Source organism: Streptomyces sp. A01, assembly GCF_059026195.1.
This window is the reverse complement of the sequence record NZ_JBWLKN010000009.1, coordinates 57,396-172,738: the sequence shown is the minus strand read 5'-3', so window position 1 is coordinate 172,738 and position 115,343 is coordinate 57,396. Positions and strand designations below refer to the sequence as shown.

92 protein-coding genes, 2 tRNA genes and 2 pseudogenes (2 of these 96 cut by a window edge) are annotated in these 115,343 nt (G+C 71.9%); 37 read left to right on the top strand and 59 right to left on the bottom strand.

From position 1 onward, the window contains the following. The 3 genes from aroA to AC5P1B_RS14815 all read left to right on the top strand — a co-directional run. A protein-coding gene (gene aroA, locus AC5P1B_RS14825) for a 3-phosphoshikimate 1-carboxyvinyltransferase (protein ID WP_493887531.1) crosses the window boundary here: on the top strand, positions 1–1,402 show its 3' portion. It extends 20 nt beyond the left edge of the window; 1,402 of the gene's 1,422 nt are visible here — the last part of the coding sequence; its start codon lies off the left edge, out of view; it ends in the stop codon at positions 1,400–1,402. Between the two features lie 9 nt (positions 1,403–1,411). Continuing rightward, positions 1,412–2,419, top strand: coding sequence for a ribosome small subunit-dependent GTPase A (gene rsgA, locus AC5P1B_RS14820; RefSeq protein WP_493887530.1), 1,008 nt, complete (start codon positions 1,412–1,414; stop codon positions 2,417–2,419). 96 nt (positions 2,420–2,515) lie between these two features. Next, entirely contained in the window at positions 2,516–2,839 is a 324-nt protein-coding gene (locus tag AC5P1B_RS14815) for a DMT family transporter (RefSeq protein ID WP_493887529.1), read from the top strand. A 56-nt stretch (positions 2,840–2,895) separates the two neighbouring features. Here the strand turns inward: AC5P1B_RS14815 and AC5P1B_RS14810 are convergent, their stop codons facing one another. After that, positions 2,896–3,657: a TetR/AcrR family transcriptional regulator gene (locus AC5P1B_RS14810; RefSeq protein ID WP_493887528.1), complete on the bottom strand. Its 762-nt coding sequence runs from the start codon at positions 3,655–3,657 to the stop codon at positions 2,896–2,898. A 125-nt stretch (positions 3,658–3,782) separates the two neighbouring features. Here AC5P1B_RS14810 and hisN point away from each other — a divergent pair, with 125 nt between their 5' ends. Together hisN and AC5P1B_RS14800 are read left to right on the top strand one after the other, a co-directional pair. Beyond that, positions 3,783–4,574: a histidinol-phosphatase gene (gene hisN, locus AC5P1B_RS14805; RefSeq protein WP_493887527.1), complete on the top strand. Its 792-nt coding sequence runs from the start codon at positions 3,783–3,785 to the stop codon at positions 4,572–4,574. Between the two features lie 234 nt (positions 4,575–4,808). After that, entirely contained in the window at positions 4,809–5,240 is a 432-nt protein-coding gene (locus tag AC5P1B_RS14800) for a CBS domain-containing protein (RefSeq protein WP_493887526.1), read from the top strand. Between the two features lie 175 nt (positions 5,241–5,415). Here the strand turns inward: AC5P1B_RS14800 and AC5P1B_RS14795 are convergent, their stop codons facing one another. Then, positions 5,416–6,891 carry a catalase gene (locus AC5P1B_RS14795; protein WP_493887525.1) on the bottom strand — a complete coding sequence of 492 codons (1,476 nt, stop codon included), beginning with the start codon at positions 6,889–6,891 and terminating at the stop codon, positions 5,416–5,418. Positions 6,892–7,048: 157 nt separating this feature from the next. Here AC5P1B_RS14795 and AC5P1B_RS14790 point away from each other — a divergent pair, with 157 nt between their 5' ends. After that, positions 7,049–7,465 (top strand): Fur family transcriptional regulator, encoded by a 417-nt coding sequence (locus AC5P1B_RS14790; protein WP_493887524.1) that lies wholly within the window; start codon positions 7,049–7,051, stop codon positions 7,463–7,465. 284 nt (positions 7,466–7,749) lie between these two features. On the opposite strand, the gene AC5P1B_RS14785 is transcribed toward AC5P1B_RS14790, so the two are convergent. The 4 genes from AC5P1B_RS14785 to AC5P1B_RS14770 all read right to left on the bottom strand — a co-directional run bounded on the left by AC5P1B_RS14785 (position 7,750) and on the right by AC5P1B_RS14770 (position 13,085). After that, positions 7,750–7,823, bottom strand: a tRNA-Met gene (locus AC5P1B_RS14785). 72 nt (positions 7,824–7,895) lie between these two features. Continuing rightward, a complete protein-coding gene (locus tag AC5P1B_RS14780; protein WP_493887523.1) occupies positions 7,896–9,743 on the bottom strand; it encodes a tetratricopeptide repeat protein in 1,848 nt (615 codons plus the stop codon). Between the two features lie 215 nt (positions 9,744–9,958). Next, a tRNA-Met gene (locus AC5P1B_RS14775) sits at positions 9,959–10,032 on the bottom strand. 41 nt (positions 10,033–10,073) lie between these two features. Beyond that, positions 10,074–13,085, bottom strand: coding sequence for a UPF0182 family membrane protein (locus AC5P1B_RS14770; protein ID WP_493887657.1), 3,012 nt, complete (start codon positions 13,083–13,085; stop codon positions 10,074–10,076). Between the two features lie 144 nt (positions 13,086–13,229). Between AC5P1B_RS14770 and AC5P1B_RS14765 the strand changes: the two genes are divergently transcribed. Beyond that, the gene (locus tag AC5P1B_RS14765) at positions 13,230–13,796 is read left to right on the top strand and encodes a PPA1309 family protein (protein ID WP_493887522.1); all 567 of its coding nucleotides are present in this window, start codon (positions 13,230–13,232) and stop codon (positions 13,794–13,796) included. A gap of 60 nt (positions 13,797–13,856) precedes the next feature. Here the strand turns inward: AC5P1B_RS14765 and AC5P1B_RS14760 are convergent, their stop codons facing one another. The 3 genes from AC5P1B_RS14760 to AC5P1B_RS14750 all read right to left on the bottom strand — a co-directional run bounded on the left by AC5P1B_RS14760 (position 13,857) and on the right by AC5P1B_RS14750 (position 17,355). After that, complete coding sequence (locus tag AC5P1B_RS14760; protein ID WP_493887521.1) at positions 13,857–14,945, bottom strand: YlbL family protein; 1,089 nt, start codon at positions 14,943–14,945, stop codon at positions 13,857–13,859. A gap of 594 nt (positions 14,946–15,539) precedes the next feature. Continuing rightward, positions 15,540–16,019, bottom strand: coding sequence for a molybdenum cofactor biosynthesis protein MoaE (locus tag AC5P1B_RS14755; RefSeq protein ID WP_493887520.1), 480 nt, complete (start codon positions 16,017–16,019; stop codon positions 15,540–15,542). Between the two features lie 196 nt (positions 16,020–16,215). Next, complete coding sequence (locus AC5P1B_RS14750; RefSeq protein ID WP_493887519.1) at positions 16,216–17,355, bottom strand: NAD-dependent epimerase/dehydratase family protein; 1,140 nt, start codon at positions 17,353–17,355, stop codon at positions 16,216–16,218. 192 nt (positions 17,356–17,547) lie between these two features. Between AC5P1B_RS14750 and AC5P1B_RS14745 the strand changes: the two genes are divergently transcribed. After that, positions 17,548–19,113 (top strand): zinc-dependent metalloprotease, encoded by a 1,566-nt coding sequence (locus AC5P1B_RS14745; RefSeq protein WP_493887518.1) that lies wholly within the window; start codon positions 17,548–17,550, stop codon positions 19,111–19,113. Further along, positions 19,110–19,643 (top strand): NUDIX hydrolase, encoded by a 534-nt coding sequence (locus AC5P1B_RS14740; protein ID WP_493887517.1) that lies wholly within the window; start codon positions 19,110–19,112, stop codon positions 19,641–19,643. The genes AC5P1B_RS14745 and AC5P1B_RS14740 overlap by 4 nt, the downstream gene beginning before the upstream one ends. Positions 19,644–19,795: 152 nt before the next feature. Here AC5P1B_RS14740 and AC5P1B_RS14735 read toward each other — a convergent pair whose 3' ends face one another. The 4 genes from AC5P1B_RS14735 to AC5P1B_RS14720 form a co-directional block, all read right to left on the bottom strand. Next, positions 19,796–20,557: an AIM24 family protein gene (locus AC5P1B_RS14735; protein WP_493887516.1), complete on the bottom strand. Its 762-nt coding sequence runs from the start codon at positions 20,555–20,557 to the stop codon at positions 19,796–19,798. Positions 20,558–20,573: 16 nt separating this feature from the next. Beyond that, positions 20,574–21,257: an AIM24 family protein gene (locus AC5P1B_RS14730; RefSeq protein WP_493887515.1), complete on the bottom strand. Its 684-nt coding sequence runs from the start codon at positions 21,255–21,257 to the stop codon at positions 20,574–20,576. Positions 21,258–21,268: 11 nt separating this feature from the next. Further along, on the bottom strand, positions 21,269–23,008 hold the full coding sequence (locus tag AC5P1B_RS14725) for a TerD family protein (protein WP_493887514.1): 1,740 nt from the start codon (positions 23,006–23,008) through the stop codon (positions 21,269–21,271). A gap of 172 nt (positions 23,009–23,180) precedes the next feature. Further along, positions 23,181–23,855, bottom strand: a complete 675-nt coding sequence (locus AC5P1B_RS14720; protein WP_493887512.1) for a M48 metallopeptidase family protein — start codon at positions 23,853–23,855, stop codon at positions 23,181–23,183. Between the two features lie 301 nt (positions 23,856–24,156). On the opposite strand from AC5P1B_RS14720, the gene AC5P1B_RS14715 reads away from it, so the two are divergent. Together AC5P1B_RS14715 and AC5P1B_RS14710 are read left to right on the top strand one after the other, a co-directional pair. Then, positions 24,157–25,299 carry a TOMM precursor leader peptide-binding protein gene (locus tag AC5P1B_RS14715; protein ID WP_493887511.1) on the top strand — a complete coding sequence of 381 codons (1,143 nt, stop codon included), beginning with the start codon at positions 24,157–24,159 and terminating at the stop codon, positions 25,297–25,299. A gap of 75 nt (positions 25,300–25,374) precedes the next feature. Continuing rightward, a complete protein-coding gene (locus AC5P1B_RS14710) occupies positions 25,375–26,793 on the top strand; it encodes an ABC1 kinase family protein (protein WP_493887510.1) in 1,419 nt (472 codons plus the stop codon). A gap of 81 nt (positions 26,794–26,874) precedes the next feature. Here AC5P1B_RS14710 and AC5P1B_RS14705 read toward each other — a convergent pair whose 3' ends face one another. The 5 genes from AC5P1B_RS14705 to AC5P1B_RS14685 form a co-directional block, all read right to left on the bottom strand. Next, entirely contained in the window at positions 26,875–27,072 is a 198-nt protein-coding gene (locus tag AC5P1B_RS14705; protein WP_493887509.1) for a hypothetical protein, read from the bottom strand. A gap of 246 nt (positions 27,073–27,318) precedes the next feature. Next, positions 27,319–27,642, bottom strand: a complete 324-nt coding sequence (locus AC5P1B_RS14700; protein WP_493887508.1) for a putative WhiB-interacting protein — start codon at positions 27,640–27,642, stop codon at positions 27,319–27,321. Further along, entirely contained in the window at positions 27,639–28,007 is a 369-nt protein-coding gene (locus AC5P1B_RS14695; RefSeq protein ID WP_493887507.1) for a WhiB family transcriptional regulator, read from the bottom strand. Before AC5P1B_RS14695 ends, AC5P1B_RS14700 begins: the two co-directional genes overlap by 4 nt. 143 nt (positions 28,008–28,150) lie before the next feature. After that, complete coding sequence (locus tag AC5P1B_RS14690) at positions 28,151–28,477, bottom strand: hypothetical protein (RefSeq protein ID WP_493887506.1); 327 nt, start codon at positions 28,475–28,477, stop codon at positions 28,151–28,153. A 151-nt stretch (positions 28,478–28,628) separates the two neighbouring features. After that, on the bottom strand, positions 28,629–30,767 hold the full coding sequence (locus AC5P1B_RS14685; RefSeq protein WP_493887656.1) for an ATP-dependent DNA helicase UvrD2: 2,139 nt from the start codon (positions 30,765–30,767) through the stop codon (positions 28,629–28,631). 305 nt (positions 30,768–31,072) lie between these two features. Between AC5P1B_RS14685 and AC5P1B_RS14680 the strand changes: the two genes are divergently transcribed. Together AC5P1B_RS14680 and AC5P1B_RS14675 are read left to right on the top strand one after the other, a co-directional pair. After that, positions 31,073–31,315, top strand: a complete 243-nt coding sequence (locus AC5P1B_RS14680; RefSeq protein WP_493887505.1) for a mycoredoxin — start codon at positions 31,073–31,075, stop codon at positions 31,313–31,315. 31 nt (positions 31,316–31,346) lie between these two features. Further along, entirely contained in the window at positions 31,347–31,547 is a 201-nt protein-coding gene (locus AC5P1B_RS14675; RefSeq protein ID WP_493887655.1) for a pentapeptide repeat-containing protein, read from the top strand. 70 nt (positions 31,548–31,617) lie between these two features. On the opposite strand, the gene nudC is transcribed toward AC5P1B_RS14675, so the two are convergent. The 5 genes from nudC to AC5P1B_RS14650 form a co-directional block, all read right to left on the bottom strand. Further along, positions 31,618–32,550 (bottom strand): NAD(+) diphosphatase, encoded by a 933-nt coding sequence (nudC, locus tag AC5P1B_RS14670; RefSeq protein ID WP_493887504.1) that lies wholly within the window; start codon positions 32,548–32,550, stop codon positions 31,618–31,620. A 256-nt stretch (positions 32,551–32,806) separates the two neighbouring features. Then, positions 32,807–34,222 carry a dipeptidase gene (locus AC5P1B_RS14665; RefSeq protein ID WP_493887503.1) on the bottom strand — a complete coding sequence of 472 codons (1,416 nt, stop codon included), beginning with the start codon at positions 34,220–34,222 and terminating at the stop codon, positions 32,807–32,809. 165 nt (positions 34,223–34,387) lie between these two features. After that, positions 34,388–38,965 (bottom strand): UvrD-helicase domain-containing protein, encoded by a 4,578-nt coding sequence (locus tag AC5P1B_RS14660; protein ID WP_493887502.1) that lies wholly within the window; start codon positions 38,963–38,965, stop codon positions 34,388–34,390. Positions 38,966–39,083: 118 nt separating this feature from the next. Beyond that, positions 39,084–42,812, bottom strand: coding sequence for an ATP-dependent helicase (locus AC5P1B_RS14655; RefSeq protein WP_493887501.1), 3,729 nt, complete (start codon positions 42,810–42,812; stop codon positions 39,084–39,086). 503 nt (positions 42,813–43,315) lie between these two features. After that, on the bottom strand, positions 43,316–43,828 hold the full coding sequence (locus tag AC5P1B_RS14650; RefSeq protein ID WP_493887500.1) for an MGMT family protein: 513 nt from the start codon (positions 43,826–43,828) through the stop codon (positions 43,316–43,318). A 467-nt stretch (positions 43,829–44,295) separates the two neighbouring features. On the opposite strand from AC5P1B_RS14650, the gene AC5P1B_RS14645 reads away from it, so the two are divergent. From AC5P1B_RS14645 to AC5P1B_RS14625, 5 genes are all read left to right on the top strand, one after another. Next, the gene (locus AC5P1B_RS14645; RefSeq protein ID WP_493887499.1) at positions 44,296–47,283 is read left to right on the top strand and encodes a lysylphosphatidylglycerol synthase domain-containing protein; all 2,988 of its coding nucleotides are present in this window, start codon (positions 44,296–44,298) and stop codon (positions 47,281–47,283) included. Positions 47,284–47,582: 299 nt separating this feature from the next. After that, on the top strand, positions 47,583–49,121 hold the full coding sequence (locus AC5P1B_RS14640; protein ID WP_493887653.1) for an alpha/beta hydrolase: 1,539 nt from the start codon (positions 47,583–47,585) through the stop codon (positions 49,119–49,121). Positions 49,122–49,345: 224 nt separating this feature from the next. Beyond that, positions 49,346–50,674, top strand: a complete 1,329-nt coding sequence (locus AC5P1B_RS14635; protein WP_493887497.1) for a hypothetical protein — start codon at positions 49,346–49,348, stop codon at positions 50,672–50,674. 38 nt (positions 50,675–50,712) lie between these two features. Then, the gene (locus AC5P1B_RS14630; protein ID WP_493887496.1) at positions 50,713–51,885 is read left to right on the top strand and encodes a hypothetical protein; all 1,173 of its coding nucleotides are present in this window, start codon (positions 50,713–50,715) and stop codon (positions 51,883–51,885) included. 11 nt (positions 51,886–51,896) lie between these two features. Next, the gene (locus tag AC5P1B_RS14625; RefSeq protein ID WP_493887494.1) at positions 51,897–53,498 is read left to right on the top strand and encodes an alpha/beta hydrolase; all 1,602 of its coding nucleotides are present in this window, start codon (positions 51,897–51,899) and stop codon (positions 53,496–53,498) included. Between the two features lie 394 nt (positions 53,499–53,892). On the opposite strand, the gene moeZ is transcribed toward AC5P1B_RS14625, so the two are convergent. From moeZ to AC5P1B_RS14560, 13 genes and pseudogenes are all read right to left on the bottom strand, one after another. Next, positions 53,893–55,071: an adenylyltransferase/sulfurtransferase MoeZ gene (gene moeZ, locus AC5P1B_RS14620; protein WP_493887493.1), complete on the bottom strand. Its 1,179-nt coding sequence runs from the start codon at positions 55,069–55,071 to the stop codon at positions 53,893–53,895. Positions 55,072–55,131: 60 nt separating this feature from the next. Further along, positions 55,132–55,881, bottom strand: coding sequence for a spherulation-specific family 4 protein (locus AC5P1B_RS14615; protein WP_493887492.1), 750 nt, complete (start codon positions 55,879–55,881; stop codon positions 55,132–55,134). Continuing rightward, positions 55,869–56,870, bottom strand: a complete 1,002-nt coding sequence (locus AC5P1B_RS14610; RefSeq protein WP_493887491.1) for an SDR family oxidoreductase — start codon at positions 56,868–56,870, stop codon at positions 55,869–55,871. The genes AC5P1B_RS14615 and AC5P1B_RS14610 overlap by 13 nt, the downstream gene beginning before the upstream one ends. After that, complete coding sequence (locus AC5P1B_RS14605) at positions 56,870–57,109, bottom strand: hypothetical protein (RefSeq protein ID WP_493887490.1); 240 nt, start codon at positions 57,107–57,109, stop codon at positions 56,870–56,872. Before AC5P1B_RS14605 ends, AC5P1B_RS14610 begins: the two co-directional genes overlap by 1 nt. 1,619 nt (positions 57,110–58,728) lie before the next feature. Next, positions 58,729–58,944: pseudogene (locus AC5P1B_RS14600) on the bottom strand (hypothetical protein); the annotation flags it as partial. Between the two features lie 560 nt (positions 58,945–59,504). Then, the gene (locus AC5P1B_RS14595; RefSeq protein WP_493887488.1) at positions 59,505–62,126 is read right to left on the bottom strand and encodes a DUF3492 domain-containing protein; all 2,622 of its coding nucleotides are present in this window, start codon (positions 62,124–62,126) and stop codon (positions 59,505–59,507) included. A 153-nt stretch (positions 62,127–62,279) separates the two neighbouring features. After that, entirely contained in the window at positions 62,280–64,340 is a 2,061-nt protein-coding gene (locus AC5P1B_RS14590) for a dipeptide ABC transporter ATP-binding protein (protein WP_493887487.1), read from the bottom strand. Then, positions 64,337–65,326: an ABC transporter permease gene (locus AC5P1B_RS14585; RefSeq protein ID WP_493887485.1), complete on the bottom strand. Its 990-nt coding sequence runs from the start codon at positions 65,324–65,326 to the stop codon at positions 64,337–64,339. Before AC5P1B_RS14585 ends, AC5P1B_RS14590 begins: the two co-directional genes overlap by 4 nt. Continuing rightward, the gene (locus tag AC5P1B_RS14580; RefSeq protein ID WP_493887652.1) at positions 65,323–66,423 is read right to left on the bottom strand and encodes an ABC transporter permease; all 1,101 of its coding nucleotides are present in this window, start codon (positions 66,421–66,423) and stop codon (positions 65,323–65,325) included. Before AC5P1B_RS14580 ends, AC5P1B_RS14585 begins: the two co-directional genes overlap by 4 nt. 89 nt (positions 66,424–66,512) lie before the next feature. Next, complete coding sequence (locus AC5P1B_RS14575) at positions 66,513–68,267, bottom strand: ABC transporter substrate-binding protein (RefSeq protein ID WP_493887484.1); 1,755 nt, start codon at positions 68,265–68,267, stop codon at positions 66,513–66,515. A gap of 217 nt (positions 68,268–68,484) precedes the next feature. After that, positions 68,485–68,577, bottom strand: a complete 93-nt coding sequence (locus AC5P1B_RS14570) for an Ms4533A family Cys-rich leader peptide (RefSeq protein ID WP_493887482.1) — start codon at positions 68,575–68,577, stop codon at positions 68,485–68,487. A gap of 375 nt (positions 68,578–68,952) precedes the next feature. Then, on the bottom strand, positions 68,953–70,548 hold the full coding sequence (locus tag AC5P1B_RS14565) for a DUF3152 domain-containing protein (protein ID WP_493887481.1): 1,596 nt from the start codon (positions 70,546–70,548) through the stop codon (positions 68,953–68,955). 166 nt (positions 70,549–70,714) lie between these two features. Then, a complete protein-coding gene (locus AC5P1B_RS14560; protein ID WP_493887480.1) occupies positions 70,715–71,791 on the bottom strand; it encodes an alpha/beta fold hydrolase in 1,077 nt (358 codons plus the stop codon). 195 nt (positions 71,792–71,986) lie between these two features. On the opposite strand from AC5P1B_RS14560, the gene AC5P1B_RS14555 reads away from it, so the two are divergent. The 4 genes from AC5P1B_RS14555 (at position 71,987) to AC5P1B_RS14540 (ending at position 74,003) form a co-directional block, all read left to right on the top strand. Further along, entirely contained in the window at positions 71,987–72,214 is a 228-nt protein-coding gene (locus AC5P1B_RS14555; RefSeq protein WP_493887478.1) for a hypothetical protein, read from the top strand. A gap of 136 nt (positions 72,215–72,350) precedes the next feature. Then, on the top strand, positions 72,351–73,004 hold the full coding sequence (locus AC5P1B_RS14550; protein WP_493887477.1) for a TetR/AcrR family transcriptional regulator: 654 nt from the start codon (positions 72,351–72,353) through the stop codon (positions 73,002–73,004). A gap of 291 nt (positions 73,005–73,295) precedes the next feature. Continuing rightward, on the top strand, positions 73,296–73,523 hold the full coding sequence (locus tag AC5P1B_RS14545) for a DUF3107 domain-containing protein (protein ID WP_493887476.1): 228 nt from the start codon (positions 73,296–73,298) through the stop codon (positions 73,521–73,523). A 207-nt stretch (positions 73,524–73,730) separates the two neighbouring features. Next, the gene (locus AC5P1B_RS14540) at positions 73,731–74,003 is read left to right on the top strand and encodes a hypothetical protein (RefSeq protein ID WP_493887475.1); all 273 of its coding nucleotides are present in this window, start codon (positions 73,731–73,733) and stop codon (positions 74,001–74,003) included. 175 nt (positions 74,004–74,178) lie between these two features. Here AC5P1B_RS14540 and AC5P1B_RS14535 read toward each other — a convergent pair whose 3' ends face one another. Beyond that, entirely contained in the window at positions 74,179–74,928 is a 750-nt protein-coding gene (locus AC5P1B_RS14535) for a ferritin-like fold-containing protein (RefSeq protein WP_493887474.1), read from the bottom strand. 304 nt (positions 74,929–75,232) lie between these two features. Here AC5P1B_RS14535 and AC5P1B_RS14530 point away from each other — a divergent pair. Together AC5P1B_RS14530 and AC5P1B_RS14525 are read left to right on the top strand one after the other, a co-directional pair. Next, a pseudogene (locus tag AC5P1B_RS14530) lies at positions 75,233–77,003 on the top strand (DEAD/DEAH box helicase); the annotation flags it as partial. 201 nt (positions 77,004–77,204) lie between these two features. Beyond that, positions 77,205–78,068 carry an alpha/beta fold hydrolase gene (locus tag AC5P1B_RS14525; RefSeq protein ID WP_493887472.1) on the top strand — a complete coding sequence of 288 codons (864 nt, stop codon included), beginning with the start codon at positions 77,205–77,207 and terminating at the stop codon, positions 78,066–78,068. A 122-nt stretch (positions 78,069–78,190) separates the two neighbouring features. Here AC5P1B_RS14525 and AC5P1B_RS14520 read toward each other — a convergent pair whose 3' ends face one another. Then, positions 78,191–79,114 carry an NYN domain-containing protein gene (locus tag AC5P1B_RS14520; protein WP_493887471.1) on the bottom strand — a complete coding sequence of 308 codons (924 nt, stop codon included), beginning with the start codon at positions 79,112–79,114 and terminating at the stop codon, positions 78,191–78,193. 201 nt (positions 79,115–79,315) lie between these two features. Here AC5P1B_RS14520 and AC5P1B_RS14515 point away from each other — a divergent pair, with 201 nt between their 5' ends. Next, positions 79,316–79,468 carry a DUF8834 family protein gene (locus tag AC5P1B_RS14515; protein WP_493887469.1) on the top strand — a complete coding sequence of 51 codons (153 nt, stop codon included), beginning with the start codon at positions 79,316–79,318 and terminating at the stop codon, positions 79,466–79,468. A gap of 82 nt (positions 79,469–79,550) precedes the next feature. Here the strand turns inward: AC5P1B_RS14515 and AC5P1B_RS14510 are convergent, their stop codons facing one another. The 4 genes from AC5P1B_RS14510 to AC5P1B_RS14495 form a co-directional block, all read right to left on the bottom strand. Then, positions 79,551–80,156, bottom strand: coding sequence for a MarC family protein (locus AC5P1B_RS14510; RefSeq protein ID WP_493887468.1), 606 nt, complete (start codon positions 80,154–80,156; stop codon positions 79,551–79,553). Between the two features lie 331 nt (positions 80,157–80,487). Then, positions 80,488–81,399, bottom strand: coding sequence for a PHP domain-containing protein (locus tag AC5P1B_RS14505; RefSeq protein WP_493887467.1), 912 nt, complete (start codon positions 81,397–81,399; stop codon positions 80,488–80,490). A 438-nt stretch (positions 81,400–81,837) separates the two neighbouring features. After that, positions 81,838–82,476 carry a DUF6758 family protein gene (locus tag AC5P1B_RS14500; RefSeq protein WP_493887466.1) on the bottom strand — a complete coding sequence of 213 codons (639 nt, stop codon included), beginning with the start codon at positions 82,474–82,476 and terminating at the stop codon, positions 81,838–81,840. 362 nt (positions 82,477–82,838) lie between these two features. Further along, the gene (locus tag AC5P1B_RS14495) at positions 82,839–83,426 is read right to left on the bottom strand and encodes a suppressor of fused domain protein (RefSeq protein ID WP_493887464.1); all 588 of its coding nucleotides are present in this window, start codon (positions 83,424–83,426) and stop codon (positions 82,839–82,841) included. A 505-nt stretch (positions 83,427–83,931) separates the two neighbouring features. On the opposite strand from AC5P1B_RS14495, the gene AC5P1B_RS14490 reads away from it, so the two are divergent. Continuing rightward, on the top strand, positions 83,932–85,059 hold the full coding sequence (locus tag AC5P1B_RS14490; protein WP_493887463.1) for a magnesium and cobalt transport protein CorA: 1,128 nt from the start codon (positions 83,932–83,934) through the stop codon (positions 85,057–85,059). A gap of 140 nt (positions 85,060–85,199) precedes the next feature. Here AC5P1B_RS14490 and AC5P1B_RS14485 read toward each other — a convergent pair whose 3' ends face one another. Beyond that, positions 85,200–86,138: a DMT family transporter gene (locus AC5P1B_RS14485; protein WP_493887462.1), complete on the bottom strand. Its 939-nt coding sequence runs from the start codon at positions 86,136–86,138 to the stop codon at positions 85,200–85,202. 92 nt (positions 86,139–86,230) lie between these two features. On the opposite strand from AC5P1B_RS14485, the gene AC5P1B_RS14480 reads away from it, so the two are divergent. After that, positions 86,231–86,857: a hypothetical protein gene (locus AC5P1B_RS14480; protein WP_493887460.1), complete on the top strand. Its 627-nt coding sequence runs from the start codon at positions 86,231–86,233 to the stop codon at positions 86,855–86,857. A 105-nt stretch (positions 86,858–86,962) separates the two neighbouring features. On the opposite strand, the gene AC5P1B_RS14475 is transcribed toward AC5P1B_RS14480, so the two are convergent. Continuing rightward, complete coding sequence (locus AC5P1B_RS14475) at positions 86,963–87,733, bottom strand: hypothetical protein (RefSeq protein WP_493887651.1); 771 nt, start codon at positions 87,731–87,733, stop codon at positions 86,963–86,965. Between the two features lie 436 nt (positions 87,734–88,169). Between AC5P1B_RS14475 and AC5P1B_RS14470 the strand changes: the two genes are divergently transcribed. The 3 genes from AC5P1B_RS14470 to AC5P1B_RS14460 are packed head-to-tail and all read left to right on the top strand — an operon-like array spanning position 88,170 to position 91,197. Further along, positions 88,170–89,492: a magnesium transporter MgtE N-terminal domain-containing protein gene (locus tag AC5P1B_RS14470; protein WP_493887458.1), complete on the top strand. Its 1,323-nt coding sequence runs from the start codon at positions 88,170–88,172 to the stop codon at positions 89,490–89,492. Further along, positions 89,482–89,988 carry a DUF1003 domain-containing protein gene (locus tag AC5P1B_RS14465; protein ID WP_493887457.1) on the top strand — a complete coding sequence of 169 codons (507 nt, stop codon included), beginning with the start codon at positions 89,482–89,484 and terminating at the stop codon, positions 89,986–89,988. The genes AC5P1B_RS14470 and AC5P1B_RS14465 overlap by 11 nt, the downstream gene beginning before the upstream one ends. A 42-nt stretch (positions 89,989–90,030) precedes the next feature. Beyond that, entirely contained in the window at positions 90,031–91,197 is a 1,167-nt protein-coding gene (locus tag AC5P1B_RS14460; RefSeq protein ID WP_493887455.1) for an Mrp/NBP35 family ATP-binding protein, read from the top strand. Between the two features lie 391 nt (positions 91,198–91,588). Here the strand turns inward: AC5P1B_RS14460 and AC5P1B_RS14455 are convergent, their stop codons facing one another. The 5 genes from AC5P1B_RS14455 to sigE all read right to left on the bottom strand — a co-directional run bounded on the left by AC5P1B_RS14455 (position 91,589) and on the right by sigE (position 97,157). After that, entirely contained in the window at positions 91,589–92,287 is a 699-nt protein-coding gene (locus AC5P1B_RS14455; RefSeq protein WP_493887453.1) for a hypothetical protein, read from the bottom strand. A gap of 105 nt (positions 92,288–92,392) precedes the next feature. After that, entirely contained in the window at positions 92,393–92,842 is a 450-nt protein-coding gene (locus tag AC5P1B_RS14450; protein WP_493887452.1) for a sec-independent translocase, read from the bottom strand. Positions 92,843–93,125: 283 nt separating this feature from the next. Then, positions 93,126–95,162: a S1C family serine protease gene (locus tag AC5P1B_RS14445; RefSeq protein WP_493887451.1), complete on the bottom strand. Its 2,037-nt coding sequence runs from the start codon at positions 95,160–95,162 to the stop codon at positions 93,126–93,128. A 292-nt stretch (positions 95,163–95,454) separates the two neighbouring features. Next, positions 95,455–96,384: an anti-sigma factor family protein gene (locus tag AC5P1B_RS14440; RefSeq protein ID WP_493887450.1), complete on the bottom strand. Its 930-nt coding sequence runs from the start codon at positions 96,382–96,384 to the stop codon at positions 95,455–95,457. Continuing rightward, entirely contained in the window at positions 96,381–97,157 is a 777-nt protein-coding gene (gene sigE / locus AC5P1B_RS14435) for an RNA polymerase sigma factor SigE (protein WP_493887650.1), read from the bottom strand. Before sigE ends, AC5P1B_RS14440 begins: the two co-directional genes overlap by 4 nt. Positions 97,158–97,288: 131 nt before the next feature. Between sigE and AC5P1B_RS14430 the strand changes: the two genes are divergently transcribed. Continuing rightward, entirely contained in the window at positions 97,289–97,963 is a 675-nt protein-coding gene (locus tag AC5P1B_RS14430) for an O-methyltransferase (RefSeq protein ID WP_493887449.1), read from the top strand. 270 nt (positions 97,964–98,233) lie between these two features. Here AC5P1B_RS14430 and AC5P1B_RS14425 read toward each other — a convergent pair whose 3' ends face one another. Next, the gene (locus tag AC5P1B_RS14425) at positions 98,234–98,401 is read right to left on the bottom strand and encodes a DUF3117 domain-containing protein (protein WP_003966491.1); all 168 of its coding nucleotides are present in this window, start codon (positions 98,399–98,401) and stop codon (positions 98,234–98,236) included. A gap of 348 nt (positions 98,402–98,749) precedes the next feature. Between AC5P1B_RS14425 and chcB the strand changes: the two genes are divergently transcribed. Next, on the top strand, positions 98,750–99,550 hold the full coding sequence (gene chcB, locus AC5P1B_RS14420; protein ID WP_493887448.1) for a 2-cyclohexenylcarbonyl CoA isomerase: 801 nt from the start codon (positions 98,750–98,752) through the stop codon (positions 99,548–99,550). 269 nt (positions 99,551–99,819) lie between these two features. Here the strand turns inward: chcB and AC5P1B_RS14415 are convergent, their stop codons facing one another. After that, positions 99,820–100,428 carry a DNA-3-methyladenine glycosylase I gene (locus AC5P1B_RS14415; RefSeq protein WP_493887447.1) on the bottom strand — a complete coding sequence of 203 codons (609 nt, stop codon included), beginning with the start codon at positions 100,426–100,428 and terminating at the stop codon, positions 99,820–99,822. Continuing rightward, the gene (locus AC5P1B_RS14410; protein WP_493887446.1) at positions 100,428–101,144 is read right to left on the bottom strand and encodes a DivIVA domain-containing protein; all 717 of its coding nucleotides are present in this window, start codon (positions 101,142–101,144) and stop codon (positions 100,428–100,430) included. The genes AC5P1B_RS14415 and AC5P1B_RS14410 overlap by 1 nt, the downstream gene beginning before the upstream one ends. Before the next feature lie 123 nt (positions 101,145–101,267). On the opposite strand from AC5P1B_RS14410, the gene folP reads away from it, so the two are divergent. Next, entirely contained in the window at positions 101,268–102,128 is an 861-nt protein-coding gene (gene folP, locus AC5P1B_RS14405) for a dihydropteroate synthase (protein ID WP_493887445.1), read from the top strand. Positions 102,129–102,340: 212 nt separating this feature from the next. On the opposite strand, the gene AC5P1B_RS14400 is transcribed toward folP, so the two are convergent. Together AC5P1B_RS14400 and dapE are read right to left on the bottom strand one after the other, a co-directional pair. Further along, positions 102,341–103,108 carry an LOG family protein gene (locus AC5P1B_RS14400; protein ID WP_493887444.1) on the bottom strand — a complete coding sequence of 256 codons (768 nt, stop codon included), beginning with the start codon at positions 103,106–103,108 and terminating at the stop codon, positions 102,341–102,343. Between the two features lie 132 nt (positions 103,109–103,240). After that, on the bottom strand, positions 103,241–104,308 hold the full coding sequence (dapE, locus tag AC5P1B_RS14395; RefSeq protein WP_493887443.1) for a succinyl-diaminopimelate desuccinylase: 1,068 nt from the start codon (positions 104,306–104,308) through the stop codon (positions 103,241–103,243). Positions 104,309–104,485: 177 nt separating this feature from the next. Here dapE and AC5P1B_RS14390 point away from each other — a divergent pair, with 177 nt between their 5' ends. Continuing rightward, complete coding sequence (locus AC5P1B_RS14390; RefSeq protein WP_493887442.1) at positions 104,486–105,469, top strand: VldE C-terminal domain-containing protein; 984 nt, start codon at positions 104,486–104,488, stop codon at positions 105,467–105,469. A 327-nt stretch (positions 105,470–105,796) separates the two neighbouring features. Continuing rightward, positions 105,797–106,213, top strand: a complete 417-nt coding sequence (locus AC5P1B_RS14385) for an ATP-binding protein (protein ID WP_493887441.1) — start codon at positions 105,797–105,799, stop codon at positions 106,211–106,213. Between the two features lie 96 nt (positions 106,214–106,309). Here AC5P1B_RS14385 and dapC read toward each other — a convergent pair whose 3' ends face one another. Both dapC and fdxA read right to left on the bottom strand, forming a co-directional pair. Beyond that, entirely contained in the window at positions 106,310–107,431 is a 1,122-nt protein-coding gene (gene dapC, locus AC5P1B_RS14380) for a succinyldiaminopimelate transaminase (protein ID WP_493887440.1), read from the bottom strand. Positions 107,432–107,704: 273 nt separating this feature from the next. Next, entirely contained in the window at positions 107,705–108,031 is a 327-nt protein-coding gene (fdxA, locus tag AC5P1B_RS14375; RefSeq protein ID WP_176163910.1) for a ferredoxin, read from the bottom strand. Between the two features lie 139 nt (positions 108,032–108,170). Here fdxA and AC5P1B_RS14370 point away from each other — a divergent pair, with 139 nt between their 5' ends. Together AC5P1B_RS14370 and AC5P1B_RS14365 are read left to right on the top strand one after the other, a co-directional pair. Then, positions 108,171–109,313 (top strand): GNAT family N-acetyltransferase, encoded by a 1,143-nt coding sequence (locus AC5P1B_RS14370; protein ID WP_493887439.1) that lies wholly within the window; start codon positions 108,171–108,173, stop codon positions 109,311–109,313. Between the two features lie 17 nt (positions 109,314–109,330). Continuing rightward, positions 109,331–110,161, top strand: coding sequence for a transglutaminase-like and tetratricopeptide repeat-containing protein (locus AC5P1B_RS14365; RefSeq protein WP_493887438.1), 831 nt, complete (start codon positions 109,331–109,333; stop codon positions 110,159–110,161). Positions 110,162–110,594: 433 nt separating this feature from the next. On the opposite strand, the gene AC5P1B_RS14360 is transcribed toward AC5P1B_RS14365, so the two are convergent. From AC5P1B_RS14360 to mshB, 3 genes are all read right to left on the bottom strand, one after another. Beyond that, positions 110,595–113,402 carry a peptidoglycan binding domain-containing protein gene (locus AC5P1B_RS14360; RefSeq protein ID WP_493887437.1) on the bottom strand — a complete coding sequence of 936 codons (2,808 nt, stop codon included), beginning with the start codon at positions 113,400–113,402 and terminating at the stop codon, positions 110,595–110,597. A 199-nt stretch (positions 113,403–113,601) separates the two neighbouring features. Next, positions 113,602–114,450: a DUF6113 family protein gene (locus AC5P1B_RS14355; protein WP_493887435.1), complete on the bottom strand. Its 849-nt coding sequence runs from the start codon at positions 114,448–114,450 to the stop codon at positions 113,602–113,604. Continuing rightward, positions 114,447–115,343: the 3' portion of an N-acetyl-1-D-myo-inositol-2-amino-2-deoxy-alpha-D-glucopyranoside deacetylase gene (gene mshB / locus AC5P1B_RS14350; protein WP_493887434.1), read on the bottom strand. It continues 99 nt past the right edge of the window; 897 of the gene's 996 nt are visible here — the last part of the coding sequence; its start codon lies beyond the right edge, outside the window — the gene reads right to left on this strand; the stop codon is at positions 114,447–114,449. Before mshB ends, AC5P1B_RS14355 begins: the two co-directional genes overlap by 4 nt.

Below are 115,343 nucleotides of genomic sequence, written 5' to 3'. Positions count from 1 at the left end.
CCCGGGCGACCAGCTCGCCCTCTGGCCCGCTCCGCTCGCGCACGGAGCGGTCTCTGCGACCGTCACCGTGCCCGGTTCCAAGTCCGTCACCAACCGCGGCCTCGTCCTCGCCGCGCTCGCCGCCGAGCCCGGCTGGCTGCGGCGGCCGCTGCGCTCCCGCGACACCCTGCTGATGGCCGACGCGCTGCGCGCCATGGGCGTCGGCATCGAGGAGACCATCCCTTCGAACTCCGCCACCGCCGGCGCCCCCGGCTCCCCCGGCCAGCCCGACCTCGCGGAGGGCGGCGGTGAGGCATGGCGGGTGATCCCCGCCCGGCTGCACGGCCCGGCGACCATCGATGTCGGCAACGCGGGCACCGTCATGCGCTTCCTCCCGCCGGTCGCGGCGCTGGCCGACGGCCCGGTCCACTTCGACGGCGACCCCCGTTCGTACGAGCGCCCACTGCACGGCGTGATCGACGCGCTGCGCGCCCTCGGCGCCCGGATCGACGACGACAGCCGGGGCGCGCTGCCCCTGACCGTGAACGGCGGCGGCGCGCTGGACGGCGGCCCGGTGCGGATCGACGCCTCCTCGTCCTCCCAGTTCGTCAGCGCCCTGCTGCTGTCCGGGGCACGCTTCAACCAGGGCGTCGAGGTGCGGCATGTCGGATCGAAGCTGCCCTCCCTTCCGCACATCCGGATGACCGTGGACATGCTGCGCAGCGTGGGTGCCGCCGTGGACACCCCGGAGGCCGGTGGCGAGCGTGACGTGTGGCGGGTGGCGCCGAGCGCGCTGCTCGGCCGGGACCTGGTCGTCGAGCCCGACCTGTCCAACGCCGCCCCGTTCCTCGCCGCCGCCCTCGTCACCGGAGGCCGGGTGACCATCCCCGACTGGCCCGAGCACACCACGCAGCCAGGCGACGCGCTCCGCGACATCTTCACCGCGATGGGCGGGTCCTGCGAGTTCATCACGACCTCAGAAGGCAGCAGCCTGACCTTCACGGGCACGGGGCGGATCACCGGCATCGACGTCGACCTGCACGAGGTGGGCGAGCTGACCCCGGTGATCGCCGCGGTCGCCGCGCTGGCCGACTCCGAGTCCGTGCTGCGCGGCATCGCCCATCTGCGGCTGCACGAGACCGACCGGCTCGCCGCACTCGCCAGAGAGCTCAACGCCCTCGGCGGTGATGTCACGGAGACCGAGGACGGCCTGCGCGTCCGCCCGCGCGCGCTGCACGGTGGCGTCTTCCACACCTACGAGGACCACCGGCTGGCCACGGCGGCCGCCGTGCTCGGCCTCACCGTGGACGGCGTCCAGGTGGAGAACGTCGGCACCACCGCCAAGACACTCCCCGACTTCCCCGGCTTGTGGACAGGGATGCTCGGCTCTGTGGCCGGGGCCGCCCCGATGCCGAGAGCCTGACGACGAGACATGCGCCGCTACGGAAAACACCCCGACGAGGACGACGTACGCGTCCGCCCCGGCCGCAAGGGCAGCCGCCCGCGCACCAACATCCGCCCCAAGCACGAGGACGCGCAGAGCGGCTTCGTGCTCACCGTGGACAGGGGCCGGATCACCTGCCTTGTCGACGGCCGGACCATCCATGCGATGAAGGCCCGCGAGCTGGGCCGCAAGGGCGTCGTCGTCGGCGACAACGTGGCCGTCGTCGGCGACCTCACGGGCGAGAAGGACACCCTCGCCCGCATCGTCCGCGTCGAGCCCCGCTCGTCCGTGCTGCGCAGGACGGCCGATGACGACGACCCCTTCGAGCGGGTGGTGGTCGCCAACGCCGACCAGCTGGCGATCGTCACCGCGCTCGCCGACCCCGAGCCCCGCCCCCGGCTCATCGACCGCTGCCTGGTGGCCGCCTTCGACGCCGGGCTCGAACCGATCCTGGTGCTGACCAAGTCCGACCTCGCCCCCGCGAAGGCGGTGCTGGCGACGTACGAACACCTCGATGTGCCCCATGTGGTGACCAACCGTGAGGAACTGGCCGACGGCGCCGCCGCCGAGCGCGTCAGGGAGTACCTGACGGGCCATGTCACCGCCTTCGTCGGGCACTCGGGAGTCGGCAAGACGACCCTGGTCAACGCCCTGGTGCCGGAGCGCCAGCGGGCCGTCGGGCTCGTCAACGCGGTCACGGGGCGCGGCCGCCACACCACCACCTCGGCGCTCGCCCTCGCGCTCCCCGGGGCCACCGGCTGGGTCATCGACACCCCGGGCGTGCGGTCCTTCGGGCTGCACCATGTGGACCCCTCGCGCGTCATCCACGCCTTCCCCGACCTGGAGGCGGGCACCGAGAGCTGTCCGCGCGGGTGCGGTCACGACGAGGAGGAGTGCGCGCTCGACCAGTGGGTCGCCGACGGTCACGCCGACCCCGATCGGCTCTATTCACTGCGCAGACTGCTGGCCACACGGGAGCGCCGGGAGGGAGACTAGGCCGGGTTGGCAGGGCCACTCCCGGAGAACGTTTGGGCGCTGATGCCGACGGTAAAGGCATAAGCGCACGCAGACCGAACGCGGGAGGCAAATTCGATGGCCTGGCTGCTCGTCGTGGTCGCCGGTTGCCTGGAGACCGGTTTCGCCGTCTGCCTCAAGCTCTCCCACGGTTTCACCCGGCTCTGGCCGACCGTCGCCTTCTGCGTGTTCGCCCTCGGCAGCTTCGGCCTGCTGACCCTCGCGCTGAAGAAGCTCGACGTGGGTCCGGCGTACGCGGTGTGGACGGGCATCGGCGCCGCGGGGACCGCCCTGTACGGCATGATCTTCCTGGGCGACCTGGTCTCCACCCTCAAGATCGTCTCGATCACGCTGGTCATCGTCGGTGTGATCGGCCTCCAGCTGTCCGGCAGCGCGCACTGACGCCGGGCGGGCTCTGAGCGCACCCGGCGGAGCCGGTGGCCGCCAGGGGACCGGCCTCAGCGGGCCTGGACCCGCGACACGGTCGGCAGGGGCGGCAGCACCCCGCGCACCAGGGAGGCCACCTCCTCGGAGCCGCCCGGCGCGACGACGTACGACACGGCGATCCGCGCCGCCGCCTCACACGCCTGGCTCAACTCGGCCGCGCTCTCCGGCGGCCAGTCGCGCCGCAGCACCGCCAGCGTCCGGGCGCTGACCTGCCGCAGCAGCTCGATGGGCGACGGCACGAGCTCGGTGCCTTCCGCAGCCGTCGCCGCCCTGTCCGCCGTGACCTCCGGGCTCTTCGGCTCATCACCCCCGGCGGTCGCGTCCGCGTCGGCGCCGCTGGTACCGCCGACGGCCGGATGCCACGCCGCGTGGCTCTCGCCCATGCCGCCAGGAGCCGGCCGCTGGGCCGGCACCACTCGCGCCCGCCCGGGAGCCGGCAGCCGGTCGCCCCAGCAGCCCGTGAGCGCCGCCCGTACCAGCGCGTTGCCCCGAGCCGCCTGTACGGTCCACACGGCGGTGGCGGCCAGCCGGTCGCCCGGCCCCGCCACCTCGTCGATGGCGACCAGGGCGCGTTCCACACCGCGCAGATAGGCGTCAGCCTCACGGCGTACCAGAGCGCGGGCGAGGCCGTCCTTGCTGCCGAACTCGTTGTAGAGCGTCTGACGGCTGACGCCGGCGGCAGCCGCCACGTCCACCATGCGCACTCCCGGCCATGGACGGCGGTCCAGGGCCGTGAACGCCGCATCCAGCAAAGCTTCACGCGCTGTAGGCATCAGTGCCTCCCAGGCCCCGGTCAGCTCGCATGGCTGCCGTGTGCACAGAATTGACTCGCCGACAGACGCTGTCAATAGCCCCAGCAGGCACCGAATCGCCCAGCTCCCCCCGGTAGTGTGCCAACATGCCCGACTACCACGATGACCTGCGGCTCGCACAGGTACTGGCGGACGCCGCCGACTCCACCACGATGGAGCGGTTCAAGGCGCTCGACCTGAAGGTCGAGACCAAACCCGACATGACCCCCGTCAGCGAGGCCGACAAGGCGGCCGAAGAACTGATCCGCAGTTCGCTCCGGCGCGCACGACCACGGGACGCGGTGCTGGGCGAGGAGTTCGGCAGCGAGGGTTCGGGGCCGCGCCGCTGGATCATCGACCCGATCGACGGCACCAAGAACTACGTGCGCGGGGTGCCGGTGTGGGCCACACTCATCGCGCTCATGGAGCGCGGCGAGGGCGGCGACCGGCCCGTCGTCGGCATGGTCTCCGCCCCGGCGCTGGGGCGCCGCTGGTGGGCGGCCGAGGGGCTGGGCGCGTACACGGGGCGCAACCTGTCCTCGGCCAGCCGCATTTCGGCGTCCCGCGTGAACACGCTGTCGGACGCCTCCTTCGCGTACTCCTCGCTGAGCGGCTGGGAGGAGCGCGGCAAGCTGAACGGCTTCCTCGACCTGTCGCGCGCCTGCTGGCGTACGCGTGGCTACGGCGACTTCTGGCCGTACATGATGGTCGCCGAGGGTTCGGTGGACATCTGCGCGGAGCCGGAGCTGTCGCTGTGGGACATGGCCGCCAACGCGGTCATCGTGCAGGAGGCCGGTGGCCGGTTCACCGGGCTTGACGGGGTACCAGGACCGCACAGCGGGGACGCCGCCGCGTCGAACGGACTGCTCCACGACGAGCTGCTGAGCTACCTCCAGTAGCGGCGCCGACGCCGCAGGGCGCGCGGCAGCGGAAGACCGCGCGCACGGGAGCAGAAGTCAGCGCGCGCGGAACGCCAACCCGAAGTGCCGACCGCACGCGCCCCCTTGTTGCGGCCACGGGCTCGTGTGAACATGAGAATCCGCCCGCTTGTGCGCTTGTGAATTCATTCTCTAGGCGCCTCTCCAGCGCGGGGGCTTCCCGCAGCGGGTTCACACAGGAGGTGGCTTGAGCCCATGCCCACGCTCGTCCGCGACGCCATGAGCACGGTGGTCCTCACCATCGGCCCCGCCCACACACTCCGCCAGGCCTCCCAGTTGATGGCCGCCCGTCGGGTCGGCGCGGCAGTCGTCCTCGACACCGACACCAGCGGACTCGGCATTCTCACCGAACGCGACATCCTCATCTCCGTGGGGGCGGGCCAGGACCCGGACAGCGAGACCGCCAACGCCCACACCACCACCGATGTCGTCTTCGCCGCCCCCGAGTGGACGCTCGACGAGGCGGCCCAGGCCATGACCCATGGCGGATTCCGGCATCTCATCGTGCTCGACGGCGGCGAGCCGGTCGGGCTCGTCTCCGTACGCGACATCATCCGCTACTGGTCCCACGCCAAGGAGAGGGACAAGAAGGCCGCCGAGGAGACAGCCAACGTACTCACGGTCTGACCGGACGTCATCCCGCGTGCACCACGCACCACGACGATCACCACCGGCCCGGGACAAGCGAAGAGGCCGGAGCCCCATGGCGTCCGGCCTCTTCGTGTATACGGCAAGCGGCGGTGGAATTCCCTCACGCCGTACGGTCGTCCCCACCTCGGTGGCGACCGGCCGGCGTGCGGGATCAGCCGCGCAGGGCCTGGACCGCGGCCTCCAGCCGCTTGCCGTAGTCAGCGTCCGCCTTGCGGAAGTTCGCGATGGCGCGTTCGGCGATGTCGTCGCGCGACACCTTGGAGATGAAGCCCGCCAGGTTCTCGATCAGGCGGTCCTTCTCGTCCTCGGACATCATCCGGTAGAGATTGCCCGCCTGGACGAAGTCGTCGTCCTCGGCGTGCGTCGCCGCGGCCTCGTTGCCGGTGAAACCGGTGACCGGGTTCGGCTGCCACAGCGGCCTGCCGGTCTGCGCCGGGCCACCGAAGCTGTTCGGCTCGTAGTTCTTCGCGGCGCCGTGCCGTCCGTCGTACGCGGCACCGTCGCGGCCGTAGTTCCGCGCCTCGGTGGCGTGCGGGCGGTTGACCGGCAGGTGGTCGCCGTTGATGCCGACCCGGTAGCGGTGGGCGTCACCGTAGGCGAACAGCCGGCCCTGGAGCATCTTGTCCGGGGACGGGCCGATGCCGGGCACGAAGTGCGCGGGCGAGAAGAGCGACTGCTCGACCTCGGCGAAGATGTTCTGCGGGTTGCGGTTGAGCTCCAGCTTGCCGATCTCGATCGGCGGGTAGTCCGCGTGCGGCCAGACCTTGGTCAGGTCGAACGGGTTGAAGCGGTAGGTCGCCGCTTCCGCCACGGGCATGATCTGCACCTGCACGGTCCAGCTCGGGAAGTCACCGCTCTCGATGGACTCCCGCAGGTCGCGCTGGTGGCTGTCCGGGTCCTCGCCCGCCAGCTTCGCGGCCTCGGCCGCCGTCAGGTTCTTGATGCCCTGGTCGGTCTTGAAGTGGTACTTGACCCAGAAGGCCTCGCCCGCCTCGTTGTTCCACTGGAAGGTGTGCGAGCCGTAGCCGTTCATGTGGCGCAGGGTGGCCGGTATGCCACGGTCACCGAACAGCCAGGTCACCTGGTGCGTGGACTCGGGCGACAGACCCCAGAAGTCCCAGACGTTGTCCGCCTCCTGCGAGCCGGTGTACGGGTCGCGCTTCTGGGTGTGGATGAAGTCGGGGAACTTGATGGCGTCCTTGATGAAGAACACCGGGGTGTTGTTACCGACGAGGTCGTAGTTGCCCTCTTCGGTGTAGAACTTCAGCGCGAAGCCGCGCGGGTCACGCACCGCGTCCGCCGAGCCGAGGTTGCCCGCCACCGTCGAGAAGCGCAGGAACGTCTCGGTCTGCTTGCCGACCTCGGACAGGAACTTCGCCCGCGTGTACTTGGTCACGTCGGCGGTCACCGTGAAGGTGCCGTACGCGCCCGCGCCCCGGGCGTGGACGATCCGCTCCGGGATGCGCTCACGGTTGAAGTGCGCCAGCTTCTCCAGCAGCGACTGGTCCTGCAGCAGTACCGGACCGCCGACGCCCGCCGTCTCGCTGTTCTGGTTATCCGCGACCGGAGCCCCTGCCTCCGTGGTCAGCGGCCCTGCGGACTGAGCCGTCTCGCTCTGAACGGTCACGTGCGCCTCCTGGAATTCGTCCTGTCCCTTGGCCTGAGCCGATCTCGATCCTACATTAGACAATGTCTAAGTCAAGATGGAATGGAGAGACATACAGCGTCTGGCAATAGACAAGGCACTGCTAGGCTTGTTCCTATCTGACTGATAGGTGAATGGCATGAGTGACCTGCTGGAACGACTCCGGGGACGCGGCTGGCGGCTGACCGCCCAGCGACGCGTCGTAGCCGAGGTCCTCGACGGGGACCATGTGCACTACACCGCTGACGAGGTGCACGCGCTCGCGACGGACCGGCTGCCGGAGATCTCCCGGGCGACCGTCTACAACACCCTCGGCGAGCTGGTCTCGCTCGGCGAGGTCATCGAGGTGAGCACCGACGGCCGCGCCAAGCGGTATGACCCGAACGCCCACCACGCCCACCACCACCTGGTGTGCACCCGTTGCGGCACCATCCGCGACGTCCACCCCTCCGGCGACCCGCTCGCGGACCTGCCCAGCGACGGGCGCTTCGGCTTCGCGGTCCACACCGTGGAGGTCACCTACCGGGGCGTCTGCCCGGGCTGCGCCACCGACTGACGGCTGCGCCGCGAGCTGCCCGGTCGGCAGCTGGCGGCCGTCGGCCGGGGAGCGGGCCGCGGCACGGCCGCCGCGCCGTACGGGCGAAGCGAGCGGACAGCAAGGCAGGCAGCTGGCGGCGGTACCGACGTCGGCGAGTACACCCGCAGAGCCGGACCTTGTACGCAGAACCGGACCTTCTACGCGGCGCCACCATCGAACCGACACGGCGTCGGCATGGCGTCGGAGAGAACGCCAGACATGACGAAGGCCCGGACCTGATCAGGTCCGGGCCTTCGTTCTCGTAGCGGGGACAGGATTTGAACCTGCGACCTCTGGGTTATGAGCCCAGCGAGCTACCGAGCTGCTCCACCCCGCGTCGTTGTGTACTTACTGTAACCCCAAGGCGACGACCAGGGCAAATCGATAGCCGCTGCTCTCCGCGGCGCTGTTACGCGGAGAGCTCCTGCTGGAGCGCGTCGCGCAGCCGGGCCGCCCGTTCGGCGACCTCGGCGGGGCCGAGGTCGACCGCGCGCGCACACCACTTCTGCCCCTCGGTGAGAGCCCCGCGGCGGGCCGCGAGCAGCGCGAGCCGCAGCGCGGCGCGGCCGTGACCGGCCCCGGCGGCGCGGGTCCACCACAGCGCGGCCTCCGGCTCGCTTCCCTCGCGGGCGAGGAGCAGGCCGAGGTTGAAGGCGCCGTTGCGGCTGCCCGCCTTGGCCGCCGTGCGGTACCAGTGCGCGGCCTCGACGACGTCCCCGCGCGAGGAGGCGATCATGCCCATGCGCACCTGCGCGCGCCGGTGGCCCTGCCGGGCCGCCCGCTCGTACCACTCCCCGCACTCCGGGCGCACGGCCTCGCCGCCCTCGGCGGCGCCGTCGCCATCGGCCGCCTCGGCGCCCGGCCGGTCGAGCAGCGCGCCAAGCCGGAACTCGGCCTCGGCGTTGCCACCGGCGGCGGCGCAGCGCAGATGACGCTCCGCCTCCCCCTCGTCCCCTTCGCGCAGCAGGACGATCGCGACCTGGAGGGCCGCCTCGGTGTGCCCGGCGGTCGCCGCTCGTACGTACCACTCGTACGCCGCGTGCTCCGCGCCACGACCGGCGTGCAGGATGCCGAGGTTGAACGCGGCATCGACGCTGCCCGCCTCGGCGGCCTTGGAGAACCACGGCTCGGCTCCCGCGTCGTCTCCGCGCTGGAGCAGCAGCACGGCCAGCGCGTTGGCCGCCTCGCGGTGTCCGGCGTAGGCCGCCCGGCGGTACCACTGCTCGGCCTGCGCCGTGCGGTCCTGGGTGGCGCACAACAGGCCGAGATTGTAGGCGCCGTTGATGTCACCGGCTTCGAGCGCCGCGCGGTACCACCGCTCGGCGGTCTGGGTCTCGCCGCGGTCCGCGTGGAGCGCGCCCAGCGCGTTGGCGGCGTTGCCGTCGCCGCCCTGCGCCGCCCGGTGCCACCAGACGGCCGCGCTGTCGGAGTCGCCCGCGTCGCGCAGCAGGAAGCCCAGCGCGCAAGCGGCGCGCGGCTCACCGTCCTCGGCGGACATCAGATACCAGCGGCCGGCTTCCTTGATCTCGCCGCGCTCCTCAAGCAGCGTGCCCAAGTGCAGCGCGGCGCGCCGGTGTCCGCGCGCGGCGGACTGGCGGAACCACTGCTCGGCCTCGCGCGGCTCGCCGTCGGCGCGCGACGCCGCGCCCCGGCCGTCCGGGTGGTGCTGCTCCCGCTCGCGCTTGGCCAGGATCTGCGCCAGCCGGTAAGCGGCTTCGCGGTGCCCCTGCTCCGCGGCGGCGCGGAACCAGCGCTCGGCGCCGACGTCGCTGCGGTGCTCAAGGAGGTCGGCGAGGGCGTAAGCGCCCAGTGCGTGGCCCGACTCGGCGGACTGGCGCAGCCAGTATTCGGCGGCGGGCTCGTCGCCCCGCTCGCGGTGGTGGCGGCCCAGCGCGTGCGCGGCGGCCGCCGAACCGGCGACGGCGGCGATGCGCCACCAGCCCGCCGCCTCATCCGCGTACCCCCGCTGATGGAGGAGGACGCCCAGATTGTTGGCGGCGGCGCGGTCACCGGCGACACTGGCGGCCCGCAACTGCTGTTCGGCGCCGTCGAGATCACCACGGCGCAGCAGCAGCGAGCCGAGGATGCTCATCGACGCGGTGTCACCGGCCTCCGCCGCTCGACGGTGTGCCGTCTCAAACTCGACATCGGCGCTGTCCGCGGCCAGTGTCGGCATGCTGTCGTCGCGCCCGTCGTCGGGCGCCGGCACAAGCCGGTCTGTCTCCAACAACCTTGCCCTGTCCCCCATACGTTCCATCGTCGCACCACCCACAACCGGCGTACACCTGGTATACCGCAGTGAGCGAGGTCACTTCAGCGTTTTGTCGACTTCCCGACACAACGACTTGTGAAACGGCAGGGGCAGCAGATCTCTCAGGGTTGTGCGGTGCTCCGCGCGCGCCCCATGGTGGGGCAACGTGCCCCACACACAACAAGGCCCGGATCTTTGAAGATCCGGGCCTTGTCTGCGAGTAGCGGGGACAGGATTTGAACCTGCGACCTCTGGGTTATGAGCCCAGCGAGCTACCGAGCTGCTCCACCCCGCGCCGTTGTGTTGTTAACCTACCACGGCGCGGAGGGGGTCAGCTCACCCTTGCTGTCGCTCCGGCTGCTCCTCCGGCTTGTCCGCGGGCTGCTGCCCGGATCTGTCGGACGCCTGATCGGCCGGCTTGTCGGAGGACTTGTCGCCCTCGTCAGAGGGCTTGCCGTCCGGCTTGTCGGCCTTCTTCTCCGCGGCCGTCTCCGCCTTGGCGGCACGCTCCAGCGCGTCCTTCAGGTCCTCCTGCGCCTCGCCGAAGGCCTGCCAGTCCTGCGGGTCCTCCTGGAGCGCCTTCTCGCCCGCGTCGATCGCGGTCTGGGCGTCCTTCAGGGCCTCGCGCACCGTGGGATCGTCCACGGGTGGCTCATCCGGATCGGGCTTCCCCGGTTTGTCCTTCTCGGGGGGCTCGTCCGATCCGCTGGGCGCCTTCTTGCCGAAGACCACATCCAGTGCTTCTCCGAGAGTGTTCTCGAAGGCGGTCTTGTCGCCGAAGGTGACGAGGACCTTCTTCAGCAAGGGGTAGTTGGTCCCGGCGCCCCGCACGTAGACCGGCTCGACGTAGAGCAGGCCCTTCTCCAGCGGGACCGTGAGCAGGTTTCCGTAGACGACCTCCGAATCGCCTCTCTTCAAGATGTTGATCTTGTCGGCGATCTCGGTATCGGAGTTGAACTTGGACTGCACCTGCTGTGGCCCGGAGACCGTGGTCTCCGAGGGCAGCTTCAGGATTCTTATGGCGCCGTAGCCGTCGCTGTTGGCATCGGCGTCGACCGACATGAAGGCGCCCAGGTTCTCGCGCTTGTTCGGCGTGAAGGTCGTGGTCAGCGAGAACTTCTGCGTGTCCTGATCCGGCATCTTCAGGCTGAGGTAGTACGGCGGGACCGGGTTTCCCCTGTTGGTGGGGTCGTCCGGGGTCTGCCACACCTCACTGCCGCTGTAGAACTGCTCGGGGTTCGTGACGTGGTACCGCGTCAGCAGCTCACGCTGCACCTTGAAGAGGTCCTGCGGATACCGCAGGTGCTCCATCAGGCTGTCGCTGATCTCGCTCCGGTCCTTGACCGTGCCGGGGAACGCCTTGCGCCAGGTCTTGAGTACCGGGTCCTTGGTGTCCCACTCGTACAGGTCGACGGAGCCGTCATACGCGTCCACCGTCGCCTTGACGGAGTTGCGGATGTAGTTGACCTTGTTCTCCTGCGCGACCACCTCACGCTGGCCGTCGGTCAGCGAGTCGGCCGTCGTATCGCCCAGTGTCGTACGGGACGCGTACGGATACCCGTTCGTCGTCGTGTAGGTGTCCACGATCCACTTGATGCGGCCGTCGATCACCGCCGGGTAGGCGTCGCCGTCGATGGTCAGCCAGGGCGCGACCGCCTCGACGCGCTCCTTCGGGGTGCGGTTGTAGAGAATCCGCGAACCCTCACCGATGGCGCCCGAGTACATGATCTGCGGCTCGTTGAACGAGACCGCGTACGCCGCCCGGTTGATGGGATTCGAGAGGTTCACACCGCTCTTGCCCTTGTAGGTGTAGCTCTTCTCACCACTGTCGTCGGAGTAGTCCAGCTCCTTCTGCGGCCCACCCACGATCGAGTACTGCTTGGTCTTCTCGCCGTAGTAGATCCGCTGCTCGTACTCCGGCATCTCGCCCTGAGACGGAAGGTTGCGCTCAGTGAACTCCGGGGCACCGGTCTTCGTCGTGGAAGTGCCCTTGGCGGCGACGGCGCCATAGCCGTGCGTGTACTTGAAGTGGTCGTTGATCCAGTTCCGCTCGGGAATGCCCTCGATGTTCAGTTCGCGCAGACCGATGACGGTGTCCTGGTCGGCACCGTTCTTGGTCTTGTAGCGGTCGACGTCCAAAGTGGCCGGGAACTGGTAGTAACCACGGACCTGCTGAAGCTGCTGAACCGTCGGCGAGACCACGTTCGGGTCGAGCAGACGCAGACTGGCGGTGGCGTCGGCGGCGCCCCGCAGTGTGTTGTCGCTGGCCTTGCTGACGCCCTTGTAGTCCGTCACCTTGGAGTTGTCGATGCCGTACGCCTTGCGCGTGGCCTCGATGTTCTTCTTGATGTACGGGGCTTCCTTGGCCTGCTCGTTCGGCTGGACCTGGAACTTCTGCACGATGGCCGGGTAGAGCCCGCCGATCAGGATCGCCGAGAGGACCATCAGCCCGAAGCCGATCACCGGCAGCTGCCAGGTCCGCCGCCACAGCGTCGCGAAGAACAGCAGCGCGCAGATGACCGCGATGCAGAACAGGATGGTCTTCGCGGGCAGGTACGCGTTGGCGTCCACGTACTTCAGACCGGTCCAGTTACCGGTCTCCTTCAGGTCGCTCGACTTCACCGCAAGGCCGTACCGGTCCAGCCAGTAGGCGACCGCCTTCAGCGCCACGAAGATGCCGAGCAGCACCGACAGATGCCCGGTAGCCGCCGCCGTCGCCCGCCCGCCGGGGCTGGTGATACGCAGCCCGCCGTACAGGTAGTGCACGAGCGTCGCCGCGATCAGCGAGATCACCGTGGCCGCGAAGCCGAAGCTGAGCAGGAAGCGGTACCAGGGGAGGTCGAACGCGTAGAACGACACGTCCTTGTGGAACTGCGGGTCCTTCTGGCCGAACGACACCCCGTTGACCCACAGCAGCCAGGTGCGCCACTGGCCGGAGGCGGAGGCACCGGAGATCAGCCCGACCAGGGCCGTGACCCCGAGCAGCAGCCACTTCTTGTACGGGGCGATGCCCATCCGGTACCGGTCGAGGCTCTGCTGCTCCAGTGACATCGCGCTGAGCGGCGGCCGCAGCCGGTGCGCCAGCCAGATGTTCACTCCGACGGCCGTAGCCATCAGCAGGCCGAAGACGAAGAACAGCCCGATCTTCGTCCACAGGGTGGTCTTGAAGACCGAGGAGTAGTGGACCGAGCGATACCAGAGCCAGTCCGTCCAGAACCCCGCGAACATGACGAAGAGCATGGCCAGGACGGCCAGTACCCCCAGCGTCATCAGCAGGGTCCGGACGCGCCGGGACGGTCGGCCCACTCTGATCCGTGGCCCAGTCGGGCCTCCGCCGCGGTCCGGCATCTGGAAAGCCAAGGTGCGCACCTCGAAGTTCGGTGTCGTGAGAGCTCTATGTCGTGGTCCCGAGATAGTAGGACCCACTGTTGCAACTTACTCAGGCTTTACTCAGTTCCCGTTTTGGGGTCGGTTCAAGGCACGATATTGACCATGTCCAACCTTCCCCCCGATTCCACGCCCGCCACTCCCATGGCCGCGAGCCCGCTGACCCGCGCCGTACTCGAACTCGACGAGTACGCCGCCGGGCTCGGCTGGGACCAGCCCGCGCGCCTCTTCGCTCTGGTCGACACCGCGCGGCTGCGCGCCCAGGAGCCCGCGCTGGCCACCCAGCTCGGCCTCGACAACGAAAGCCCCACCGCCACGCTGACCCCCATCGAGCAGGACGAACTGCCCGCGGGGACCGCCCTCGACGACTTCCTCGGCACCATCGCCTGGCCGGACGCGGTCGTCGGCTGCGCCATGACCGTGGAGCGGCTGATGCTGCCCGCCTCCGCCGAGGGCTCCGTACCCGAGGGCCTGGACGATGAGCAGCTCGCCGCGTGGGTCGCCAAGCACCCGGCGCGCCAGGAGGTGCGGATGACGGTCGCCGTACTGCGGGACGGTGCCCGCGAGTCGGCGCTGCGGCTGCGGGAGAAGGACTCCCCCACCGAGGTGCTGACCGGCGCAGACCTGGTGCCCGGCCTCGCCGAGGCGCTGGCGGCGACGTTCGCCGACTGACTGCCCTCGGGGCGGCCGGCGGCCGGGTTGCCCGGCGGACTCGCCAGAGGTGCGCGAGGCTCAGCTAGCCGCGCACTTCGGCAGGTCGGCCGTCTTCCCCTCACGGATGTCCTTGAGGGCGCTCACGGCGTCCTTGAGGGTGTCCACCTTCACCAGCGTGAGCCCGTCGGGGATGTCCCTGGACGCCGTGGCGCAATTGTCCTTGGGCGTCAGGAAGTACTTCGCGCCGCTGGCACGCGCGCCCACCGTCTTCATCGAGATGCCGCCGATGGGGTCGACCTTGCCGGTCTCGTCGATGGTCCCGGTCCCGGCGACGAACTCGCCGCCCGTCAGGTCACCCGGCGTCAGCTTGTCGATGATCCCGAGCGAGAACATCAGCCCGGCGCTGGGCCCGCCCACATCCGCCAGCTTGATGTTGATGTCGAACGGGAAGGTGTAGTCGACGGCGGCCTCGATGCCGACCATGGCCCGCTTCTCGCCCGGCGCCTTCACCGTCTTGACCGTGACGTCCTTGGTGCCCTTCGGCTCCTTGCGCGCCTTCTCGGCGGCCATCACCCGGTCCGCGGGGATGATGGTGAAGACGGCCTTCTCACCGGGCTTGTGCGCCGTGACCAGCTTGACGACGTCGGCGGGGTAACGCACCGCCTTGCCGTCCACCGCCTTGATCGCGTCACCGGCGTGCAGCGTGCCCTCGGCCGGGCCCCCCTTGGACACCGAGCCCACCACGATGTGCGACCCGACCTTGATCTTCAGCTGCCTCAGGGCGGCGACCTTGGCGCTCTCCTGGGACTGGCTGAATTCCTCGGCGTTCTCCTGGTCGACCTCGTCCGCGGACGGATTGTCCGGATAGAGGGTCTTGTACGGCACCACCGCGTTGTCGTGCGAGAGCCAGCCGTAGACCGCCTCGACCAGGTTCATCTTGTACTCGGGGTTGGTCACCTTGACCGTGACCATGTTCAGGTGGCCACTCGTCGGATACGTCTTACGGCCGGAGATCTGCAGCACCGGCTCGCCACGACGATCACCGAGGGTGTTCTCCGTCGGGCCCGGGGACATCTCCGCGTACGGCACGGGTATCAGCACTCCCGCGCAGAGCAACGCGATCAGCGTCAGGACGGAAGCGAGCAGCGTCGCGGTGCGGCGTGGCATGGAACGACAGTACGGGACAGGTCTGTGAGTTCACCTCTGGGGCCGTCCGTCCGGATGGCCCGCCGCGCTCCGTCCCGATCGCGAATACCGAACAGGAGCGTACGGCCGTACGAGGGAGCTAAGCCGGACCGGAACCGGAATCCGAACGCCGCATTGCTTCGCGGAACCGCTCGTACCCGGCAACCTCCGCGACATCCCCGGCCCTGCGGTCACGCGCGGCCCAGCTGGTGTACGCCACCGCTCCGCCAGCGGCGACAAGCGGAATGACCAGCCACACGAGCACACCCACAGTGGTCTCCCAACCCCTTGCGCGAACGCAACTGACAGATGAGCAGATTAATCGTCTGCCAGGTCAACGCTCGCGGCAGGGTGCCGGTTACGCAACCGGGCGCCCTCCTGGAGGCCCATTACAAGCCCTTACCGAGACTTCGCCCGGGGGACCACCAGCCTTCCACCGCAAGCCCTTACTTGATACCTACCCTCCCCCAAACTCCGTCCGGGGGTGCCCCCAGCCTTCCAACACCAGCACCTACTTGATACCAACCCTCCCCCAAACTCCGTCCGGGGGTGCCCCCAGCCTTCCAACACCAGCACCTACTTGATACCAACCCACTCCTCGGTGCCGTTGGTGAAGGTTTGGTGTTTCCAGATCGGGACCTCGCTCTTGAGATCGTCGATCAGGCGGCGGCAGGCGGCGAACGCCTCGGCGCGGTGGGGGCAGGAGACCGCCACTACCACGGCCAGGTCTCCGACCGCGAGGGCTCCCACCCGGTGGACGGCGGCCAGGGCCCGCACCGGGAAGTCGGCGGCGACCTTCTCGGCGACCCGGCGCAGCTCCGCCCCCGCGCTGGGGTGAGCGGAGTATCCCAGCGCGGTGACGGCGGCGTCGGCCGCTCCGTCGTGGTCGCGCACGGTGCCGACGAACAGCGCCGTACCGCCCGCGGCGTCGTGCCCGACCGCCGCGAACACCTCGTCCACGGACAGCGGGGTCTCCCGGATGCCCAGCAGGCGGATCGGGTCGGCCGCTCCGTGCTCGCCCGGCTGATCGTCGTACGTACGTGCCATGCGGTCCATCGTGCCCCACCCGCCTCACATGCGGAAACAACCGATCCACCGGTCGCGCCGCGCCCGGTATGGAGAGTTCTACAGCCCGGAGATCCCCGCCCGCCCCCGGGATCTCCGGTCCGGGGGTTCTCCCGTCCAGGGTCTCCGGGGGCTGGTGGCGACCGGCTGGGGGTCCCCCCGGACGGAGTCTGGGGGAGGTGGCCGACTACAGCCTCCTGCGCGCCTTCCTGGCCCTGCGGACCAGCGCGGCCGTGCCGACCAGCGCCACGGTGGCTCCCGCCGCGCCGAGTGTCGTGGCGTCCTTGCGGCCCAGTCTGCGCCCGGCGACCGTGCGCCTGCCGGCGACCTCTTCCAGCAGCTCGGCGAGGACCTCCTCGTTCGTCCACTGCGGCCGCCACCCCGCGTCGTGCAGGCGGCTGCCGCTGACCACCCAGGGGTGCATCGTGTACGCCAGGTCCCCTGCCGGGGAGGGCGTGAGACCGAGCCGGTGCAGCCGGGAAGCGGCGCCGAGGGCCACTGCGGACGGCAGCTCCATGCGCCGGATGCCGGTCAGCTCCTCGACCTCCTCCTGCTCCAGCCAGCCGTCGCAACCCACCGCCAGCTCGCCCTCCGCCTTTTCGAGCACGGCGTACTCCAGGGCGCTGACCAGGTCTTCCACATGGCAGAACTGCCAGGTCGGGCGCGATCCCGCGACGACGAGCAAGCGGGGCGACTCGAAGTAGCGGGTGAGGGCCGTGTCGGTGCCGCCGACGAGTACGGCGGGGCGTACGACCGTGACGTTCAAGCCGGGGTGCGCGCGCGGCGCCCGCCGCGCCAGCTCCTCGATCTCCAGCAGGTCGCCGACGCCCGTGGCCTCGGCGGTCGCGCGCAGCTCCGCGTCCTCGGCGAGTGGCACATCGTTGTCGGGGTGCGCCCCGTAGACCATCGCCGAGGTGCACAGCACGGCACGCCGCACCCCGGCAGCGGCCGCGGCGGTCAGCACGGTCTGGGTACCCCGTACGTTGTACGCCGTTCTGGCCTCCTCGTCGGTCTCCAGGTCGAGATTGGTTGCCAGGTGCACGACGACGTCGGCACCGCGTAGTTTCTCGGCGATGACGGGATCGCGCACGTCCAGGACGTGCCATTGCGCCTCGGTGACGTCACCGCGGCGGTCGTCGATGGCCAGGACCTGCTTGATCTCGTCGGACTCGGTGAGCCGCTGCGTGAGCAGGGCACCGACGCCGGAAGCGGCGCCGGTGACCGCCACGACGGGTCGTCGGTTGGGCGCGGCTGGCTCCTCCCAGGCCGATGACTCTGGGGGAGGATCGTTTCGCGCTGCGCGAACGGTCGGATCTGGGGAACTCACCGGGCGGCTCCAGCGGTTGTCTTCTGTACGTAAGAGAACTGACGCGTACGTACCAGGCGCTGTCCATCCTGCCGCAGGCATCCCGTCGGCGAAGCACCGAGCCCGGATAGCGGCGGGGGTGTCTACGCTGGGTGGTGTTGTCGGGCAGTCGCCGTCGGCCTCAGCCGGCGGCCCTACGAGCCGAGGAAACCCGTGAGTGACAACCCATTTGGATTTGGCCTTCCGCCGGAGGAGCCGGAGGACGGCGACGACGGTAAGAAGAAGGGCAACCAGGGCGGTGACCCGGGCCCCGCAAACCCCTTCGGTTTCGGCGGAGGCGCTGGCGGAGACAATCCGTTCGCCGCGATGTTCGGTTCGCTGAACCCGAACGACCTGGGCGCTGCGTTCCAGCAGCTCGGCCAGATGCTCTCGTACGAGGGCGGCCCGGTGAACTGGGACATGGCCAAGGACATCGCACGTCAGACCGTCGCGCAGGGCCCGGGGGCTGCCCCTGCCGGATTCGGTATGGGTGCCCCCGCCAAGAGCGAGGGCGCGAGTGAGGGCGCCAAGGACCCGAGCATCGGCCCGAGCGAGCGGGCGGCGGTCGAAGAGGCCGTGCGGCTGGCCGACCTGTGGCTGGACGGCGTCACCGCGCTGCCGTCCGGCGCGAGCACCGCCGTGGCGTGGAGCCGCGCCGAGTGGGTCGAGGCGACGCTGCCGGTGTGGAAGGACCTGGTGGACCCGGTCGCCGAGCAGGTCGGGGCGGCCATGGGCAGTGTGCTGCCCGAGGAGATGCAGGCCATGGCCGGGCCGCTGCTCGGCATGATGCGCTCCATGGGCGGCGCGATGTTCGGTACGCAGATCGGTCAGGCGCTGGGCGTCCTCGCCGGTGAGGTGGTCGGTTCCACAGACATCGGACTTCCGCTCGGCCCGGCGGGCAAGGCCGCCCTGCTGCCCGCGAACATGGCGGCGTTCGGCTCGGGGCTCGGCGTCCCGCAGGAGGAGGTACGGCTGTATCTGGCCCTGCGTGAGGCCGCCCACCAGCGGCTCTTCGCGCACGTGCCGTGGCTGCGCTCGCACCTGTTCGGCGCCGTCGAGGGGTACGCGCGCGGCATCAAGGTCGATACCGCCAAGCTGGAGGACGCGGTCGGCCAGCTCGACCCGACGCATCCCGAGCAGCTTCAGGAAGCACTCCAGCAGGGCATGTTCCAGCCGGAGGACACCCCGGAGCAGAAGGCGGCGCTGGCCCGCCTTGAGACCGCGCTCGCGCTCGTCGAGGGCTGGGTCGACGCGGTGGTGCACGCGGCCGCCGCACCGCATCTGCCCTCCGCCGACGCACTGCGTGAGACGCTGCGCCGCCGCCGCGCGACCGGTGGTCCCGCCGAGCAGACCTTCGCCACGCTGATCGGCCTTGAGCTGCGGCCCAGGCGGCTGCGGGACGCGGCCCGGCTGTGGGCCTCGCTCACCGACGCGCGGGGCTCCGACGGCCGCGACGCGCTGTGGGAGCACCCGGACATGCTGCCGACCGCCGGGGACCTCGACGACCCGGACGGCTTCGTCCACCGCGAGCAGCTGGACTTCTCCGAGCTGGACAAGATGCTCGGCGAGGCGGCCAGCGGCGGCAAGCGCCCCGACCTCAGCAAGGACGGCGGCGCCGAAGACTCCTCGGCAGACGGCGAAGCCGAGGGTGACGCCAAGGACGACAGCAAGGACGACGGCAAGGACGACGGCGAAGACGACGGCAAGAACGGCGGCAGCAGCGGCGAGAACCGGGGATGACGCTGCCGCTGCACGCCGCCGCGACGGCGGCTCTCACGGTGTGGCCCGCGCCCGACTCCGGCCAGGAACAGCTCCGCCTGGCGTACGGGGAGCACCTGGCCGCGCGCCCGGATGGCGTGTGGAAGGCGTGCCCGGACGCGCATCTGACGGCCAGCGCGCTGGTGATCGACCCGCAGGGCGGGCGGGTGCTGCTGACGCTGCACCGCAAGTTGCGGATGTGGCTCCAGATGGGCGGGCACTGCGAGCCGCAGGACGCGAGCCTCGCAGAAGCGGCGCTGCGGGAGGCCACCGAGGAGTCGGGCGTCGCGGGGCTGACGCTGCTGCCGGCCGGGCCGGTGCGGCTCGACCGGCACCGTACGCCGTGCGCCTGGCATCTGGACGTGCAGTACGCGGCGGTGGCGCCCGCCGGTGCGACCGCCGCGATCAGCGACGAGTCCCTGGACCTGCGCTGGTTCCGCTACGACGAGGTGCCGGGTGTGGCGGACGAGTCCGTCGTACGGCTGATGAACAGCACCCGCGCGCTGCTCTGACGGCAGCGCTGATGGCCGGGCGGCGGACCGCGCGTCCGCGGCCGCCGCCCGGGAGCCCGGCCCGCATCCGGCCTGCGGGGCCGCATCCGGCCTACGAGGTCGGGGCGGCCGGGTCCGGGGCGCGGGCCTTCGCGCGCGCCCCGGACCCGCTGTCAGCGGTTGGACCAGATGTTGCCCTGGTTCTGCCCATGGGCACCCTGCTGGCCCATGCCGAACTGGGCCGCGGCGCCCTGCCCGATCGTCGCCTGCTGCGGCGGCAGCAGCTCGCTGGGCTGCACGAGGGCGTAGCCCTGGCCGAGGAAGCTCAGCTCCCAGCCCTCCCCCGTGTTGCCCCTGCGTCGCCAGACGCCCGAGCTGTGTGTCTGCGCCTGCATCTGGACGCGCAGCGAGCTGGACCACGCCACGATCGCGTCGGCGTCGGCGTTGACGTACTTATCCGGCATGACCTGGAGCATCAGCGGCTGGCCCGAGGTCATCAGCGCGACCTTGCCCCGGCCGGAGATGTTGAGGTTGTACTTGCCGGAACCGGAGATTTCGAACTGGCTGTCCACGGCGATGGTCTCCCAGTGCAGACCGGAGTCCAGCGCGAGGACGTACGCGGCGTCGACCGTCAGGCCCTCCTGGTCGACGTCCACCACGTGCACGTACTGCGCCAGGTTGGCGAAGTAGACGGTCCCCTGTCCTGAGCAGCGCATCAGGTCGAGGCCCTCGCCGGTGTTGGCACGCGCGCGGCGCTGCCCCTGGGTCTGGAACTCGCCGTCGAACTCGATCAGCCCCTGGTAGGCGACCATCGCGCCCTTCCGGGCGAGGACGTCGTCGTGGCCGGTGAGCGAGACCCGCAGCAGCTGCGGGTTCTGCATCGCGTAGCGGTCCTGGGTCTGGGCTTCGGTGTGGCCGAAGAGCGGGCTCTGCATGTCTACTCGTTCCCCCTCAGCCCCGGGCCCGGAGCCGGTCGGTGCTGTCCTCGCTGGGCTGGACGACGACGAAGCCCTGGCCGGAGAAGCCGAGCTGGTACGCCTCGCCGCTGCCCCTGCCGATCATGGAGGACGCCTTGAAGCTGCGCTTCCCCTTCATCTTCAGGTTCGTCGACCACGCCACGAGGGCGTCCGGGTCGACGTATGTCTCGTCGGCGCCGCTCCCGCAGTCCACGACGAGCGGCGTGCCCCGGGAGGTCAGCGCCACCCAGCCGGTGCCGGAGAGACCGACGTTGAACAGGCCCTGCCCCGCGAACTTCGCCATGCCCTTGACGCGCTGGACGCCCCACTGGAGGTGGGCGTCGAACGCGAGCAGGTTGGTGCCGTTGACCGAGAGCGAGTCGCCGTTGAGGTTGACGCAGACGACGTCGGCGCCGTAGTCGGCGAGGTACAGCAGTCCGTCGCCACTGCACTTCATGAGCGGAGCGCCCTCGCCGGTGAGCCACTGCGAGGCCATCTGGCGGACGGCGGGCGGGTTCGGCTCGTACTGGACGAAGCCTTCGTACGCCACCATCGAACCGGTGCGGGCGAACAGGTCCTGGCCGCTCTGCATGGCGACCTTGAGCATGCTGCTGCCGTGGTTGTCCATCCGGGCGGTGACCGGAGCCGGGGCGAAGCCCGAGATCATTTGCTGGTCCATGACGGGCTCCCTCAGACCTCGTAGGGCTGGACGACGATGAAGTTGCCGGGCGCACCGCGGAACTGGAGGTTCACGGTCTCCCCGCTGTGGCCGGGAAAGGCGTTGCGGCGCAGCCGCACCTGGCTGGAGACGATCACCTGGGAGGCGGCCGACCAGGCGACGATGGCGTTGCTGTCCACGAACGTCGTCGGCGTGACAGGCAGCACCACGGGGGTGCCCTGCGTCTTGACGATGACGGTGCCGGTGCCCTGGAACTGCATGGTGAACAGGGCGCCGCCGGGGATGCCGTGGCCTTCCACACGGCGGATCTCGTGCTGCAGGGACTCGTCGAAGGCGAGGACGCTGTCGGCCGAGACGCAGATCGCGTCGCCTTGCAGCTCGATCGGATGGACCTCGGCGGCGTTCTCGGCGAGGAAGACCTGGCCCTGACCCGAGCAGCGCATCAGCTGCATTTCCTGGCCGGTCGCGTTGCCCGCTATCCGGCCCCGGAACCCGGCGCCCTTGTAGCTGAAGTCGACCTTGCCCTGGTAGAGCACCATCGTGCCCTGCCGGGCGAGGACGGGCTGACCTCCGACGGCGAGGTCGACGCGGATCAGCCTGGCGTTCTGCGGCGTCCAGCGCTGGCCGGTCGGCGCCTCGCGGAACTTGGCGAGCGCGGCCTGCACGCCTGGCACGGTGGCCCCGCCGTGCTGAGCGGCCTGCGGCTGGCCCGGCTGCTGGCCGGGGTAGCCCTGTGGCTGGCCGGGCTGGATCGGCTGCCCGTACGGGCTGGGCACGGGCTGGCCGGGGTAGCCCTGCACCCCTGGCTGACCGGGCTGTCCCGGGAACTGACCCGGCTGGCCCTGCGGCTGGCCGTACGGCGCCTGCGGCGGGGCCGGTGCCTGCTGCCCGGGGGCGAACTGGCCGGGCTGGCCACCGTAGGGCGGGGGCGCTTGCTGACCGGGCACCTGGCCCGGCTGGCCGGGGGGCGGCACCGCGCCGCCGGGCGGCACGATCGGCGCGGCGATGGTCGGGGCGGCGTGCATCTGCGGCTGCGCGGGCGCGGGTGCCTGCGGCGCGACGGGCTGCGGGCTGGGCGCCGCGGGTTGCGGAACCTGCGGCTGCGGCGCCGCGGCGGGCGCTGCGAAAGCGGGCGCGGGCGCCGGAGCCGGGGCGGCCTGGCCGCCGGCGGGCGGCGCGAACCCCGGAGCGGCACCCTGCGCGGGCGCGGGCGCCGGCTCCTCCTCGGCGACCTCGCCGCCGAAGTTCTTCAGCAGCGCGTCGAGCCCGCCGTCGAAGCCCTGGCCGACGGCGGCGAACCGCCACACGTCCTTGAGGTAGAAGTCACCGAGCATCACGGCGCGTTCCGTGCTGAACTCCGCGCCGGTGAACGAGTACCGCGCGACTTCCTCACCGCCCGCCACAATCCGGATATACCCGGGGCTGACCTGGGACATCTGACCCGCGCCGTCGATGGTCGCGGTGAACGACAGCTTCTGGATGTGCTGCGGAACGCTGTCGAGCGTCACCCGGAACGACTCGGTGTCCCCGGCCTGCGCGCCGAGCTGCTGGATGGCGTCCTCGGGCGACTTGGGCTGGTTGAAGAAGATGAAGTAGCGGTCGTCGGACAGCTTTTCGCTGGCATCGAGGCCGAAACAGCTGATGTCGAAGGACAGCCCGGGTCCGGCGATCTGCACGCCGACGTACAGGTCCCTCCCTGCCGTCAGATCACTGATCTTGGCCTTGTGGCCGCGCTGGAATTCCCTGGCCATACGTAACGACCGTCCCCCATCCCGAACCGGTTAGTGCGTTGCGCGCCAGGCTAACCGCTGGCGCCGACAATGCGGGATACCGGGGCGTCCGCTCCTGTGCACGAACGCCGGGCGCTGCGCGCAGCCACGGAGCGGGTCCTCTGAGTGAGATCTCGCCGTCACTCAGCGACGGCTATTCGGTTCTGGCCTCGGGGAGGTGCGGCAGCCGGTCGGCGGCGACGACGCCCTCAAGGTAACCGCGCGCCCGCTCCGTCCTGGGGTACGACTCAAGCAGCTGCCAGAACCGCGGCCCGTGCCCCGGCACCAGAAGATGCGCCAGCTCGTGCAGGAGCACGTAGTCCACGACGTACTCGGGCATGCCCTGCAACCGGTGCGAGAGCCGAATGCTGCCCTCGGCCGGGGTGCAGGAGCCCCAGCGGGTGTTCTGGTTGGTGACCCAGCGGACCGTGTTCGGCCTGGCCCTGCCCTCCAGATACTGCCCGGAGAGGAACCCCGCGCGGGCGGCCAGCTCCGCGTCGCCCAGCATCCGCTTGCTCTCCTGCGCGGCGAGCTTGTCGAGCATCACGCCCACCCAGCGTTTTTCCTCCGCCTCGGACATCCGCGCGGGCAGCAGCACGATGGTGCGGTCACCCTCGCGATAGGCGGAGACCGTTCTGCGGCGGCGGCTGCTCCGGCGGATCTCGACGGCGCTCGTCGCCGCCTCCCGGCGCGGCGGGCTCGGCGCGTGCGGTGTTCTGGCGACGCTCGTGAGGGGGGTCTCCCCGGAGGCACTTTCCCAGCTGCCGCTGGACGGACCCCCACCCGGGTGGAGACCGGGGGACATACGAGAGGAAGGGTCGGCGGGCACGCCCCGACGTTACCCGCTAGCAGTGCGTGAAGTCCCGCCCCTCGCGGGGATGGCGGCCGAACCACCAGCGGCACCGCGCAGCTTGTATGACTATCGCCCGCGCCTGTGGATAACTTTCGGCGGCCGTGCGGAGAACCGCCCATGCTGAGGTCTGTCGAGAACCAACCGGGAACCAGTCGAGGACCGGTCGTGAACGGCGGAGCGCGATGGGGACGGCGGTGGGGACGGGCGTTCTGTCCGGGAACGGCCGCTCACGAATGACCGGGAGCCGCCGGAATGAGCAAGAAACAGGGGGAATGACATGGATCGGACGGGGACGCCGCATCCCCTGCTCAAGCCCGCGCTCCGGCGGGCTTGGCGCAGCCGGGACACCGTGCAGTACGGGGTCACCTCGGCGCACGCGGTCATGGTCGGGCCGCTGGACACCGCGACGACCAGTTTCATGAGCCTGCTCGACGGCACACGCGGGTTGCCGTTGCTGCGCGAGGAGGCCCGGGCCATGGGCCTGCCCGACGGCCGGGCCGATGCCGTGGTGGACCGTCTGACCCGGGCCGGGCTGATCGACGACCCGCTGATCGGCGGCGAGGCGGGCGGCACCGGGCCGGAGAGCGGAACCGATCTGGAGCGGTTGCGGCCCGACCTGGCGGCGCTCTCGGTGCTGCATCCGGAGCCGGGTGCCGCACTGCGGCTGCTGGAGAAGCGGCGGTCCGCCCGGGTGCGGGTGAGCGGTGCCGGGCGGGTGGGCTCGGCCGTGGCGGCGCTGCTCTCCGCGTCGGGGGTGGGGCAGGTGGACGTGATGGACGGTGGTCGCGTCGAGGCGTGGGACGTGATGCCCGGCGGGCTGGCGCCGGAGCAGGTGGGCGAGCGCAGGGACGCGGCCGCCCGCCGGGCCGTGCGGAAGGCCTCATCAGCCACCGCGTGCGACGCCCCGGCTGGTCGGCGGGGTCTGGGTCTTGTGGTGCTCGCGCCACGGGACGGGGTCGACGCGTACGCTCCTGACCCGACCGCCGCCGAGCAGTTGATGGCCTCAGGGATTCCCCATCTGTATGCGGGAGTCCTTGAAGGCACCGGGGTGGTGGGCCCGCTGGTGCTGCCGGGTGTGACCTGCTGTGCCGGCTGTCTCGCGGCGTGGCGGGTGGAGCATGAGGCCGGCTGGCCGAGGATGCTGGCCCAGTGGCGGTCCGGTCGGCGCTCACCGGCTCCCGCCTGTGACGCGGCCTTGGCGACGGTGGTCGCGGGGCTGACCGCCACGCAGGTTCTGGCCTTCCTGGACGGGGGAAGGCCCCCCGCTGTGGGGGCCCGGCTGGAGTTCGCACTGCCAGGTCTAGCCTGGGAACCGCGGCGCACCGCGCCGCATCCGGAATGTATGTGTGGAGCGGTGGATTCTTCGGTTGCCGGATATTCATCGGCTGGCGAGACACCGCACGCGACAATGACCGGGTAAGCCGGCGTCCGCTGGGTGGGCGACGGGGGCCTGGGGGTCTTCCCCGGGATGACTCAGCTGGAGTTGGAGGGGCGCATGTCTGATCTACCCCGCAAGGCGGTCACCCGCACCGCCAAATTGGCCGCACTGCCGCTGGGTTTCGCCGGACGAGCCACTTGGGGCCTGGGGAAGCGCATCGGCGGACGGCCGGCGGAGATCGTTGCCCGGGAGCTGCAACAGCGCACGGCCGAGCAGTTGTTCAAGGTGCTCGGCGAGCTCAAGGGCGGCGCCATGAAGCTCGGCCAGGCCATGTCGGTCTTCGAGTCCGCGCTCCCCGAGGAGATCGCCAAGCCCTACCGGGCCGCGCTGACCAAGCTCCAGGAGGCGGCTCCGCCTATGCCGACCCGGTCGGTGCACGCGGCGCTGGCGGACCGGCTCGGGGAGGACTGGCGCGACCTGTTCCAGGAGTTCGACGACAAGCCCGCCGCGGCGGCCTCCATAGGCCAGGTGCACCGTGCCGTCTGGCATGACGGCCGCGACGTGGCCGTGAAGGTGCAGTATCCGGGCGCGGGTGAGGCACTGCTTTCCGACCTCACCCAACTGGGCCGCCTCTCTCGGTTGCTGGGTCCGCTGGTGCCCGGCATCGAGATCAAGCCGCTCATCACCGAGCTGCGCGACCGGGTGTCCGAGGAGCTGGACTACGAACTGGAAGCGCGGGCCCAGGCGGCGTACGCGGAGGAGTTCGACGGCGACCCGGATTTCGTCATCCCCGGCGTGGTGCACCAGTCGGACCAGGTGCTGATCACCGAGTGGATGGACGGCATACCGCTCGCGGAGGTGATCGCGGACGGCACGCCGGAGCAGCGCGACCGGGCGGGGCAGCTGCTGACCCTCTTCCTGTTCTCGGGTGTCGCCCGCACCGGGCTGCTGCACGCCGACCCGCACCCCGGCAACTTCCGGCTGCTCACCGACCACGCCAAGGACGGCCCGCCCGAGGCGTGGAAGCTGGGCGTGCTGGACTTCGGCACGGTGGACCGGCTGCCGGACGGCCTCCCGAGCCACATCGGCGTCACTCTGCGCATGCTGCTGGACGGCGAGGGAGACGAGGTGCAGGAGCAGCTGCGCGCGGAGGGGTTCATCAAGCCCGACCTCCACCTCGACTCGGAGGCGCTGATGGACTACCTGCTACCGATCATCGAACCGGCGCAGGAAGAGGAGTTCACCTTCTCCCGCGAGTGGATACGCGGCCAGGCGGCCACGCTGGCCGACCGCCGTTCGCCCGCTTACGACCTGGGCAGGCAGCTCAACCTGCCGCCCTCGTATCTGCTCATTCACCGGGTGAGCATGAGCACGATCGGCGTCCTGTCACAGCTCGGCGCGACCGTCCGGATGCGGGAAGAGATCCAGACGTGGGTGCCGGGGTTCGCGACGGACGAGGAGGCGAGCGAGGCGGAGGCCGAGGCGAGCGCGCGGAGCCAGGCGGAAGAGGACCAGGCAGAGGAGTCCTCCGCCTGACGGCAGCGGCTCCGGGCGAAGGGCGGGGCCGGGTGGCGGTCGACGCGGTTCCGGCGTCAGCCGGGGCTTACCACCAGGCCCTTACCACCAGGCGGAGTCGAGGCGGCCCTCGATCGCCCGGATGTTCTCGCGCGCGCAGTCATCACAGAAGTAGCGACGACGGCCGTTCTCGACGGAACAGGTCCAGGTGGGGGGCGTGCCGTCGGCGACAGCGCCGCAGCGGGCGCAGGCGACGGACTGGGCTTCCGACCGTTTCGGGTCACGCGTCTTCTGGTCCACCCACCGACGATAGCCCCGCAAACGACACGAAGGGCGAGTAACGCGCCCCAGGATGACGCGCCCCGGAAACGCCTAAGGGCCGGTCCTTTCGGACCCGCCCCCAGGTTGGTTGTGCGCTGCTCGCTTGTTCTCGGTTAATGCTCAGCCGCCGGAAGCCACCGCTTGGCGGCCGCTCCTGCGGGAGCGGCACGCCGCGGCGGCCCCACGGCACCGTCCGTCACGGGCCGACGACTGTTCATCGGCACTTCAGTGCATGACCGCCATCGCCAGAGCACGGCGAGCGCGCAGGGAGGCGCGCTCGGCCCGGCGCTGCATGCGGCGGGCGGTGACCAGCCGGACGGCCCTGCGTTCGGATTCGGCTTCGCGCATGCGTTGTTGCATATGCGCGCGAGCCATGGCTTCTGGGATGAGTTGCATTTCGCGGGTCCTGTTCTGGCGCGACTTGGTCGCACCGGTGGTGTTACGTGCGGGGTTGACGAGGGTGGGCTCGTCGGCGGATGGCTGCATCGTCGGGTCCTGCTTCGTGGGGTCGTGCGTCGCTGGGCGGTCGATTGTTCCGGGGGTGCTCATGCCACAACCGGGTTCTTGCGCGGGCGGCCACGCGGCCGCTTGCGGGCCACGACGACTCCCTGCACGAAGAGTTCGCCGCCCCAGACGCCCCAGGGCTCCCGACGGTCCTTCGCACCGGCGAGGCATGCCTCACGGAGCGGGCAGGTCTGGCACAGCGACTTCGCGTACTCGACGTCGGCCGGTGACTCCGCGAAGAAGACCTCCGGGTCGTACGAGCGGCACGGGACGGCTACGCCGAGGTTTTCGATGGCGTCATCCAGCTCGGTGAGAGCGGTGAACGGGGCCGGAGTCAAGGAGTCCTCCGAAGGGTCAGGCGGGGGGATCAGGTCGGTCGCTACGGACGGGGCGTGTGCCTTGAGTTGCACGGTGCTGTGTTCCTCGTCTGTGTCGGCTCGGCTTGTGGCCGGGCTCTTGGTCCCCCTGGCGCGACCAGGAGGGCAAAACAAAAGGGCCGCGGTTCCCGGTGTGGGTTCCGCGGCCCTGGAAGGTGCCGACCTGATCGCGCTGATCAGGTTGGATCGCTCCAGGGTTCGAGCCCGCGGGAGGCCCACATGGGGTGCTTCGTCTGGTGATTACCGGCGCCATCGGCTGCCGCGAAGGCATAGGCCTCGGCCTGTGCCTGTGCTGCTACCGCAGGTGCCTGGACGGATCGCTCACTGCCGAATTCCCGAATGGGAAGGGTCGCCAGGGGTTCCGGGCGCACGGCGGCAGTGAGACCGCCGCCGCCGGGCAGGCTGCCTTCGGACACACCGGTGGCATGCGGCGAGGAGCCGAGCGGGCAGGTGGCGACGACCGGAAGAGCGGTCATTTTGGTGTTCTCCATGAAGCTGATCACTGGTCTCGCCTCCTCTCGGCGTCTCGGGGAGGGACTGATCGGTAACGACCAGTCCCGCTGCTAGCTCAGTACAACACGAATCCATCGGATCTCGGAAGGCCCGTTGTCTCCGTGCTCGGAAGGCTATGGGTATGCCCTCGGCGCGCGCAAACTATTTTTCTGGCGAGTTCTCCGCGGGCTCTACGGAGCCCCCCGGTTCCTCGCCCGCGCACAGAGCGAGCACGTCAGAGCCGAACTTGCCAAGTTTGCGCGCTCCCACCCCGGAGATCGCCGACAGCGCCCCCGCGGAGTCCGGCACGGCCTCGGCGATGGCGAGCAGCGTCTTGTCCGTGAAGACGCAGTACGCGGGCTGGCCCAGCTGCTTGGCTTGGTCCGCCCGCCATGCGTGCAGCCGCTCGTACAGCGCCTCGTCGAGCTCGGACGGGCAGCCCTCGCAGCGCATCAGCTTCATCTCGCCCGCGTCCGTCAGCGTTCTGCCGCACACCCGGCAACGCACCGGCCCCCGGGGCCGCCGCCGGGCGGGGGCGGCACGCTCCACGCCTCCCGTGCCGCCCGTCGAGGCGGCACGGGAGCCAGCGGCCTGGGCGCCGGGCCGCAAGCCGTTCAGGAAGCGGCTGGGGCGGCGGTTGGGGCGGCCGCCGGGCGAGCGGGACAGCGCCCAGGACAGCGTCAGATGGCGGCGGGCCCGGGTGACGCCGACGTAGAGCAGCCGCCGTTCCTCCTCGACCTGCTCATCCGTCTTGGCGTAGGTGATCGGCATCATGCCCTCGGTGAGGCCGACCAGGAAGACGGCGTCCCACTCCAGGCCCTTGGCCGCGTGCAGCGAGGCCAAGGTCACACCCTCGACGGTCGGGGCGTGCTGCGCCGCCGCCCGCTCGTCCAGCTCGCCGACCAGATCGCTGAGGGTCGCCTGCGGCCTGGCCCGGACAAAGTCCTCGGCGAGCCTGACGAGCGCGGCCAGGGACTCCCAGCGGTCCCGCACGGCGCCCGAGCCCGTCGGCGGCTCCACCGTCCAGCCACGGGTACCGAGCACCGCCCGCACCTGGGAGGGGATGTCCGCGTCCCCCAGCACGGGGTCGGCGCCCCCCGCGCGGGCGGCCCCGCGCAGCAGCAGCCCGGCCTCGCGCACCTCGGGCCGCTCGAAGAACCGCTCGGCGCCGCGCAGCTGATACGGCACACCCTGGTCGGCGAGGGCCTGCTCGTACACCTCGGACTGGGCGTTGATGCGGTAGAGCACGGCCACCTCGCTGGCCGGGACGCCCGCGTCGAGCAGGGCCCGGATGCGCCGCGCGGTGCCCTCGGCCTCGGCCGGTTCGTCCGCGTACTCCGTGTAGCTCGGCTCGGGGCCCGGGTCGCGCTGGGACACCAGCTCAAGCCGGTGCTCGGCGGCCCGGCCCTTGGCCGTGGCGAGCAGGCCGTTGGCCAGGTGCACGACCTGCGGCGTCGAGCGGTAGTCCCTGACGAGCTTGACGACCGTCGCCCCGGGGTGCCGGGCGCGGAAGTTCAGCAGGTGGTCAGGGGTCGCGCCGGTGAAGGAGTAGATGGTCTGGCTGGCGTCGCCGACCACGCACAGGCTCTCCCGGTCGCCGAGCCACAGCTCCAGCAGCCGCTGCTGGAGCGGGCTGACATCCTGGTACTCGTCGACAACGAAGTGCTGGTACTGACCGCGCACCTGATCGGCGATGTCGGACCGGTCCTGGAGGACGCCGACCGTGAGCAGCAGCACATCCTCGAAGTCGATCATCCCGCGGTCGCGCTTGAGCTGTTCGTACATGGCGTAGATCCGGCCGGTCTCGGCGGGATCGCGGGGGGCCTCGCGGCTGGACTTGGCGAGGGCCGCCGGATAGTCCTCCGGCACGGTCTGGGTGACCTTGGACCACTCGATCTCGCTGGTGACATCGCGCAGCTCGTTCCGGTCGAGCCGGACGCGGCAGCGCGCGGCGGCCTCGGCGACGATCTGGACCTTGCGCTCGACGAGCCGGGGCATGTCGCCGCCCACCGCTTTGGGCCAGAAGTAGTGGAGCTGGCGCAGGGCCGCCGAGTGGAACGTACGGGCCTGCACTCCGCCCGCGCCGAGCTGCCGCAGCCGCCCGCGCATCTCCCCCGCCGCGCGGTTGGTGAACGTCACGGCGAGGACGCTGCCGGGCTGGAGAATGCCCGCACGCACCCCGTAGGCGATCCGGTGGGTGATCGCCCGCGTCTTGCCCGTCCCCGCTCCGGCCAGCACGCACAGCGGGCCGTGCAGGGCCGTGGCGACCTCGCGCTGCTCGGGGTCGAGGCCGTCGAGCACCGCGTCGGCGGAGTCCGGGACGCTCGGGAAGAGCGAGGTGGGGTTCCCGGCGCCGGAAGCAAGAGGAGTGTCGCGTGCTGTCACTCCACCATGCTGTCAGGTGTGCGGGGACATACGTCCCGGTCGTCCACAGCCAGACGTCTCCGGTCATACAAATACGTGTCCGCCTGGCGGGCACGTGCGCAGGGAAGTGGCGGAAGCGACCGGGAACGACCAGGCGGGCCCCGTGTGCGGTGGGGAATGGCCGGGGGAGGGCGCGCGTTGTACGACTGCAATCACGCCAAGCAGAAGGAGCGCGAGGACCGATGTCGGGCACTGTGACGATGTACAGCACCACCTGGTGCGGCTACTGCCGCCGCCTGAAGGGCCAGATGGAGCGCGAGGGAATCGCGTACACCGAGATCAACATCGAACAGGACCCGGAGTCGGCGAAGTTCGTGGAGAAGGTCAACAACGGCAATCAGCTGGTGCCGACTGTGCTGTTCCCCGACGGCTCGGCACTGCCCAACCCGTCGCTGGCGCAGGTCAAGGAGAAGCTGAGCGTCTGAGCCGACGGGCCGCCCCGGCGTCGCGCCGCCGCTGAGGCGGGCGTCGCTGAGGCGGGCGTCGCTGAGGCGGGCGTCGCTGAGGCGGGCGTCGCTCGCCGGGTCGGACAAGCGATCCGCGTTCTCCGGGGCGGAGGAGCGATCCTCCGTTCCCCGGCGGGAATCCTCCCGGCCGGTTCCTGCGGCCGGTTCCTTCCGCCCGTTCTTGACGACTGCTCTTGACGACCGTTCTTGACGCGTGAAGCCGCCCCTGGGCCTGCCGTCCAGGGGCGGCTTCACGCGACGCGCCGGGCGGGCGCGAGGTGTCAGCGGGGCAGTGGCTTGCCGTACCACAGCTCGATCAGGCGGCCCGCGATCGAGATTCCGTACGGCGGCAGCATCTCCCCCGACTCGTACGCGGCCCGCAGTTCGTCCCGCGAGAACCAGCGCGCCTCGCTGATCTCCTCGCCGTCCACCTGGATGTCGGAGGTCGTGGCCCGTGCCATGAAGCCGAGCATCAGGCTCGAAGGGAAGGGCCACGGCTGGCTGCCGACGTACTCGACCTCGCCGACCGTCACTCCCACCTCCTCAGCGACCTCGCGCACCACGGTCTGCTCGATCGACTCGCCGGGTTCGACGAAGCCCGCCAGCGTCGAGAAGCGGCCCTCCGGCCAGTGCACCTGGCGGCCGAGCAGCGCCCGGTCCTGGTCGTCGGTCACCAGCATGATCACGGCGGGGTCGGTGCGCGGGTAGTGCTCGGCGCCGCACGCCTGGCAGCGCCGGATGTGCCCGGCCGCCGCGATCACGGTCCGCTCGCCGCAGCGCGAGCAGAAGCGGTGCAGCCGCTGCCAGTTCTCCAGCGCCACCGCGTGCACGAGCAGCGCGGTGTCACGCTCCGACAGCAGCGCGCCCGCCTCCCGCAGCCCAGCCGGGCGCGCCGACTGGTCGATGCGACCGGGCAGGGCGTCCTTCTGGAGCGCGAAGTAGCTGACGCCGTTCTCGTCGGTGCCGAGGAAGTAGCGGTGGGTCTCGGTGACGGGGGCCTCGAAGGCCGGGGTCATGACCAGTTCCGTACGGCCGTCGGGGGTGTCGTCGACCAGGGCCTGACCGCCGGAGACCACGAAGACGCGCGTCGTCGGGTGGCTCCACGCCGCGGCGAGCCACGCCTCATCCAGACGGTGGTGTGCGGCGCGGTCGATGCCGCTCGTGGCGGTGAGCGGAATGGAGTGGCCGGTGGGTCGTTCGGTCCAGGTGGTCACGTTACTTCCAACTCCCCCTACGTGAACGGATCATGACTCTGCTCTCTTCCCGGGACACCGACAGGGCCGGAAGCCGCGGACCTCGTGCTGCCGCGAGGGGCGTGGTGCCGCGAGGGGCGCTGGTCCCCGGGCGCTGTGCGTGGGTCCCCGGCCGCTGTGCGGTGGCGGCCCGGCGAGGCCGCGCCGCGCCGCGGAGTCCGGCCGTGGTTACCACGGGCTTCGGGAGGCCGTGCCGTGGCCTGCGGGGCGTACGCGCTCACTGGTGCCGTTGCTCACCAGCCTGCCAGTTCTCCGCGAGGTCGCCCCACAGATAGGCGGCGGTCTCCACGCCCTTCATCAGCAGGTCGAGTTCGACCTTCTCGTTCGGGGCGTGCCAGCCGTCGGACGGCACGGAGATGCCGAGGAACAGCACCGGTGCGTCCAGCACGTCCCGCAGGTCGGCGGCCGGTCCTGAGCCGCCCTCGCGCGTGAAGCGGATGGGGCGGCCGAAGGCGCGGCCCATGGACCGCACGACCGACTGGAGCGCCGGGTGGTCAAGCGGCGTCAGGCAAGGCCGGGTCGCCCCCCAGTACGTGATCTCGTGCCGGATACCGGCGGGGAGGCGCATGGCCACCCACTCGCGCACCGCCTGCTGGACCTTCTCCGCGTCCTGCCCCTCGACCAGCCGGAAGGACAGCTTCAGCTGCGCTGAGGAGGGGACGATGGTCTTGCCGCCGGGGCCCTGGTAACCGCCGCTGATGCCGTTGACCTCGGCCGTGGGACGGGCCCAGACGCGTTCCAGGGTGGTGTATCCGGCCTCGCCGAGCGCTGCGTGGGAGTGCGCCGTACGAAGCCACGCCGACTCGTCGAACGGCAGCTCGGCGAACAGCTCACGCTCGCGGTCGGTGAGCTCCACGACACCGTCGTAGAAACCGGGGATCGCGACGCGGTGGTCGGCGTCGTGCAGGGCGGCGGCGAGCCGAGCGGCCTCCATGGCCGGGTTCGGCACGGCCCCGCCGAACGAACCTGAGTGAATGTCCTGGTCAGGCCCGTACAGGTCGATCTGGCAGTCGGTGAGGCCCCGCATGCCCGTGCAGACGGTCGGGACCTCCCTGGACCACATGCCCGTGTCGGAGACGATCACCGCGTCACAGGCCAGCCGGTCGGCGCGGGCCTGGATCAGCGCGGGGAAGTGCGGGGAGCCGGACTCCTCCTCGCCTTCGATGAGCAGCTTGAGGTTGACGGCGGGAGCGGTACGGCCGGTGGCGGCGAGGTGCGCGCGGACCCCCAGCGTGTGGAAGAGCACCTGGCCCTTGTCGTCGGCGGCGCCTCGCGCGTACAGCTTGCCGTCGCGCGTCTCCGGCTCGAACGGCTCGCTGTGCCAGCCGTCCTCGCGGGCGGCGGGCTGCACATCGTGGTGGCCGTAGACCAGCACTGTGGGAGCCTCGGGGTCGCCGGACGGCCACTCGGCGAAGACCGCGGGGGCGCCCGGTGTGTCCCACACCTCGACGCTCGGGAAGCCGGTCGCCGCGAGCTTCTCCAGCAGCCACTCGGCGCTGCGCCGGACATCGGCGGCGCGGCCGGGATCAGCCGAAACCGAGGGGATGCGCAACCAGGCGACGAGGTCGTCGAGGAACGCGGCACGGTGGCCTTCGACATAGGCGCGGACAGCGTCGTCCGAGGTGGTGCTCATGCCGACGAGCCTATCCGGCCACTCAGGACGGCCTCGCCATGGATCTCACCGGGCGGTCCCCCCGCGGGCACGGCGGCGGTGGGGCCGATCGGCACCGCGCCAGGCGTTACCGCCGGTATCGCCGCAGGCGTGAGAGTGGGGCCCGGAGCGGGCATGAGAGCGGACTCACTCGTTCTCTCCATGCTCTCTCCACCCGCCCCCCTTGCCCGGCACCGCCACCTCTCCCGGCTCTCCCGGTCCTCCCGGTTGTCCCTTCTCTTCCGGCTCTCCCAGCAGGACTCGTTCGATCCCGGCCCGGTCCGGCAGCGGCTCGGGGCGGACGACCTCCCCGCTGCGGACATAGAGGAACGCCGCCGACACGGCCGAGAGCGGCACACCGCGCTGTTCGGCCCAGGCGAGGCGGTAGACGGCCAGCTGAAGCGGATCGGCGTCCTGCGCACGGTTCGTCTTCCAGTCGATGATCTCGTACGTATCGCCCTCGCGACCGCCCGCGCCGCGCTGCCGGTAGACCGCGTCGATCCGGCCCCGCACCACTCGCCCGGCGAGCGTGAGCTGGAACGGCGTCTCCACGCGGTACGGAGTCCGGTGTGCGTAAGGTGTGCGGCTGAACGCCTCCTTCAGCGCCTCCAGGTCCCAGCCGTCGCCGTCCCCGCCGCCCCGGCCGCCATCCAGTGGCCCGGGCTCGTCGTCCTCGGCGCCCGGCAGCTCATCCGGGCCGAGCATCGGAAGCGGCAGCGCCTCGAACCGCGACTCGACCCAGGCGTGGAAGCGCGTGCCACGGCGCGCGGCGGGGCGCGGCGGACGCGGCATCGGCCGGGCCAGCTCACGGGCGAAGCCGTCCGGATCGGCGGCGAGCTTGAGCAGCTGTGACGCGCTGAGCGCGGGCGGCACGAGCACCTCGCGCACGCTGGCGCGGGCCCGCCGCAGCTCTCCGGCGAGGGCGTCGAAGTCCCGGTCCCAGGAGCCGGCAAGCCGCGCCTCTTCGGGCAGCAGACGGGAGTCGGCGTGCCCGTCCTCCGGCAGCGGCGGGGCGTCGCCCTGGGCTGGGGCCGGCCGCATGACCTCGGCGCCGGAGCCGGCGGTGGCGTGCCGTTCACCGTGCGGATCAGCATGCGGGTCGGCGTAAGGGCTGGTGAGGGGATCGGCGGCGTACGAATCGCCTGGGACGCCGCCGGACAGCACGTCACCGGACGGCGCGTCACCGAGCAGCGCGTCCCCGGACGACGCGTCCCCGGACAGGACACCGTCGGACGGGATGCTCTCGGGCGGGATGTCTCCGAACGGGATGTCGTCGGACGGGTCTTCCGGGGGCGGCCACTCCGGGTCGTACGCGTCCTCGGGCACGCCCTCCCACAGGTCTTCCGGGTCTTCCGGGGCCTGGGCCGGATCATCCCGGGCCAGGTCTTCCGGGGCCTCCGGCCAGAGGTCGTACGAGCCCTCCTCGGGCGGCTCGGGTGTCACGTCGGGCAGCCGTGAAGGACCGCCCTCGTGCGGGGCCGAGGCGCCGCGTCCGCGCGCGGGGTCAGCCGGATGCGGGACGCCGGGGACCGAGACCGCGGGGTCCGGGACGGCGGAGTGCGAGGAGGCGGCACGCGCGGGGGCGGACGCGGAGGGGTGCTCCGCGTCGTGGGTCGCCGGGCCCTCCGCCCCTCCGCGGGCGTCCCCGCTGAGGGCGCCGCTACCGGCGTCCTCCCCGCCGGAGGCGTTACCGCTGCGGGCATCGTCAAGGCGCGCTAGGTGCGCCAGGACCGCGTCGGCGGCCCGGCGGCGGAGGGCGAGCGCGGTGGGATCGAGGGCCAGCGGCCACGCGCGGTCGCCCGGCCGCCGGGCTCCATGCGGCCCTTGGTCCTCTTCCGCGGCCGGCTCGCGCAGCGCGGGATTCTCTTCGTCCGCCGCGGGCTCCTGCGCCCAGACCTCGATCTCGCCGTCGCCCGCCTCGCAGTGCTCCCGCAGCGCCTCCAGGAAGGCCGATGGGCCGCGCGGCTTCTTCTGCGTCGGGCCCCACCAGTGTCCCGAGCCGAGCAGCAGCGAGCGGGGGCGGGTGAACGTCACGTACCCCAGACGGAGCTCCTCCGTCCGCTGGTGTTCCTTCATCGCCGCCTTGAACGCCGTAAGGCCCTTGGCGTCCCACGCCGTCACGTCGGGGAGGGTGTCGGAGTCGCCCCGCAACGCGTGCGGCAGCACCCTTGCGGTCGCCGTCCACGACTCGCGGGACTGCTCACTCGGGAACGTCTTCGCGACCAGCCCGGGCACGGCGACCACGTCCCATTCCAGGCCCTTGGACTTGTGCGCGGTGAGCACCTTGACGGTGTTCTCCCCGCCGGGAAGAGCGTTGTCCAGTCCCTTCTCGTACTGGGCGGCCGTCCGCAGGAACCCGAGGAAGGCCAGCAGCGTCGGCTCACCGCCCAGCGCGGCCGCGCCGCCCTGGCGGGTGGCGAATCCGGCGGCGATGTCGAGGAAGTTGCCCAGGGTCTCGCGGCGCCGGGCAGCCAGCGCGTGCGGCGACGCCGACAGCTCGACTTCCAGGCCGGTCACAGCGAGCACCCGGTGCAGCACGTCCATGAGCGGGTCGCCCAGCGAGCGGCGCAGCTCACGCAGCTCGGTCGCGAGCCGTGCGAACCGGACGCGCGCCCGCGCCGAGAACGGCAGCCCGTCGCCGCCGTCACCACGCGCCGTGGCCGCACCGTCCGCCGTGCCGTGTCCGGCTCCATACGGCGAGGAAGCAGAGCCCAGCACGAAGGTGTCGAGGGCGTCGGCGAGGGATATCGCCTCGGCGGGGTCGACGCCTTCGACCGCCTCGGCGAGACGGCGGTCCGCGTCCTGCTCCGCGCTGTCGTTCTCCCGCCGGACCAGTGCCCGGGCGCGGCGGCCGAGCAGCGCGAGGTCGCGAGCGCCGATGCGCCAGCGGGGGCCGGTCAGCAACCGTACGAGGGCGGCGTTGGCCGTGGGGTCCTGAAGGACCTCGCAGACGGCGACGAGATCGGCGACCTCGGGCAGGTGCAGCAGCCCCGACAGGCCCACCACCTCGACCGGGACGTCGCGCTCGACCAAGGCGCCCTGGATCTCGGCGAAGTCCACGGCCGTGCGGCACAGCACCGCGATCTCGCCGGGGGGCGTGCCCGTACGCACCAGGTGGGCGATGGAGTCGGCGAGCCAGCGCATCTCGTCGGCGTGGGTGGGGAGCAGGGCGCAGCGCACCACGCCGTCGCGCTCGGCGCCGGGGGCCGGGCGCAGCGCTTCCACACCCGCGTGCCGCGCGCGCAGGGGCGCGGCGAGGCTGTTGGCGAGGGCGAGGAGACGGCCGCCGCTGCGCCGGTTCTCGCTCAGGGAGAACCGCTCGGCCGGAGCGCCGGGAAGCGCCCGGTGCCCATCCTGCGGGGGCGCCGGAAGGCCCTCGGGGGGCTGCGGCCGACCGGCGGGCGGGAGCTGCGGGCCGTCGTCGTCAGCAGGCCGGGGACCCGCGCCGTCGGACTGCTGGGACGGCGCGGACCGCGGGAACGGGAACCGCGGAGACGGCGCGGACTGACCGGAGGAACCGGACTGGCCGGCCTCGCTGGGCTGACCGGGCTGACCGGGCTGACCGGGCTGACCGGGCTGGCTGGACTGGCTGGACTGGCTGGACTGGCTGGACTGCGGGAAGTGTGCGGGGAAGTCGTCCAGGTTGGCCACGGAGGCACCGCGCCAGCCGTAGATCGCCTGGCAGGGGTCGCCGACGGCGGTCACCGCGTGCCCCGTGCCCTCGCCGTGCCACGCCGGTGCGCCCACGCCCGCCTCCGCGCCCGAGGCGGCGTCCGAGGCGGCGTCCGAGGCGGCGTCCACAGCGGCGTCCACAGCGGCGTCGCCCGCGCCGAAGAGACTGGACAGCAGCAGCCGCTGGGCGACGGACGTGTCCTGGTACTCATCGAGCAGGACGACGGCGAACTCGTCGCGCAGGGCCCGGCCGACCTCCCGGTGGGTGCGGGCCAGCGTCGCCGACAGCGCGATCTGGTCGCCGAAGTCGAGCAGGTCCAGGCGGCGCTTCTCGGCCCGGTAGTGCCCGACGAGATCGAGCAGTTCGAGCCGGGCGCGCGCCGCCTCCGGCACCTTGCGCAGGTCGTCGTTGCTGAGCTTCACCGCTTCCAGGTCCTTGAGCAGCGCGGTGTCGTGAGCGCGCAGCTGGTCGACGGAGACCAGGTGCTCGGCCAGCTCGCCGTCGAGCGCGAGCAGATCGGTGACCAGGTCGGCGAAGGGCCTGGTGAGCGCCGGATACGGGCCGGGGGCTGTGCGCAGCACGCGCGCGGCGAGCTGGAAGCGGGTCGCGTCGGCGAGCAACCGCGCGCTCCGCTCGACGCCGATGCGCAGCCCGTGGTCTTTGAGCAGCTGGCCCGCGAAGGCGTGGTAGGTGGAGATCCTGGGCTCCCCCGGAACCGCCCCGTCCGTGGACCCCGGCTCCGGGAGGGCGCCGCGCGGATCGCCGTCGGGATCGCCGATCCCCGCCTTGAGCAGTGCCTTGCGCACCCGCTCGGCCAGCTCACCGGCCGCCTTGTTGGTGAAGGTCAGACCCAGCACCTGCTCGGGCGCCACCTGTCCGGTGCCGACCAGCCACACGACGCGCGCGGCCATCACCGTCGTCTTGCCGGAACCGGCTCCGGCCACGATGACCTGCGGGGCGAGAGGCGCGGTGACGCACGCCATCTGCTCCGGGGTGAAGGGGATTCCCAGGAGCTCCTTGAGCTGCTCGGGGTCGGTGATACGTGCTGACACCCCAGTGAGGCTAATGCCGCCCACTGACATCTCTCACCAAGCAGCGCATAACCCCGCGCCCCACCCGCCCCGGCCCGGGCCCACGCCGGGCTTGTCCCGCCCGAAGACGTCACCAAGCTCACTCGACGACGTGGCGGCCCTCCGGCCGAGCTCCGCAGGAGGAGCGGAAGGCGCAGCGAGTGCAGTGCTCACCCGTGCGCGGGGCGAAGCGCTCATCGAGCACGCGGCCCGCCGCCGTGGCGAGCAGATCGCCTACCCATTCCCGCCCCGCGCCCGGCCCGTCCTGCGGCTCCGTGCCCTCTCCCGCCGCCTCGGCCCCCGGCGCGCCGAGGATCGGCTCCTGAGCCTGGACCTTGGGCGTGGTCTCCCCGCCCGCCTTGCGGGCGGCGCCCTGGCGCAGCTGGACCAGCTCCGCGCCACCCGGCTCGGGGCGGCGGCCGCCGAACAGGTCGTCCACCGCCCCCTCCCGTACGGCCAGCTGGTACACCGCGAGCTGGGGGTGCCTGGCGACGGCGTCCCGGGTGACCGTCTGCTTGCCGGTCTTGAAGTCGACGACGTACGCGCGCCCCTCGCTGTCCGTCTCGACGCGGTCCATGGAGCCGCGAACGCGCACCTTGTACGCGTCCACGTCGAGCGTCACGTCGAAGGGGTGCTCGCTGCCGACGGCGGTACGGCCGCGCTCCATCACATGCCAGCGCAGGAAGCGCTCCAGTGCGGCGCGCGCGTTCTCCTTCTCCTGGCGTGATTTCCACGGCGCGTCGAAGGCGAGCGCGTCCCAGACGGAGTCCAGCCGTTCCATGAGGACGTCGAGGTCGGCGGGGGTGCGGCCGGAGGCCACCTCGTCGGCGAGTACGTGGACGACGTTGCCGAAGCCCTGGGCGGCCGTGGAGGGCGGCTCCGCCTTCACCTCGCGGCCCAGGAACCACTGCAACGAGCAGGTGTTCACGAGCTGGTCGAGGGCGCTCCCCGACAGCGCGACCGGCGCGTCCCGGTCGCGCAGCGGGGTCTCGCTGTGCGTCTGCTGGTCCAGGCCCCACCAGCGGTACGGGTGCGCCGCGGGCACCATCGGCTGCCCCTCGTCGTCGCGCAGGGCCGCGAGCCGGGCGAGCCGCATGGCGGCGGCGTCCCGCAGCGCCTCGGAGGCGTCGGGATCGACGGTCGTGGCGCGGAGTTCGGAGACGAGCGCGGCGACGGACAGCGGTCGGCGCGGCCGATGGGTGACGTCCACCGGTTCGACGCCCAGCTCGCTGAGAAAGCGGGAGGGCTGGTCACCGTCGTCGGCTGGCGCCTTCACGGCGGTGACTACCAGCCGTTGCCCGGCCCGCGTCACCGCCACGTAGAACAGCCGCCGCTCCTCGGCGAGCAGCGCGCCCGGAGTGAGCGGTTCCGCGATCCCGTCCCGGCCGATCCGGTCGGCTTCGAGCAGCGAACCCCGGCGCCGGAGGTCGGGCCAGAGCCCTTCCTGCACACCGGCGACGACGACCAGCCGCCACTGGAGTCCCTTGGCCCGGTGGGCGGTCAGCAGGCGTACGGCGTCGGGCCGGGCCGCCCGGCGGGCGAGCGTGTCGGCGGCGATGTCCTGGGCGTCGAGTTCTTCGAGGAAGTTGAGCACGCCCCGGCCGCCCGTGCGCTCCTCCGCGCGTGCCGCGCTCTCGAACAACGCGCACACCGCGTCCAGGTCCCGGTCGGCGTTGCGCCCGGCGGCCCCGCCGCGCCGCACCGCGCGTTCCAGCCGCTGCGGCCACGTCGTGCCGTCCCACAGTCCCCACAGCGCCTCTTCCGCCGTGCCACCACCGGCGAGCAGCTCGCGCGCCTTGCGCAGCAGCATGCCGAGCTGCTGCGCGCCCCGCGCGTACGCCGGGTCGTGCGCGACGAGCCGCTGCGGCTCGGCGAGCGCTTCGGCGATGAGCACGTCGGAGGGCCTGGGCACGGTGCGCCCGGCGGCCCGCTCCTCGTCGCGCAGGGCCCGGCCGAGCCGCCGGAGGTCAGCCGCGTCCATGCCGCCGAGCGGCGAGGTCAGCAGGGAAAGGGCCGACTCGACAGAGAGACCACTGCCGACCAGAACGCCACCGTCTCCACCGTCCCCATCAGCCCTGTCGTCCCCATCAGCCCCGTCGTCCCCCTCGGCGTGGGAACGCCCGCTCCCCTCCGGCTCACCGCCCGGCGGGCCCGTTCGCTGGTGCGGTACGGACGCTTCGCCCGCGACGGACGCGATGGACGGCTCGTCCCCAACGGACGCGACGGACGGGGCGGATGCGGCGGACGGAGCAGGAGCGGCGGACGGAGCAGGGGCGGCGGACGGAGCAGGGGCGGCGGGCGCGCCGGGCCCATCTGGTGCGGGCGCCGAGCCCGCCGAAGGCGGCGCGTCCTCCTGCTCCGAACCCGGCCTTGCCTCCCGCTCCGAACGCGGCGCTCCCCGCCCCGAACGCGGCGTTTCCTCCCGCCCCGGGAGCACCGCCAGCGCCGCCGTCGCGGCGGCGCGCAGGGCGGTCAGGAGCGGGGCGACAGCAGGCTCGTGGCGCAGCGGAATGTCGTCGCCGTCCACCTCCACGGGGACGCCCGCCGTGGTGAGCGCGCGCCGTACGCCCGGCAGCGAACGCGATCCGGCGCGCACCAGTACCGCCATCTCGCTCCACGGAACGCCCTCCTCCAGATGCGCGCGGCGGAGGATGTCGGCGACGTTCTCCAGCTCCGTGCCGACCGTGGGGTAGGTGTACGCCTCGACCCGGCCGCCCTCTTCCACGGCTGCCAGCTCGCGGTGGGCCCGTACCGCCGCGGCGGGCAGCCGGGTGAGCGGCATCCGCCGGGTGAGCATGCGCGTGGCGGCGAGCAGCGTGGCGCCCGACCGGCGGCAGGCGGTGAGCACCATGACGTCGGCGGGGCTCCCGTCGGCCTTGGGGAAGGCGGACGGGAAGTCGAGGATGCCGCCCACGTCCGCGCCACGGAACGCGTAGATCGACTGGTCGGGGTCGCCGAAGGCGACGAGCGTCTTGCCGCCCCGCCCCCGGTCGGAGCCGGGCCGTGCCGTGCTGTGCCCGGCGGCCGCCCCGCCGCCCCGGGGCCCGGCACCACGGCCGGGCCGCGCGTTGCCCGCCAGCGCGCGCAGCAGCCGCACCTGGGCCACATCGGTGTCCTGGTATTCGTCGACGAAGATCGCGTCGTACTGTCCCGCCAGCTCCGCGGCGACCTCAGGCCGCTCGGCGAGGAGCACAGCGCGGTGCACGAGTTCCGCGTAGTCCAGGACGCCCTGCGCGTCCAGCACGTCGAGGTACTCGGCGAGGAAGGCCGCCGCCGCTCCCCAGTCGGGCCGTCCGGTGCGGGCGGCGAAGGCGCCGAGGGCTTCGGGGTTCAGGCCCAGTTCACGGCTTCGGGCGAGGACCGCGCGTACCTCGTCGGCGAACCCCCGAGTGGTCAGGCACGCGCGCAGCTCGTCCGGCCAGCGCACCGAGGCCCGTCCCGCCCGCTCCAGCTCGGCCTGGCCCGCGAGCAGTTCGCGTACGACCACGTCCTGCTCGGGGCCGGAGAGCAGGCGCAGCGGGTCGACGAACAAGTCGGCGTCCTGGTGAGCGCGGACCAGCGCGTAGCAGAAGGAGTGGAAGGTCGTCGCCCAGGGCGCGGTGACTCCGCCTATGCGGACGGCCATCCGGTCGCGGAGTTCGACGGCCGCCTTGCGGCTGAAGGTGAGCACGAGGACGCGCTCCGGGTCCGCGCCCCGGCGGACGCGGTCGGCGACGGCTTCGACCAGGGTGGTCGATTTGCCGGTGCCAGGTCCGGCCAGCACGAGCAACGGACCGCCGGGATGGTCAACCACCGCGCGCTGCCGGGCGTCCAGCACAGGAGGGGTCACCGGCCCAGGCGGCGTACGTACCAGCCGATACGTACCGGAAGCGGCCACCCCCGAGACCGCGGCGGCGGACCCGGCGGGGAACGTGCGGTGCGACCCCGTGGGCCGTCCCGGCTTCGGCCCCGAGGACGCCTGCCGTGCTCGCGACGCCTGCCCGGATCGGGGGAGGGACGAGGAGGAGGAGCTCAAGTGGATCGCCGGTCCTGGTGGGAGTGCTGGGTGCCTTGCGGCCGTACGTGCCGGGTGGTGGCCGAGCGGTGAGGGCCGCCCCCGACGCTACGCCAGAGGCCGGGCGGGGCGCAGGGAGTCCCCTGTGTCCCCAGGTCGCCCCGCATGTCCCACTCGTACGAGTGAGGGATCGGCGAACTGGTGGACCATTCTCCCCGACCGGAGGCCGGGCCTCCGCACCCTGGCCGGTGCCCGCCGTCGGCGCCCCCGGCCCCGGTCGTGCGCCCGTCCGTGCACCCGTCCAGGCCGCGCGCACCGCGACGCCGCCATGTGACGCGTCAGTCAGCCGACGGGCCTTCGCCGTCCCAGCGGGCGCGGCGCATGTCGATGCGCGGCAGGTCCCCGCGACCACCCGCACGACCCACCGCACGGCCGCCCGTGCGACCGCCCCCACCACCGGCATGCCAAGGCGCCTCGTCCGGGGCGGGCTCGGGCGCGGGCCGCGCGCGGGCCGCTTCGCGCAAGGGCGTGCCTTCCGCGCGGTAGTGGGCGAGCGCCCGCTGCTCGTGGCCGGGCAGCAGTGCGCCGTCCGCGCGCACCACCCGCCACCACGGCGCGGCCCCGCCATAGAGCGCCATCACCCGGCCGACCTGACGCGGCCCGCCCACTCCGCGGCCGCCGCCGCCCGGCACGGGCGCCGCCTCGGGGTGCGTCTCCTGGGCCAGCCACTCGGCGACATCGCCGTAGGTCATCACCCGGCCGGGGGGAATCAGCTCGGCGACGGCGAGCACCCGTTCCGCGTACTCGGGAAGTTCGTCGGGCTGGGGTCGTTCCTCGCTCTCGCGGCTCATCCGCCCCATCCTGCCGCACGGCACCGACAGCGCTCCGCGACGATCACACACTGTGCGTATCGTCGCTACGCGGCGTACGATCCGTATCTCGCGTCCCCGAAGTACACCCTGATGCCGTACCCGACCGTCTGGTCATGCCACCATCTTCCGGGCGGTGACTGGTGATACGAGATCAAGAAGAGACGACGGAGACACAGGGTGCGCAACCCCCGGAGGGGGACAGCGCTTCCGCTGGGCTGCCCTGTTCCGATGACGCCGACCACGCCCGCCGGACCGACGGAACTGACAGGACCAACGGGACCAACGGGACCAACGGGACCAACGGGACAGAAGAAGCCGAGACAGCCGACAAAGCCGACGAGACGGGTAGTGCCGATGCGAAGGGTGACACTGACACCAGTGAAACCCGGGGTGCCCGGGACACCGGTCGCCCCGGCACCGGCTCCGCCGCCGACAACGCCGCCGCGATGAGCGACGGCGACGCCTCCCCGGCCGAGGACGCCACCACCCCGTCCACCGGCGACAACGCGCCACCGACGGCCGAGAGCGCGCCAGGCGAGCCACCGGCGACGACCGGTGACACTCCGTCGGCCACCACAGGCGCCACACCGTCATCGCCATCCTCAACGACCACCGGCGCCACCTCATCCTCGACCGGCGACGCCACGCCGCCGGGCACGAGCGCCGCCCCGGAGGCGGACAACGCCACGGCAGAGGCCGAGGCAGAGGCCGACGGCCGGGTCTCGGTGACCGACGGCACCATCTCCGTGACCGACACCACCGCCTCGGCGACCAATCAACTCGCCTCGACGGGCTCGCACCGCTGCGACGACACCGAGCTGTACGTGGACCAGGTATCCGGCGACGAACCGCTGCTGCCCGCGCGAGTGCACCGCCCGTCCGACCTGGTCAAGCTGCTGCTCGGGATGCTGGGCATCGCGGTCGTGCTGGCCATAGCCGCCTTCGCGCACGGCACCACGGCGGGGCTGGGCAAGGACATCGGCAAGGGCGCCGAGCAGGCGCCCGACATGCTGATCGAGTTCGCCGGGCTCGCCGCCAGCGTCGCCGTCCTCATCCTGCCTGTGGCCTTCGCCATGGAACGGCTGATCAAACGGGACGGGCTGCGGATCGCCGATGGCGTGCTCGCGGCCGTGCTGGCGCACGGCGTCTCCCTCGCCACGGATCTCTGGGTGGCCGGTGCCGCCCCCGAGTCCGTGCGCGAGGCGCTGACCCAGCAGTCACCCGGCGGTGCCTTCTCCGATCCGGTGCACGGCTATCTCGCCCCCGTCATCGCCTATATGACGGCCGTCGGCATGGCCCGCCGCCCGCGCTGGCGGGTGGCGATGTGGTGCGTCCTGCTGCTCGACGCCTTCGCCGTCCTCGTCGGCCGCTACACGACGCCGTTCTCCATCATCGTCACCGTCCTGATCGGCTGGACCGTCGCCTACGGAACGCTCTACGCCGTCGGCTCCCCCAACGTGCGGCCCACCGGTCAGCACCTGCTCGGCGGCCTGCGCCGGGTCGGCTTCAAGCCGGTCAGCGCGCTGCGCTGGGAAGAGGGCCAGGGCAGCGACCAGACCCCGCAGACCGACCGGGGCCGCCGCTACCTCGTCACGCTGGAAGAGGGCTCGCCGCTGGACGTCACCGTCGTCGACCGTGAGCAGCAGGCCCAGGGCTTCTTCTACCGCACCTGGCAGCGCCTCGCCCTGCGCGGAATCACCCAGCGCCGCAGCCTCCAGTCGTTGCGCCAGGCCCTCGAACAGGAGGCGCTGCTCGCGTACGCGGCCATCGCCGCCGGAGCCAACGCGCCCAAACTGATCGCGACCTCGGAGCTCGGCCCTGACGCCGTGATGCTCGTGTACGAGCACACCGGCGGGCGCACCCTGAACACCATCCCGGACGAGCGGATCACCGACGGGCTGCTTGAGGGGGCCTGGCATCAGGTCCGAGCGCTCCAGTCACGGCGCATCGCGCATCGCAGGCTGGAGGGCGACGCGATTCTGGTGGATCGTTCCGGCAAAGTCATCATCTCGGACCTGCGCGGCGGTGAGATCGCCGCGGGCGACCTGGTGCTGCGGATGGACATCGCGCAGCTGGTCACCACGCTCGCCCTGCGGGTCGGGGCCGAGCGTTCGGTGGCCGCCGCCGTCAGCGTCATCGGACCCGACGCGGTCGCGGACAGCCTGCCGCTGCTCCAGCCGCTCGCGCTGAACCGGTCCACCCGCTCCACGCTCAGGCACCTGGCGCGCGAGCGGGCCACCCGGGAGCGTGAGGCCGTGCTCGACGCGGCGCGCACCGAGAAGGAGGCCAGGGAGGCGGAGGCCGCCCAGGCCCGGCTGCGCACCGACGACAAACCCGTCGACCGCAAGACGAAGAAGGCGCTGAAGGCCGCACGGCAGGCGGAGGAGCAGGCCGAGAAGCGGGCGATCGACGAGGCACTGGAGGAGGCACGTGAAGAGGATCTGCTGTCCCAGATCCGTAAGCAGGTCCTGCTCATCCGGCCGCAGGCGCCCATAGAGCCCGTCCGGCTCGAACGCATCAAGCCGCGCACCCTGGTCAGCTTCTGCGCGGGCGCCTTCGCCGCGTACTTCCTGCTCTCCCAGTTCACCCACATCAAGCTGGGCCAGGTCGTCGACGAGGCCAACTGGGGCTGGGTGGCGATCGCCCTCTTCTTCTCCAGCCTGACCTATGTCTGCGCGGCGATCAGCCTGCTCGGCTTCGTTCCGGAGAAGGTGCCGTTCGGCCGCACCGTGCTGGCGCAGGTCGCCGCGTCGTTCGCCAAGCTCGTCGCCCCCGCGGCGGTCGGCGGTGTCGCCCTGAACACCCGCTTCCTGCAACGGGCGGGCGTACGGCCGGGCCAGGCCGTGGCGAGCGTCGGCGCCTCCCAGCTGTTCGGACTGGCGAGCCACGTCATCCTGCTGGCGACCTTCGGCTACATCACCGGCACCGAGCGCACCCCGACCCTCTCGCCGTCCCGTACGGTCATCGCCGGGCTGCTGACGGCGGCGGTCCTCGTCCTGGTCGTCACGGCGGTCCCCGTACTGCGGAAGTTCGTGTCCACGCGCGTACGGTCGCTGTTCGCCGGTGTCATCCCGCGCATGCTCGACCTGCTCCAGCGGCCGCAGAAGCTGTTCGCCGGGGTCGGCGGCATGCTGCTGCTGACGGCGGCGTTCATGATGTGCCTCGACTCCTCGATCCGGGCGTTCGACGGCGAGCTGAGCTACGCGAGCATCGCCGTCGTCTTCCTCGCGGGCAACGCCCTCGGCTCAGCGGCGCCCACCCCGGGCGGCGTGGGCGCGGTCGAGGCGGCGCTGATCGCGGGCCTGACCTTCGCCGGACTGCCGTACGACACGGCCGCGCCCGCCGTGCTGCTCTTCCGGCTGATGACCTTCTGGCTTCCGGTGCTGCCGGGCTGGCTGTCGTTCACCCACCTCACCCGCAAGGAAGCCCTGTAGGACGCGGAGCCGTGCGGGGCATGGAGCCCGCGGGGCACGGCGGGACATGCACACCCACGCGCGCCCGTGGCCCGCGTGCGCGGTGGTGACGTCCGGTGGCTCGGCACACCCACGGGCGCCCGCGCCCGCGAGGCGGCCACCCGCGCGCCTGACGGCCACCCGCCGCCCGCCCGGCCGACGCCCCATGGAAGGGGCCGCCGGCAGTCACCCGTACGGACCGCTGCACGGGCAGTCGGCCGTTCCCGCCCGGACGATGGCAGTCGATCCATCTCCCCGGGAGGACAGCCGTGCCCATATCCATCCGTACGGGAACGCTCCGCGCCGGGACCCTGCGCGGCGGCGCGCTGTTCACCGCCGCCCTGCTCGCCATGGCCACCACCACCGCTTGCGGCGACAGCGGCAGCGACGACTCGTCCTCGTCGTCCGACAGCTCGCCCCGGCAGAAGCTGGACTGGGCGCGCTGCCCCGCCCCGGACAAGAGCGAGGACGGCGCGGGCAAGGCCCCCGGTGCGGACTGGGAGTGCGCCACGATGCACGCGCCCCTCGACTACGCCAAGCCGAAGGGCAAGACCGTCGGCATCGCCCTCATCCGCGCCAAGGCCACCAGCCCGGACCGGAAGAGAGGTTCGCTCATCTACAACTTCGGCGGCCCCGGCGGCTCGGGCGTGACCACGCTCCCCGCGTTCGCCGACACGTACAACGACCTGCGCACCCGCTACGACCTGGTCAGCTTCGACCCGCGCGGAGTCGGCCGCAGCAGTGGCGTGCGGTGTCTGGACGACAAGGAACTCGACTCCTACTACGCCGCCGACAGCACCCCCGACGACGCGGCAGAGACAAAGGCCCTCAGCGGGCGGCTCAAGAAATACTCCTCAGCCTGCGAGGAGAACTCCGGCACCGTCCTCCCGCACGTCGGCACCGTCAACGCCGCCCGCGACATGGAGCTGATGCGCCAGGTACTCGGCGACGGCGAACTGCACTACTTCGGCGTCTCGTACGGCACCGAACTCGGCGGTGTCTACGCACACCTGTATCCCAAAAAGGTGGGCCGCGCGGTCTTCGACGCCGTGGTCGACCCGGAGCAGGACCCGCTGCGCGGCGCCATCGGCCAGGCGAAGGGCTTCCAGCGGGCACTGGACAACTACCTGCGCGCCTGCCGGTCGGACAACGAGGACTGCCCCACGGAGAAGCAGATCGGCGCGCTGCTGCGACGGCTCGACACCGACGCGCTGCCCGGCAGCGGAGACCGCTCCCTGACCCAGGCCCTTGCCAGCGGCGGTATCGCGCAGGCGCTGTACTCGGAGGACTTCTGGGACTACCTCACCCAGGGCCTTGAGGAAGCCGAGTCCGGCGACGGCAGGACGCTGCTCGCCCTCGGCGACTCCATGAACGGCCGGGGCGAGGACGGCCACTACAGCACCCTCCAGTCGTCGCTCACCGCCATCAGCTGCGCGGACTTCAAGCAGCGCTACACACCAGCCGACGTGAGGGCCGCCCTGCCCGACTTCCGCAAGGCGTCCCCGGTCTTCGGTGACTACATGGCGTGGGGCCTCCTCCAGTGCTCCGGCTGGCCGGTCGGCGGCGCGTGGAAGACCCCGGACGTGAGCGCGAAGGGCTCCGCGCCGATCCTGGTCGTCGGCAACACCGGCGATCCCGCCACGCCGTACGAAGGTGCCCGGCGGATGGCGCGCGAGCTGGGCGAGGGCGTCGGTGTCGAGCTGACGTACAAGGGCGAGGGCCACGGCGCGTACGGCAGCGGCAACGCGTGCGTGAAGCGAGCCGTCGACACGTATCTGCTGGGGGGCGCGGTCCCCACAGACGGAAAGGTCTGCGGGTAGCCGTCGGAGACGCTACGGCTGAGCCCCCGCCGAGCCCGCTGGGCCCCGTCGAGTCGCACTGAGTCCCGACGAGACCCGCTGGGCCCCGCCGCGCCGCCGGAGAGCGGGCGATCCATTGCCGCGTCCCTGACAACCCGCCCATCGCGATGTCAGTGCCTGCCGATACGCTCCGCGTCACAGTGAACGCCGGGAATCACGCGGCGAACACGCGGGGGGAGCACGGGGTGGCCGAGGACAGCGGGGCGAGCTCTGCGGACAGCGCGGCAGGCGAAGCAGCCTCCGGCGAGGCGCAGCCGGACACGTCGGCGGACGCTGGCGCGCGGGACGGCGCTGCCGCGCGGACGGACACCGAGACCGCCGCCGAAGCCGCAGCCGGGGCAGGAGTGTCGGATACGGCTGGCACGGGGGCCGGGCGGGCGCGGCGTCTCTCCCGCGCCGCGCGTGGAGCCGCCCGGGCGACGGGCCGTTCCGTCCGCGAACGTGCCCGGACCTGGCCCGGCCGTGCGCTGCTCGCCTGCATCACGGCGACCGCGCTGCTGGCCGGGTGGCTGGTGGTGAAGGCAGCCGAGGTGGGGCCGTACGCGAAGGAGAGTTACTGCTGGGGTGCCTGGCAGGAGGACAGCGGCCCGCCCCTGCTCGGCGACGGGGACCGCTCGGCGAAGGAGACCGCGCCCACCCCCGACAAGCCGCGCGGCAGCTGCACCGTCCGGCGGAACTGGAGCTATGACTCCTCGGACGGGACCGAGAACCGGTACGAACAGCAGGTCGACGTCCGGTACGGGCCGGTCCCCGAGTCCGCCACGGCGCGCCGGAAATGGCTCGCCGAGATGCTCGACGGCTACGGCATACCGCTGCCTGACGGCCTGCCCGGGGTGATCCAGGGCACGCACGCGATGCTCGCCCTGCCCAAGGAGTGCGACATCGACGGCCGTCCCGCCGCCGTGGTCATCACCGGCGAGGAGTACGACGAGACGGACGCCGACACCAGCAAGGCGGTCCCCGGCACGGGTGGCTCATGGGAGTTCGCGCAGTTGCTCCTCCAGGTCGCCAACCGGGGCATGGAGAAGGCGGGGTGCGCCCCGGCGAAGCCGCTGCGGCTCACCTCCCCGATGCCGGAGGGGCCGTTCGACTCGGACGACGCCTTCGCCGATCCCGGTGCGGGCGCCTGCTCCATCCCCGGGCTGAAGCCCTACCCCGAACGCGGCTCGGATGACTCTTACGTGACGCGAGTGTCCGGCGACGACTACCAGACGTGTGACAGCCAGAGCTCCGGCGAGACCACAGCCCAGTACTCCATGACCGCACGCCCCCGGCTGGTGGACCTGTTCGACGGTCTCACCGGTGACAAGGCGCCCGGCCGGGGCTGGCGCGGCACGGGGCGCGTCGACGCGAACGGCGCCGTCCTGCGGGCCGAATGCGACGGTCACCCGGTCGTCTTCGCCATGCGGGGCTCCGAACCGGAGGCCCCCGCCCAAGCCTTCCCGATATTCGTCAACGCGGTGTCGAAGCGGCTGGGATGCGCGCCGGTCGCTCCGCGCGGGGCGGGCCGATGACGGACCACTACACGAGGACGTCATGGGGGACGGCAGACGTGCACGACTCAGCGACGGCCCGGCCGCTCCGTGAAGGGATCGTCCACTACAGCGCGCTGCCGCCGAAGCGCCCGCACCGCGGCCGACGGCTGTGGCGGTGGCTGCGGAGCCGGACCGGACAGCTGGTGTCGGTGGCGGTCGCCGGGCTGCTCGTCGGCGCGACGCTCACGGCGTGGCAGACGGACGAGCTCGGCTTCGGCTCCGAGGCCCTGTGCTGGGACTCGCTCGGCGAGGACGACCTGTCGGGCATTTTCCGCTCCGACCTGTCGGTCAGCGCCGAGGAGATACGGCCCGCCCACGGATACGGCTCCACGGAGCCCCAGGGTTTCTGCCGGGTCGGGTTCTCCCGGGGTGGCAGCACGCATGTCCAGCTCACCGCCCGGCTGAACCAGCTCGACGGCCGCAACCGGGAGGACGAGGCGTGGCCCGCCGAGTTCCTGCTGCCGGAGATGTCCCCCCTGGGGGACGGCCTGGTGGGCATGGTCTCCGACCGCCGGGCCTGGGTGGCGCTGCCCCAGGTCTGCGGAGGTGACCACCGCGTCGACGGGCCCACCGTCGTGGATGTGGCGGCGGGCCCGCAGCTGTTCAATGGCGAGGGGTCCGCGGACGTCCAGCTCCGGCTGGCGCGGGCCACGGTCCGGCTGGCGAACGGCGCCATGCGCGCGCTCGACTGCGACGGCGTTTTCCCCCTGCCTGACAACAAGCCCGCGCTGCCCCGCTTCCAGTCCACCCAGCCGGACCGGCTGTGTGGCATCGACCGGCTGTCGGCCTCCCGCCGGGCGCGCAAGGAACTGCGCCCCGCCACGATGGTCGCGCGGGTGAAGGGCACCGCCCGGGTCTGCGGCGTGCTCATGGGGACCGGTGGTCCGGACCTGCGGCTGATCACCATCGAAGAACCACGGCTCGCCGAGGTCTACGCCCAGCTGATGTACACCGGAGGCCCCAGCGAGTACGTCAAGGACGGCAGGACCATGGTGCGCGAGGACTTCGCCGCGTACGAGACGACATGCCAGACCGGCAAGGTCCTCTTCGCCGTCGAGCAACGGACCAGCGATGCGCACGGCCTGCCCCGCCTGTTGCTGCCCCGCTTCGCCGCCGCCGAGGCGGAACGCCTGGGTTGCGGACCGGCGCGCGTGGCCCTTCCGAAGGAGGAGTCACGGACCGGCGATTAGGATCAAGCGCCATGTCACGTCACACACGGACCAAGGCTCTGGTCTCGGCGGCCCTCGTGGTCGCGATAGGTGCAGCAAGTGGTTGCGGCGGGGACGACAAGGACACGGAAAGCAAGGAGTCCGGTTCCGCGTCGCCGTCGGCTTCCTCCCCCGGCGTGCCCGTCGATCCCAGCCTGCCGAAGTCCCTCACCGGCCAGCAGGTGAGCTGGAAGAAGTGCTCGGCCCCCTCGGCCCTTCAGGGGCCCGGCGAGGCCCCCGGTGACGCGTGGGAGTGCGGCGTCCTCAAGACGCCGCTGGACTACGACAAGCCGGGCGGCGACACCCTCGACCTCGCCATGATCCGTAAGAAGGCGGAGAACGAGGACCAGCGGATCGGTTCGCTCGTCTTCAACTTCGGCGGTCCCGGCGGCTCGGGCGTCGCCACGCTGCCGGGCTTCGCCAAGGAGTACGACAAGCTGGGCGCGCGCTACGACCTGGTCAGCTTCGACCCGCGCGGGGTCGGCGCGAGCTCCGGCGTGACCTGCCTGGACGACAAGCAGCAGGACGAGGCGAACGCGCAGGACGGCACGCCCGACGACGCCGCCGAGCTGAAGGCGGCGCTCACCGAGTCCAAGGAGTACGCGGCAGCCTGCCAGGAGAACTCCGGCAAGGTGCTGCCGCACGTGGACACCACCAGCGCGGCCCGCGACCTGGACCTGATGCGGCAGGTTCTCGGCGACCGGAAGCTGCACTACTTCGGCATCTCCTACGGCACCGAACTGGGCGGTGTGTACGCCCACTTGTTCCCCAAGAACGTGGGGCACGCCGTGCTGGACGCCGTGGTCGACCCGACCGGCGACCCCGCTGACGGGGCGCTCGGCCAGGCGAAGGGTTTCCAGCTCGCGCTGAACAACTACCTGAAGGACTGCGCCACCAAGGGCCCCGCCTGCCCGGTCGGCACGGACCCCGAGCAGGGCAGTGAGCGGATCGCCGCGCTGCTGAAGAAGCTCGACAAGACGCCGCTGCCCACCGACAGCGGCCGCGAGCTGACCGGCGACCAGGCGGTCAACGGCATCGCGCAGGCCCTGTACGACAAGGAGATGTGGAAGTACCTGTCGCTGGGGCTCAACGAGGCGCAGAAGCTCGGCAAGGGCACCATGCTGCTGCTGCTTTCCGACTCCATGTCCGGCCGTGACCAGGACGGCCGCTACAGCAACATCCAGGCGGCCAACACGGCGATCTCCTGCGCCGACTCCAAGCAGCGGTACACCGTCAAGGACGTCAGGGCGAAGCTGCCGCAGTTCCGGGCGGCGTCCCCGGTCTTCGGTGACTTCCTCGCCTGGGGCCTGCTCGGCTGCGACAGCTGGCCGGTGCCGGGCCAGTGGGAGCACCCGGACGTCAGCGCCAAGGGGGCGGCGCCGATCGTCGTCATCGGCAACACCGGTGACCCGGCCACGCCGTACGCGGGCGCCCGGAAGATGGCGCGCCAGCTGGGCGAGGGCGTCGGCGTCGAGGTGACGTACAAGGGCGAGGGCCACGGCGCGTACAACAGCGGCAACAGCTGCATGGCGCGGGCCGTCGACGGCTACCTGCTTGACGACAAGGTCCCCGACGAGGGCACGACCTGCTCGTAGCGGCGCAGCGGCAGCGGGACCGCCGCAACCCGGCGGTCCCCGCCTTGTGCCGCCACGCGAAACGCGCTCAGCCGCCGTGCGGGCTTGTCCAAGCCCGCACGGCGGCTGAGGAGAAACGGGGGACACGCCAGGGCGATCAGCGCGACCGCGCGCCAACGGCGGCATCGCGTGCGCTGATGACCGGCCCGGGCCGCCGCGCGTCCAGGGGTATCCGGCGGATGACGCGCGCCCGGCATCGGGCAGCGCGTGGGGCCTTTCCAGGCTGCCAGGCCCAGGGGTCAGCCCTGGGCCCCGCCAGGGACACGGGGAACTGCGCGACCAGCCCCGACGCGCCCGCGGTCCGCGACGCGCGGAAAGGGCTCCCCCTCCCCAGCACGACCCGCCGGACACGGCCCTAGTAGATCGGCTTCTCCGGCTCGATCTGGTTGACCCAGCCGATCACGCCGCCGCCCACGTGCACGGCGTCGGAGAATCCGGCTGACTTCAGCACGGCGAGCACCTCCGCGGAACGGACACCCGTCTTGCAATGCAAGACGATTTTCTTGTCCTGCGGAAGGTCCTGGAGGGCACTGCCCATCAGGAACTCGTTCTTGGGGATCAGCCTGGCGCCGGGGATGGAGACGATCTCGTACTCGTTCGGCTCGCGGACGTCGATGATGTCGATGCCCTGGCCGTCGTCGATCCACTCCTTGAGCTGCTTGGGAGTGATCGTCGAACCGGCGGCGGCCTCCTGGGCCTCCTCCGAGACGACACCGCAGAACGCCTCGTAGTCGATCAGCTCGGTGACCGTGGCGTTCGGCCCGCAGACCGCGCAGTCCGGGTCCTTGCGGACCTTGACCTGGCGGTAGCTCATCTCCAGCGCGTCGTAGATCATCAGGCGGCCGACCAGCGGGTCGCCGATGCCGGTGAGCACCTTGATGGCCTCGGTGACCTGGATCGACCCGATGGACGCGCACAGCACGCCCAGCACGCCGCCCTCGGCGCAGGAGGGGACCATGCCGGGGGGCGGCGGCTCCGGGTACAGGCAGCGATAGCAGGGACCGTGCTCGCTCCAGAAGACCGAGGCCTGACCGTCGAAGCGGTAGATCGAACCCCAGACATACGGCTTGTTCAGCAGCACGCACGCGTCGTTGACCAGATAGCGGGTGGCGAAGTTGTCCGTGCCGTCCACGATCAGGTCGTACTGGGAGAAGATCTCCATGACGTTCTCCGCCTCAAGGCGGTCCTTATGGAGAATCACGTTCACATACGGGTTGATGCCGAGGACCGAGTCGCGGGCGGACTCCGCCTTCGAGCGGCCGATGTCGGCCTGGCTGTGGATGATCTGGCGCTGCAGGTTCGACTCGTCGACCTCGTCGAACTCCACGATGCCGAGCGTTCCGACACCGGCGGCCGCCAGGTACATCAGCGCGGGCGAGCCGAGACCGCCCGCGCCCACACAGAGCACCTTTGCGTTCTTCAGTCGCTTCTGCCCGTCCATCCCGACATCGGGGATGATCAGGTGACGCGAGTACCTGCGAACCTCGTCGACGGTGAGCTCGGCAGCCGGCTCGACCAGGGGTGGCAGCGACACGGGGACTCCGTAAGAGAGGGGAGCAGCGTTGTTCTCCTGGTAACACTGCCACGCCGCATCTCATTCCGAGACACCAGGTCCGATACGCGAGACGATGTCGTCCCAGTAGCCGGGCAGCGCCTCCCACGGGTCGCCCGGGCCATGCCCCGTACGGTCCGTGAAGTAGATCGTGCCCGCCCCCTGCCAGCGGGCGATGCGCAGCGCCTCGTCCAGGTGCGGGCGCGGCACCCCGTGCACCAGGTGGCAGAAACGCTCGGGCGGATACTCCGCCGTCCACTCCGCCACCTGCGACCAGCGGTAATCGGACCACTGGCCCGAGAAGGTCACCAGCTGATCGGCGTTCTCCACATACCCGGGATACGGGTGCATTCCGTGCATGAACACCAGATACGCCCCCTCGTGCAGAGCGCGCAGCGTGGTCGCGGCGCGCCGGATCTCGGGCAGGCCGGGGCGCTCCGTCGGGCAGCGGTCCAGATAGAAGCCGTCGACCCGGTACCACTCCAGGAAGCGGTGCGCGTCCGCGACGAGTTCGCCGAACGGGCGGGTACCGAAACGCACGTCCAGGTAGCCGAGCACCCGCACACCGGCCTGCCGCAGGCGGCCCGCCGCCTCAAGGCAGTGCGGGTCGGGGATCGCGCCCGGCCCGCGCGCCACGTTCAGTACCGCCCAGTGCAGCGGGGTCTCGGGGCGGGTCAACTCCGCCCACTCGGTGGGGGCGACCAGCGGATGCGCGTAGCCGGGAACGCCGAAGCCCAGCCGTCCCGCCGCCGACGCCGCTTGCCGGGTCCCCTGGGAGATCAGATGCGACATGCCGCCTCCATCCAGATGTCAGCGAGGGATTCCTCCAGACCGATGCGGGTCCGCCAGCCGAGCCGGTCGCGCGCCGTGCGCACGTCCGCCTGCTGCCAGCTGCCGCAGCCGTCCGGATAGGGGTACGGGCCTGAGCCCATGGTCTGCTCACTCGCGTGCTCGGCCCTGCCGTGGCCCGTGCCGTGCGGGCCGCCGGGCAGCGTGGGGTGCGGGATGCCGCGCAGCGGCTGACCGCCGCTGTCCACCTCGTGCAGCGCGCCGCCGAACCCGGCGACCCTGGCCAGCACGACGGCGGCGTCCCGCAGCCGCACCGCGCGCCCCGTGCCGATGTTCACCACGCCCTGCGCGGCCGACAACGATGCCGCGTGCACCGCTCGCGCCACATCACGCACGTCCACGAAGTCCCGCTGCGCGCCGAGGCCGGTGAACCTCACCTCGCTCTCCCCCGCTTGCATCGCGCGCCGCATCGCGTCGGCCAGGCGGCCGAGCGGTGATCCGGGCGGGGTGCCGGGGCCGACCGGTGAGAAGACACGCAGCACGATCGCGTCGAGCCCCGAACCGAGGACGAGCTCGGTCGCGGCCAGCTTGCTCACGCCGTACGGGCCACCGGGGCGCGGAATCGCGTCCTCAGCCGTCGAGGAACCTTGCTGCGAAGGCCCGTACTCGGCGGAACAGCCGAGCTGCACGAGTCGCGCGCCGCAGCCGCTGCGGCGCAACGACTCACAGACCGTGGCGACGGCCACGGTGTTGTGCCGGGTCAGCTCGCGGGCCCCACCACGGGTCGTGCCCGCACAGTTGATCACCACACCAGGGTGCACGGCGTCCAGGAAGCGGGTCAGCGCCCCGGGGCTGCCCGTGGACAGGTCGAAGCGGACGTCGGCGTCGTCGCCACGGCCGAGCGCGGTCAACTGCACCGCCGGGTCGGCGAGGAGGTGGTCGGCGACGTAGCGCCCGATGTAGCCACCGGAGCCGAGCAACAGAACACGCATCAGTGCCGCCCCCGTTCGCCGCGCCTGCCCATCGCGGCTGCCGCGAGAGCCGTACGGGCCGTGGGCAGCGAAGGAAGCCACGGCAGCGGTGACAGCGACGTGGCCGGCAGCGGCGGAGGCGGCAGCAGCAGGGGCGGCAGCGGCGGGGTGGACAGCGGCGGCGTCAGCGAACCGGTCGTTCGTGACGTCGCGAGCGGGATCGCCCCTCTGGCGGGTGGTGCGTAAAGGTGGTTGTTCATCGTTGTTGCTCCTTGTGACAGTTACGCCGCCGGGGGCCTCGTGCGGGCCCGGGGGATAACGACGGCGAGGGTGTAGCGGTGATGACTGAGCGTGAAGGGGACAAGCGGCGCGGGGCCTACGGCGTGACGGCGGTGCCCCGGGGCGGCCGGGCCCGCCGACCGGGCGGCGAGCCGCACTCGGCGCCGTGCCCGTGCGCCACCGGAGCGCAGCACCGACGACCGCCCACCGCCGTACGGGAGAACGCTGCTTCGTGCGCGAAGGCACGGGGCGAGGTGATGTCATGGGCGGCGGTACGCGACAACGCGCTGAGGGCGTACGCCAGCAGGAGCAGCGCACAACCGCCGCAGACCACCGCTGGTACGGCCACCAGGCCGTGAGCCTCGGCCAACCGCGCTACGGGGCGGCCGAGCCCGCCGCAGCCGGGCAGTCGCGAGACAAGTACCGTGCACGCAGCGGCCACTTCGGCCCCGCAGGCGACGGCGAGGCCACCCGAAGCCGCCCGGCGGAAGCCGTGCACGGCGAGCAGTCGGGAGAGGAAGAGCAGGCTCCCGAGTGCGGCCATGGCCACCGCGGCGCTGGGGCGAAGACCCACGGGATCAAGACCGCAAACACGCTGAGGGAGCCCGAGTTGGGCTGCGGCGAGGAGGCCACCGAGCCCGCAGAGGAACAGCGCGACCGTCGCCCCGAGCAGCGGCCGCACGTCCGCGGCGAACTCCGTACGCCCCCGGCTGACGAGCAGGCTCCGCCTGGCCCGCACGGTGAACCACCGGACGCACCAGGCGGCGAGCGGCACCGCGAAGGCGAGAGCGACGAGGCCGGGCACCACGTCGTGGCGCACACCGCTCACCAGGGGAACGCCGGAGGACGCGGCGCCGACGACCCCAGTGCCCTCCGGCGCACCCGGGTCGGCGCCGCGCCGGAACATCTCCGGCCCCTCGACCAGAAGTTCCGTGAGCAGCCAGGGCCCGAAGAGCGCGTAACCGACCAGCCAGCAGACCCACAACGGAGCCAGGTTCCTGCGCCGGCGCGGCGCCAGGCCCGCTCTGGCAGTGACGCGGGGGACCCTGCGGGAGCCGCGTCGCGTGCTCGCGCCCGCGGTGGCCGTGGTGCCACCGCTCGCGCGCGCTCCCCGGCCTGTGCTGCCACACGGTCCCGCGGTCTCGTTCAGGACGTTCCCGATCTTCGGGACGTTCCGGATCTTCGGGACAGGCTTCGTACCGGTGTCCGTCCCCGTCCCCGCCGCCGCGCGAGCCCGGGAACCGGGGGTGCGCAGCGGCCCGTACCGCAGGCACAGCCACAGCGCTACGCCCACCAGGACCGCGCCGACCGCGCCCACCGCGCACCGCCTGGCGTCGGCCCCCGCCGGCACACGCCCCAGTTCCACGGCCGTCGCCAGGCACAGCGCTCCCGGCAGCAGATGCAGCGCACCCGAAGCCGCCCGTGCCCCCCGCCGCCACCGTGAGCCACAGCCCGCGTGGTCCGCCGGGCGCACGCCGGGGACACGAGGCGCTGAGCCTCCCCGCCCTACAGGGCCGCCCCTGCCTACCGGGCGGCCCGTCGTCGTCCGCACCGCCCCGTCCGCCGCCGCCGCTCCGAACGTCGCGTTATCACGCGTGCGTGGCACCCGGGCGTACAGCTCCTCGGCGAGCGAGAAGACATCGCGGTGCCGGAAGCGGGCAGCGGTCCGGTCGGTCACGCCGTACGCCTCCAGCCCGGCGGCGATCTCCAACGGGTCCACCGCGCGTGCGCAGAGTTCGACGTGGTCTCGCATCAGCTTTCGCACAGGGTCGACGGGCCCCCGCCGCGCGCCCTTCCCCGGTCCCACCGCCGTCACAGGACCTCCGGCGCCGGGGCGAGGCTGACGCGGCGCCCCGGCATCGGCGGCCCGGTCGGCGGACCGGTCGACGGCCTCGGTTGCCGGTGCACGTGTGGAGCGCGGGTGCGCCGGATCGGGCTCGGGCGCGGGGGGCTTGGGCGCGGGGGGCTTGGGCGCCGGGGGCTTGGGCGCGGGGCGGTCGGCGGGCGCCGCAACTGGGGCTTGGCCTTCGGCCTCGGGGCTGGGTTTCCCCGGCACGCTGAAGTCAGCGGTCCCTTCCGGCGGGCGCGGGGAACCCGGGTGCGCCGGATCGCCATCGGGCGCGGGGGCAGCCTCGGGCGCGGGGCGGTCACCGGGCGCAGGGCCGCCCCTGGGCGCCCCGCACTCCTCGCGCGGCGCCTGCCGCGAGCGCGTGTCCCGGCTGGCAGGACTGACGGGCTCGCCCGGCTCCTGGCCACCGTCGGCCCTCAGAACCACCTGGTCACCGCGGTGACCGGTGTCGTCGGGGCGGGCGGTGCCAACGGGGCGAGAGTTGCCAGCGGCACGGGCGGCGGCGTCGGCCTCTGTGTCAGGCGTCTTCATGCGTCGCCCCCCTCCCCGCGTCTTGATCGGAATCCGGCCTGGACGGTCACCGATTCCCGGCTACAGGCGGGATCGTGTGCCGTAGGTGACGCGTGAGCGGTACGAGAACCACGAGCCGTCAGCGTTTCCTGTGCCGAGCCCGGTCGGGCCGCCTTCCCGGCCCCGACCCCGGCCGCCTTCCCGTTCCCCGCCCCGTTCCCCGCCCCGTTCCCGGCCCCGTTCCCGGCGGTCGCGCCTGGGGGCCCTGCCCAACTCGGGGTGCGGCGGGGTGCCCCGCGGGGAGCCGCGCGGCCCGTGAGCCACTGTCCGCCACGCGCCACCGTCCAGCGGCCGGGCACGCGGGATTCGGCTGGGTGCGCGAAGAGCAGCGGCCCACCGTCCAGATCCACCTCCTCTTCCGTGCGGCGCACCGGAGCGTGCGACATCAGTTCCAGATAGATGCCGCGGAAGGCGGCGATGTTCTGCTCGACGGTGAAGAGTTCGAGCGCGCGGGCGCGGGCCGCCGCGCCGAGCCGCTCGCGCCGTTCAGCGTCATGCAGCAAGGCGAGACATGCCGCGGCGAGTGCACGTGGATTGCGCGGTGGTACGACGAGACCGGTGCCGCCGATGACTTCGCAGACCGCGCCCACATCCGTGGACACGGTCGCCCGCGCGCAGAGCATGGCCTCGATGAGCCCGCCGGGGAAGGCCTCGGCCACGCTCGACAACACGACGACACTCCCCGCCGCGTAGGTCTCCTGGACACTCGGTGTGTCGGGACCACCCAGGACTTCGAAGGAGACCGGGTTCTCTCCGGCCGCGTGGACGCTCACCGCCTCGTCGGGGAAGAGCTGCGCCGCGAGCGCCCGGCAGTGCGCCGCGTACGGCCCCGCTCCCCGGCCCCGTTCCACGATGCGCAGCCGCGTCCCCGGTTCCTTCCGCCGTACCTCAGCGAACGCGTGCAGCAGCGAGACGACGTCCTTGGCGGGCTTCACGCGGCCCATCCACACCAGCGTCCGTCCGTCGTCGGCGCCTGGCGCCTCCCCCTCGCCCACGGCGGCGAAACGGGTGGCGTCCATGCCCGCGTAGACGGTCCGGATACGGTCACGGGACGCGCCGCAGTGTTCCTGCCAGCGGCGGGCATGTGTGTTGCCGGGCGTGATGAGCGCGGCCTGGGCGTACACCTCGGCGGCCAACTGCCGCTGGAACGAGGCGAGCAGGGCGCGTACGGGGGCGGACTGCGCGGTGCCGGCAAGGGAGTCCGCCGGAGCCGCCGGGCCGGTGCCGTACGCGCCGGAGTGAGTCAGGTAGTGCTCACGCAGCCGTACGCCGTACTCGGTGACGAGCAGCGGGGTCCCGAAGAAGCGCTTGGCCAGCAACCCGGGGAGCGCGGCAACACCGGCAGACGTCGCATGGCACAGGTCCACGCCCGCCAGTCCGCGCCCCGGCCCCAGCGCCTCGCGAGTGTCACTCGCGTAGTGAGCCGCCGGTCCGGAACAGAAGCGCCCCCGGTCCCGGCCCCGCCCGCGGCGTGAGCCCGCCGCACCGCCGTACCAGTCGAGCGAGAGCGGACGCAGCAGACGCTCCAGCTGGCGGGTGACGACGAGCAGGTCGATGACGCGTGCGTCGTGCGCGCCCCCCATCGCGCCGGGCGCGCGGCACGCGGCTTCGAGGATGCCCACGGCCAGCTCCGAGCGGAGGGCGGATGGCAGCCCCCCGCGCTCGCGGGCCAGATCGGCCAGGCCGTAGAGCCCGTCGGCGAAGGTGTGGGAGGAGACGCTGTGGGTGGGACTGTGAGGGGAGCTGTGGGTGGGACTGTGGGGGGAGGCGGTGTGCGTGGGCCCGCCGCCGTCCGAGCCTTCCGGGTCGTCCCGGTCGGCGTCGCGCCCGGCGTCATGCCCGGCGCCCCGCGCGGGGTCGGCAGACGGCGGCCCGGCGGCCGGCTGGGGCTGTCGCGACCGGCGTGGCGTAGGGAGCTGACCAGCGCCGCGCTCGCGCACGGCGTTGCTGAAACGGTCCGCCTGGGCCGTTGGCCAGTCTTCCCTCTGGTCACCCAACCGGTCTCCCGGCCTGACCTCTGGCCAGCCCTCCGGACGGTCTTCGGACGCGCCTTCCATCCGCTCGTCCGCCGCGCCTTCCGACCGGTCTGGCGGCGACGCGACACCGCGCCCGGCGAGGACACGCCCTCCCGGCGCCCGCTCAGCGCGCCTCTCGCGTTCCGTGCGCCGCGTCAGTTCACCGTCCCGCCCACGGCCCCTGTCTCGCCTGAGGTTCCGTTCCCGCTCGCGACCTAGCTCGTCGTCGGGGTCAGCCTCCGACGCACGGATCGAGGCGGCGCAGATCGCCTGGGCGAGCTGCCCGAAGTGCTCGGCGAAGCGGCGGCGTTCGCGCCGCCCGTAGGGCCGCTGCGCGCCGTACGTGACACCCGCCGGGGGCTCGCCCCAGAGTGGGGCGGTCCGTACGCGGCGTACCTGGTCAGGCAGCGGCAACCAGCCGGAAGCCTCCTGTCCGGCGCTGTGGCTCAGCGCGCAGACCTCGAACTCGTGCTGCGCGAGCCCGCGTACGAGCCGGTCGCACCACAGCCTCGCCGCACCGGTCGCATACGGGTATCCACCCTCGGTCAGCAGTCCCACGCGCACGTCCGCACCCCCGATCTCCCTGGTAGGCAGCCGCCGTGAGGCAGCGGAAGCACGCTATGTGCGTGAAGCGGTGGTGCGATGGACGGTTGTCCGTCGCACCACCGGAAGGGGTGAACGGCCGTGACTTTCCCGGGCTTCAGGCGTTACGCCGCACTATGCGGCGGCTTCCGCCCTTTCGAGCAGGGGCACCGCGGCCAGCAGTGACCGGGTATAGGGGTGCTGTGGATCGTCGTATACGGCGTCCGTGGTCCCCTCCTCCACGATCCGTCCGCCGCGCATGACCGCTACCCGGTCGCTGACCTGCCGGACCACGGCGAGGTCGTGCGCGATGAACACCAGCGCCAGCCCACGTTCCCGCTGCAACTCGCCCAGCAGCCGAACGATCTGCGCCTGGGTGGTGACGTCCAGCGCCGAGACGGGCTCATCGCAGACGATCAGCCGGGGCTCGGGGGCGAGCGCCCGCGCGACGCCGACGCGCTGGCGCTGGCCGCCACTGAACTCGTGCGGGTAGCGGTGGTACCAGTCCGGGTTCAGGCCCACACGTTCCAGCAGCTCACGCACGCGCGCACGCACGTGTGCGTCGCCCAGGCCGCCCGCCGCCCGCAGCGGGTCGGCGACCGACTCGCCGATACTGCGACGCGGGTTCAGGGAGGAGACCGGGTCCTGGAAGACCATCTGCAACTCACGCCGAAAAGGCCGGAGTTCGCGCTCGCGCAGTCCGCCGATGTCACGCCCCCGGTAGCGCAGCGCTCCACCGGACGGCTCCAGCAACCGGACGAGCATCCGGCCGAGCGTCGTCTTGCCGCTGCCCGACTCCCCGACCACGCCCAGCGTCTCACCTGGCCGCAGGGTCAAGGACACCTCGTCCACGGCGACGACAGAGCCTCGCCGTTTACCGAACTCCCTGCGCAGCCCCACCGCTTCGAGCAACGGAGCGTCCACGGCGCCGACATCCGCACCCACCCCCGGATTCCCGCCGTCTGCCGACTCCAGCACGCCACTCAACGGCCGACGAAGCGTGCCAGCAGAGGGAAGGGACGCGACTGGCAGCACCAACGCCCCCGGCGACACCGACTGCTCCGACTGCTCCGACTGCTCCGACTGCTCCGACTGCTCCGACTGCTCCGACTGCTCCGACTGCTCCGACGAGACTGACGGCACCGGCACCGGCACGGGCACCGGCACCGACGGCGACACGTTGACGCGCGGCACGGCCGCCAGCAAGGCGCGCGTGTACGGCTCGCGCGGCGCCCCGAGGACCGTACGCACCGGCCCGCGCTCCACTGCGCGACCGTCCCGCATGACCAGCAGCTCATCGACGCTGGACGCCGCCACTCCCAGATCGTGGGTGACGAGGATCAGGCCCATGCCCGTCTCGGCCCTCAGCTCCGCCAGCAGGTCGAGGATCTGGGCCTGCACCGTCACGTCGAGAGCGGTCGTCGGCTCGTCGGCGACGAGCAACTGGGGCTCGCAGGAAAGGGCCATCGCGATCAGTGCCCGCTGCCGCATGCCACCGCTGAACTCATGTGGCCGGGACCGCGACCGGCGTGCCGCGCCGGGGATGCCGACCCGGTCGAGTACCTCGACGGCGCGCGCCCGCGCGGCACGCCGGGACGCGCCCCGGTGGTGCACGCGGTACACCTCGGCGATCTGGTCGCCGATGGCAAGGTAGGGATCGAGGGAGGAGAGCGGGTCCTGGAACACCATGGCGGCGACCCCGCCCCGCAGTCGGCGCAGCTCCGCCTCGTCGGCGACGAGCACGTCCCGCCCCGCGACCCGCACCGTGCCAGTGACGCGTGCGCCGGTCCCCCGGTGCAGCCCGAGCAGGCCGAAAGCGACCGTGCTCTTGCCGGAGCCGGACTCTCCTACGATGCCCAGCGCCTCTCCGGCCCGCAGTGTGAACGAGAGCCCGTCCACGGCCCGCACCAGCCCGGCACCCGGCTCCGATCCGCCCCGGCTGCCACCCCCGCCCCTGCCCTCGTCACCGTCGCCGCCACCACCGCCGTCTCCCGCAGACGCCTCACTTCTCGCAGACGTCTCGCCTCTCGCAAATGCCTCGTCTCTCGCAGACGCCTCGCCTTCCTCGTACGCGCCGTCTCTCGCCTGCCCACCGTGAACACCACCGGCCACCGGAAAGCCCACAGTGAGGTCCACGACCTCCACCAGCGGCTCCGGTGGTTCCAGCGGCTCCAGCCCTTCCGACCGCTTGCTCATGTCAGGGTCACCCTTCGGTCAGTGACGGCGTAGAGGAGGTCGGCGACGATGTTGGCGATCACCACAGCGGTGCCGGTGACGAGCACCACGGCCACGACGACCGGCAGGTCGATGTCCCGGACCGCGTGGACGAGCAGCTGGCCGAGGCCGGGCAGGCCGAACAGCGTCTCGGTGAGCACGGCGTTGCCGAAGATCGTGCCCAGGTCCAGCGCGCTGAGCGCGATCACCGGCGGCAGCGCGCCGCGCAGCGCGTGCCGCCCGACGATGGCGCGCTCCCGCACCCCGTACGCGCGAAACGTGCGGATGTGGTCCTCAGCGAGCGTCTCCAGCAGCGAACTACGCGTCAGCCGCGCGTACTTGGCCGACTCGATCAGTGCGAGCGCGGTCCACGGCAGCAGCAGGTTCCACGCCCACTGCTCCGGGTTCTCCGTCAGCGGCACGTACGAGGGGAAGGGCAGCCAGCGCAGATACGAGCAGAACAGCATCAGCAGCAGCAGGCCGACGATGAACACCGGTGTCGCGGTCCCGGCGAGTGTGAACCAGGTCAGCACCCGTTCGGTGATCCCGCCCCGGCGCAGCGCCGAGACGAGCCCGGTGCCCACACCGAGCAGCAGCCACAGCACCATCGCTCCGAAGGCGAGGGACGCGGTGACCGGGAGCCGCTGGGTGATGAGATCGGTGACCTGCTGGTCGTTCTGGTACGAGAGGCCGAAGCAGGGCGCGTCGCAATGGAGAACGCCGGTGCCGGTGGAGTAGTCGTGTCCGGCGAAGAGGCCCTGGAGGAAGTGCCAGTACTGCACGTACAGCGGGTCGCCGAGCCGTAGTTGTTCGCGTACCTGCGCGATCTGGTCGGGGTTGCAGCGCGGCCCGCACGCGAGCTTGGCCGGGTCACCGGGCGCGACGTAGAACATCGCGTAGACGACGATGGACAGGGCGAGCAGCACCAGCAACGCGCCGCCCGCGCGCCGCAGGAGGTAGCCGGTCATGGGGTGCCGTCCTTCTTCTGCTCGTCACGCGGTCCCCGCCGTTCCTGCCAGTCCTGCCGGTCGCAGCGGTCCTGTCCGGACGCGAGCCCCGCGCGCTCGGCACGCCCCACACGCTCAGCACGCCCCGCGCGCCCTGTGCGCCCCGCACGCCGCGTGCCGACGCCCAGCCGGGACGCCTCGCGCGGGTCAAGTGCCGTGCGGAGCGCGTCGCCGAGCACGGTGAAGGCGAGCACGGTGAGGAACAGCAGGCCCGCCGGGAGCAGTACATACGTGGGGTCGGCGCGGAACCATGTGGTCGCGGTCGAGAGCATCTGCCCCCAGGACGGGGTGGGCGGCCGGATGCCGACGCCGAGGAAGGAGAGCCCGGCCTCGGCGACGATGTTGGTCGGCAGCAGGATCGCCGCGTAGGTGATCACGGGAGCGGCGAGCGAGGGCAGCAGTTCGCGGCGTGCGACACGGAAGGGCCCCGAACCGCCGAGCCGTGCGGCCGCGACGAAGTCGAGCTTCTTCAGCGTCAGCGTCTGCGCCCGGACGATCCGGGCCGTCCCACCCCAGCTGAGCAGTGCGATCACAAGCGTGAGCAGCAGTGGCCGGGGAAAACCGGCCGGCACGACGGCGGTCAGCGCGATGGCGAAGACCAGCATGGGCAGCGCCATGAACACATCGCTGACGTGGCTCAGCACACCGTCCAGGAAACGGTTGCCGAGCCCGGCCGCGATGCCCACCGCCAGCCCGATGAGCACCTGGAGCGCGGTGGCGCCGACGGCGACCGCGAGCGACACCCGGGCGCCGTAGACGAGCCGGATGAACAGGTCGCGTCCGGTGCCGGGTTCGACGCCGAGCCAGTGTTCGCCACTGACACCGCCGTACGAGCCGATGGGCACGCCGCCGCGCGCCGAGTCGATCAGGTCGTCGTGGTAGGTGTTCGGGTCCTGGCCGGTGAGCGTGGACAGCAGCGGTGCGGCGAGCGCGAGCACAGCCAGCAGTCCCAGCACGGTGCCGGCCACGGCGGCGGACCTGCGCCCGCGCAGCCGTCGCCACACCTGCCCGGGGCGGGCGGCGGGAGCCGGGACCACCGGGGTGGCCGCCGGGACCACCGCCGGGACCACCGCAGGGGTGGCCGCCGGGATGGCCGTTGACACGTCGGCGGTCACGAGATCACTCCGTGCGGCCTGGGTCGCCCCGCTCACCGGACCGCGACCTGCGAGACGTCGAGAACGCCGGTCCAGTGGCTGATCACGACGTTCTTGACGTCCCTGCCGTACAGCCGCTTGTAGACCGGGTGGAACAGCGGCACCGTCAGAGCCCGCTCGCCGATCTTCTTGTCGAGCGCGCCCCACCGCTTGGCGGCCGCTTCGAGATCGGTCAGCTTGTTGATCTCGTCGATCTCGGCGTTGACGGACGGGTCGTCGAGTTGCGCGGCGTTGTAGTTGGAGCCGTTCTTGACGATCTGGCGACCGTCGAAGATCGGCGCGAGGAACGGCCCACCGGACGGCCAGTCCGCGCCCCAGTGGGAGAGGAAGAGCCCGGGCTCGGACTTCAGGCTGTGGATCTTCTCCTTGTAGTCGTTGTCCTCAAGGCCCTGGAGCTTGACGGTGATCCCGGCCTTCTTCAGCCCCTCCTGGAGGGCGGTGGCGATGTCGGGGCTGGTCTCGAAGTCTCTGGCGGTGGAATGCGTGAGGGTGATTTTCAGCCCGTCCGGGTAGCCCGCTTCCTTGAGCAGCTTCCTGGCCTTGTCGGGGTTGCCGTCCTTGCCGGCGGGGAAATGGTCGTACGGCGTGTAGCCGAAGGACGTCTGCCGGGGCAGATAGGTGGTGGCGCGCTCGGCCAGCGACGAGCCGCCCGCCGCGTTGATGACGCTGGTGCGGTTCACGGCGTAACTGATCGCCTGCCGCACACTGGGGTCGTCGAAGGGCTTCACCTTCGGGTTGAACGCCAGGTAGTTGACGTAGCCGAAGTGCCCCGTGCCGACCCGGGACGCCAGCTCCTGGTCGCCGCTGACCTGGGCGAGTTCGGCCGGTCCGAGGTTCGTGTCGGTGGTGACCGCGGCCGCGTCGATGCCCGACCCTGTGGACAGCCGCTGGTTGATGACGGCCGGGTCGAGGCCGGACTTCACGTCGATGGTGTCCGGGTAGGCGTGCCGCTCCTTGTCGGTCGCCGCCGACCAGTGGGGGTTGCGCTCAAGCAACAGGCGTTCGCCGTCACCGGAGTTCTTGACGACCTTGTACGGGCCGGAGGAGACGGGGTGCTCCTCGTACTTGGTGCCGGTGTCCTTGGCCTTGGGGACGGGCGCGAACTGCGTGCCGGTGGCGAGGAAGGGGAAGTCACCCTCAGGCTTGCGCAGGTGGAAGACGATGGTCTTGTCGTCGGGCGTCTTGATCGAGTCGAGCCCGCCCTTCCCGCTCCTCTTATCGTTCGTGTCCTTCTTGTCGTTCTTGTACGGGCCCTCGTAAGAATCGCCGCCCACCAGCCAGTCCCTCAGGTACGGGGCGCCGCCGGAGAGTTCGGCCGCGAAGGAACGCTCGATGCCGTACTTGATGTCGGCGCTGGTGATCGGGGAGCCGTCCTCGTACTTCAGCCCGTCCTTGAGCTTGTACGTCCACACCGTGGCGTTCTCGCTGGGCTTTCCGGTGTCCGTGGCGAGGTCGGGGACGACCTTGGCGCCCGCCTCGCCGTCCTCGCGGTTGCGGGTGGTGAGGGTGCGGAAGACCAGCGAGGGCACATTGCCACCACCGGAGGTGTACAGCCGCGCCGGGTCGAAGTCGGACTGCGGCTGCGCGTTGAGCACGGTGAGCGTGCCGCCCCGCCGCGGCTCGCCGCCGCTGCCGCCCTTGGCACCGTCGCCACTGCCCTCCGGCCCGCAGGCGGCCGCACCACCGAGAAGGACGACGCTGACGGCCGCCGCGGCGACACGGCGGGATATGACGGGCAGTTGACGCATGACGAAGTACGCCTTTCACAGCAGGAAGCACCAGGGAGGCGGCTGCGGACTCAGTCAGGCAGCGGGCCGCCCCAGGCGGACACGAAACGAAGAAAAGGAAGTGACGGAAGTGAAGGGAGAAAACGAAGCCCGATGAGCAGCCGCGGAAGAAGGCGGATGCGCGGGGGAATCCGGCCCTGGGCGTCACGCCTCGAAGGGACCCGGGGGAACTACGGCCTCAGCGACAGTCGATGTCGGCGACAGCGTGTCCGGCAACGCCGATCAGCGCCAGCTCGTAGCTGGCGTTCTCGATGGCGTGACGGCTCGACATGCGCAGAAGACTGAACGAATTTCCGCCACCTGGCAAAGGTGTTTCACGGAGAGAGACGCGGCATCTCACATGCCGGGCACGCGGGCATCAGCCAGCGGCCTTCGGCCACCGGCCGCACAAGCGAGGAGGACGCCGCGCGCGACGCGAGGCCCGCCGGGGAACGGCCCGCCGAGGCGACATCCCGACGCCCGGAGCCCTACCGTCCGCAAGCACCCGCTAGCCGACTCTCGGCTGGTCCGTGTCCGACAGCTCGCAACGGGGGCGCTGAGCCCCTGACCGTGCGTCGCCGACCGCGGGTGCGCCGTGGCTGGTCGCGCAGTTCCCCGCGCCCCTGACGGGGCACCCCCGCGCGGGGCCAGAACCCACCGGACGCCCCTAGTCGTCCTCGGCCTCGGCCTCGGGGAACGGCCAGGCGTTGACACGGCAGGCGGCGTCGCCCGTGTTCAGCCGCTTGGTCTGCTGCATCATCACCGGAGCGAGCGCGCCGTCCTTCTCGCACCCCTCGTGGTCGCGGCCGAGCCGGTGGCCCACCTCGTGGTTGATGAGCATCTGCCGGTAGACCAGGGTCTGTTCGGGGCGGAAGGTCTTCGCGCCCTGTGCCCATCGGTAGGCGTTGATCATGATGCGTTCGGTCGCCGCCGAGTCGCATGACACGTTGTCCTCCGTCGTGTCCAGCCCCGACTTCGCGCACCACTTCGCCGTCGTTCCCGGGCTCGCCAGGGTGATCACGAAGTCCGGCCGACCGGACGACACCCGCTCGAAGGTCTGCCGGCCCCCGTGGCCCCAACTCCGCTCGTCGTTGAGGGTCTTGTGGACGGCCTGCGAGAACAGCTTGGCTTCGAGCGGCAGCCCCTTCTCGACATCCACCCGGTACTGCCACACCTTGCCGCGCCCCGGTGCCTTGTCGTGCCCCGGCACCGCCGCGAACTTGTCCTTGAGCCGCAGGTTCGGGCTGAGCGGGAACTTCGTCGCCATCTTCTGCTCGTACGACAACGGGGCGGCCGGGCGGGGCGCGGGCGTGCGCTCCTTCGACCGGGACGCCTCGTCGCTCTTGCCCCGGTCCACGGCGTCCCGCGCCTGCGGCTTGTCGTCGTCCTTCGGCCCGGCGGCCACCTGCCCCGTCACCACGACGGCGAGCACGGTGGTCACCGCGGCGGCCACGACGCCGGTGAAGGTCCGGCCCTTGCCGTTCTTCGCGGCTCGACCGGCCCGCCCGACGCTGGTGGCGCCTCCCCCGCCGCCATGCCCGCCGTGCGCGCCATGCCCGCCGTGGGAAGCCTCCGGCTTCGCTTTTCCGCCTGAGCCACGCCCGCCGTCACCCGAACCGGCAGCGGCGCTCGCAGTGGCACCGGCACCTGCCTCGGCACCTGCCTCGCTGTTCGCCCGCGCCACCGCCGCGCCCGCCCCGGCGCCCGTGCCGGGCTGGGGCGTCGCGCCCTGACCCGGTGCGCCGGGTGCCAGCACGTCCAGCGGCCCGCTGTCGCCGAAGGAGCCGCCGTCCGGGCCACCGGCATCGAGAAGTCCGCCATCGCGGCGGTCCGCGCGTACGTCGTCGAGGCGGTCGAACACCTCGACGTACTCCTTGCGCGGTCCGGGCACCCGGGGGCCGCGCACCGGCGCGCCGACCGGCCGGGTTCCCACCGCGCCGGTCGTCGGCGCCGCCACGGCCCCAGGCGCGGCGCTGCCCCGCGGCATCGCGCCCGGGGCAACAACAGGTCCTGCCGTCATCGGTTGTCTCATCGGCGCGCCCCTGCCCGCGGCGCCACCTCGCGGTGGTCCCACCGGACCGGTCGGGGCACCGAGCGCGCCCCAGCCGCCGCCGGGCTCGCGGTGCTCCGGATGACCGCCCCTGGCCTGCGGCACGGAGGCGCCCATGGCGGGGCCTCCGGCCTGCGGGGCACCGGCGGCCTGGGGAACGCCGTGCGGCGGCGTGAACGCCTGGCCGTCGGCCTCCGCACCGGTCGGCCCCATCCGCCGCCGCCGGCCCGCGCCGGGCGGGTCCTGTGAGCGGCCGATGTCCGGGGCTTCGGCAGGGCCAGAAGAGGGAACTACGGGACCGGAAGGCCCGGTTGGGCCAGAAGGAGGTCCGTCGGGGGCGGACCGGCTGTCGCGTGCCCTTTTGCCGCGTGCGCTGTGTTTACCCACGTGCCGCAGCGCTCCTGCCCGTGCCCCGCTCCGCGCCGGGCGTATCGGCCCGCGCCGGACGCCGTGGCACGGCGCCCTCAGCTTCGCCAGATTCCACCGTCTCCACCTTCGCGCGTGCGTCGAGGTCGTCGAGCAGTTCGCGGAAAGCCCGCGCCACCGCTTCCGGGTACTCCATCATCGCAACGTGTCCGGCGTCGAGGAGCAACAGCAGACGCGAGGAACGGAACGCGGCGTTCGCGCGCCGCGCCATGCGGACGGAGATCAGCCGGTCCCGCATTCCGTAGACGAGCAGCGTCGGCGCGAGCACCCGCTCGGCCTGCCGCCACAGGGAATGCTGACCGCCCAGCGTGTACGCGTCGACGACGCCGCGCGCCGAGCGGGAGAGCACATCCCAGAAGTACGGCAGGGCCAGCCGCCGCTCGTACTCGGCGGCGGCCGCCGTGAGCGCCTCGGGGCTGACCAGCGCCGGGTCGCCGTAGCAGAGGGCGATCAGCTCGCGGGTGCGCCGCTCGGCCGTCCAGTCCCTGGTCAGGTGGCTGAAGAGCCGGGTGACGCCGGGCACGGCGAGCAGCGCGGTCGGCAGCGCGGTGCGCTGCGGGGGCACCTCGGGCAGCGCGGGCGAGACGAGGGTGAGGCTGCGGACGAGATCGGGCCGCGCGGCGGCCACTCGGGTGACGATCGCGCCACCCATGGAGTTGCCGAACAGGTGCACGGGGCCGCGGGCGCTCGCCTCAAGGTGCGAGGTGACGGCGCGGGCGTGGCCCGCGATGGAGTAGTCGCCGCTGGCGGGCGGCGGGGAGTAACCGAAGCCGGGAAGATCGACGGCCTCACCGTCCACCACGTCCGCCAGCTGCTCCATGAGCAGGGACCAGTTGTCGGAGGCGCCACCGAGCCCGTGCACGAACACGGCGGGCGGCAGCCCTCCGCGGGCGGGCGGCCGGGAGCGCACGGTCATCGCGCATCCGGCGAGCCGCACTTCGCGCAGTCGCTCCCCCTCACCGACCGGCACGGATCTCGCGGGCGATGCCGCTGGGACGGCGGGAAAATCCGGCGAGTCGGTCGAAGGCATGCGCCAATGTTACGAGACGATCACGCCCTACGTTCATGTGTTCGCCATCACAGTGCCCCATTCGGGCGCGGCCCGCGTTTCCGCGCCGTTCCCGCGCCCGTACCGGGCCCGCCGGGCGGCCCGTAGCGCATGGCGTTCGCCATCCACCACTCGTAGGCTCGTATAGAGGGCGCTCGCCCTGGAAAGGGGAGCCACATGCCTATCGACCCAGCGAACCCCGCCACCTTCGAGGACGAGCCCGTGCCGGACAGCGCCGAGGACAGGAACATGGAAGCCCCGGAAGCGGACGCGGTGGAGCAGCGAGTGGACTTGAAGCCCGACGACGACGAGCAGCCCACCGACTTCGATCCGGCCCTGGCGAACCCGGCAGATGTCGCAGAACAGCACCGTGTGGTCGACCTTGAGGAGGACGACTACCGATGAGCTGTACCTTTTGTCGGCTTCCCACTTCGCCAGGTCCGTGAAATTCTCCGCACGGACCGCGCGCACCCTGGTTACTCAAAAGTACGATGGCGGACGCGGTGAACACCGTGCACAGATCGATCCACTGGGAGGCGGCGTGACAGCCATCGAGCAGACCGAGGCGCGCCCACGAGGCACGCGCCTGCCGCGCCGAGCCCGACGCAATCAGCTCCTGGGCGCCGCCCAGGAGGTCTTCGTCGCGCAGGGCTACCACGCGGCGGCGATGGACGACATCGCCGAGCGCGCCGGAGTCAGCAAGCCAGTGCTGTACCAGCACTTCCCCGGCAAGCTCGATCTCTACCTGGCACTGCTTGACCAGCACTGTGAGTCACTGCTGCAGGCGGTGCGTACGGCGCTCGCCTCAACCACGGACAACAAGCTGCGCGTCAGCGCGACGATGGACGCCTACTTCGCCTACGTCGAGGCCGAGGGCGGCGCGTTCCGCCTCGTCTTCGAGTCCGACCTGACCAACGAGCCCGCCGTGCGCGAGCGCGTGGACCGGGTCTCGCTCCAGTGCGCCGAGGCCATCTCCGAGGTCATCGCCGAGGACACCGGGCTGCCGGTGGACGAGTCGATGCTGCTGGCCGTCGCCCTCGGCGGCGTCTCGCAGGTCGTCGCGCGGTACTGGCTCTCCAGCAAGAGCGACATCCCCCGCGACCGGGCCGTCCAGCTGGTGACCTCGCTCACCTGGCGCGGCATCGCGGGCTTCCCGCTGCACGGCGCCGACGGCCAGGGCCCCGAGGGCGCCTGACCGGCCCCCAGGACACGTGGCGGCACCCTCCGGGCACGGCGGCCCTGAGCCATCGGTGCCTCCGTCCGGCTCCGGGCCTCCACCCGGGGCCGGGCGCGCGTGGCGTGTGCTGCGGCCGCTGTGACGGCCGGTGCGGCACCGCGCACGCCGGTTGTTCGCTGCGGGCATGCCCTCAGCCGTCTCATCAGCGCCGCTCACCGGGCTACTGTGTGCTCCGTACGGCGCGGCAACCGCGCATCCTCCCCCGGGCTTGTGGCCAGGGGGAACCCGGACCGTCGGAGGGACATAGCCGTGGAGGTCAAGATCGGCGTGCAGCACGCGCCTCGCGAGATCATCTTGGAGAGCGGGCAGTCTGCCGAGGACGTGGAGCGCGCGGTCGCCGACGCGCTCGGCGGCAAGGTGCAGTTGCTGAGCTTGGTGGACGACCACGGCCGCAAGGTCCTGGTTCCGTCCGACCGGCTCGCCTACGTCGAGATCGGCGAACCGACCGCCCGCAAGGTCGGCTTCAGCGCCCTGTAGCCGCCGGCGCCTGCCGGTCGGGGCACTGCCCGGCAGCGCCCGTCGGCCGTTCATAGGCTGAGCACATCGTCACGGCGGGGCCCCGGTGAATTCCGCACCGGGGCCCCGCCGTTGGCGTGTCCGCAGGGTTGCCCGCGGTGAGCACGGGGTAGGACCGGCTACGACCGATTTGCGACTGCTCATCGGTCCCTCGCGGGAGGGAAGCGCATGATCCTGGAAGCGCTCGGCTCGGTACTGATCGGCCTCGCCATCGCCGTCGCGGCGATCCGCTGGCTGCCGCCCCAGCGGCTCCCGACCGCACGGCTGGTGCTGTCCACCGGCCCCGGCGCCGGCCTGTTCGGCGCCCTGCTGGCCCACACGGTGCTCGGCGGCGGCCACCTGGCGGCGACGCTCGGCGTCGCGCTGCTCGTGGCCCTGGTCCTCGTCTCCCTGCTCGTCCGCCGCCCCACCAGAGGGCTGCACCGCCGCGTGGCGGCCTGACCCCGGCGGGCCGGGCCGCCCACCCCGCGCGCCGGACGAGTGACGGCGGGCGAGGGCGGGAAAGCGCTGGCCGGGGCCCGGCGCGAGCGCCGGGCGCGGGACCTCAGGCACCCCCCGGGAGCGTGCGCCCCGGCGAAGGGCCGGGCTCGTCGGCCCCCCCGCCGCTCCTGGTGCGTCAGGCCGCCAGGCCTAGCGCCGCCATCCGCTTGGTGTGCGCCTCGGTGATCCGCGAGAACATCCGGCCGACCTCGGCGAGGTCGAAGCCGTCGGCCACGCCGCCCACGAGCATCGTCGACAGCGCGTCGCGGTCGGCGACCACACGCTGCGCCTGCGAGAGGGCCTCGCCCATCAGCCGCCGCGCCCACAGCGCCAGCCGCCCGCCGACCCGGGGATCGGCCTCGATGGCAGCCCGCACCTTCTCCACAGCGAACGACGCGTGGCCGGTGTCGTCGAGCACCTGGAGCACGAGGCCACGGGTGTCCGAGTCCAGTCGGGCCGCCACCTCGCGGTAGAAGTCACTGGCGATCGAGTCGCCGACGTACGCCTTGACCAGGCCCTCCAGCCAGTCGGACGGCGCCGTCTGCCGGTGGAACTCGTCCAGCGCGGCGGCGAACGGCTCCATCGCCTCGTTCGGCTCGGCCTCGATCGCCGCGATCCGGTCCCGCAACCGCTCGAAGTGGTGGAACTCCGCCGACGCCATCTTGGCGAGCTCCGCCTTGTCGTCCAGGGTGGGCGCCAGCTTGGCGTCCTCGGCGAGGCGTTCGAAGGCCGCCAGCTCGCCGTACGCGAGGGCACCCAGCAGGTCGATCACCGCCGCCCGGTACTGCGGCTCGGCGGACGCCTGGGCCCAGTCCTGGGCGGCGATCCCGGTGTGCTCCTCGGGCGTGTTCTCGGCGGCGGCAGCGGCGTTATCAGGCGTCTCCATGGAGCGCACAATAGTCGGCTGGGGGGCGGTGGGAAGTCCCTGGTCAGCCAGGGGGGTCAAGACCCGCGCCGCACTGTGTTCATCGTCGCACTCAAACAAGCCTCCGGGTGGAGAGCCGTATCCGGGGTACAGTGGTATTGGGCCCGCTCGTCATCGGCGGTGTTCCACCCATGCGGATGCCCGGTCGTTGGCCCGATCGGCTCCAAATCGACCGCCCTCCACGCGGCGCGTATGAGACATACGCCCAGCGAGAGGGACCCCGCTCGCGGCATGAGCGCCTGAGCGGAGGCAGTGGTCCCGCGCCATCCGGTCTTCCCCGGCCGGTCAAGTACCGGGTGCGGTACGACCCCCTTCGCCGCCTTGCGCCGCGTCTCACAGAAGAGGCAAGCATCCTGTCTACGTTCCGAGAGCTCGGGATTCTCCCCGAGACCGCCGAGGCCCTGGAGGCCGTCGGCATCGTGTCCCCGTTCCCCATCCAGGAGATGACCCTTCCGGTCGCCCTCTCCGGCTCCGACGTCATCGGCCAGGCGAAGACCGGCACCGGCAAGACGCTGGGCTTCGGCCTGCCGCTCCTGGAGCGGGTCACCGTCCCCGCCGACGTCGAAGCCGGCCGGGCCACGCCCGAGCAGCTGACGAACGCGCCCCAGGCGCTCGTGGTGGTCCCCACCCGCGAGCTGTGCCAGCAGGTCACCAACGACCTCCTCACCGCCGGCAAGGTACGCAACGTCCGCGTGCTCGCCATTTACGGCGGCCGCGCCTACGAGCCGCAGGTCGAGGCCCTGAAGAAGGGCGTCGACGTGATCGTCGGCACCCCGGGCCGCCTGCTCGACCTGGCCGGGCAGAAGAAGCTCGACCTCTCGAAGGTCCGCGGCCTGGTCCTCGACGAGGCCGACGAGATGCTCGACCTGGGCTTCCTGCCCGACGTCGAGAAGATCATCCAGCTGCTGCCCGCCAAGCGGCAGACCATGCTGTTCTCGGCGACCATGCCCGGCGCGGTCATCTCGCTCGCGCGCCGTTACATGTCGCAGCCCACCCACATTCGCGCCGCCGCGCCGGATGACCTGGGCCAGACGGTCGCCAACACCAAGCAGCACATCTTCCGCGCGCACTCCATGGACAAGCCGGAGCTGGTCTCCCGCATCCTCCAGGCGGAAGGCCGCGGCCTGGCGATGATCTTCTGTCGCACCAAGCGGACCGCCGCCGACATCGCCGACCAGCTCGCCCGCCGCGGCTTCGCCTCCGGCGCCGTGCACGGCGACCTCGGCCAGGGGGCGCGTGAGCAGGCGCTGCGCGCGTTCCGCAACGGCAAGGTCGACGTGCTGGTGTGCACCGACGTCGCGGCCCGCGGCATCGACGTCGACAACGTGACGCACGTCATCAACTACCAGTCCCCCGAGGACGAGAAGACGTACCTGCACCGCATCGGCCGCACCGGTCGCGCGGGCAAGTCCGGCATCGCGATCACGCTGGTCGACTGGGACGACATCCCGCGCTGGAAGCTGATCAACAAGGCGCTGGACCTGCCGTTCGACGACCCGGAGGAGACGTACTCCACCTCCGAGCACCTGTACGAGCTGCTGGGCATTCCCGCGGGCACCAAGGGGATACTGCCCCGCGCCGAGCGCACCCGCGCCGGTCTCGGCGCCGAGGAGGTCGAAGACCTCGGTGAGACCGGCGGCCGCGGTGCCCGTGGCCGCAAGGCACCCGCCGCCCCCGTCGTGACGGAGGAGCGCGAGCGCCCCGCCCGCGCCCCGCGCCAGCGCCGCCGTACGCGCGGTGGCATGAACGCGGAGGACTCCGCGGCGCCCGCGACCGAGACGACCGGCGAGAAGAAGGCCGCCCAGGCCGTCGACACCGCCGAGGGCGCGACCGATGAGGCCGCCGCACCGAAGCAGCCGCGCCGTCGCCGCCGCACCCGCAGCACGGCGGCCACGGCTTCCACAGGCGCCACGGACGGCGCGGGAGCGGCCGAGAAGGTGACCGCCTCCGCCGAGCGGTCCGACGCGGCCGACGCCCCGGCCAAGCCGCGCCGCCGCCGCACGCGCACGCGTGCCGCCGCGGGCCCCGAGGCGACGCCGGAGAGCTGACGCCCCAGGTATCACGAAGGCCGAGGGCCCGACCCACCCCGCGTTTCCCACGGGGCAGGGGCCGGGCCCTCGGCCTTCGCCGCTGAGTGCCCGGTCAGTACCCGGCGTGGGCGCGGTGACGGCGCGGTGGGATCTCGCCGTGTCACGGGCGGTCGCTCGCCTGCAACCGCCGCCCGCTAGCCTCGGCCCATGAGCAGGCCGCCATACCTTGACCTTCCCGCGTGCGCCCGGGCGTCTTCGCTGATCACCGCCCGTGGCGAGTTCGCGACCCACGACGCCAGGCCGGACGGCCCGGTGGCGGGGGTGGCGCTGCTGGTGCCGGGCTTCACCGGCAGCAAGGAAGACTTCATCACGCTGCTCGGCCCGCTCGCCGGGGCCGGGTTCCGGGTCGTGGCCATTGACGGCCGGGGCCAGCACGAGAGCGCGGGGCCGTGCGAGGAGAGCGCGTACACGCGTGAGGAGCTGGCGCGCGACGTCCTGGCGCAGGCGGCGGCGATCAGCGACGGACGTCCGGTGCATCTGCTGGGCCACTCGCTGGGCGGCTTGATCACGCGCGCCGCCGTGCTGCGCGACCCGGCGGCGTTCGCCTCGCTGACCCTGATGAGTTCGGGCCCCGCGGCGATCTCCGACACCCAGCAGGCCCGGCTCAAGCTGCTCATCGACGCGCTGGCCACCTGGGACAAGGAACAGGTGTGGCAGGCCATGCGGGAACTCGACCCGCCCGAGGCGCCGGGCAGGGAGACGCCGCCCGCCGTACGGGACTTCCTGCACCGGCGCTGGACAGGCACCGTACGCGAGCAACTGACCGGCGCCGCACGGCAGTTGCTGTCCGAGCCGGACCGGGTGGCCGAGCTGGCCCGGGTCCCGCTGCCCGTGCATGTGCTGTCAGGTGCCGTGGACTACGCCTGGCCGGTGCCGGAGATCGACGCGATGGCGCAGCGGCTCGGCGCCCGCCGCACGGTGGTCGCGGGCGCGGAGCACTCCCCCGCCGTCGACCGGCCACACGAGACCGCTGAAGCGCTGCTCGGCTTCTGGCACGAGGCCGGCACGTAGCGCCGGCTATCAGCACGGCACAGCGGCACGCGGCGTACGCGGCGTGCCGCGCGTGGCACGCGGCCGCGGCCGGGCACGCGGCGTCCGGTGGCATGGGACGGGCTCCGCGCCGCGGCAGCCGGTCAGTACTGGGCTTGCAGGTGCTCCCAGAAGCCGTCGCGCAGCGCGCGCCGCAGGTCGGCGCGGGACCGCAGCGACAGCTGGAGCAGCCCCTCGGCCTCGATCAGCAGTTCCTGGTCGACCGCTCCGGGCAGATACGGGTGACCTGGCAGCAGATCGGCGAGCGACCCCCGGCCCCGGCTGCCCAGCCACTGCGCGGCGACCTGCGCACCGACGAAGCGCACATCGTCGCGGCTGGGGGGCTGTTCGCCCGGAGCGGCCGGAGGCTCGGCGATCACCGACCGCCGCAGGACGTACGGCTTGCAGAAGTCGAGGTCGAAGGTGCGCTGGCTGTCGACCTCCCAGAGCAGCGGTTCCGCCTGGTTGCGCCCGCTGACGGCCTCGATGCCCCACAGGTGCACGCGGGCGCCGTAGCCCTGGGCCGCCTCGACGGCGGAGACCAGGTCCTCGTCGCCGCCGACGAGTACGGCGTCACCGATGGCACGGTGCCGGGCCAGCGACTCCAGGTCCGTACGGATCAGGGAGTCGACGCCCTTCTGCTGGTTGTTGGCGTTGAGGTTGCCGAGCCTGACCTTCACGTCGGGGAGTTCGGCGATGCGCTGCTGCTCAGCGGTGTGGATGCGGCGGCGGGCGCCGTCGTACCAGTACACGCGCAGCAGCCTGCTGTCGGGGAAGATCGTGCGCGCCCGGTCGATGAACGCCTCGATCAGCCCTTCGGTGTCCAGCTCGAAGGCGCGGCGGTCCTCGGTGCCGGTGACGAGGCGGCCGGCGGCCGCGTAGACATATCCCGCATCCACGAAGATCGCGTGGGTAGAAGGGGTGGTGGCGACCTCGGCCAGTACGCGCTGGAGCAGCTCGTTGGTGCGCTCGATCCCAGCGGCGATGGACACGAGGTCGGCGGGGCCAGGGGGCTCGACGTCGTTCATAGCGGCCTCATCGCCCTGGTCGTGACACAGCGTAGACAAACACTCTCAATACTCACCAGTAATTAGGCTCTCGAAAAATTTCTTTAGCGTAGGGAATGTTTGCCCGGAGCAACCCGTTCCCTCTACAGGACGCGCCACCAGGTAGTGGCGCGTTTGACTTACCAAAGTTCTCCTCAGGAGGATCAGACGAAGGGAGAAGCCTTGCGCTTCGAAATCATGCGCCTCGACGACATCGACGGCACCGCCGTGGACAGCACCGTTGTAGACGCCGCCTCCGTCAACCGGATAGTGCAGCAGGCCGCAGCGATCGGCCAGCGCATCTACATCCGGCCAGCCGACACCGCCGTCCGCTGACGCGAACGACGCCACCGCAACGCCGGGCGCCCCCGTACCCAAGGTACGGGGGCGCCCGGCGTTTCCGCTCACCAGACCTCGGTCAGGCCGCCTGGATGAACTGGGTGACGCCGTTCGCGATCTGCTGGACCGCGATGGCTGAGAGCATCATGCCCGCCAGCCGGGTCACGAGCACCACGCCACCATCCTTGATGACACGGATGATCAGCAGCGAATAGCGCATGACCAGCCACAGCACCACATGCATGGCGACGATCGCCGCCCACACCGACAGCTGCCCACCGAACCCGTGAGCGTGCTGCACCGCCAGGATCACCGAAACGATCGCGCCAGGACCGGCCAGCAGCGGCATGCCGAGCGGGACGAGCGCGACGTTGACGTCCTTGGTCTGGGTGGGCTCCTCCGATTTGCCGGTCAGCAGGTCCAAGGCGATGAGCAGCAACAACAGACCACCGGCGACCATCAGCGCGGGCACAGACACATGCAGGTAGTCCAGGATCTGCTGGCCGCAGACCCCGAAGAGCGCGATCACACAGAACGCCACGGTCGCCGCCTGCCACGCCATCTTGCGCTGCACCTTGGCGGGCCGCCCGGAGGTGAGCCCGAGGAAGATCGGCGTGATGCCCGGGGGGTCCATGATCACAAAAAGGGTGAGAAAGAGGGAACCGAAGAGAGCGAAGTCGAACACGATATGCCTTGCGAGGAGAGGGGATGCCAGGCCGGGAGGCGGCATGAGGGACAGCAGGGGACGGGGTCGGGAGGCTCAGACAGAAGCGGGCGGGCAGGCGGCAGCGGACGGATGAGCGGAGTGTTGGTCACGGGGCGCGAGCGCGCGCTACGTGCCTACGGGGCGCACCCCGTCACGCGGCGTGCGGGAGCGTGCGACAGGCGCGGAACATGTGCGCGATGCGGGACCGCCTGAGGGATACGGACCGGCGCGGCACCAGGCCGCACCGTACGGCGTCCCAGTCCTCCCCGGCCGGGCTTACCCGGCCGCGCTCCAGCGGCTCGCGGCTGGCTCAGCCGCCCGCTCCGGGCACGGGGAAGGCACCGGTCGCCCGGCGCGTGATCTCGCCGTAGATCTCGGGGTCGGTGGTGTGCTCACCGAGCCGGCAGGCCTTGCGGCTGCCGTGGTAGTCGCTGGAGCCGGTGGTCAGCAGGCCGAGGTCGGCGGCGAGCCCGCGCAGCCGCGCGCGGGTCGGCTCGTCGTGGTCCATGTGGTCGACCTCGATGCCGTCGAGCCCGGCGGTCGCCAGTTCGGCTATCGCGCTCTCGGGCACACAGTGGCCGCGCTTGAGCGCCAGCGGGTGCGCGAAGACGGTGACGCCCCCGGCGGCCTTCACCAGCCGGATCGCGTCGAACGGGTCGAGTTCGTGCTTGCTGACGTACGCGCGGCCGTCGTTCGCGAGCCAATCCGGCGTGAAGGCGTCGGAGACGGTCTCGACCACGCCGAGCTCCACCATCGCCGCCGCCACGTGCGGCCGCCCGATCGCGCCGTCCCCCGCGATCGCCGCGACCTGTTCCCAGGTGATGGGCACGCCGAGTTCGCGCAGCTTGGCGACCATGCCCTGAGCGCGCGGCAGCCGGTCGTCACGGACCAGTTCACGCTCGCGGGCCAGCTCGGGCTCGTGCGGGTCGAAGAGGTAGGCGAGCATGTGCAGGCTCACACCGCCGTCCTCGCCCCCGGCCGTATCCGCGCGGGCGCGGCCATCGGCGGAGGCGGGCAGCCGCAGGCGGCAGGACAGTTCGGCGCCGGTGACGAGCGTGAGCCCGGCGGGCAGCGCGGCGCGCGCCTCGGCGTAGCCGGCGACGGTGTCGTGATCGGTCAGCGCGACGACGTCGAGCCCCGCGGCAGCGGCGTTACGCACCAGCTCAGCAGGGGTGTCCGTGCCGTCCGAAGCCGTGGAGTGGGTGTGCAGGTCAACGCGCACGACGCGGACTCCCGGCTGCGTAGGGGACGATGGGGACCCCTTCACTCTACCGGGGCCACCCGGTACACCCGCCCCCGCCTGCTCTTTCCCCGCGTCCTCAGCCTCTGCCCCGGCGCCCAGCCCCTCGCCCGGGAGACAGCCGCTGCGGCCTCGTCACGGGGCCCGGGCGGCCACCCCATGACGCACGGTCCGGCAGCCCGACGGCCGGGCGCTCCCGTCCCGGGCGGCACGACGCGCGAGGTCAGCGCCCCACGGCACCCCGGAACGGCGCATGGACCGGCGACCCGCCCCGCGCACGAGCCCGCGCGGGAGTACGTACGCAAGCCCGCGCACGGGTAGGGCTCGGGCTTCGGCCGACAGAGCCGACAGAGCCGACAGAGGTGTACGTCACTCGCTCGCATGAAGGAGGCGCTCAGCTCGTACGCACACAGCGCCCGGTTATGACAGGACGCGCGGCGACAGTGCCCCGCACGGCAGCAGGTCCACCTCGGCCCCGGCGTCGCGCAGGTCGGTCAGGACGAACTCGTCGTAGAGCAGCAGTCCGGACTCCGCGGGCCAGACGACCGCCCACAGCCACAGCCCGCGCGCCTCACCGGCGAAGACCGCCCGGTCACCGGGCGCGCTGCTCACGTGCCACAGCGGGGTGGGCCGACCGGCGGCGAGCACCTTGGCGTGCGGCGGCTTGTCCACGCACATCGCCGGGCCGGGGTCAGGGCCGTCGATTCCCGCGTAGCGGGCACCGAGCCCGACTCCCAGTTCCTCGGCGATGAGCAGCATCTCGCCGGGCCCGCCGAGCGGTCCGGGGCCCGAGCAGGCCACGGCGGTGGCGCGGCCGCCGCTGCGGTCATCGCCCGCGCAGGCGACTCCGGTGAACAGCCAGCCGACGGGCAGCGGCCATGGCATCCATACGGGCACCCTGGCCCGGTTGACGACCACCGCGAGCGCTTCGACGCTTGGCGGGACGACCGGCTGGAGGGGATGCACGGTGCCGTGCACTCCGCACTGCCAGGAGTCGGAAAAGAGACCGGGCGCCCGCACCCGGCCACCACACTTCGGGCAACTGGGTTCGCCCCTCATAAAGCCCAACGGTCCTCCCCGGTCGCCGCCGCGTCAAGGACGATCACCCCTCCGGCGTGTGCCTGTGGCACGACCGCGAGAACCGCATCGCTCACCCGTTCGAGTGACGTGGCGCCGATACCGCCCGTGGGAGGACCGGCGGGCTCGTGCGGCATCGCGGCGCCCGAGAGCGCGAGTTCGCCGACGCCGCCGGGAGACCGCACAACTACCGGCCTTTTCCCGCCACTTCGACGCGGAGTCCGCGGAGGACACCGGTGAAGGCCGACCGGGGAGGACACCCGCGGAGGAACGGCGTGGATTCCGTCACATCCCGCGCCTGAAGCCCGGCGCCAGGCAGCGCGCGGGCGCGGGCGGCCCGGCCGTCAGTCGTCCAGCGTGACGGAGCGCCGCAGCGGGTCGCGTAGATCTGTGCCGTGCGACAGCCAGCGCTCCTCCAGCGCCGACGCGCCGTGCACGCGCTTCCACGCCGCCTCGTTCGCCGTCATCGGCAGCAGCGGCAGGAACCGCACCGGCTCCCTCGGCTCACCCAGTTCAAGATCCTCGACAAGGCCGCCGGACTCGGCGACCAGCACCGAGCTGAAGGGCGCACCGGGCCACAGCGGCTCGCCGACGTCCAGCGAGCTGCCTGGCGCCACGACCAGGCCCTCGACCTGCGGCGAAGCGGCGAGCACGGCCAGCGGACGGAGCACCTTGTCGGTGTCGGCGAGCCCAGCGCGGACGGAGAGCACCAGCTCGGCGCGCGGTCCGGTCTCGGGATCGGCGACGACCGCCGTGGGGTCGGACATGGGCCGCGCGGACATCCCGAAGGTGGCGTAACGGACGATGTCGCCGTCCAGAAAGCGCAGCACGTCAATGCGGTCCGTGCCGAGGAAGGTCACTCCGGCGCGCGCCTCCGGCTCGCCCAGCGTCATCCGCAACCGGGCTTCTACCAGCTCAAGAACATCGTCCATGCCGCGAGCATAGAACCCGTATCGAAGACGCAAAGCGGCAATGCGGCGCCAGCCATGACTGATAGCCTTGGCGCCTAATCAGGGACTTACGTCGTCCCCTACGGGGGACCGGCCGGAGGAGGTGGGGCTGCGGTGAACGATCCGAGTCGACCGTGCAGTACCGACTGTTCTCCCGTCCTCCCGCTCGGGGCACACTCCTTCTCGCGTTGATCTTCAGCTCGATCTAACGCTTTCCGTACCCGGCCGCTTCGCGGTGAAACCACATGACGGGCCGGAAAGTTGAGAAGCCTCTCGCGTCCGAGCCAGCCACACGGAAGAGCATCTTTCATCTCGCTTTGTTCCGTTTTCCCGTGCTTCGCGGCTCCGCGAAGCACTGTCAGCGCCACCGCACGGAGCGCCATCCGCTTTGCGGACGTACGGCTCGACGACGCACCGTACGCCCACCTTCCGGATCGCGCTGCGCCCCGCGCCCGGCCGCTGACAACCGGCCCGCTGAGGAGTCCGTATGTCGATGATCCGCGACCTGCGCGCAGCCGTTCGCCCCGCCCTGCGCCGGGGGCACCCCGCGAGCAACTACGACGCCACCCGTGACCCGTCGGTCACCAGCGCCGTCGTCGACTGCGCGGTCTACCAGGAAGGGAAGCGCGTCAGCGACCACGTCAGCCCGACCGAGGCGATGGCGAAGGTCCGCTCCGGAGGTGGCTTCGCGTGGATCGGTCTGCACGAGCCGACGGAGCGTGAGTTCTCCGGTATCGCCCGGGAGTTCGGGCTGCATCCCCTGGCCGTGGAGGACGCGATCCACGCCCACCAGCGGCCCAAGCTGGAACGGTACGACGACACCCTCTTCACCGTCTTCAAGACCATCCACTACGTCGAGCACGCGGAGCTGACGGCGACCAGCGAGATCGTGGAGACCGGCGAGGTCATGTGCTTCACCGGCCGGGACTTCATCGTCACCGTCCGGCACGGCGGCCAGGGCTCGCTGCGCGCCCTGCGGCACCGCCTCCAGGACGACCCCGAGCTGCTCGCCAAAGGTCCGTCCGCCGTGCTGCACGCCATCGCCGACCAGGTCGTCGACGGCTACATCGCGGTGGCCGACGCCGTCCAGGACGACATCGACGAGGTGGAGATCGATGTCTTCTCCGCGACGAACGGTGCCACCAAGGGCGGCGAACGCGCCTCCTCACGCGGCGGCGACGCCGGGCGGATCTACCAGCTCAAGCGCGAGGTGCTGGAGTTCAAGCGGGCCGTCTCCCCGTTGCTGCGGCCGATGCAGCTGCTCAGCGAGCGGCCCATGCGGCTGGTCGACCCGGACATCCAGAAGTACTTCCGGGACGTCGCTGACCACCTGGCCCGGGTCAACGAGCAGGTGCTGTCCTTCGACGACCTGCTGAACTCGATCCTCCAGGCGAATCTGGCACAGGCGACCGTCGCGCAGAACGAGGACATGCGGAAGATCACCGCGTGGGCGGCCATCATCGCCGTCCCCACGATGATCTGCGGGGTGTACGGCATGAACTTCGACACCATGCCGGAGCTGCGCTGGAAGTACGGCTATCCGGCGGTGCTGACGGTCATCCTCGGCATCTGTTTCACCATCCACCGGGGCTTCAAGCGCAACGGCTGGCTGTAGGCACGGCGGCCGACCGGTCGGGTCGGGTCGGGTCGGCGCTCGCTGGCCGACCCGACCCGACCCGACCGCGTCATCCGGTCTTGGTCATCCGGTCTTGGTCATCCGGTCTTGGTCATCCGGTCTTGGTCATCCGGTCTTGGTCATCCGGTCTTCCTGCGGTCGCCCATGATCACGAGCACGAGTCCGACGAGGATCACGCCGAGCGCCGGGTAGGCCACGGTGGGCGGCGTCTGCCCCAGCCAGAGGGCCGCGATCAGTGCGGCGCCCGGCGTCTCCAGCAGGATGCCGGTCGAGGTGACGGACGGGCCGAGGCCCTTGACGACCCGGTTGATGAGCGAGTGCCCGAGAAGCTGCGCGGTCACTGTCAGCAGGGCCAGCTTCAGCCAGGTCTCACCGCTGTAGCCGCCGAGCGACACCCCGGCGACGAGGCAGGTCGCGAGGAGGGCCACGGCGGCCGTGGCGTAGCAGACATAGCTGTACGCGATGGTGCTCACCGTCCGCCGGACCTCGGCGCCCAGCAGCACGTACCCGGCGGCCGCCATGCCACCGGCCAGCGCGAGGCCGTCGCCCGCGAGCGCGCGGGCGGAGAGCGACATGTCGACGCCGGTCAGGATCACCACGCCGAGGAAGGACACGCCGGTGCCCGCCCACACCAGACCCGGCGAGCGGCGGCCGAGCAGCCGCAGCAGGATCGTCGTCCAGATCGGGGTCGTGGTGACGAGTGCCGTGGAGGAGGCGACGGACGTCATGTGCAGGCTGGGCAGCCACAGTGCGAAGTGCAGGGCGAGCAGCGCCCCGGCCGCGGCCGACAGCCCCACCTCCCGGCCGCTCATCGCGCGCAGCTCAGGGCGGTGCCGGAGCAGCGCGAGCGGTGTGAGCGCGCCGACCGCCATGGCGTTGCGCCAGAACGCGATCGCCAGCGCCGGGGCGGCGGTCGCCGCGATCAGCGGCGCTGAGAGCGAGACACCGGCGACAGCGACCCCGAGAAGGACGAGGTCGAGGGGCACGTGACTGGCCCGCGCCACGTCGTCAGGAACGGTCGCGGGGCGGGCCTTGGGAGCGGAGGTTCGGGCTGGCACGCCCTTAGCGTAAGGGGCACAACGGAGTAACAGAACTGTCGTCTTGCCACCTGGGACACCGCCCTCTTTCGCGCCCCCCATAAGCTGGTCCCATGACGCAGACCGTGGATCAGGCACTCACGGACCGAGCCCTCATCGAAGAGGCCACCAAGAAGTCCGGCCTCATCTGGGTCGTGGGCTCCGCCGGTGCCGCGCACGACGCACCGCAGACCGCGCCGCGCGCGCTGTGGCATGTCTGGCACGAGGGCGCGGCGACTCTCGTCGGTACGGACGCGCCGCAGCCCCCTGACAACGCCGAGGGGGCGCGCAGAGCCGGGAGCGTGGAGCAGCCGCTGGACGGGCTCGGCCTGGTCGACGGCGGCGCCGCCACCGTGACGGTACGCAGCAAGGACAAGGGCGGTCGCCTCGTCGGCTGGACCGCCCGGGTGGCCGAGCTGGCGCCGCACAGCGAGGCGTGGACGGCCGCCGTCGCCGAACTCAAGCCCAAGCGGCTGAACGCGCCGGACTCCGACCAGCTCCTCGCGCGCTGGGCGCGCGAGTGCCGGGTGCTGCGGCTGGAACCGGCCGAGGCACCCCTCGCGGCGCAGCCCGCCGACTCGCTCGCGGCGCCGCCGCTGCCGACACCGGCGACGACCCGCCAGCCGATGCCGGAGGGGCTGCCCAGGCTGCTCGGCCGGGGCGGCCGGAAGGCACGCGAAGAGCGCAAGAAGAAGAAGTAGTTTTCCCGGCGGCCCGGCGGCCCGGCGGCCCGGCGCCTGCCCCGCCCCCGCCGCGCAGCCGCGGGGGCGGCTTGGCCCCCCGAGCCCAGGGGGGGGCGGTGTCCGTCAGCCGCTCTCCGGCATCTCGCGGCCGTAGTCGACCATGGCGTCCTTGTCGGGGGCGCGCAGCGGGAAGTCCTGGTTCCAGTCGGCGAGCCGGATGACCCCGGCGCCTCCGGCGCGCTTGAGCCGCAGCGGGTACGGCGTGCCCTTGAGGGAGACGTCCAGAGTGCCGCCGTTGCCTTCGTCGCCGCTGATCCTGATCGTGGGGACGCCGCCCACGGCGCCCCGGTCACCACTGGCGATCTCGCCGTGCAGCCCGAGCAGCCCGTCGAGCAGCAGCGCCTTGTCGGTGAAGCCGCTGAGCTGCTTGTACGAGGGATCACCGGCGGGGACCTTCACGTACTTGTCGTCGAGCTTGTCCGCGGCGGCGTCGTCAGCGCTGTCCGACTCGCCGCCCGTGGCGGCGCCCGAGGGGGCGCCGCTCTTCTTGTGGGACCAGAAGTCGGCGTCGGCCTTGAGGTAGAGGTCCTTGTCGACGCGCAGCAGCTGGAAGGTGCTGCCCTTGGTGGAGACCTGGCCTGTGCCGCCGCCGTCCTTGAGCCGCATGTCGAGCTTGTACGTGCGGCCCTTGCTGACGACGTTGCCGGTCAGCCGGACCGCGTGGGAGCTCTGCGCGGCCTTGCGTGCCTTGGCCTCGATCTTGTCGGCCGGGAGCTTGCCGACCCCGTTGGTGCCCGCGTCGGGGTCCGCCTTCTTGTCCTCGCCGCCACACCCGGCGAGCGACACGATGGCCACCCCCGCGCACATGGCCGCAACGAAAGCCGTGATCCGCATGCGCACGTCCGCTCTGCCTCCTGATGCCGGTGCAGTAGGGCAGCGTACCGGTGCCGTCTCGCGCCGTCGGCAGCGCGCCGTAGGGGTGAGCACCCGGCGGCAGAGTGAAGTGCGGCACGCTAGCCTGAAACAGATATTCCGTTACATAACGGATATCAGACCGGATCACCGGGCACATCAGCAGCGGACATCACCGATATCTCTGCTGTTGCTGCTCTATTCGCCGCCCTCGTCGTCCCCACCAGCCACTGCCGCCCCAGCTGAATCTTCCGCCTCCCCGCTATCCGCCGACTCCGCCGGCCCTGCCGGTCCCGCTGTTCTTCGTTCTGTCCCTGAGTCCTCTCCCTGAGTTCTCCCTGAGTTCGCTCCGGGTTCTCTCCGAGTCCTCTCCGTGAGTCCTCTCCGTGAGCTCTCTCCGCGAAAGGAGGCACGCGACATGGGTGCGGCCGCCCCTCGCGTCTTCGTCTCTCATCTGGCGGGCATCGCCGTGTTCGACCCCAACGGCGACCCCGTGGGGAGGGTGCGCGACCTGGTCGCGATGCTGCGGCTGAGCGGCAGACCGCCCCGCATCCTCGGTCTCGTCGTCGAAGTGATCAGCCGTCGCCGGATCTTTCTGCCCATGACCCGGGTGACCGGCGTCGAGTCAGGACAGGTCATCACCACCGGCGTGGTCAACATGCGGCGCTTCGAGCAGCGCCCCACGGAGACGCTGGTGCTCGGCGAACTGCTCGACCGGCGAGTGGCACTGGTCGAGACCGGCGAGGCGGTGACCGTCCTGGACGTGGCGATGGCCCAGCTGCCCGCGCGCCGCGACTGGGAGATCGACAAGGTCTTCGTACGGCGCGGCAAGGGACCGGCCCTGCGCGCCCGCTGGCCCCGTGGCGGCGGGCGGCGCTCCGGTGAAGCCCTGACGGTGGAGTGGTCGGCCGTCACCGGCTTCTCGCTGGAGGAGCACGGGCAGGGCGCCGAGAGCCTGCTGGCCACCTTCGAACAGCTGCGCCCGGCGGACCTGGCCAACGCCCTGCACCATCTGTCCGCCAAGCGCCGCGCCGAGGTGGCGGCCGCCCTGGACGACGACCGGTTGGCCGACGTGCTGGAGGAGCTGCCCGACGACGACCAGGTGGAGATCATCGGCAAGCTGAAGGACGAACGCGCCGCCGACGTACTGGAGGCGATGGACCCGGATGACGCGGCCGACCTGCTCTCCGAACTGCCGGAGGAGGACAAGGAGCGGCTGCTCGCACTGATGCGGCCGCGGGACGCTGCGGACATGCGGCGGCTGCTGGCGTACGAGGAGCGCACGGCGGGCGGTCTGATGACCACGGAGCCCATCGTGCTGCTGCCGGACGCGACGGTCGCCGACGCCCTCGCCCTCGTACGCAACCGGGAGCTGTCGCCCGCGCTGGCCGCGCAGGTCTATGTGTGCCGGGCCCCGGACGAGACGCCGACCGGCAAGTATCTGGGCACCGTGCACTTCCAGCGGCTGCTGCGGGACCCGCCCTTCACCCTCGTCAGCTCGCTCGTGGACACCGATCTGCGGCCGCTGCCACCGGACACCGCGCTCCCCCAGGTGACCGGCTACCTCGCCACGTACAACATGGTCGCCGCGCCCGTCGTGGACGCGAGCGGTTCCCTGCTCGGCGCCGTCACCGTCGACGACGTACTTGACCACCTGCTTCCCGACGACTGGCGCGAGCGTGACCTGCAAGGCGCTGTCGACGTCCCGCACCTTCCGGAGGTCGCCGACGATGGCCGGTGAACGCGTCCGTCTCGACCAGCCGCGCGAGCCCCGGCGCACCCTGCTGCCCAGCTGGGACCCGGAGGCGTTCGGGCGGGTATCCGAACGCACGGCGCGCTTCCTCGGCACGGGGCGCTTCATCATGTGGATGTCGGTCGTCATCGTGCTGTGGGTGGTGTGGAACAGCACCGCCCCCGATGACCTGCGCTTCGACAGCTACCCGTTCATCTTCCTGACCCTGATGCTGTCGCTCCAGGCGTCGTACGCCGCCCCGCTGATCCTCCTCGCGCAGAACCGGCAGGACGACCGGGACCGCGTCAACCTCGAACAGGACCGCAAGCAGAACGAGCGCAGCATCGCCGACACCGAGTACCTGACGCGCGAGATCGCGGCGCTGCGCCTCGGGCTCGGCGAGGTGGCGACCCGCGACTGGATTCGCTCCGAGTTCGAGGATTTGATCAGGGAGCTGGAACAGCGCGACGTATTCCCGGCCGAGAGTGAGGAACGCGACCGCTGAAGGGCTTTCCGCCGCACCGTGCCCGCGCCGTACCATCGGGACATGGCTACCGACAAGACCGGCACCCCCGGCGCGCCTCCCGCTGAAGAAGCGGTACACGAGGCGCTCGCGACGGTGAACGACCCGGAGATCCACCGACCGATCACCGAACTCGGCATGGTCAAATCGGTGGATATCACCCCGGACGGTGCGGTGGCGGTCGCGGTCTACCTGACGGTCTCCGGCTGCCCGATGCGGGAGACCATCACGACGAACGTACGCGACGCTGTCGCCGGGGTTCCCGGAGTGACCAGCGTCAGCGTCGAGCTCGACGTGATGAGCGATGAGCAGCGGCGCGAGCTGGCGTCCTCCCTGCGCGGCGGGCAGGCCGAGCGTGAGGTGCCGTTCGCCCAGCCTGGCTCGCTGACCAGGGTGTACGCGGTGGCGTCCGGCAAGGGCGGCGTCGGCAAGTCCTCGGTGACGGTCAACCTCGCGGCGGCGATGGCCGCTGACGGTCTGAAGGTCGGCGTCGTCGACGCGGACATCTACGGCCACTCCGTGCCGCGCATGCTGGGCACCGAAGGCCGTCCCACCCAGGTCGAGAACATGATCATGCCGCCGTCGGCGCACGGCGTGAAGGTCATCTCGATCGGCATGTTCACGCCGGGCAACGCCCCGGTGGTGTGGCGCGGGCCGATGCTGCACCGCGCGCTCCAGCAGTTCCTCGCCGACGTCTACTGGGGAGACCTCGACGTCCTGCTGCTCGACCTGCCGCCGGGCACCGGTGACATCGCCATCTCGGTCGCCCAGCTCGTGCCGAACGCGGAGATCCTCGTCGTGACGACGCCGCAGCAGGCCGCCGCCGAGGTCGCCGAGCGGGCCGGTTCCATCGCCGTGCAGACCCACCAGAAGATCGTCGGCGTGGTCGAGAACATGTCCGGGCTGCCCTGCCCGCACTGCGACGAGATGGTGGACGTGTTCGGCTCGGGCGGCGGCCAGAGCGTCGCCGACGGCCTGACCAGGACGACCGGCGCGACCGTGCCGGTGCTCGGCAGCATCCCCATCGACGTACGGCTCCGGGAGGGCGGCGACGACGGCAATCCCGTCGTCCTGACCGACCCCGACTCCCCCGCGGGCAGCGCGCTGCGCTCCATCGCGGGCAAGCTCGGCGGCCGCCAGCGCGGCCTGTCCGGCATGTCGCTGGGCATCACGCCGCGCAACAAGTTCTAAGCGCGCGTCTCGTCGCCACGGTCGGCCGATCGCATCCACTGCGGTCGGCCGCTTCCGTTACGGCCGGCCGCATCCGTCGCGCGTAGGGCCCGTCCGTCGCGGCCGGACGCGTCCCGTCGCGGTGGGACCCGTCCGTCGTGGCTCGCCGGGCGGCGGAGGCTCTCGCCGGTGGTGAGGTGCCGCTGCCGGTGGACGCCGCGTCGGCAGGAGGCGCACCCGGAGAAGGTCAGGCGCACCCGCGGGTACGGGGCCCGACACTCGCGCCCCAGGGCCGCACCGCGCGCCTCCCGGGCGCGCGTGCACCGGCGCCGCCGCCCGCGCGCGCAGTGGCACGGCGCCCCGTCGGCGCGCTCCGTGGCGCGGTCCCCGCCGCCGCTACTCGTACGAACCGCTACTCGTACGAGGTGATGTCCTTGACGACCGAGAAGCCCAGGCCGTACGCGCTCATGCCACGCCCGTACGCGCCCACGTGGACGCCCTCGCGGGCGGAACCCGCCACCACCCAGCCGTACTCCGACTCGCGGTAGTGGAAGTTCGTCGGCTCCCCATCGACCGGAAGGGTCAGCTGCGACCACGCCGGGCCGTCGAGATCGTCGGCCAGCTCCCACGCGATGGCGGTCTGCTGATCCAGCCAGTCCTGCCGCAGCCCGCGCTCCATCTGGGACGGCCACGTGCAGGACAGCAGGCCCGAGCCCGCCAGCCAGGCCGCTGACGACACCGAGGTCGCCTCCAGCATGCCGGTGCCGTCCGCGCTGCGCCGTACGGGGCGGCTGGCCACCGTCACGACCACAGCGAACCGCTGCTTGGCCCGGCTCTCCATGGTGGTCTCCACCCTCAGCGAGGGCTCCTCACCGTGCCCGGTCGAACCGTGCTCCACGGTGCCATCGGCGGCCGCGCCCACCTGCATCAGCCAGCGCGGGCCGGTGTACGCCTCATCGAGGCCGTACCAGGGAAACGTGGCCAGCAGATACTCGTCGACCTTCCTCCGCACATCGGCTGGCATTCCCTGCGGGACCGACGCGGCCTGTTCGGCGGGCGCGCCTGGCGCGACCGCCGCCCCTGGCACGTCAGCTCGACTCGTCGTCTCCATCTGCGCGGAGCCTCCTTGTTGCCCTGCGTCGCGGCGGCCCGCCCCCCTCAGGCGACCTCACCTCGGACACAGGGAGGATAGCCATACAGGTCGACTTTCATGGGGTCAGGTGGCATCCGAGTCGAAGGGGGGCCGCTCTTCCGCCAGCGGCTTTTCACGCTTGCGCAGCAGATCGGGGGTGTCGGAGGGGCCGCTGGCCGCATGTGCCGAGTCTGCCCCGGAACCGCTGTCCCCGCCGTGCGCGGCGTCGGTGACCTCGGCCATCTCCTTCGAGAAGTCGAAGCCGTTCCGGATCTCCTTCAGCCCCAGCTCGTCCTTGTCGAGCAGGTGCTTGCGCGCGAACGTCTTGGGATTGAGGTCCTCGAACTCGAAGTCCTTGAACTCCGGTCCCAACTCTGTCCGGATGTCCTCCTTCGCACTGTCCGAGAACTCACGCACCTTGCGGATGAACTGCGAGACATCCTGGATCACCTTGGGGAGCTTGTCCGGGCCGAAGACGAGCACCGCAAGGATGATGAGAGCGACCAGCTCTAGGGGTCCTATATCGAAGAACACCTTGCAGCTCCTTGATGCGTCCGTGGCCGACAGTCCAGCCCACCCAACACGGTACCTGCCTCCCGGGGCGGCCCGGGAGACGGCCGGGCAACCATCGACCACAAGACGCCCCTCGTGACGGTACGTCGCACTCGGGGTCCAGCGCCCGGCGTCGAGCCGGTGTCCGGCGGATCACGCGTGCCCTGTCAGGGGCGCGGGGAACCGCGCGACCAGCCACAACGCACCCGCGGTCCGCGACACGGACAGCGGCGCCCCCTCCCCGACATGATCAGCCGGACACGGCCTATCGCTCGGCGTCTCCCGCCTCACCGAGCGTGAGCTCGACAGGCCGCTCCTTGCCTCCGCGCTCCACGGTGAGCTTCAGCCGGTCGCCGGGCCGGTGACTGCGGATCTTCACGATCAGCTCCTGACCGCTGTGGACCCGTACCCCGTCCACCTCCGTGATCACATCGCGGGGGCGGATTCCGGCCTTGTCCCCGGGCCCGTCCTTGGAGACGGCCGGGCCGTCCGCGCCGGTCGTGGCGACGCGGGCGCCATCGCCCCTGTACTGCATGTCCAGCGTGACGCCGATCACCGGGTGGGTCGCCTTGCCGGTGTTGATCAGCTCCTCAGCGACCCGCTTGCCCTGGTTGATCGGGATCGCGAAGCCGAGGCCGATGCTGCCGCCCTGCCCGCCACCGAGGCCGCCGCCGTTGTCAGCGGCACGGATCACGCTGTTGATGCCGATGACCCGGGCCTTGGCGTCGACCAGCGGACCGCCGGAGTTGCCGGGGTTGATCGGGGCGTCGGTCTGCAGGGCGTCGACGTAGCTGACGTCGCTGCCGTCCGCCTTCTCGCCGCCCGCGGTGATCGGGCGCTCCTTCGCGCTGATGATCCCGGAGGTGACCGTGCCCGCCAGGTCGTACGGCGCGCCGATGGCGACTACGGGGTCGCCGACCCGCACCGAGTCGGAGTTGCCGAGCGCGAGCGGCTTCAGCCCGGTGACCCCGTCGACCCGGATCACGGCGAGGTCGTAGCCGCTGTCCCGGCCGATGATCTTGGCGGACACGTTCTCCCCGCCGTTGAACGTCACCGATATGGCCGAGTCGCCGCCGCTCGTGTCCGCGGGCTCCACCACGTGGTTGTTGGTGAGGATGTGGCCGCGCTTGTCCAGCACGAAGCCGGTGCCTGTGCCCTGCTCACCCGCGCCCTTGACGTGGATGGTCACCACGCTCGGCAAGGCGCTCGCGGCGATCCCAGCGATGCTGTCCGGGTCCCTGGCCTGCTGGGTCTCGGCAGGCGCCTGCGGCAGACGCACCTGCTCGGTCTTGCCACCGTCCCGCTCCAGGTACGCGCCGATGCCACCGCCGATACCACCCGCGATCAACGCGAGCAGCAACGCGGCGAGCACCAGGCGGCTGCGCCTGCGCGGTGGCCGCGCCGCGACGGGCACGGCGGCGGTCGGCGCCCGCCACGGGTCGTAGTGCTGCCACTGCCGCGGAGCATGCGAGGCGCTCTGCGCGTGCGTGTGCTGCGGGACCGGGTGATGGGCCTGGGTCGGCGCATCCTGCGACGGATGGGGCTGCTGGGGCTGCTGAGGGTGCTGCGAGTGGTGGGCCTGCGGGCCGTGCGGCGGCTGGCCCTGGGGGGGCGGCAGCGAGGTTCCGTGCGCGGGCGTCATCCCCGGCTGCGGCTGCCCCCCGTAGGGCGGCGCGGGCGGCATCCGCGTGCCATGCGCCGGGGTCACGGGCGGCATCTGCGTACCGTGCGCCGGAGTGACGGACGGCATCTGCGTGCCGTGCGCCGGGGTCGGTACGGGCCGCTGTACGGGGGGCGCCGGGGCCCACGGCCCTGGCTCACCGTAGGGCGGTGTGCTGTACGGGTCGGGCGCGTGCCGGGGCACGGGGCGGTCCCCCCTGGGGGCGGCCTCCTGCGCGGACGGGGCGGCGTCAGTCTGCGCGGCGTAAGTCTGTGCGGCATCGGTCCGTGCCGCGTCGGCCTGCGCGGCGTCAGCGGCTACGGCATCAGCCGGTACGGCGTCGGCGGACTCGGCTCCGGCCGGTCCGGGGACCGGCGCCGCGCCGTCGCCCGCTGCGGCATCGGCTGCCCGCGCGGGCTCAGCCGCTGCGGACCCCGTTCCTGGCTGCTCAGTCCCTACCTGCTCGGTCCCTGCCGGCTCGGACTGCGTCTGCCCGGCGTCCGTGGGGGGCTTCGGTTCGTCCGGCAGCGGCGATGTGCTCGTCGTCGCGGACTCGTCCCTCGGCCGTGCCTCGCTTCCGGAGCCCACGCGCGGACGGCTCCACCACTTCGGCTTCGGCCCCGGGGCCTTCCCCTCGTCCATGCTCTCCCCACAGTTCGCCCGCTGTCCGGCCACGGGCCGCGCCACCTGTTCCAACCAGTCGTCAGGGCCCTGTCCGGCCGGCCCCGCGGCCCGCCCCGGGCACCCGCCGGGCCGGACGACGCTACACCGACAACAGACCCTGAGGGCCGCACATCACCGCTCGCGGTGGGTGTGGCCCTCCAGCGATTCAACCAGGTCTCCGCAGGCCCGCGCAGTGGTCCGGCAGACCGACGGCGCCCGGGCCGCTGCCAGGCCGCTTCGCCGCGCCCCGCGGCCCGGCCCCGGCCAGAGCTCAGCGGGCCCCGGAAACGCCCAGGTCAGGCGCGGCGCTGGCGCCGACGAACGGAGTCGAACGCGTCGCCGAGTGAGAGGGCACCTCCATCTGCGTGGGAGCCGGGGCCCCCGGCCCCGCACCCACCTGCTGGCCCAGCCGCTGCTGCCGGGTCAGCGACAGTACAGGCTGTATCAGCGGAGGCAGCGCGCTTCCCATGGCGCGCGCCGACGACCCGTACGGCCCGAGATGCGCGCCGGGGTGAGTGGTCGCGCTCGGCGAGGGACCGCCGGTCGTACCGCTCTGGAGGCCCAGCGGCGTTCTTCGCTCACTCCTGGCCGAGAACAGCCCCATCGTCTGGCGGGCGTTCTCCTGAAGATCCGACGAAACGCTTCGGCCCTCCAGCCAGAGAGGGTTGGTCGCCGCTCCCGCGTCCTCGGCCCGGCTGCCCGGCGAGTCAACGGCCGCGTCCAGCGGCAGGGCGCCGCCGAGCGCGAAGGCGGCCGCGGACACCGCGCCCGCCGCGACGAAGGCGAAGCGCCGGCTGCGCGGAAGCGCACGCTCCACCTCGTCGATGCGGAAGCCGCGTTCACGCGGAGCTACGGCCGTGGCCGGAAGGAACGCGAACGATTCCTCGCGTATCGCGAAGATGTCCCGTCCGGCGGATGAGCCGCCGAACGGGCCTTGCTGGTCATCGTCGGCCGGAATGGCTCCACCGGGCAGGTTCTGCAGCCGCGCGAGGAAGCCCTCGGACGGGGGCGGTGGGGCGACTTCGGCGAACATGCTCTTCAGCCGACGCTGCTCGTCCGCCTCCGTCTTGCACCGCGGACAGGTCGCCAGGTGCGCGAGCACACGCTCGCGCGCATCGTGCCCCAATTCGCCATCGACCAGGGCCGCGAGGCGGTCGCCGAGGTGCTGCTCGGCGGGGGACTGACCGCCTGAACGGGTCACGCGATTCCTACCTCCCCGCTGAGCCCCGGCGCGGCCGGGGACACCGAAGCGACCGTGCGCTGCTCAGCGCGGGCCGACGGGGAACGGTGCTGGAGCGCCTTACGCAGATGGGACCGGCCACGGTGGATACGGCTGCGCACCGTGCCCAGCTTGACCCCGAGCGTCGCGGCGATCTCCTCGTAGGACAGACCCTCGATGTCACAGAGCACGACGGCCGCGCGGAACTCCGGCGCGAGAGTGTCGAGCGCCTGCTGCACATCGGCGTCGAAATGCGTGTCGTTGAAGTGCTGCTGGGGCGACGGCTCGCGGCTGGGGAGCCGCTCGGCCGCGTCATCGCCGAGCGCGTCGAAGCGGATGCGCTGTCGGCGACGGACCATGTCGAGGAAGAGGTTGGTCGTGATGCGGTGCAACCAGCCCTCGAACGTGCCCGGTGTATACGTCGACAAAGAGCGGAAAACCCGGACGAATACCTCTTGAGTCAGGTCCTCAGCGTCGTGTTGATTGCCGGTGAGGCGGTAGGCGAGGCGATAGACACGCGCGCTGTGAGTGCTGACGATCTCCTCCCAGGTGGGAGGGGTCCACGCCTGCGAGTCCGCATCGGTGGCGAAAGTCGCGGTAGTTGCGGATTCAGTGGTGCGGGATCGGTCAGCGGTGTTGGTCACGGATTTCGGCTCGGCCGCCGACCTGCGAAAGCGCTTCAGCACTCCCCGGTCACCGGTCGCAGCCGCACCTCCCCTGTCGGCTCTGGTGGTGTCCAGTAGAGCCCCTACCATATCCACCCCGCCCGTTAGCTCCGGATAAGTATTTTTGACCTGCATTTGGACCTGATCGTTCAGTGTCCTACGCCCCCTTTCAACGTCCGGTCCCATCTGCGGGTTCCCGAGCGCAGCGGATACAGTCACGGTTGCGTCAACTACGGGGACAGGAGAGGGCCATTACCGGCAACCGGCAGACGAGCTGGGCGTTCGCCGAGGCGTACGGCGTCGAGCACATCGACGACACAGCGCTGCGCTGGGCCCGGGAGCGGTCCCGGGAGGCAGGGCTGCGCTCGGTGTCCTCCGGCACGGGCGCCGCGCTTCGCCTGCTCGCCGCGACCGCGGACGCCAAGGCCGTCGCCGAGATCGGTACCGGCACCGGGGTCTCCGGCATCCATCTCCTGCACGGGATGCGGCCCGACGGCGTACTGACGACGGTGGACCTGGAGCCGGAGCGGCAGCAGTTCGCCCGGCAGGCGTTCCGGGCCGCGGGTTTCGCGGGGAACCGGGCGCGGTTCATCCCCGGGCGCGCTCTCGATGTCCTCCCCCGGCTCGCCGACGGCGGTTACGACCTCGTCTTCTGCGACGCCGACCGCGCCGAATGCCTCGACTACCTCGCGGAATCGTTGCGCCTGCTCCGCCCCGGCGGGCTGGTCTGCTTCGAAGGGGTCTTCGCCGACGGCAGGACCGTGGAGTCAGCGGCGCAGCCGCCGGAGGTCCTGCGGCTGCGCGAGCTGCTGCGCGCCGTCCGGGAATCCACTGTCCTGCAGCCGTCCCTGCTGCCGGTGGGCGACGGCCTGCTCTGCGCGGTCAAGCGCGGATAGCGCGATCGTGCCGATCCGCGCGGGTCACGCCGGTCATGCGGGACATGCGGGTCACGCGTCACGCGGGTCACACCGGCCAGCGGGCGCCGTACGGGGCCGCTGGGCGCGAGGGGTATCGCCCAAGGGCGACAAGCCCGCAGCGGTGGACGAGCCGGCGGGGAAGGGTCACGAAAAGCGGCGGCCGGAGAAATACGCCGGAGACACCACTGCCCCGGTGCCTGATTCACATCAGTCACCGGGGCAGTAAGCATGATCATTTGGCCCGCGCTCTTAGCCGACGACCTTCTTCAGAGCGTCGCCCAGCGCGTCGGCCTCGTCCGGTGTCAGCTCGACGACGAGTCGTCCGCCGCCTTCGAGCGGAACGCGCATGACGATGCCCCGCCCCTCCTTGGTCACCTCGAGCGGGCCATCGCCCGTCCGCGGCTTCATGGCCGCCATGCTCGTTCCCCTTCCTGAAACCAGCTCATCGCAGCCGACAACCTAGGTGTCACCGGCATCGAACATATTGCTTCCCCGCCATTATCCCGCATGCCATGACCCGATGACCAACGGCCGAGTGCTTCACCTTGGTAACCCACTCCCACAAAACCACTCAATTCGGCAATCCCGCCGCGATACTGCACGACTTCCCCGCCCGAATGGACGGCCGTTTCTTTGACGCAGGTCACATGACGGGCCTCCGTGATCTCCGGCATGCTGATCGCTGACCGCGACACCGCAGAACCGCGCCCTCCCCCTGCCCGCAGCGGGGAGGCCCCGCACGGACCCGTACGGAGGGGACCCGCCATGGCTGACACCGTGCTCTACGAGGTGGCCGAAGGACTCGCGACGATCACCCTGCATCGTCCCGACGCCATGAACGCGCTCAACACGGAACTCAAGGTGGCACTGCGCGACACCCTGCGGCAGGCCGCCGACGATCCCGCCGTGCGAGCCGTGCTGCTGATCGGCAGCGGTCGCGCGTTCTGTGTCGGCCAGGACCTCAAGGAGCACATCGAGCTGCTCCACGACGACTCGGTGCGTGCCTCCGGCGCCATCATGAACACCGTCAAGGACCACTACAACCCCATCGTCACCGCGATCGCCGAGATGCCGAAGCCGGTCGTCGCCGGGGTCAACGGCGTCGCCGCGGGCGCCGGGGCGGGCTTCGCCTTCGCCGCCGACTACCGCGTCGTCGCCGACACCGCCTCCTTCAACACCTCGTTCGCCGGGGTCGCGCTGAGCGCCGACTCGGGCGTCTCCTGGACGCTCCCCCGGCTCATCGGGCATGGCAGGGCAGCCGAGTTGATGCTGTTCCCGCGCAACGTCAGCGCCGAGGAGGCCGCGGCTCTGGGCATCGCCAACAAGGTGGTGCCCGCCGCCGACCTCGCCGCTGAGGCGACGGCCGTCGCGCGGCGGCTGGCGAAGGGCCCGACGGTCGCGTACGCGGCGATCAAGGAATCCCTCGCCTACGCCGCTGGGCACGGGCTGGTCGACTCGCTCGCCAAGGAGGACGAGCTCCAGGCGCGGGCAGGCGCGTCCGACGATCACCGGATCGCCGTGGACGCCTTCGTGAAGAAGGAGAAGCCCACGTTCCTCGGGCGCTGAGGGAACGCGCTACCGCCCCGGCGTTGACGGCGCGCATGCCGGGGCGCGGGCTTTCCTCGCCGCCGGTCCGGAGACACATACGCCGGACCGGCGGCGCGCGGCACCTCGCCCCCTGGCCGGCGGAGCATCCAGCAGGGCCGGACTCAGGACCGAGCTCCACAGTCCTCGGCGCCAAGCCGCAGTCCCGGCCGTGGCCTCCCTTCCCGGCTCGCCCGGCTCGCGGCAGAACCCGCGCCGCGGGCCTGAGGGCCGTCTGGCAGCCGGTCGCGCTAGCGGACCCGCGCCACCAGCGGCCTGCTGTGGCAGTCCGCCAGATGATCGTTGACGAGGCCGCACGCCTGCATCAGCGCGTACGCCGTGGTCGGTCCGACGAAACGGAAGCCGCGCTTCTTCAGGTCGCGCGCGAGCGCCGTCGACTCCGGGGTGATCGCCGGGACATCGGCGAACGTCCGGGGGACCGGGCGGCCCTCGGCGTCGGGCGCGTACGACCAGATCAGCTCGTCCAGCTCGCCCTCGGCCAGCTCAGCGGCGACCTTGGCGTTGTTGATCGTCGCGGCTATCTTGGCGCGGTTGCGGATGATGCCCGGGTCGGCGAGCAGCCGTGCCTCGTCCTCCTCGGTGAACTCGGCGACCGCCTTGACGCGGAACCCGGCGAAGGCCGCACGGAACCCCTCGCGGCGCCGCAGGATCGTCAGCCACGACAGCCCGGACTGGAACGCCTCCAGGCACATCCGCTCGTAGAGGGCGTCATCACCGTGCACCTGACGGCCCCATTCCTCGTCGTGGTACGCCCGGTAGTCCGCCATCGACTCGGCTTGCAGGCCCCAGGGGCACCGCAGCAGGCCGTCGGGGCCCGCGACCGCGCCGGCGTCGCTCATCAGTGCTCACCTTCCCGCTCAGCGTTCCCGGCGCCACCGGCCGGGGACTCGCCCAGGCCCGCACCGGGCCGGTCCTCCGGCCCCGCACCCCGGTCATCGGCCGGATCGGCCGAACGTTCCTCGCGACCCTCCCCCGGCACGGCGCCGGGAGAAGGAGCGCCCTCTCCGGCCGACCCGCCCCCGACCACACCGTTCGGAGCCTCGCCCTCACGGGGCGCGTCCGCGAGGTGCGGAGGCACCTCGTCACGCTCGGCACCGGGCGCACCGGGTTCAGTGGCCGCACCGGGCGGCCCCCAGACCGCGTGCGCGCCATGCGCCGCGTACGCACCGCCCAGCTCGGGCTCGCCCCCGCCGCGCGCCTCGCGGGTGACCGGCCCCGCACCCGGTTCCTTCGTCAGACCGGGTCCGGCGAACGCCGTCGCCCGCGCGCCCGCGAGGGCGTCCTCAAGCTCGGCGATCCGCGCGTCGCGCTCGGCGAGCTCCACGCCGAGCCGCCCGAGGGCGTCATCGACCTCCCCCATCCGGTAGCCGCGCAGGGCCAGCGGCAGCCGCAGCGACTCGACATCCGCGCGGTACACCGGGCGGTCGGCGGGCAGCGGGTCCACGAGCCGGTCCGGCTGCGCCTCCGGCAGCGCGCCGCTGTCGCCGCCGCCGATCACGACAAGCGTGACCGCCCCGACGACCGCGACGAGCGCGATGAGCAAGAACCAGAACACGACGATCTCCCCGAGGTGCGTCCGCCATTCAACTGCCCCGATCGTGCCATGCCGCGCTGACAGCGGGACCGCGTGGCGCAGCGGTTAAGGTCGCTCACGGACCATGGGAGAGGAAGTTACGGAATGTTGCGGCTTGGACGGCGCGAGTTCGGCACGCGCGAGCCGGTGATCATGGCGATCGTGAACCGGACGCCGGACTCCTTCTACGACCGGGGCGCGACGTTCCAGGACGAGCCCGCTCTGGCCCGCGTCGACCAGGCGGTGTCAGAGGGGGCTGCCATCATCGACGTCGGTGGGGTCAAGGCAGGCCCCGGCGACGCGGTGGACGCCGCCGAGGAGGCCAGGCGGACCGTCGGTTTCGTGGCCGAGGTGCGCAGGCGCCACCCCGATGTGGTGATCAGCGTCGACACCTGGCGGCATGAGGTCGGCGAGGCGGTCTGCGAGGCGGGCGCGGACGTGCTCAACGACGCGTGGGGCGGGGTGGACCCAAAGCTGGCTGAGGTCGCGGCGCGCTATGACGTCGGCCTGGTGTGCACGCACGCGGGCGGCGCCGAGCCCAGGACGCGGCCGCACCGGATGACGTACGACGATGTGATGGCCGACATCCTGCGCGTCACGCTGGGACTCGCGGAGCGTGCCGCGGAGCTGGGCGTCCGCGAGGACGCCATCATGATCGACCCCGGGCATGACTTCGGGAAGAACACCCGGCACTCGCTGGAGGCGACCCGGCGGCTCACGGAGATGACGGACACCGGCTGGCCCGTGCTCGTCTCGCTGTCCAACAAGGACTTCGTCGGCGAGACGCTCGACAAGCCGGTGAAGGAACGGGTGCTGGGCACCCTGGCGACGACGGCGGTCTCGGCCTGGCTGGGCGCGCGGGTCTACCGCGTCCACGAGGTGGCGGAGACCAAGCAGGTGCTGGACATGGTGGCCTCGATCGCGGGCCACCGGCCCCCGGCGGTCGCCCGCCGGGGGCTCGCGTAACGACAGCGGGAGGCCGAACACCGCCGGACAGGCACGTACGGACTGGCGCGTACGGACTGGCGCGTACGGACTGGCGCGTACGGAAAGCCGCGTACGACTGGCGCGTACGGACCGGCGCATACCGACTGGCGCATACCGGCTGGCGCGTACGGGCAAGCCCCGCCCAGACGCCCGCCGGTCCTCACCCGGGCACCACTGGCCCCCGCTCTCCTTCAGACCCCGGTCTCCTTGCTCACCAGGGCGATCGCCTCGTCCACGTCGTCGGAGATGTGGAACAGGTCCAGATCCCTCGGGGACGCCTTGCCCTGCGCGATGAGGGTGTCGCGCATCCAGTCCACCAGGCCCTGCCAGTAGCTGGAGCCGAACAGGACGATCGGGAAGCGGGTCACCTTGCGGGTCTGGACGAGGGTCAGCGCCTCGAACAGCTCGTCCAGAGTGCCCAGGCCGCCGGGAAGGACGACGAAGCCCTGCGCGTACTTCACGAACATCGTCTTGCGGACGAAGAAGTAGCGGAAGTTCACCCCGATATCGACGTACTTGTTCAGGCCCTGCTCAAACGGCAGCTCGATGCCGAGACCGACCGAGACCCCGCCGCCCTCGCACGCCCCGCGGTTCGCGGCCTCCATGGCACCCGGACCGCCGCCGGTGATCACCGCGAAGCCCGCTTCGACGAGCGCCCGGCCGATGCGTACGCCCGCCTCGTACTCCGGCGTGCCAGGAGGTGTGCGCGCCGACCCGAACACGCTGACCGCGGGGCCCAGCTCGGCGAGGGCGCCGAAGCCCTCGACGAACTCCGACTGGATGCGCAGCACCCGGAACGGGTCCTCGTGCACCCAGCCGGTGGCTCCTCGCGTGTCCAGCAGGTGCTGGTCCGTCGTGCCTGGCTGCATCTGCCCGCGGCGCCGCACGACTGGCCCCAGCCGCTGCTCCCGCTCGGCGCTCTCGTCCTGCGGCGTGCGCCCCTTCTCGGCATTGGCCATATGTGCTCCCTTCGCATGGGTCCTTCCCGGCCCCCGGCTGGGAAGGATCTCTGCGCTTCAGCGTATGCCTCTTGGTTCGCCGACCAGCGTGGTTCGGATGAGTGCGCGGCGTCAGGCGTGCCGGGGGATGTCTCAGGACAGCCAGGCGCGCAGCCGCTCCTCGGCGTCGAGGACGGCGGCGACGGCCACGTGCTCCTCGCGGGTGTGCGCCAGCTTGGGGTCGCCGGGTCCGTAGTTGACGGCGGGGACGCCGAGCACGGAGAAGCGGGCGACGTCGGTCCACGCGTTCTTGGGGGCGACCTCGGCGCCGATGGCCTCGACGAACGCGACGGCCGCCGGGCGGGAAAGGCCGGGCAGCGCGCCCGGCGCGCTGTCGGTGCGGACGACCTCGAAGCCGTCGAAGACCTCGACGACGTGCGCGAGCGCTTCCTCCTCCGACCGGTCCGGGGCGAAGCGGAAGTTGACGGTGACGGCGCAGGCGTCGGGGATGACGTTCCCAGCGTGGCCGCCGTCGATCCGTACGGCGTTCAGCCCCTCGCGGTAGACCAGCCCGTCGATGTCGACGTGCCGCGGTTCGTACGCGGCCAGCCGGGCGAGGACAGGCGCGGCCTTGTGGATCGCGTTCTCACCGAGCCAGCTGCGGGCGGAGTGCGCGCGCTTGCCGGTGGTCTCCACCCGTACCCGCAGGGTGCCCTGGCAGCCCCCTTCGACCTTGGCGTCGGTCGGTTCGAGCAGCACGGCGAAGTCGGCGGCCAGCCACTCGGGGTGCTTCTCGCCCAGCCGCTTCAGGCCGTTGAGGTGGGCCGCGACCTCCTCGTTGTCGTAGAAGACGAAGGTGAGGTCGCGGTTGGGGGCGGGCATGGTGGCGGCGATCCGCAGCTGCACGGCGACCCCGGACTTCATGTCGGCGGTGCCGCAGCCCCACAGCAGTCCGTCGCCGTCCAGGCGGGAGGGCACGTTGTCGGCGATCGGCACCGTGTCGATGTGCCCGGCGAGCACCACGCGCTCCGCCCGTCCGAGGTCGGTACGCGCCACGATCGCGTCTCCGTCGCGCTCGACGCTCAGGTGCGGCAGCGCGCGCAGGGCGTACTCCACGGCGTCGGCGAGGGCCTTCTCGTCGCCGCTCTCGGAGGGAAAGTCGACAAGTCGGGCGGTCAGTTCGGCGGCGTCGACGGACAGGTCGAGTGCGGGGTGATCCATACCCGCGACCCTAGCGGGCCCACCCCGCAGCCAGGCCTGACACGGCACAGGCCGACCGCCGGACGAGGCCGGCCACCGCGCCGTCCAGCCGCGCGGCATGGCGGTCGACGGACGTACCGCGTGCCTGCTCAAGGCCCATGCCGAGGTGGATGAACGCACTCCAGTACGGTGTGTCGCGTGTCCCTCCCCTTCCTTTCCAGCCGCGCTCGCCGGGTCCGTGCGGGAGTGGCGTGCGCGGTGCTTCTCGCGCTGGCCGGGTATGTGACGGCGCATCTGCTGACCGGCGGCGGAGGGCCGCCGCGCTGCACCGTACGGGCCGATGGCGAGAGCCTGGAGCTGGACCCGCAGCAGTCCGTGAACGCGGCCGCCATCTCCGCGGTCGCCTCCTCCCGCGGGCTGCCGGACCGGGCGGTGACCATCGCGCTCGCGACCGCCATGCAGGAGTCCGGGCTGCGCAACATCCGGCGCGGCGACCGGGATTCCCTGGGGCTGTTCCAGCAGCGGCCCTCGCAGGGCTGGGGGTCCGCGCGGCAGATCCTCGACCCGGTGTACTCGGCCCGGAAGTTCTTCGACGACCTGGTGAAGGTCCCCGGCTACTCGCGGCTGCCGCTGACGGTGGCGGCCCAACGCGTGCAGTTCAGCGGCTATCCGCAGGCGTACGCGAAGCACGAGGCGAAGGCCACGCTGCTGACCTCGGCGCTGACCGGGCGGCTCGCCGCCTCGTTCCGCTGCCCCGCGCCCCCGGACGACGGGCACTCCGGCGACCCGGCGGAGGTCCGCAGGCTGCTGGCCCGCGAGTTCGGCCCGAAAGTGCTGTCGGACGGCACCGACGGCACCGACGGCACTGACGGCGGGGACGACACGGACGGCGGGACGGCCCGAGGCGGGCGCGGTGGCCATGAGGTCGCCGTCCCCGTACGGGCGGCCACCCCGGGCGGCGATCCCGGGCGACGCGGCTGGGAGCTGGCGCACTGGGCGATGGCACACGCCACTCAACTGCGGATCGCCCGGATCTCCTACGCCGACCGGGAGTGGTCCGCGGCGGATTCAGGAAAAGGCTGGCGGACTGTTCCGCGGCATTCCCCTCACTCTCCCGACTCAGCCACGGGAGCATCCTCGGGGAATTCCACGGCAGAGGTCCGGATCAGCCTCAAGCACTGAAAGCGAACCGCTTCGCGCAATAGTGCGGTGAACACTTCCATCGAGTGGTGCGCGGCGCGCCTCCGCGCGATTCACGGCCCCACATGCCTGTCCGCGAGGCGCAGTGGGCGGGAAATCACCGAATCCCTGGCAGACAAAGGGCCGCAACGACTTCTCTTGTGATCAACTCGGCATCGAATTGACCCACTTTACCCGAACAGATAATGCGACTCATTAACAATTCTTTACTCTCTTTACCCGCAACCTTCACGCTTCTCGCGCGGTAGTCACTGCGTCCGCAGGCTGGACATCGCATGTCAATCAGCATCACACCGTTGAAGGAGCACTATGTCCCTCCCCCTCACGCGTCGGATTGCCCGGGCCGCGCTGCTGGTCGCCGCGGGCGCGGCTCCGGTGGTCGGTGCCGCTGGTTCGGCCAATGCCGCCCCCGCGCAGCTCCCCATGGACAAGGCCGGCCTGAGCACCACGGACAATGCCGACTGGGGCGAGACGGTGGACAGGACCTCACGGCACGCCACCGACACGACGGGCCACGTCGGCAGCGAGTTGATCAAGCAGAGTGTTCCGGCCGCGGGCAGGACGGTCGGCAAGCTCGGCAAGACCGCCGCCCCGCCGGTCCAGGAGGCCGCGTATGGCTCGGCGAGGGTGCTGGACAAGACTTCCGACGCCGTGGCCGCGGATGAGTTCCTGAAGGGCGGAATGAAGAACGACAACCTGGCCGGCGGCCTGCCGACGATCACCTGACGTACCGCGGCCGGCGCTCCCCTACGCACGAAGGGCCCAGGAAGCGACGCGCTTCCGGGGCCCTTTTGGGTGCCTGCCGCCGTCCGTGCCGCGCTGTCAGCCCTTGAGTCGCTGAACCGCCGCGGCGACCCGCTCGTCGGTCGCCGTGAAAGCAACCCGTACGAAGCGCTCGCCCGCCACTCCGTAGAAGTCGCCGGGCGCGACGAGGATGCCCCGCTTGGCGAGGTCGCCGACGGTCTCCCAGCACGGCTCCTCGCGGGTGGCCCACAGATACAGCGACGCCTCGCTGTGCTCGACGCGGAACCCGTTCGCCTCCAGCGCCGTGCGCAGCGCCGCACGGCGCCGCGCGTAGCGTTCCCGCTGCTCAGCGACGTGCGCGTCGTCGCCGAGCGCGACGACCGTGGCCGCCTGCACCGGGGCGGGCACCATCAGGCCGCTGTGCTTGCGCACCCGCAGCAGCTCGCCCAGCACGGCGGCGTCGCCCGCGAGGAACGCCGCGCGGTATCCGGCGAGGTTGGACCGCTTGGACAGGGAGTGCACGGCGACGAGACCGTCGTAGGAGCCGCCGCAGACGTCCGCACGCAGGACGGAGACGGGCTCGGTCTCCCAGCCGAGTTCGAGGTAGCACTCGTCGCTGACCAGCAGCACTCCGTGCCGCCTGGCCCAGGCGACGGCGCGGCGCAGCTCGTCGGCCGGCATGACCCGGCCCGTCGGGTTGGACGGCGAGTTGAGCCAGAGCAGCTTCAGCCCGGCGGGATCGAGCCCGGCGACGCTCGCGTCGTCAGCGAACACGTCGAGGTCGTACGGGACGGGCTCGGCGCCCGCCAGCCGCGCGCCCACCTCGTACGTCGGGTAGGCGAGCCGGGGAAACGCGACACGGTCGCCAGGGCCGAGACCCAGCTGCGCCGGCAGCGCGGCCACCAGTTCCTTCGACCCGACGACGGGCAGCACCTGGGAGTGGTCCACGCCGGGCGCGCCCAGCCGCCGCTCCACCCAGCCGGTGAGGGCGTCCCGCAGCGCGACGGTGCCCCACACGGTGGGGTAGCCGGGGCTGTCGGCCGCAGCCGCCAGGGCCTGCTGGATCAGCGCGGGGACCGGGTCCACCGGGGTCCCCACGGAGAGGTCCACGAGGCCGTCCGCGTGGGCCGCGGCGGTGGCCTTGAACGGCTCAAGCCGGTCCCAGGGAAAGACGGGGAGGCGGTCGGAGACTGGGGACACGGTGCTGTGCTCTCTTTCCACGAACTTTGCGGGAATTCCGGGGACGTTCCGGAATCGCGGAATGCTGGACTTCCGGAAACTTTGCTGGGGCCGTCCCCGGATCTTCCCCGCTGACGAACCCGCCTACGTACAACGCCCACGTACAACGCAGAGGAAACGCCTCGGCCCCGCGCGGCCGCTCCGCCACCCGCGCCGAGGGCGCGGCGGAGGGCCATGCGGGACCGAGACCGCGCTGACCGCGCGGAGCCTATCGGGACCGGTCAGACCTCACGGTCACTCGTCGTGGCTCTGCGGGGGGAGTGCGGCGATGAAGGGGTGGTCCCGCTCAATCAGGCCCAGCTTCGAGGCACCACCGGGCGAACCGAGCTCGTCGAAGAACTCGACATTCGCCTTGTAGTAGTCCTTCCACTCCTCCGGAGTGTCGTCCTCGTAGAAAATGGCCTCAACCGGGCAGACCGGCTCGCACGCACCACAGTCGACGCATTCGTCAGGATGGATGTACAAGGACCGGGAGCCCTCGTAGATGCAGTCGACGGGGCATTCCTCGATGCAAGCCTTGTCCTTCAGGTCAACACAAGGCTCCGCGATGACGTAGGTCACGCTGTCGTTCCTCCTCGGTAGGGCTGGCGGACCGGTGTGCGGCTCCGCCGCGTGGCGCGCGGGAGCGCGGCGTCGTCGATGCCCACACCTAGTATCTCCGTTCCGGGGCAGGACACGAACATGAGGGGCGGACAGAGCTGTGGAGTTCACCACGGGCGGACGGCTTGAGGTCAGAATCACCCCCGCTGACGTGGGCAAACGTGTATCAGTACGGCGCCTGAACGATCCAGGGGGTGGGCCCCAGAAGTTCACCGACACGGTAGGGGTGCTCACATCGTGGACAGGGGGTGTGCTCTGGATCACCCGCCGCGGCGGGGAGGAGGTCCGCGTCGCGGAAGCCTCGCTCGTCGCGGGCAAGGTCATCCCGCCCGCACCCGGCGCCCGGCCGGGCGACGCCCCCGTCCGGCGGCGCGGCCCCGCCGCCAATGCGCGCGAGCTCGACCGCGTGGCGGCTCGCGCCTGGCCGCCGGTCGAACAAGAGCGGCTGAGCCCGGCGGGCCCTGGCTCGGGGCCCGGCTGGGAGCTGCGCGCGGCTGCCGGATTCACCCGGCGCGCCAACTCCGTACTGCCGCTCGGCGACCCCGAACTGCCCCTCGATGAGGCGCTGCGCCGGGTGACCGCATGGTACGCCGAACGAGGGCTGCCCGCGTACATCCAGGTCAGCACCGGAGCACAGGGGACCCAGGAGCAGCTTGCCGAAGCGCTCGCCGAGCGCGGCTGGACGCGCGAGGTCTCCGCGCTGGTGCGCATCGCCGCCCTGGCGCCGATCGCCGACCGCCCGCTCCCGGACGCCGGGGCCGCGCGCGTCGAGCTGTCCCGCGACATCGACGACGCCTGGCTGGCCCGCTACCAGCGGTTCAGCCGCCCTGGCCCCGAGGTGCGGAAGGTGCTGTGCGGCGGGCCCTCGGTGTGGTTCGCGACCGTACGGGAGAGTCCCGGCGAAACCGGCGGCGCGGCGGGCACGGACAGCGCCGGGGCGGGAACAGGGGCCGAAGCGGGGGCGGAGACGGGCAGCGGCGTCGCCGCGATCGGCCGCTGTGTGATCGACGGCCGCTGGGCAGGGTTCACCGCGGTCGAGGTCGCCCCCGGGCACCGGCGGCTGGGGCTGGCCGGGGCCGTGATGACAGCTCTGGCCCGTAAGGCCCTGGACGAGGGCGCGTCGGCGGCGTATCTCCAGGTCGAGACGGACAATGAGGGAGCGCGCGCCCTTTACGACGGCATGGGCTTCACCACACACCACTCCTACCACCACTGGCGCGCCCCCCGGGACGACGCCCACTGAGCGGGTACGAGGCACGCATGTACGACATCACGGACCGACGGCGGCAGTTCGCCGAGGCAGCCCGCGAGGAGCGGCCGGACTTGGCGCTGCTCTGTCTGCTGGTCGGCGCCGAGGCCGACGAGGAGCTGGGCCAGGAGGGAATCGACGAGGCCCAGATCGAACTCGACCGGCTCGCCGGGCTCCTGCCGTTCGCCCCCGGCGGCCCCGACGGCTGGGCCACCGCGCTGGCCAGGCTGCTCGGCGAACGCTGCGACTTCCGCGGCACCCCGGCCGACTACCGGCGCCTGGAGTCCTCCCTGCTGCACGAGGTGCTGCGGCGCCGCAGAGGGCTGCCGATCCTGTTGTCCGTGGTGTGGATGGAGGTGGCCAGGCGCGCGGGAGCACCGGTGTACGGGGTGGCGCTGCCCGGCCATTTCATCATCGGCTTCGGCGATCCGATGGGCCGGCACGCCCTCGTGGACCCGTTCGACGGCGGCCGTCCGCTCTCGGGAGACGACGCGGCGCTGCTGGTCGCCGGTGCCACCGGCACCCCGCTCTCCCCGGCGATGCTCGCGCCCGCCGAGCCGCTGGAGATCGTGCTGCGCGTGCTCAACAACATCCGGGCCTGGGCCGCCGCCCGCCCCGAGCGCAGCGATGTGCAGTTGTGGGCGGTCGAGTTGTCCCTGCTTCTGCCGAGCCACCCGGCGCGCCTGCGCTACGAGCACGCGGAACTGCTCGTGCAGCGCGGCGACTTCGCCCACGGGGCGCGGGAGATGGAGGAGTACGCGGAGGTCATCTCGGCGATGGAGCCAAGCGCGGCGGAAACGGTCCTCAGGCAGGCGCGCGCGGCACGGGCGCTGCTCAACTGAGTACGCGCCTGTCGGCCTCGTACGCACCTGTCGGCTTAGTACGTACCCGTCGGCTTTAGTAGGCACTTGTCGGCTGAGTACGTGCCTGTCGGCGTACGTACCTGTCGGCACGGCTCGGCACGGTGACGCGCGCCGACAGAGACACCCGTCCGGGACAGCCGTACGGGACAGCCGTACGAGGCAACCGGCCGGGCAGCCATACGGAACAACCGTCCGGAGCGACCGCCCGTACTGCTCGAAAGCAACCACCCACACTGCTCGAAACAGCCGTCGGCGCCACCTCGGCACAGCCGCCCGCCCCGCCCGTAACGGCGTCCGGCCCCGCCCGGATGGGCGGGGCCGGACGGCGGCTGCGGGTGGGGCCCCTGGGAGGCGGCGGCGGGCCGGGGTCCGGCCTGCCGCCCCGCCCCAGGTCTGGTCAAACCAGATCAGATCAGCCGACGGTCGCTCCGGGGATCACGCTCACGCGCTCGGCGGGCGTCTTGCCGGTCAGCGCCCGGCCCATCGCGGTCGCCACATCCGTGGGCTTTACAGGCGTCTTGCTGCCGTCGCCGCGTTCGATCAGGACCCCGTCGAAGGTCTGGCCGTACAGCGCCTCTATCGCGTCGAGGTCGAAGTGCTCGACCAGGTCTCCCTTGACCACGCGCATGGAGAGGATCTGCGGCAGCGAGCGGTCCGGGCCGAACTGGATCTTGGCAGCCCCGGCCTGGACCGTGACCAGGCCCGACATCGCGGGTTCGGCGAACGACTTCATCTTCCTGTCGATCTCAGCGTTCGAGACCTTCGGGTTCTTGGAGACGCTCGGCAGCGCGATGGCCCGGTTCTTGCCCGTCGCCGCGCGCTCGCGGTACGCGTCGGAGATGACCTGTACCGACTTGTCGACATCGAGCGCCTTGCCCGCCTTGCCGTACACGGCGACGGCCTTGCCGGGCTCGAACTTGATCGTGCCCTCCCTGGCCGTCCCCGAGCCGCCCGCCAGCCGTTTCAGGGCATCCCTGAGCTTCTCCTCGTCCACGGTGACCTCGGCGTCGGCCTCCTTCGTGCCGCCGAAGAGCGAGCCGACCACGGTGACCGGGTTGTAGTCACGCCCGGCGGTGGCCCGCACGGTCGCCTCGGTGTCGATCGACAGACCGGCGACGGCAGGCTTCAGCTCCAGCTGCTCGCCGTCGACGGACACCTTGAGCGGCGCGGTCGTACGGTTGCCCAGCTCGGAGTCGAGCTTCTTCACGGCCTCCTCCTTGGAGGTGCCGCCGATGTCGATGCCGAGGACGGTGGTGCCGTTCGGCACGTCCGCGTGGCCGAGGACCAGACCGGCGCCGTACGCCACACACGCCACGGTGATCACCCCGACCGCGGCCATCACCAGCTTGGAGCGGCCCTTCTTCTTGGCCTTGCCGCCGCCTCCGCCACCACTCGGCGCGGGCGCCGGTGCGGCGGGCGGGACGCTGTCGCCGCCGGAGGCCGCCGGCTGCCCCCCGCCGTCGCTGGGCGGGACCACGGGAACGCCACTGACCAGGGTGTTCCCGGAGACGTGCTCGGGCGGGGCGCCGCCTCGCGCGGCGAGCGCGTCCAGGGCGGCGAGGGCCGCGCGCTCGCTCTCGGTCTGCTCGGACTCGCCGGTCGCGGCACCCTTCGCGGGCCCGCCCTTGCCCGACGACGTTCCCGCGCCCTTACCGGAAGCCTTGCCCCCGGCCTTGCCAGAAGCCTTGCCCGGGCCGCTGCGCGTCGTCGCTCCGAGGCCACCGGCGGCACCGGGGCCGGGCGGCGGCGCGGACGGCGACCCCGGGTGCTGCGGCGTCAGCCGCGCGGTGTCGCCGCCGCCGGGCTGGTCCACACGGGGACCACCGGCGCTGGCTCCGTCGAAACCGGGCCCACCGGCGCCGTCGAAGCCCGCGCGGTCGAAGCCGGCTCCATCGAAACCAGCGCCGTCGAAACCAGTCCCGTCGAACCCGGTCCCGCCGAGGCCGGGGCCGTCGAAGCCGGGAGAGCTGAAGCTTGCGGCGGGGTTCGCGCCGGGCGGCGGAGTGAGGCCGGGCGGCGGCGGGAAGTCCGGCGGCGGCACCGGCATGTCCCCGGTGGTGGGACCGCCGGTCGGACCAGCCGGTCCGGCCGGTCCGCTGGGACCGGTGCCGTTCAGCCACGGGCTGGGGAAGCCGTCGGGCGGCGTGTCCGTACGCCCCATGCGGTCCGCCGACGGATAGCCGGGCGGGCCGGGCGGGAAGGCGGCGGCACCGTCCGGTCCCCTGCCCGGCGCACCGGCGCCGATGCCGCCGTCAGCGCCAGGCCCCATGCCCGGGTAGCCGCCCAGCGGATCGGTCAGCGGGTCACCCAACGGGCCGGGCAGCGGATCGGTCAGCGGGTCAGGCAGCGGGTCGGTCAGCGGGTCGGTCAGCGGATCGCCCTCGGGGACGCCCATCGCTCCGCCCGCGCCGCCGCCTTGCTGGCCCTGCTGGCCCTGCTGGCCCTGCTGGCCCTGCTGGAAGTACGGCGGCTGGTCAGCCTGGGGGGCGCCGCCCGCGCCGGGGCCGTCCTGAGCGTCGCCGTACAGGGCGTCCGCGTCGAAGACGGCGAAGGGCTGCGTCGTCTCCTGGGTGCTCTCCGGCGTCACCGGCGGGCCGGGCAGCGGCGAGTTGGCCGTGGTGGACGCGTTCTGCCCAGGCCGGGACTTGCGGGGCGCGAACCAGTCGCTGGTCCGCTCCGGGTCCTTCCGCTGCGGCTCACCGGCCGCCGAGGAGCTGCCGGTGCCGGACGTGGTGCCGCCCGCGGGCGGAACGGCCGGACCGGAACCGCCACCCGGCTTCGCCCCCGGAGCGGACCCGGAGCCGCTACGGGAGGCCGAGCCGCCCCCCGCGCCACCCTGCTGGGAACCGGTCGCGCCGCCACCACCCGCGCGCTGCTCACGCCCGGTCCCGGAAGCGGGACCCGAGGCGGAACCGTCGCCGGTGCCAGGACCGGCGGAACTGTCCTCGTTGACCGGCTTCCGCACGACGACCGGCGGGATCGGCCGCGAACCCGGGATGTTGATCCGGATGCGGGTGGTCAAAGTGGTCTCTGTCTTCGGCTCCTCGGGCCGGGTCGGCGCCGCCTCAGGGGCGTCACCGTCAACGTTGTCGTACGGGGCCTCCTGGGTCGGGTGCGGCGACGGATACTGGCGCGATCCGTACGGCGGGGTACCCGACGGGTACGCGGCATCGCCGCGACCCTGGGGCCCGGAGGACGAACTGTCAGATTCACGGCTCAAAGCAGGTTCTCCCAGTTAGCTCCGCCGCCCCCCATCTCGCGCTGGGGTTCCCCACGCCGTAGGCCAGGGGAGGCTCGGCGGCGCGCACCACCATACTGGGCACCGCCGACCAGCACTTGTCGGCCGCCGTTTCCCCACTCCAAGCGGGTCCACGGCACGGCACTCAGCTATCTGTGGACGTCACACCTAAAACGTGACGTCATTTCCCAAGTCGGGCCGCCGGGGCCGCCGGTTGCGGCAGCTTCGGCACCGTGGCACACATCACACCCGTGAACATGCCGCCGAGCAAGAAGAGATACGAGCCGACTCCCGTACCGAACACGAAGTCGCCCTCCGGCCGGGTCGCGGTAAGAAACAGCACGATCACCAGCCAGCCGCCCGCCGGAGACCAGCCGCCGCCCCGCGTGCCGAGGGCCCGCAGCCCCCCGTAACACAGCGCGGCGATGCCGAGCAGCGCCAGCAGCAACCCGCCCGGGAACCAGGCCGCTTGCACCAGCGCGCCCGCGATGCCGACGACGGCGCCCGCCACCAGTAGCAGCGCGTACCACCCGATCCGGGCCGGACTGAACGGCTTGGTCAGCCAGGCACCCGGCTCAGCCGTTCCGCCGCCCGCGCCCCGGGCGCCCGCGCCGGTGCTCGAACCACTCGCCGCGCCCGCCCGAGCGCCGGCGCCCGCACGGGAGCCACGGGAGCCGACGCCTCCGTCGGCCTTGCCCGCGTCGCCGCCGGACGTCGCGTTCTTCGCCCGCCCCGCGCCGGTCGCGCCAGCAGCGCCCCGGCCAGGACCGCCGCCAGCAGCCTTCGCACTCACACCCGCACCCGTATCCGTCCTCGTGTCCGTACCCCTATCCATACTCGTGCCCGCATCCGTGTGTGTATGCGTATCGATGTGCGGGTCCGCGGCCGGGCTCGCGCCGCCCGCTGCCGCGTCCTTACGCGCGCCCGCCTTCGACCGCGCGCCTCCCGCGGCCTTCTGCGGCTGCCGCTCGGCGGCTCCCTTGCCCGAAGCGGCTCGCGCGCGCCGTGCGCCGTCGCGCTTCCCGGTCATACGACCACTCCGGCGAACAGGTCGTTCTCGTGCCCGGCCTGGGCCTGCGGCCCGGGCTGCCCCTCGGCGAGCTGGTAGTACTCGGTCGTGAGCAGCGGCTGGCCCAGGTTGTTCGAGAGGGCGAAGAAGTCGCCGTCCACGGTGATCTGGGTGGCGTGCGCCCGCATCGCGGCCGCCTTCGCCGCCGCGTACGCGCTGCCGCCGACCGCCGCCGTCACCGACTCGTCCTCGACCACGCCGGGCACGTCCGCCACCGAGGCGATGCCGGGGAACGGACCGCCCCCGGGCCGCTCGGCCAGCTCACGCAGCCGCGCGAAGCCCTCCTCGATGACGGAGCGCGGCACACAGTTCCAGTAGGTCTTGGCGATCTCATGGGCGTCGCCGAGGTCGCGGCGGAAGCCGGGCTCGGCGGCGAGTTCCGCCGCGCGCGTCGCGACCCGGTGCGCCTTGATGTGGTCGGGGTGGCCGTAGCCGCCGTTCGGGTCGTACGTGACGAGCACCTGCGGCCTGATCTCCCTGATGACCTCCACCAGGCACGTGGCGGCCTCGTCGGTGTCGGCCTGCCAGAAGGCCCCGGGGAGCCGGTTCTGCGGCAGGCCCATCATCCCCGAGTCGCGGAACCGGCCGGGGCCGCCGAGAAAGCGGTGGTCGGTGACGCCCAGTTCCTTCATCGCCGCGGCGAGTTCACCGGCCCGGTACGCGCCGAGGGCGCTGACCGGTCTGGGGTTCTCCTCATGCGGTGACGCGACCCCATGGGGCGAGGGGGCTTGTTGACGCGCTGGATCACCCTGGAGAGTGGCGGCGGCCGGGTCGGCGACCAGGTGCGCCAAGTCCGCCGGGATCACCTCGCCCTCCTCGCCGAGGGTGCAGGTCACCAGCGTGACGTGCACGCC

Excerpts from the sequence above, each read along its gene's own strand:
- AC5P1B_RS14465 (WP_493887457.1), top strand. The coding sequence starts at position 89,482 with ATGGCCGGTGAACGCGTCCGTCTCGACCAGCCGCGCGAGCCCCGGCGC.
- AC5P1B_RS14780 (WP_493887523.1), bottom strand. The coding sequence starts at position 9,743 with ATGGAACGTATGGGGGACAGGGCAAGGTTGTTGGAGACAGACCGGCTT.
- folP (WP_493887445.1), top strand. The coding sequence starts at position 101,268 with ATGTTGCGGCTTGGACGGCGCGAGTTCGGCACGCGCGAGCCGGTGATC.
- rsgA (WP_493887530.1), top strand. The coding sequence starts at position 1,412 with ATGCGCCGCTACGGAAAACACCCCGACGAGGACGACGTACGCGTCCGC.
- AC5P1B_RS14740 (WP_493887517.1), top strand. The coding sequence starts at position 19,110 with ATGACGCTGCCGCTGCACGCCGCCGCGACGGCGGCTCTCACGGTGTGG.
- AC5P1B_RS14735 (WP_493887516.1), bottom strand. The coding sequence starts at position 20,557 with ATGCAGAGCCCGCTCTTCGGCCACACCGAAGCCCAGACCCAGGACCGC.
- AC5P1B_RS14680 (WP_493887505.1), top strand. The coding sequence starts at position 31,073 with ATGTCGGGCACTGTGACGATGTACAGCACCACCTGGTGCGGCTACTGC.
- AC5P1B_RS14565 (WP_493887481.1), bottom strand. The coding sequence starts at position 70,548 with ATGGGGCCGACCGGTGCGGAGGCCGACGGCCAGGCGTTCACGCCGCCG.
- AC5P1B_RS14555 (WP_493887478.1), top strand. The coding sequence starts at position 71,987 with ATGCCTATCGACCCAGCGAACCCCGCCACCTTCGAGGACGAGCCCGTG.
- AC5P1B_RS14615 (WP_493887492.1), bottom strand. The coding sequence starts at position 55,881 with ATGTCGCATCTGATCTCCCAGGGGACCCGGCAAGCGGCGTCGGCGGCG.
- AC5P1B_RS14765 (WP_493887522.1), top strand. The coding sequence starts at position 13,230 with ATGTCCAACCTTCCCCCCGATTCCACGCCCGCCACTCCCATGGCCGCG.
- AC5P1B_RS14605 (WP_493887490.1), bottom strand. The coding sequence starts at position 57,109 with ATGAACAACCACCTTTACGCACCACCCGCCAGAGGGGCGATCCCGCTC.
- AC5P1B_RS14445 (WP_493887451.1), bottom strand. The coding sequence starts at position 95,162 with ATGGACGAGGGGAAGGCCCCGGGGCCGAAGCCGAAGTGGTGGAGCCGT.
- AC5P1B_RS14355 (WP_493887435.1), bottom strand. The coding sequence starts at position 114,450 with ATGACCGGGAAGCGCGACGGCGCACGGCGCGCGCGAGCCGCTTCGGGC.
- sigE (WP_493887650.1), bottom strand. The coding sequence starts at position 97,157 with ATGGTAGGGGCTCTACTGGACACCACCAGAGCCGACAGGGGAGGTGCG.
- AC5P1B_RS14570 (WP_493887482.1), bottom strand. The coding sequence starts at position 68,577 with ATGTCGAGCCGTCACGCCATCGAGAACGCCAGCTACGAGCTGGCGCTG.
- AC5P1B_RS14400 (WP_493887444.1), bottom strand. The coding sequence starts at position 103,108 with ATGGCCAATGCCGAGAAGGGGCGCACGCCGCAGGACGAGAGCGCCGAG.
- AC5P1B_RS14715 (WP_493887511.1), top strand. The coding sequence starts at position 24,157 with ATGGATCGGACGGGGACGCCGCATCCCCTGCTCAAGCCCGCGCTCCGG.
- dapE (WP_493887443.1), bottom strand. The coding sequence starts at position 104,308 with ATGGATCACCCCGCACTCGACCTGTCCGTCGACGCCGCCGAACTGACC.
- chcB (WP_493887448.1), top strand. The coding sequence starts at position 98,750 with ATGGCTGACACCGTGCTCTACGAGGTGGCCGAAGGACTCGCGACGATC.
- AC5P1B_RS14790 (WP_493887524.1), top strand. The coding sequence starts at position 7,049 with ATGAGTGACCTGCTGGAACGACTCCGGGGACGCGGCTGGCGGCTGACC.
- AC5P1B_RS14500 (WP_493887466.1), bottom strand. The coding sequence starts at position 82,476 with ATGAGGGGCGAACCCAGTTGCCCGAAGTGTGGTGGCCGGGTGCGGGCG.
- AC5P1B_RS14815 (WP_493887529.1), top strand. The coding sequence starts at position 2,516 with ATGGCCTGGCTGCTCGTCGTGGTCGCCGGTTGCCTGGAGACCGGTTTC.
- hisN (WP_493887527.1), top strand. The coding sequence starts at position 3,783 with ATGCCCGACTACCACGATGACCTGCGGCTCGCACAGGTACTGGCGGAC.
- AC5P1B_RS14385 (WP_493887441.1), top strand. The coding sequence starts at position 105,797 with ATGTCCCTCCCCCTCACGCGTCGGATTGCCCGGGCCGCGCTGCTGGTC.
- AC5P1B_RS14455 (WP_493887453.1), bottom strand. The coding sequence starts at position 92,287 with ATGGAGACGACGAGTCGAGCTGACGTGCCAGGGGCGGCGGTCGCGCCA.
- AC5P1B_RS14585 (WP_493887485.1), bottom strand. The coding sequence starts at position 65,326 with ATGACCGGCTACCTCCTGCGGCGCGCGGGCGGCGCGTTGCTGGTGCTG.
- AC5P1B_RS14810 (WP_493887528.1), bottom strand. The coding sequence starts at position 3,657 with ATGCCTACAGCGCGTGAAGCTTTGCTGGATGCGGCGTTCACGGCCCTG.
- AC5P1B_RS14650 (WP_493887500.1), bottom strand. The coding sequence starts at position 43,828 with ATGAGCCGCGAGAGCGAGGAACGACCCCAGCCCGACGAACTTCCCGAG.
- AC5P1B_RS14525 (WP_493887472.1), top strand. The coding sequence starts at position 77,205 with ATGAGCAGGCCGCCATACCTTGACCTTCCCGCGTGCGCCCGGGCGTCT.
- AC5P1B_RS14425 (WP_003966491.1), bottom strand. The coding sequence starts at position 98,401 with ATGGCGGCCATGAAGCCGCGGACGGGCGATGGCCCGCTCGAGGTGACC.
- AC5P1B_RS14800 (WP_493887526.1), top strand. The coding sequence starts at position 4,809 with ATGCCCACGCTCGTCCGCGACGCCATGAGCACGGTGGTCCTCACCATC.
- AC5P1B_RS14770 (WP_493887657.1), bottom strand. The coding sequence starts at position 13,085 with ATGCCGGACCGCGGCGGAGGCCCGACTGGGCCACGGATCAGAGTGGGC.
- AC5P1B_RS14575 (WP_493887484.1), bottom strand. The coding sequence starts at position 68,267 with ATGCGTCAACTGCCCGTCATATCCCGCCGTGTCGCCGCGGCGGCCGTC.
- AC5P1B_RS14480 (WP_493887460.1), top strand. The coding sequence starts at position 86,231 with ATGACGCAGACCGTGGATCAGGCACTCACGGACCGAGCCCTCATCGAA.
- AC5P1B_RS14460 (WP_493887455.1), top strand. The coding sequence starts at position 90,031 with ATGGCTACCGACAAGACCGGCACCCCCGGCGCGCCTCCCGCTGAAGAA.
- AC5P1B_RS14725 (WP_493887514.1), bottom strand. The coding sequence starts at position 23,008 with ATGGCCAGGGAATTCCAGCGCGGCCACAAGGCCAAGATCAGTGATCTG.
- AC5P1B_RS14610 (WP_493887491.1), bottom strand. The coding sequence starts at position 56,870 with ATGCGTGTTCTGTTGCTCGGCTCCGGTGGCTACATCGGGCGCTACGTC.
- AC5P1B_RS14520 (WP_493887471.1), bottom strand. The coding sequence starts at position 79,114 with ATGAACGACGTCGAGCCCCCTGGCCCCGCCGACCTCGTGTCCATCGCC.
- AC5P1B_RS14760 (WP_493887521.1), bottom strand. The coding sequence starts at position 14,945 with ATGCCACGCCGCACCGCGACGCTGCTCGCTTCCGTCCTGACGCTGATC.
- AC5P1B_RS14535 (WP_493887474.1), bottom strand. The coding sequence starts at position 74,928 with ATGGAGACGCCTGATAACGCCGCTGCCGCCGCCGAGAACACGCCCGAG.
- AC5P1B_RS14560 (WP_493887480.1), bottom strand. The coding sequence starts at position 71,791 with ATGCCTTCGACCGACTCGCCGGATTTTCCCGCCGTCCCAGCGGCATCG.
- AC5P1B_RS14645 (WP_493887499.1), top strand. The coding sequence starts at position 44,296 with ATGAGCGACGGCGACGCCTCCCCGGCCGAGGACGCCACCACCCCGTCC.
- AC5P1B_RS14475 (WP_493887651.1), bottom strand. The coding sequence starts at position 87,733 with ATGCGGATCACGGCTTTCGTTGCGGCCATGTGCGCGGGGGTGGCCATC.
- AC5P1B_RS14470 (WP_493887458.1), top strand. The coding sequence starts at position 88,170 with ATGGGTGCGGCCGCCCCTCGCGTCTTCGTCTCTCATCTGGCGGGCATC.
- AC5P1B_RS14665 (WP_493887503.1), bottom strand. The coding sequence starts at position 34,222 with ATGAGCACCACCTCGGACGACGCTGTCCGCGCCTATGTCGAAGGCCAC.
- AC5P1B_RS14710 (WP_493887510.1), top strand. The coding sequence starts at position 25,375 with ATGTCTGATCTACCCCGCAAGGCGGTCACCCGCACCGCCAAATTGGCC.
- AC5P1B_RS14730 (WP_493887515.1), bottom strand. The coding sequence starts at position 21,257 with ATGGACCAGCAAATGATCTCGGGCTTCGCCCCGGCTCCGGTCACCGCC.
- AC5P1B_RS14365 (WP_493887438.1), top strand. The coding sequence starts at position 109,331 with ATGTACGACATCACGGACCGACGGCGGCAGTTCGCCGAGGCAGCCCGC.
- AC5P1B_RS14415 (WP_493887447.1), bottom strand. The coding sequence starts at position 100,428 with ATGAGCGACGCCGGCGCGGTCGCGGGCCCCGACGGCCTGCTGCGGTGC.
- AC5P1B_RS14540 (WP_493887475.1), top strand. The coding sequence starts at position 73,731 with ATGATCCTGGAAGCGCTCGGCTCGGTACTGATCGGCCTCGCCATCGCC.
- AC5P1B_RS14490 (WP_493887463.1), top strand. The coding sequence starts at position 83,932 with ATGTCGATGATCCGCGACCTGCGCGCAGCCGTTCGCCCCGCCCTGCGC.
- AC5P1B_RS14755 (WP_493887520.1), bottom strand. The coding sequence starts at position 16,019 with ATGGACCGCATGGCACGTACGTACGACGATCAGCCGGGCGAGCACGGA.
- AC5P1B_RS14625 (WP_493887494.1), top strand. The coding sequence starts at position 51,897 with ATGTCACGTCACACACGGACCAAGGCTCTGGTCTCGGCGGCCCTCGTG.
- AC5P1B_RS14495 (WP_493887464.1), bottom strand. The coding sequence starts at position 83,426 with ATGGACGATGTTCTTGAGCTGGTAGAAGCCCGGTTGCGGATGACGCTG.
- AC5P1B_RS14700 (WP_493887508.1), bottom strand. The coding sequence starts at position 27,642 with ATGAGCACCCCCGGAACAATCGACCGCCCAGCGACGCACGACCCCACG.
- AC5P1B_RS14590 (WP_493887487.1), bottom strand. The coding sequence starts at position 64,340 with ATGAGCAAGCGGTCGGAAGGGCTGGAGCCGCTGGAACCACCGGAGCCG.